Source organism: Halobacillus sp. KGW1 (assembly GCF_001592845.1).
Taxonomy (GTDB): domain Bacteria; phylum Bacillota; class Bacilli; order Bacillales; family Halobacillaceae; genus Halobacillus.
In genome coordinates this window covers 931,027-1,046,369 of record NZ_LSOC01000003.1, presented here as the reverse complement: position 1 = coordinate 1,046,369, position 115,343 = coordinate 931,027, and the positions used below count along the sequence as shown (strand labels likewise).

Below are 115,343 nucleotides of genomic sequence, written 5' to 3'. Positions count from 1 at the left end.
CATGAACGTCGCGACCTCGAAATCGGCCACATCACCCGCTCCCTTAAGAAAATGGCGGTGAAATATAACATTCCGATCATCCTCCTATCCCAGCTTTCCCGCCAGGTCGACCAGCGCCGCGAGAAGCCTCCGCTTCTGTCTGACCTGCGCGAATCCGGCAATATCGAACAGGATGCCGATATGATCACTTTCCTCTACCAATCCCAGGACCCGCAGGATGAAGCACACAAGGATAAAATCCATCTCCATATCGGCAAGCACCGGAACGGCCCGGTTGGAGACATTCCAATGTATTTCCGCAAAGAGTTCGGTAGATTTGAAGAACGGGGAGAGGGGAGTCTGGAGGCTTTACCGGAGCAAGGAACGTTTTTACTTCAAAAAAAGAACACGCCGACTCCGACAGTCTGACCGCCTCTTCTGTGACCTTCCGCTCAGATCGTTTCCGTGATTCCCTGATTGTTAGTCTTCCTTTCCTGTTTTTTCAGTAGAGAGGTCTGTTTTATTGATTCCATTCCGGGGGAGGAGTAAAGTGTCTCGATGTGGAAAGTTTTAGCAGAAAGGATGAGGCAGATGTGGAAAGAAGACTATGTAAAAGTGAATGATGTCCATCTTCATTACGTAACCAAAGGAGAAGGAGAGCTGATGCTGTTCCTTCACGGATTCCCGTACTTCTGGTACAACTGGAACCATCAGATGGAAGCCTTCGCGGAGGATTATAAGGTCGTCGCGGTCGATATGCGCGGCTACAACCTCTCCGATAAGCCGGAGGATGTCGAGGCTTATAAGATGAAGATTCTCGTTGATGATGTGAAGAAAGTGATCGAAGCGTTCGGAGAGAAGGAATGTATCCTCGTCGCGCATGACTGGGGCGGTGCGATTGCCTGGTCGCTTGCCTATACGGACCCTTCTTATGTGAAAAAACTGATCATGTTCGATGCGCCGCACCCGCACACGTTCCGTCGGGAGCTTGCGGAGAATCCGGCCCAGCGGGAGGCGAGCAGCTATATGGGATTCTTCCAGCGTCCGGATGCGCATGAGCTCCTGCTTCAGAATGATGCGGAGCGGGTGAAGAAGATTGTAACCTATCCGGGTCTCGAGAAAGGCTACCTGACCGAGGAGGAGGCGCAGAAATACGTCGATGCCTGGACACAGCCGGGAGCGATGAACGCGATGCTGAACTATTACCGGGCGATTTCCTTCTTCCCGTTCGAGGAGCATCTGAAGAAGCCGCTCCGCCTGCCGTATGACACGTTCGAAGCGCCGACACTCCTGATCTGGGGCGATGACGATATCGCTTTTGAGAACAGTAACCTGGACGGGATCGAAGCGTATGTTCCGGATATCACGATCCACCGTATGCCGGGCGTCGGCCATGCGCCGCACCACGAGAAGCCGGCAGAGGTCAATGGTTATATGCGTGCATTCCTTGAAAGAAAATGATGGTGAAAAACGTCCTCGGATGAGGGCGTTTTTTGTTGTTTTTTTACTGAAAAAGGACGTTTTGCTGTTCGGGATGCAGGAGAGTATGGGAGAAAGGTAGAAAGTAAGAAGAAAATCTATCGGTATAGGGGAGCGGTGTATGGAGATCATCGTGCAGTTTCAAATCAATCTATTTGCCCTTGTCATTCTGGCTGTCCTGTATATGATCATGTGGGCGAAGTCCAAGGTGGAGAGCTTCGGGAAGAAGGTGCTGAAGACGATCATGGCAGCGACCGCCTGTGCGATCGTTCTCGAACCGATGACGTGGATTTTCGACAAGAAGCTGTTCCCCGGGGCATTCGTACTCGAGTATTCGACCAACTTCCTCCTGTTCCTGATCGGACCGGTCCTCGGCGGTCTGATGCTGTCGTATGTCGATTACCATCTTTTCAAAGATCCTTCCCGTGTGCAGAAACGCATGTACTACCAGCAGCTCAGCATCGTGACGCTTGCTGTCCTTCTCATCAATATCTTTCATCCTATCTACTTCGACGTCGAACCGGGCATCAATAAATTCAGCAGCGCCGCGTTCAAAGACGTCCATTACGTCGTCCTCGGCAGTCAATATGTCTATATGTTTGCATTCGTTATTAAGAATCGAAAGCGGCTGCTCTCGTATGTCACCGGTCTCTTCCTCCTTTTCTTTGCGCTGCCGATCGTCGGAATGGTCGTCCAGCTGTTCGAATCGCGGATCTATTTCTCATGGACGGCAATCGTGATCGGGATTCTCGTCTCCTATATGTTTCTTGAATCGGCGACGACGGAGGAGGATTTCCTGACGAAGCTCTATAACCGGCAGAGTTATGAAGTCTATGTCAATCACCTGATCGAGATCCGTCGTCCCTTCGGCGTATTGTTGATCGATCTCAACCATTTCAAGGAAGTCAACGATAAATACGGCCACCGAGAGGGCGATCAGGTTCTCGTCGGCTTTGCCCGGGTGTTAAAGAAGGTTTTCCAGCACAAAGGGCTCTGCGCCCGCCTCGGCGGGGATGAATTCATCGTCGTCGTCGAGAAGGAGATCCGGAACGTCGTGCCTGCGGTCGCGGAAGTCGAGCGGAAGTTGAAGCGGCAGGAGGAGGCGCTTCTCCGCCAGACTCGTTTCAGCTACGGTTACCAAGCGTATGAGCCGGGCATGTCGACAGAGGAACTGTACACGGCAGCCGACCGGAAGATGTATGAGTTCAAGCGCATGGGCAGGCAAAAGAAGACGCTTACGTAACATCAGGGGCATTTTTCTACTTGCAAAAACGGTGACCTGAGGCGGGAAGCGTACTATACTAGGGGTTGGAAGTTCATTAAGGAAAGAAGGATTCATTGTGTCAAAAGCAGCAAAGATTCTCTTACAAATAGCCGGACTCTATCTTATTTATCTGATCGGGACGTGGATCCAGTCGGCGCTCCACCTGTTCATTCCCGGCAGCGTCATCGGCCTGCTTCTGTTATTCGTATTATTGATGCTGAAGGCGGTGCCGGAGAAGTGGTTCCGGAAAGGGACGGGCTTCATGATCGCGAACCTCCCGTTCTTCTTCATCCCTGCGACCGTCGGTATCATCAGTTACGCTTACGTCTTTAAAGGAAAAGGGCTGCTTCTGATCGTGATCGGCCTTCTCAGCACCGCGCTTGTGATGGGGCTCTCCGGAGTCGTCACCCAGCGGATGGTCAGAAGGAGGGAGGAAGCATGAAGGAGATAGGTATCGGAATCTTCATGGTCGTCCTCACGGTGGCTGCCTATAAGGCGGCGACCTTCGTTTACCGGAAGCACAACCGGATGTACACGGCGCCGATCATCGTCTCCACGGTGATCATCATCGCGTTCCTCCTCGTCTTCCACCTGCCGTATGAAACGTATATGACAGGCGGGAAATGGATCGATCACCTGCTGGGGCCGGCCGTCGTGGCGCTTGCGTATCCGTTGTATCAATACAGGGAGATTCTGAAGCGTATGCTCGTCCCGATCGTCACAGGTACGTTCATCGGTGCCATCGTCGGCATCACGTCAGGTCTGCTCCTCAGTAAGTGGGCAGGATTCAGCAGCCTGATCATCCATTCGATCGTCCCGAAATCCGTGACGACGCCTGTTGCGATGTCCATTGCCGAATCGACGGGCGGTGCGATGCCGCTCGCCGCTGTCTTCGTCATGATCGCCGGCATCGGCGGTGTGCTGATCCATCCGTTCGTCATGCGCTATACGAACCTGACGCACCGGATCGGGCGCGGCGTCGGGATGGGAAGTGCCTCCCACGCCATCGGAACAGCGACGGCGATGGAGCGCGATACGCTGGAAGGCTCGATCAGTACGATCGCCATGGTGCTGAGCGCCGTCATCGTATCGATCCTTGCCCCTGGTCTCTCCCTGTTACTACTATGAAAAATGACGAAAAACGTCGGAGACTCCGGCGTTTTTTTTCGTTTCTTGTAGATTGGGAGAATGCCCCTTGCTGAACGGGTTAATATTGGATAGTATTAGCTTAATCTAATCGGATAGGAGGCGGAAAGGATGATGATTGGGGGACCATTTCTCGTTGCGACGATTCCCGGGGTGCTGGTCGTGATACTCTCGTACTGGCTGGCGCAGAAGAATCTGCCGCTGCTGGTGAAGATGCTGCCGACGATGCTGGCGGCCCTGGCTGCCACCATCCTGTTTTTTGTCGGCTTCGTCATGATCCGAGGTTTTGAAGGAGCGGCGTACAGTCTGCTTGCCATCTTCTTGATGGGCTATGCCGTCGTCGCTTCGACCGTTGCCAGGAAGAGACGGCAGCTGCTTAAGGAGAAGGAATCAGGAGAGGCGTAATCTACGCCTCTCTTCTGCTTTTTGAAAAATTTATTTTCAGGTAAGAGGGACGGGCTCCGGGAAATGGGACGCTTTCCACGGGGCGGCCGGTGAGCCTCCTCATCGCTTCGCTCTTCCGGGGTTTCACCTGTTCCGCTAATCCCGTCGGAGTCTGCCCATTTCCCTCCGCCCTTCACGGCGAGCATCCTTTCTTCTGATACAAAAGTAAAAATGTGAGGAGATCCGGAACCTATTTTGTCATGGTTTCAGGAAGATACATAACACCCTTTCTATGGGAAATGGTAGCACGATTCCAATTTTCGTCCCATGTGTTTTTTACATGCACGGGACATGCTTTCTTTTCTTACTATATCGGAGAACGTATTTTTCCTTGGTCATGTGCGGACAGACGCCTTTCCTGCCGTTTTCCGATATGAAAAATTGTATATAATTGTTAGATAATAGTGACTTTTCGGTGTATAAAGCGGTATCATAGAGACAGGGTCATTAAATGACAGGAGAGGTGCGATTTTGTGACCTCGGCATCTTTTCTGCAAATTTCATGATATAAGGATGGTTAATATGAGCAGCAGAGAAACGAAAACAGACGTGATCTTGATAGGTGCTGGCATTATGAGTGCGACCCTCGGTTCACTCTTGAAGGAATTAGCCCCAAATTGGAACATTACCGTTTTTGAGAAGCTCGGAACGCCCGGAGAAGAAAGCTCGAATGAATGGAATAATGCAGGGACTGGCCATGCGGCTTTGTGTGAGTTGAATTACACGAAGGAAAAGGCGGATGGTTCGATCGATATGACGAAGGCTGTCTCGATCAATGAACAGTTTCAGGTGTCCAAACAGTTCTGGTCTCATTTGGTGAAGACCGGCCAGTTGAAGGACCCGGAACAGTTCATCCGGCCACTGCCCCACATGAGTCTCGTCTTCGGAGGAGAGAATGTCGACTTCCTGAAGAAGCGCTATGATGCGATGTCACAAAATCCTCTTTTTAAAGGGATGGAGTATTCGGAAGATCCAGAGCAGCTGAAAGAGTGGATTCCGCTCATCATGAACGACCGCCATACTCACGGACCGGTCGCGGCGACGAAGATGGATAGCGGTACCGACGTCAACTTCGGTTCCTTGACAAGGAAGCTGTTTCAGAATCTGGAGGCCAAAGGGGTGGAAGTGCAGCATCATCACCACGTCAAGGATTTATATCGGACGAACGACGGCCGCTGGGAATTGAAGATGTACGATGATAAGAACGATAAGCTGGAAACCCGGAAGGCGGATTTCGTATTCCTCGGTGCGGGTGGTGGAAGCCTCCATCTTCTGCAGAAGTCCGGCATTCCGGAAGGCAAAGGAATCGGCGGTTTCCCTGTCGGGGGGCAGTTCCTTGTCTGCAAGAATCCGGAGATTGTCGAACAGCATGAAGCGAAGGTGTACGGCAAAGCTCCTGTAGGTGCACCGCCGATGTCGGTGCCGCACTTGGATACCCGCTATATCGGCGATCAGAAGACGCTGTTGTTCGGTCCGTTCGCAGGGTTCTCGCCGAAGTTCCTGAAGACAGGTTCGTTGATGGATTTGTTCACATCGATCAAACCGGGCAACATTTTGACGATGCTTGCAGCGGGAATGAAGGAAATGGCGCTGACGAAGTATTTGATTCAGCAGGTACTCCTGTCGAAGGAGCAGCGGATGGATGCTTTACGGGAGTTCATCCCGAATGCGAAGAGCTCCGATTGGGACCTCGTCGTTGCCGGCCAGCGTGTCCAGGTAATCAAGGATACGAAGGAAGGCGGCAAAGGAACGCTCCAGTTCGGGACGGAAGTCGTGAACAGTGCGGACGGTTCGATTGCGGCTTTGCTCGGGGCATCCCCGGGGGCGTCGACAGCCGTGCACGTCATGATCGATGTGCTGAACCGCTGCTTCCCTGACCATATCGATCAATGGAAGCCGAAGCTCGCCAAGATGATTCCATCCTACGGCGTATCGCTCGTCGATCACCCGCGGATGATCCAGGATATCCACCGTACGACAGATGAGGCGCTTGGTCTGGCAAAAAAGGAACTGATCTTTAGTTAGGGGTGTATAGAAAGAAGAAAAAAATAAGAAGCATATCGTTTTCCAAAAGCAGTCGCCGATCGGGTCGGAGAAGGGGAAAGGTCCCCCCTTTTCCCGCCGGCGGATGGAAAAAGATGCTTCTTCCTGGACAAGCCTATCGCTGATAGGCTTTTTTCTTTTGTTCATAAAAAGCGACGGCTGCAGCGGCTCCGAGTCCGGCATTCGCTTTGATGAGTTCGATGTTAGCGGCGAGGCTTCTGCCTTCGGTGGCGCGGTTGACGTGATCCAGCAGGAACGGTGTGACGTCCTTGCCTGTGATGCTCTGCTGCTTCGCTTCAACGAGCGCCGCTTCGATGACGCCCGTCATGTAGGACGCATCAAGGGCGTGACCGGAAGGGATCGGGTTGGCGATGACGGCTCCTCCTTGAAGACCGAGCTCCCACTTCGTATGAAGGATGCGCCCGATTTCCTCTGCGTCATCGACGCGGAAATGGACGGCAAAGTCGGATGTGCGCGTGAAGAAGGCAGGAAGGGAGTCGGTTTGATACCCCATCACCGGTACTCCTTTCGTTTCCAGATACTCGAGGGTCAGGCCGAGGTCGAGGATCGATTTCGCACCGGCACAGATGACTGCGACGTTCGTCCTGGCGAGCTCCTCCAGGTCTGCCGATATGTCCATCGTCGTTTCGGCCCCGCGGTGGACGCCGCCGATGCCGCCGGTCACGAACAGGCGGATGCCGGCGAGGTCGGCACAAATCATCGTTGCGGCTACCGTCGTCGCACCGGAGCGGCCGGTCGCAAGCAGATACGGGAGGTCTTTACGGGAAGCTTTGGTGATATCATCCCTTGAGGCGAGCGCTGTCAATTCTTCCGCTGTCAGCCCGATTTTGATCCGGCCGTCAAGGATGGCGATCGTCGCCGGGACGGCTCCGTTATCCCTGATGATCTGCTCGACTTCCTTCGCCGTTTCGATGTTTTCAGGATACGGCATACCGTGGGAGATGATGGTGGATTCGAGGGCGACGACAGGCTTTCCTTTATCCAAAGCTTCGTTCACTTCTTGTGATAGGGAGAGATAGGGATTGAGATTCATAGGAACTCCTCCTGTTTTTTTAATAGATGGGTCGTCAAATCGGTATGGACGGTTGCTGTCGTCTGGACGCAGAGGGCGGCGCTCTTCAGTCCGGCATGGACGGCTTCGGACAGTGGACTGCCGTCGAGCCAGGCGTGCAGCACTGCAGCGGAGAATGCATCTCCGGCGCCCGTGACGTCTACGGTCGTGTCGAGGGCAGGGGCGGGATAGTGGCGGATGCTGCCACCGCTTTCCCCGACCATGACACCCCGCTTGCCCCATGTCACCGTGACATAGCGGACACCGCAGGCGAGCCAGTGTTCAACGGCGCCTTTCCACTGGGCTTCGTTTTGAATGGGAATGTCGAAGTGTGCGGCGCTTTCTTCGACGTTCGTCATCAGCCACGTCAGGCCGCTGATATCCGAGGGCAGCCGCTTCATTTTCGGTATCGAGACGGTGATGAAGGCGACCGGCGTGTGGTCGGCGGCTGCTTCCTTAAGCAGGAAGGCGAGCGTCTCCTGCGGGCAGTTCAAATCGGCGATGACGCATTCGGCCTGCTTCCATTTCTTCTCGTGACGACGGATCTCCTCCGGAAGAACAGCGTCGTAAATAGCCATATCGGCGAAGGCCATCGTCATTTCTCCGTGCTCGTCGAGGACAGCGGTGTACGTGCCTGTGTTCCGGTCCGGCAGATGGAGGACGCCGTCCATTATGATATACTCGGCAGAGGCGCGGGCGATGATCTCCCAGTCGGCATCTCTGCCGGCAGCAGTGATGAGTGTCGGCCGGTTTCCGAGACGACCGAGGTTTTCCGCGATGTTCCTGGCGACGCCGCCGGCGCTTGCGGTCGATCGCACCGGATTCGATGTCTTATAGTCGAAGCGCTCCAGGCAGTGATACTTGCGGTCGACGTTGGCGGCACCGATGCAGAGGACAGGACGGGAATGATTCAGGACATAGGCGCGGCCGAGCAGAATATTTTTCTGTACAAGCTGGGAGATGACGTTGGCGACGGTGGACCGGGACAGGGCGAGGATTTGGGAGAGGTCGTGTTGGGAAATATACGGGTTATTTGCAATCTGTTCATACACCTGACGTTCGCGGTCGGTCAGTTTGTTTGGTAACATAGACAGCCCTCCGGACAAATGTTTGATTCATGGAACATATGTCTAAAGTAGCTGAATTGGAAAAAGCTAGCAATAAAATAGAGACAGGTCGTACGTCCGACTTATCGACAAAATTTTCCGACAACAGGTTGCCAATCGTTTGGGAATTGCTGTATAGTGGGGCTAACAACTTCATAGATAAACGTTCTTATCGAGAAAGGTGGAGGGACTGGCCCTTTGAAGCCTTAGCAGCAGACTCCTGACGGGTACTGTGCTAATTCCAGAAGCGTACGTGCTTGCAGATGAGAAGAGGTTAGATACGCAGGTAATCCGCTCTTCTTTTGGTGAGAAGTGTGGATTTTTTTAATTTCAACGGAAGAAGGATGATAGAGATGACGAATTCAACCATCAAACGAGCTCCATTCAAAGGCGATCATGTCGGGAGCTTCCTGAGACCTGAGCGTTTGAAGGAAGCGCGCCGGCAGAAAGCGGAGGGGACGATTTCCCAAGAAGAGCTGCGCCGGATCGAAGACGAAGAGATAACGAAGCTTGTCGCGAAACAGAAAGAGGCAGGACTTCCTGCCGTGACAGACGGGGATTTCCGTCGCAGCTGGTGGCACTTCGATTTCCTTGAAGGACTCGATGGAGTGGAAGGCTACGACAAGGAGAAGGGACTTCCGTTCGACGGGGTGGAGACGAAGGCGCGCGGTGTCAAAGTGACTGGAAAGGTCGGGTTCACGGATCATCCGGCCATCAGGGACTTCCGTTTCCTGAAAGAGATCGCCGGCGATTCCGTCGCAAAGCTGACGATTCCGAGCCCCAACATGCTCCTGTTCCGTGCCGACATCGACAGGGAGATCTACCCGACGGATGAAGCGCTGCTCGCGGATTTGGTGGATGCGTACCAAGGATTCATCCAGCGGATTTACGAAGAAGGGTGCCGCTACCTGCAGCTCGATGATACCGCCTGGGCGAGTTTTTTCTCGGAAAAAGGCAGAGAAGCGATTGCTGCGGAAGGCCGCGATCCGGAACGTGCCGCTACCCTGTGTGCCCGTTCGATCAACGAATCGATCGCAGAGCGTCCGGAAGACCTGTTGATCACGATGCACATCTGCCGCGGAAACTTCCGTTCGACCTTCATGACGACAGGGAGCTATGAAGCGCTGTCGGAGACGATCTTCGACGGTTTGGACGTCGACGGCCTGTTCCTGGAATTCGATGATGAACGCTCCGGCGGCTTCGAACCGCTCCGTCACGTCAACCGCCCGGATCTGTCGGTCGTCCTCGGCCTGATTACATCGAAGACCGGCGAACTGGAAGACCCGGACCGGATCAAAGCCCGGATCTTAGAGGCATCCGACTATGTGCCGATGTCCCAGCTCTGTCTCAGCCCGCAGTGCGGGTTCGCATCGACGGAAGAGGGGAATGTGATTTCAGAAGAAGAGCAGTGGGCGAAGATCCGCCACGTGCTTGAAATTGCAGGGGAAGTTTGGAGATAGATAGTATAGAAAAAGCGCCCGGCTTACGAGCCGGACGCTTTTTGTGTGGAGAGCGGGGTCCGGTAAATGGGGACGCCCCGTCCTCTGCTAAGGGGTATTATTCAGCAGCCATCGCTTTCTTCCGCACCGCGAAAAAGGAATGGATGGCCGCTGCGACCGGAATGATGAGCGCAATGCCGATGCCGGCACAAAAGATCGCGATCATCTCTTCACTGAACACTTTGGAATTGACGATTTCGCCCAGCGAATAGTCCAAATCCTTGAACCAGATAAGCAGGGCAAGGTAGCCGCCGAAGAAGGCGAAGAACAGCGTGTTCGTATCCGTCCCGAGGATGTCGCGGCCGACGTTCATGCCGGAGACGAACAAGTCCTTCCTTGAGATCTCCGGATGGTGGTGCTGCACCTCACTCATCGATGACGTGATGGAAATCGCCACTTCCGTGATGGCGCCGATTGTCCCGATGATGATGACGGAGGCGGCGATTTTCACGAAATCGAGCCCGATGTATAACGAGTAGGGCGCGAGGCTGTCGGAATCTTCTTCACTGAACCCTTGGATCATCGACATATCTGTAATCAAGTGGATGCCGACGAGCAAAATGGCGATCGTGACCATCGTAGCGAGAAACGCGGTGCCCGTCTTCAAATTCCAGTCGTTCACGTAAATCAGGTTGACGTAGCTGATGACCGCACAGGCGATGATGGTCACGATGATCGGATTGATGTGCGGATCGAGCATGAAAAACAGCGCGACGATGAGAATGACGAAGTTGAAGAATAACGATGCGAACGATCGTACTCCTTTTTTTCCTCCGACGAGGACCATCAATAGGAATAATATGGCGGTTAAGGCGACTAGTACATTCATGATCTCTTCCTCTTTGCGTTAATGATGAACAGTGTAGTGTAGACACTGATCGGGATCGTCAGGACAATGCCGATGCCGCCGACAAGCGCCCGGGCTATTTCAAGCGACAGATTCATGGACAGCGTGAAGCCGAGCGGCGATGTATTCTTCAAGTAGAGAAGAATCGACGGGATCGAGCCGGCGGCATAGACGAAGAACAAGATGCTCGTCAGGGTCCCCATGACGTCCTTTCCGATGTCCATACCGGATTTCCGCAATGCCTTTCCTGTGATGGCGGCATCCTTCTCATAGAGTCCGAACAGTGACGAAGCGATCGTGATCGATACGTCCATCACGGCACCAAGCGAGCCGATGAACAGCCCGGCCATGAATACTTCCCTGTACGGACGGGTCAAATACTGCATTTCCTCATAGCGGAGGCCGTTCCCCTGCAGGGCCTGGATGACGAAATAGGCGATCGCTAAAGAAACGGAAATGCCGATCAGCGTAGATAGAATGGCAGCATACGTCTTCTGATTGAATCCGTTTAAGAAAAGGAGTGACCCGATGCTGAACAAAATGACGAGCCCGCTGCAGATAAAGAGCAGGGTACCGTCGGAATTGGCGATATAAAGATCGAGCGCGAAGTACATCAAGGCTGCGTTGACGACGAGGCTGACGATCGAGAGTGCGCCGCGCTTTCTACCGACAATCAACAGTAGAAAAAGGAAGACCCAGGCGGCAGCGAGGACGTATTTGTCACGCTTTGCATCGATGATCGCACCGGTCAGTCCATCTTCCTGCAGCGAATCTTCATCGATGGAAACAAACACTTCATTCCCTTCCTCGTACTTTTGGTCGTATGCTTCCGAAGAAGAGTATTCGTTGCTCATGTCGATTTTTTTACCCTTATGGGGTCCGTTCAATATTTCCCCGGAAATGGTTTGTGTAGAAATGGTGTCTTTATTGTCGTGGATGTCTGTAACATTCTCCGTATCGACCGTCTTCGTATCGGTCACTTCTGCAATCGTGCGGCCGTAAAGTCCGGCGTTATGGTTGACGAATACCATCGAAGCGATGCAGGTGATGGCGAGCAGGGTGATGACGATCCATTGGCGGTGGGTGATACGGGTAAGTATCTTTCCTGCCTTCATGTTTGAATAAGCCTCCATGCCAACCGTCCGGCGGTGCGGACAGTGGAAAACTGGGCTCTTGAAAGAGTCCGCTGAATAACGCGCTTATCATAGCAGATAACTCCCTCACCGTCAAAACTCTCCGTAGGTTAACTATATTTGCTTTAGCCACTTAAGTTCTGACTTCGAAAAGAGGAAGTGATTTTCAGGTAGAGAGCGGGCTCCGGGGAATAGAGCGCTTTCCGTGGGGTGGCCGGTAAGCCTTCTCATCGCTCCGCGCTTCCGGGGTCTCACCTATGCCACCATTCCCACAGGAGTCTGCTCTCTTCCCCTCCACCCTTTACCATACACGCCTTTCCTTTGATTTATTGATGCAGCCTGATTCATATTTCAAAGGGGGGGAGGCTTTACCTGTTCCTTAGAGTTTCGCGGCAGACTAAAAAAAAACCCTGTCTTCGAAAAGACAGGGCTTAAATTCCATCAGTTACGGATCAGGTGGTCGAACGCACCCAAGGCTGCATTCGCTCCATCTCCCATGGAAATGATGATTTGGTTGTACGGGCTGTCGGTACAGTCGCCGGCTGCGAACAGGCCGGGTACGCTCGTTGCGCCGCGTTTATCGACGACGATTTCGCCTGTGCGTGTTCGATCGACGAAGTCACCGAGCCACTCGGTATTCGGTACGAGACCGATTTGGACGAAGACACCATCAAGCTCGACATGCTTCTCTTCTTCGGTTTCACGATCGATGTACGTGAGACCATTCACATTATCAGAGCCGGTGATTTCCGTCGTCTGTGCATTTGTAAGGACGGTTACGTTCGGAAGGCTGTGCAGGCGTTCCTGCAGCACTTCATCCGCACGCAGTTCCGCGCCGAATTCAAGGACCGTGACGTGTTTCACGATACCGGCAAGGTCGATCGCCGCCTCGACACCGGAGTTTCCGCCGCCGATGACTGCTACGTCTTTGCCTTCGAACAACGGGCCGTCACAGTGTGGACAGTAAGCGACACCTTTGTTCTTGAATTCTTCCTCTCCCGGTACGCCGAGCTGACGCCAGCGGGCACCTGTGGAGATGATGACGGTTTTACTCTTCAGTACGCCGCCGTTCTCAAGCTCAAGTTCGAATAGATCGTTCTTCTCAAGCGAGCGGGCCTGCTGAAGGTTCATGACGTCGACCTCATAGTCCTTCACGTGTTCTTCCAGACTTGCAGCCAGTTTCGGGCCTTCGGTCTTCTTCACACTGATGAAGTTCTCGATGCTCATCGTATCCTGTACCTGTCCACCGAAGCGTTCGGCAACGATTCCAGTACGGATTCCTTTACGGGCGGTATAAATCGCTGCAGATGCTCCTGCAGGGCCGCCGCCGACGACAAGGACTTCATACGGATCTTTGTTGTTGAACTCATCCGGGTCCGGACCGTCTCCGATCTGACTGACGATCTCTTCCAGGCTCATGCGTCCGCCGCCGAAGAATTCGCCGTTCAGATATACGGAAGGTACAGCCATGACGTTGTTGCTTTCTGCTTCTTCTTTAAAAGCGGCACCATCGATCATCGTGTGGGTGATGTTCGGATTGACGACACTCATCAAGTTAAGCGCTTGGACAACATCTGGACAATTATGGCATGTCAGGCTGACATACGTTTCGAAATGGTACGTTCCATTGATGTTTCTGATTTGTTCAAGGACGTTTTCGTCAGCTTTGGGAGCTCTTCCGCTCACTTGCAGCAAGGCAAGGACGAGGGAAGTGAATTCGTGTCCCAAAGGTACGCCGGCGAATGTGATGCCTGTTTCTTCGCCCGGACGGTTGACGCTGAAGCTTGGGGTGCGCTTCAGTTGTGCTGTTTCTGCAGTGATCCGAGGAGACATGGATACCAGCTCTTCTGTAAGAGCCAGCATCTCTTTCGATGTGTCATCCTCGCCTGCACTGATCTTCAGCACGACGTCCCCTTCCATCATCTGGAGGTACTGGTCTAGTTGTGCTTTGATTTGTGCATCAAGTGCCATAAGTCACTGTCACTCCTTAGATTTTACCTACTAGATCAAGGCTAGGTGTAAGTGTTTCAGATCCTTCTTCCCATTTAGCAGGGCATACTTCACCTGGGTTGTTGCGTACATATTGAGCTGCTTTGATTTTGTTTACAAGCGTGCTAGCGTCACGGCCGATTCCGCCTGCGTTCACTTCTACAGTTTGAACAACGCCGTCTGGATCGATGATGAACGTTCCGCGATCTGCAAGACCGGACTCTTCATCAAGGACGTCGAAGCCGCGGGTAATCGTCTGGGAAGGATCCCCGATCATGGTATAAGTGATTTTACCGATTTTTTCAGAGCTGTCGTGCCAGCCTTTGTGTACGAAGTGCGTATCTGTGGATACAGAGTAAACTTCTGCACCAAGTGCTTTAAGATCTTCGTATTGGTTCTGAAGGTCTTCCAATTCTGTAGGGCATACGAAAGAGAAGTCTGCAGGATAGAAGCAGACAACGCTCCATTGACCTTTGAATGTTTCGTTGCTTACGTCTACGAATTCACCGTTTTTGAATGCTTTTGCTTCGAATGGTTGTACTTCTTTACCGATTAGAGACATAGTTGAATTCCTCCTGAGTTATGGTTTTCTGCTTCAAAAAGCAGTAATTTATAATAATTCTAATACGACACCTATTATTAAATAAAACTCCATGTTTGTCAACCGCTGCGATAAATTGTCACATTTACGGATGTGTTACTAGTATATCCAATTTCATCGGATGAGAAACGGGCCGGTTAATTCTCAATCATTAGCATTCTATTGAAAAAGAGAATAGTTCGAATTGTAATTCATTTGTTAAATTATTGGAAATTGGTCAAAAAATTAGGGAAAACTGTTATGCTTAACGTATCTATACTGAATGATGCTGCAGCAATGCATCGTTGATTACTTGGGGGTTTTGATAGTATGAAAGATTTAAGAGCGCCGGAAAAGCGGTTCCGGCCCGAAATTGAAGGTGTGCGGGCTGTCGCTGCACTTCTCGTCGCTATCTACCATATATGGCTCGGTTCCGTTTCCGGAGGGGTCGACGTCTTCTTCATCGTATCCGGATACTTGATCACCACTTCGTTGTTATCACGGATGGTAAGGGAAGGGAGCCTGAACGTCAAGGAATATGTCCTTGGTCTTATGCGCAGGCTGTTCCCGGTTGCCTTCACGGTTCTGTTCACGGTGATCGTGCTTTCGTTCATCGTGATGCCGCAGGCGCAGTGGAAGCAGATCATTGCGGAAGGGTTCTCGTCCGCTTTCTACTTCCAGAACTGGCAGCTTGCCTTCAGTTCGGTTGATTATTTGGCTCAGAACAACCTTGCCAGCCCGTTCCAGCACTTCTGGGCGCTGTCGCTGCAAGGGCAGTTCTATATTACGTGGCCGTTTGTCATTATGCTCGCCTATTATTTAGCACGTAAAGTATTAAAGACGCCGGTGAGAAAGACGCTTCTCGGTGTGCTGCTCGTCTTGTTCACCTGTTCCATCGCGTATTCGATTTACAAGACGGCAGTCAATCAGCCGTGGGCCTATTTTGATACGTTTGCGAGAGCGTGGGAGTTCAGCCTCGGCGGTATTCTGTCCTTGCTGCTTCCTTATTTAAAATTCAAACGAGGAATCAGCATCGCCATGGGGTGGGGCGGCCTTGCCATCGTCGTCTTCACAGGGATGGTTGTTCCCGTTTCGACGATGTTCCCGGGCTACATCGCTCTCCTGCCGACAATGGGGGTCATCTTCGTCATCGTTTCTGCGGAGAACGGAGGACGCTTCGGTGTCGACAAACTGCTCGGATCGAAGCCGTTCCTGAAATTCGGCGGGATTTCGTATGGATTTTATCTGTGGCATTTTCCATTGCTCATTTTGTATTACTCCTACTTCAATACCGATACGATCTCCACAGGGGCTGGAATCATCGTTCTTGCCATTACGGTCGTTCTTGCCTACGTCTCTGTGAATTATATTGAAAAGCCGATCCGGAAGCTGAACGTACGGACGGCGAAACGAAGAATCGTTCTCGCACTCAGCTTCTTCATCATCCCGACGCTTGCTCTCAATACGGCTTGGGACCTTTACAGTAGTCAAGTGAAGGGATCAGCCTATGTCGTGGAAGACTACCCGGGTGCAAGAGCGGTTATGGGGGATATCGAGCCTGCTGACGATAAAGGTCCATATCCGACGCCGATCGAAGTCCAGGAGAACCTGCCGTCTTTTTATGAAGATGACAGCTGCTTCACGTACACGAATGAAGAAGGGCTTGAATATTGCTCCAAAGGGGAGACGGAAAATCCGGATTATACGGTCGCCCTTGTCGGTGGTTCCCATTCCGGACACTGGTTCCCGGCGCTTGAGGAATTGTCGAAAGACTTTAACCTGCAGATCGATGTTTATAATAAAGACGCGTGCCGGTTCTCTGCCGACGATTTCAACGGCAAGTTGAATGAGACGTGTGTGGAATGGAATGAAGATTTGCTTGCGAAACTGTTGGAAGAGCCGCCGGACCTTGTGGTCACGACAGCGACGGTCGGTGCCGGAGACAAAGTTCCGGACGGGTACAAAGAACAGTGGCGGAAACTTGAAGGTATAACGGAAGTTTTCGCCATCCGGGATAATCCTCGTATGGAAGAGGATCCGCTCATCTGCCTCGAACAGAATGATTCTGTCGATGACTGTTCGGTACCGCGCAGGGAAGCGCTGGCGGACGTCGTACCGTGGGAAAATACAGAAGACCTGCCTGGGAACGTGACCTATGCTGATTTGTCGGATTACTTCTGTGAGGAAGACAGCTGTAAGCCGGTTATCGGCAACGTGTACGTGTACCGGGATGAACACCATATCGGAACGCTTTATTCGAAGACGCTCGCTGTCGGATTGAGGGAACCGCTCGAGGAAGCACTGACGAAAGTCGATGAAAACCAAGCTTCCTGAGAACAAATAAAAGCCAGGCGCGGGAGAGAGCCCCGTGCCTGGCTTTTTTTCGGCTATAAGTTGAGCCGTTTATTGATCGTTTCATTGTATTTCTTCAATAGTCTTCCGAACGTTTCCTGTTCTTCGTCCGTCCAGTCAGAAAGCACGCGGGACAAACGCTCAAACCGGCGCTGTTTATTGCCCTCCAGTTCTTCGGAACCGAGCTTCGTAATCCGGTAGAAGTAGGCGCGTCCATCGTTCGGATTCGGTATCTTCTCTACATACCCTTTGGCGACAAGAGCCGCCGCCTGCCTGCTGATCGTCGAAACGTCCAGATGCAGATCTTCCGAAAGGGCTTTCACTCCGGCCGGACCATAAGTAGTCAGCTGACGGAGCAGAATATATGCCGAACGTTCCAGACTGTCGTCCTGTTTCTCTGTCAATACGATCCGGCGGATGAAGTCTGTGACTTGTCGTTCGATCACTTCTACGGATCTGTCACTCAATCCTGCCACCTCCATTAATCCTTTTCCTCCTTTTATCATAACATAGTTGAACGCATTGTCTTGACATAAGAACTTTTATAGTTGTATTATACAAGTAATTGTTTGTATCATGCAACTAAATGGGAGAGGGAGATACCATGCAGGCACAAGATATGATGATGCATGACGTGCATCGCGTAAATCACACGGATTCGATTCGGACCGTTCTTGCCAAGTTGATTCATGAGGAGATCAGCGGGATGCCGGTGACGGATCAAGCTGGAAACATCGTCGCCTATATCAGTGAGGAAGACATCATGCGTTATATAGGAAAGCACAAAGACTTCTTCGTCGATTCTTTGTACACAGTAGCGGTCATACCCGGAGATCGTCATCCGTTCGATGAGCGGATTGAAGAGGTCCTCGACTTGAACGTCATGGAGCTTGCGGATGATTCCGTTCTTACGGCGTCGGTGGAGACAGCAGGGGAGGAAGTCGCCGCCCTGCTCGGAAAAGACGAGGTCAAAAAGCTTCCGGTTGAAGAGGACGGCAGACTCGTCGGGATCATCAGCCGCGGTGATGTGATCCGCCACATCTTCCATTCGAAATTATAAGGAAAGGGGACATGTTATTTATGTCTACACAAACAAACCAGGTCCCACCGGTGACTATTGCCGAGGAACCTGGAATTTTACATCAGCCGAAATCGGTGTGGGCGGTCTTTTTCGCCTGTATCATCGCTTTCATGGGACTGGGTCTTGTCGATCCGATCCTGCCTGCCATAGCCGAGCAGCTGGATGCAGAACCAAGTCAGGTTACGCTCTTATTCACTAGTTATAATGCCGTCATGGCCGTTGCGATGCTCGTCACGGGGTTCATCACTTCGAGAATCGGAATGAAGAAGACGCTTCTTGCAGGGATCGTCATTATCGCGATCTTCTCCGCCCTTGGTGGTCTTTCCAACGGAATCTGGGAGCTTGTCTTCCTGCGCGGAGGTTGGGGACTCGGTAACGCCCTGTTCGTTGCCACAGCTCTGACAGCGATCGTTACGTTGTCCAACAGCGGAAACGCAAAAGCGATCATCCTGTATGAAGCAGCCATCGGTCTCGGCATTTCCGTCGGTCCACTCCTTGGAGGCTGGCTTGGAGCGATGTCATGGAGAGGACCGTTCCTTGGGGTTGCGACGCTTATGGTCATTGCTTTCATCGGTCTGACGACGCTCATGCCGAAAGCGAAGCCGGCAGCAGGCGTTGCTAAGAAAAAAACATCGCTCGGCGATCCGTTCCGTGCATTGAAGCACCGTTCTCTCTTGGTGCTCGGAATTACGGCCGCCTTGTATAACTTCGGGTTCTTTACGCTGCTTGCCTATTCCCCGTTCGTTCTCGGACTGGATGAACACGGACTCGGATTCGTCTTCCTCGGTTGGGGAATTCTGCTTGCCGTCACATCCGTCTTCACTGCTCCGAAGCTGCAAAAATGGTTCGGAACCGTGAAGTCGATGTGCCTGATGCTCGTCGTCTTCGGTCTTGTTCTCCTTGCTATGGGAGCTTGGACATCTACACAATGGGTCGTCATCGCTGCGGTCATCTTCGCTGGTGCGCTGCTCGGTAATAACAATACGCTCATTACGACAGCGGTCATGAACGCAAGCCCTGTCGAACGCTCGACGGCTTCTGCCGCCTACAGCTTCCTGCGCTTTTTGGGTGGTGCGCTGGCACCGTTCCTTGCGGGTAAACTGGCGGAAGTATATAACTCAAGCGTACCGTTCTATGTAGCGGGGGTTGTCGTGCTGGTATCTGTGCTGTTTGTCGCTGTAAACGCGAAGCACGTCCATCACGTCGATGAAGCAGAAGGCCATTAATCATATGCGAAAAGAGGCACCGGATCCGGTGTCTCTTTTTTATTGAAAAAGATTGGAGAAGAGGGCGGACTCCGGGGAATGGAGCGCTTTCCGCGGGGGGCCGGTGAGCCTCCTCATCGCGTTGCTCTTCCGGGGTCTCACCTGAGCCACTTCTCCCGCAGGAGTCTGCTCCATTCCCCTCCGTCCTTTGCCTGACATGGCCCTTCATTATCAAATACAGATAAGGACCGGCCCAATAATCCGCTGTTATTCGATATCAATGGCTAAAGTTAGGTGTTGGTGAAAAGAAGATAAATCAAATTAAAAAAAGGCACTGGGAACGATCCCAGTGCCTTTTCTGTAATCTTTATACGTTTTGGTAAGCGACGTTTTTCGCAGCTTGTGCGACTTTCTCAAGACCTTCGTTAACGATAGTTTCCGCTTGATCCGGGTTCGCATTGTGGCCTTCGATGATTACTTCTTCTGTAATCTTCATGCCGAATAGTCCACCAAGAACGTTACGCATGTAGTTCAAGGACATTTCCATCGGTGCCATGGACGGATCGGAATAGTTGCCGCCGCGGGCGTTCAGAAGGATCGCCTGTTTGTCTGTCATAAGCGGCTTCAGACCTTCCGGCGTGTACTTGAATGTGAAGCCTGCTTCGGCTACATAGTCGATGAACGTCTGCAGTTTCGCAGGGATCGTCAAGTTCCATAGTGGGAACGCGACAACGACGACGTCTGCTTTGCTCAACGCGTCTTTCGCTTTCTGCTTCGCATCCATCAAGCGCTGCTCGTCTTCGTTCATAGCGGCACCTTCCTGGATTTTACCGATCGCAGTGAATAGATCCTGGCTCAAATATGGTGTATCTTCGGCGAACAGATCATACGTTTCGACGTTGACGTCTTGATTCTGCTCAATATTTTCCAAAAACGCGTCGTACATCTTCGTTGAAATACCGTCTGGACGGTTGTTTGCTTTTATAACTAATACGTTCACTTGTAAAACCTCCTAAGTTGTTGTCCTCACAAGTTTATTAACACACGTATTATAATATCTTGAAGTTGAGAGTTCAACCGATATGCTTCGGATTTTGTCCGTAATTGTCGGCTGGTTCGGCAGCAAACAGCCTGTTCTTATGGTGCTCCGAACGGTTTCTGTTCAGTAATCCTTTTTCTGCAAAAAAAACGAAAGACCGTCATCGGCCTTTCGTTTTTTACTGCAGGGGGGAGGGCTCCGGGAAGAGGGGCGCTTTCCGCGGGGCGGCCGGTGAGCCTCCTCATCGCGCTGCTCTTCCGGGGTCTCACCTGTGCCGCATCTCCCGCAGGAGTCTGCCCCTCTTCCCTCCGCCCTCTGCTCCTATTTACTTCCTTAAGCTTGTAGGGAATAAGGCTTTGAGGGCATAATCCCTTCCTTTTAATGGTTCTAAAAAATTTTCTTCTATGATAAAAATTAAACGGCTTTTGCTTCCAGATCGACTTCGATATTTCCGCGCGTAGCGTTGGAGTAAGGGCAGACTTGGTGGGCTTTCTTGACGAGTTCGTCTGCTTCGTCCTGGCTTACACCTTCGATTTCGACGAACAGTTTAACTGCAAGTCCGAAGCCTTCGCCTTGTTTGCCGATGCTCACTTCCGCTGTCACTTTCGATGTGATTTTCTTTTTCGCCTGGGATGCGACTAGTTGGAGAGCACTGTCGAAGCACGCAGAATAACCTGCTGCGAATAGCTGTTCCGGGTTTGTTGCGCCTTCTTTTCCGTTGCCGCCGAGCGCTTTCGGCATCGTAAGATCCAGTTCCAATGTTCCGTCTGAAGATTTGACGACGCCTTGACGTCCACCTTCTGCTGTCGCTTTCGCTGTGTATAGAGGTTTAACCATGTTCACAACTCCTTCATGTTTATTTAGATTGTGCACAATTAAATAGTACACAATTGAATTGTGTTTGGCAAGGCATTTGCTATAATGGAACCAGGAGGGTTGCCGAATGGCCGATGAAAAAATGAAGTTGGAAAATCAGATTTGCTTTTCTTTGTATGCGGCGACGCGCGAGATGACGAAGATGTACCGTCCGCTTTTAGCCGATTTGAATATTACGTATCCACAGTATTTGGTGCTGCTCGCTTTATGGGAGGAGAGTCCGCTGACGGTGAAGGAGCTTGGCCGCCGGCTTTATTTGGATTCCGGGACGCTGACGCCGATGCTGAAGCGGATGGAGTCGGAAGGTCTGATCAGGAGAGAGCGTTCGACGCGCGATGAACGGAGCGTCGACGTCGTTTTGACGGATAAAGGAAAAGAAGCGGAAGAGAAAGCGGAGTGCATTCCGGACCTGCTGCTCGAACGTCTGCATATGGAAGAAGCGGACATCCTTCAGTTGAAGGAGACGCTGCAGCAGCTGCTTCCCGGAAATCAGAAATAATTGGAAAATAAATGAATCTTCTCTGCTCGACCTCCCGTATGAATAAGGAAAGAGAGGGGAGAAGTTCATTGAAACAAAGAATTGGTGTGATAGATGCGCTGAGAGGATTCAGCTTGTTCGGAATCCTGCTTGCCAACCTATTGATATTCCAGTACGGGATTTACGGAAAGGATGAATGGGACTTCGGTACGGCAGATGCTGTCGGTCACGATATCTTGAAGGTGTTCGTCGAAACGAGCTTCATGCCGATTTTCGCCTTCCTGTTCGGATATGGAATCATCCTTATGTACAGCAGCTGGAAGGAGAAGGGTTTCCGTGTGAAGCGGCAATTCACCCGCCGGTTCCTGGCGCTGATCGTCCTTGGTCTCCTGCACGGAATCCTGCTGTGGGAAGGGGATATCCTCTTCGCCTACGGTATGATGGGTTTCTTCCTGCTTTTGTTCGTGAAAAGGAAGCCGAAGACGCTGCTCATCTGGGGAATCGTCGTCCTTATTCTGACGTCGGCGTTCTCCTACGGCAGCGGGGGACTTGCAATGACGGCAGAAGAGCAGACGAGGATGGATACGTATGTGGAAGATACGGTCGATATATATGGGAGCGGGACGTTTGTTGAAATCATGACCCACCGTTCGCAGGAAGACCCGTTGATGCTCGGGCCGGGTCTGATGTTCCTCATTCTTGCACTTTCGCCGTTTCTGATCCTGCCGATGTTCCTCTTCGGGATGTATGCGGCAAAACGTCAGCTGTTCAGCAGAGTGGAAGCTGACATAGCGGCATGGAAGCGCGGGGCGCTGTGGCTTATCCTTGCCGGGCTTGGGCTGAAGAGCATGATCGTCTGGATGCCGGATTCGGGCTGGTCGGGAATCGGGTACGCGTTCGGCGGACCTCTGCTCGCTCTCGGTTACATCTGTCTTTTCACCGCAGCGTTCCACGGCCGCTCTTCTATATTCGTCCGGGGGATGGAGGCGGTCGGGCGTCTGTCGTTGACCAATTACCTTCTCCAGACGGTCTGCTGTATTTTCATCTTTTACGGCTTCGGTCTGGGGTTGTTCGCTTCCCTCGGTATCTGGGCGGGAATCGCAATCGGCGTGCTGGTGTTCAGCTTGCAGGCGGCACTCAGCCTGTGGTACAGCCGTTATTTCCGCCAGGGACCGATGGAGAAAATCTTCCGGATGTTTACGTATTGGTCGTTCAAGGGTAAAAATAAGCGCCCGCAGCCGTCTACGGATCTTCCGAAAGCGCAATGAGAAAAAACAGCCGGACAACGACTGCCGGCTGTTTTCTTATTTTCTTGCGATCGTGTAGTCGCCTCTTGCCGTCTTTAGAAAGAAGCGGTCGTCGTTCCATTCGTAATGGGTCGTCTCCTCCAGCGGAATTTCGTAATAAGGGGTGGGGAGGGGCTCTGTCCCTTGCATGTCCGTGCTGACATATCCCTTTCCGTGCAGGTAGAGCGTATAGGGACCCATATAGCCGTCGATACTCATCGGGTTCACAGAATAGGAAACGTCGTGCAGCTGCATGGAGACGGCATCTTGATCGCGCAATTCGTGTTTCGTGATGCAGATGTCTGTACCGATCCACGTCTGCAGATGCTGGTGGAAATCTTCCATCGTGTTTGAAATCGTCATAACTATTCCTCCTGTCTATTATAATCTTGTACATAAAGACACATCTCATAGGTGGAAAATTATCCTTGTGGAGGGGATGTAAATGAAAAGAAAATGGTGGATTGCTCCGGCACTTGTCCTCATCCTGATTCTTTCCGGATGTGTGCAGGGGAATGTCGGGGTGAAAATCAATAAGGACGGAAGCGGCGAAACGTCGTTCCGGATCGGCGTGGATGAGAATGCGTCCGGGCGCTTCTCCGGCCGGACGGATGGCCTTGTCGAAACGGCAAAAGCCGAGCTGACCCAGCGAGGCTATGAGGTCAGTGATTATACGTCCGGCGGATACACAGGCTTTGAGGCATCCAAGTCGTTCGAAGACATTCAAGAGATGGACGTGCTGCCGGCATCGGGCGTCGTTTCGGACGGGGCGCAGGATATTCCGGTCGACACGACAGTCGAGGAGGGATTTTTCACGCGCACTTATGCGATCGTCGCCGATGTCGATCTCGGCGAATCCGTCTCGATCCCCGGAGCCGCGCGTTTGATCGGCGACCGAATCGACTTGACCTTCACGCTTGACCTGCCGGTGAAGCCCAAATCCCACAACGCCGATGACGTCGACGGCAACGTTCTCACATGGAATTTGGATGCTCTGGAAGAAAACCGGATCATGGTCGAGATCACCGTACCGAACATCAAAAACATTGCGATTACCGCTGGGGCCGCCATCGTGCTGATCGTTCTGTTCTTCGTCTTCCTGCGACGCAGAAAAAGACTTTCCCGATGAAGCACCTGGGAAAGTCTTTTTTATTAAAACTGCAGGCCACAGTCGCCGATGGACGTCGACTTGCTCATCCGGCCGCGGAAAACGGTGGAGAAGGACTGGCCCATTCCGTTATCGGCATTGATGATCCATGTCCCGATGTTGTTATCATCGATGGTCACTTCAATGGACACGTCAAAGACTCCCCGGAAGTAGCCTTTGGCAATCGCCGTCCCGCGTAAGCGGATGGAACGATCCCCGTCACAAGAGAAATCGATACGTCTTCCCTGGAAAAACCGCAGGTCCACTCTTTTCGACTCGAAGTTGATATTAAAATCATCCACATCCGGGTTACATCCAGGCTCCGTCTGGAAGCACTGGATGGCACTCACATTGATTTCACCGAAAACAGAAAAGCTCTTCCCTCTATCGGTGATGTCTGCCTGCGCCTTCGCTTCATCTCTCAAGCCGACCCGGAATTTACAAGGACATTCGACCGGTGGACACTCGATCTGTGTGCCCGCGAATCCCATTTGTACCTCCCCAAAAACGATGGCCGATGCCTCGATGGTAATGGATACAAGCGGTGTCCCGACGGGCACGGTGACCGTCGTCGTGAAGTCTCCATTGGCATCGGTGATGGCAGGGTTCGGGTCATACGTGACGGTATCCTCTGGAAAATCACTGAAAAATACTTCTGCACCTTCGACCGGAATCGTCTCGGCACAAGTCAGCGTCCCTGTTATGACGGCCTGACATGTGATGACCTCCGGTACATTCAAAGTCAACATTACGTTTCACACTCCATAAAAAAGTTAGAATTGAACATCACACTCGCCGATGGAAGTGATCGGGTTCATCAAGGCGGTGAAGACGGTCGAGAACGAATGATTCATATCGTCGAAGGCATCAATCGTCCATGTCCCGACATTATTTTCATCGACGATGACCTCGATGTTCACGTCGAACAGGCCGCTGTAAAGGTTTCCTCTGCCGATGGCGGTACCACGGATTCGTGCGACGTTGTTCCCTTCACAGCCTATTTCGATACGCCGTCCTTGAACGAAATTGATCGTCGTCCCTCCGGCATTAAAGGTGATGTTGAAATTATCTACGTTCGGATTACACATCGTGCTCGCTGTAAAGCATTGAACAGCGGTAATATTAATGATTCCTGTCAGGTCAAACGGTGCCCCGTTATCGACGACTGTAGCCGTCGCTGTGGCACGGTTTCTGGCCACTCCAAGTCTGAATTTACATGGGCATTCGACCGGTGGAGGCGGAGGGTCCGGGGAGCAGATGATCTGCGTCCCGGCGCTTCCCTGCTGCACTTCTCCAAAAACGACGCTGCTGGCGTTGACGACTAAAGAAAGCAGTTCTGTATTAGGGTTGACAGTTACCGTAGTGGAGAAATTGCCGTTTGCATCCGTGATGGCAGGGTTTGGGTTATAGGTCACGTTATCTTCCGGAAAATCCAGAAAAGAAACCTCTGCGTTTGCCACTGGAGTATCTTCTGCACACGTGAGTGTCCCGGTAATGACGGCCTGGCATGTGATGAGGTCAGGAACATTCAAGCTTAACATTGTTGTTACCCTCCATTTCGAACAATATTAATCGTCGTCGATTAAGGACAAGGCGTTTCATTACACTCGACCGTGATATCAACACTTGCCGAGATGGTTTCTCCATCGATCGTCGTCGTAGCGGTGATGGTGACCTCTTGTTCCGGCGTATCCTCAGGAATGGAAATCCCGGCGAAATAGTTACCGTTGGAACCGGTCGTCGTCGGTGTGCTTTCGAACATGATGATCGCCGGATTGCTGCTTTCCAGGTCGACCGTCGCTCCCTCGATGACCGTGTTACCACAGCGCACGCGGCCGCTCAGGAAGCTGCTGCAGCTGATTAAATCCTCCTGTCCTTCAATAAACAAGTCGATGGAACATGGCGGCTCCGGACAGAACGCCATCGTGTTCAAGGATTTGGAAGCCAAGCCTTCTGGAAGTTCCGCGAAGGCTGTGACCGTCACCATCGTGTCATCGGTTCCGGATGCCACGGAAGCCAACACTTCGAAGTTTCCAAACTCATCGGTGATTACAGGGTCAGGATCAATCTCCAGAATAGGAGGATCGGCGATGATATTGACCGCTGCTCCAACAACCGGGTCTTCTCCACAAAGCAATTTACCGGAATAGATCCGTTCACAAAGGGTGACGGCTGGGACGAACAACCGCATTTCACACGGCGTACAGTTGAAAATAAGGTCGTCAGCCAGACGATTGATCTCAAAATCGTTCGTCAGCACAAGCCAGTCATACACTTTGCTTGTGTTGACACAAATCGTCTCCAGCTCCTCCTGGTTTACTACTGGGTCCGGGGCTGGCAGGGAGATGGTCGGAAGTTCAGGAGCAATATCCTCTGGCATTTCTCCTGACTCCGGGAATAATACAGGACATTGAGGCGGGATGGCGGCGTTTCTCGGACAAAGCGGGACATCGAACGCCTGCCGCGGCTGGCAGAGACGTGTCGTCAGTTCCACTGTCACATCGGCCACGACCTGGACATTCTGGCAGATGCGGAAGAAAATATCGATGGACTGGACGAACCCTTCTGTATTACAGCTGACGCAAGGACTGCAGGAGAAATCCGTCACTTCGCACACGATGTCCGTTCCATCCGGTGCGCATAGGATGATATTCTCTACAGAGCAGAAGGAGATCGGTTCAGACAGGCAGGTCGTTTCACCGTCGGTCACTTCCAGGACGACGAAACCGGACTTCCGCAGGGTCACTTGCTGAAGGTCTGCGACGACTCCGTTTGGAAGCGTGACCGGGATCGTCACCCGGCGAACCGCTTCACACAAATCCAGCGGCCCATCCGTATCAACAGGGACGCCGTCTGCGTCTGTCAGAAAGCAGGTGATCGTCCCTCCATTACTTAAAATTTCACATATTTCAGGGAACATGGGTATCCATAACTCCTTTTCATAGCAAATAGTCCATACAGTATATGAACGTTCCGCTTTTGTGGATAGGCATTTGTGGATAAGGACAGGAAGGATGGAAAAAAACAGGGTCTATGGAACGTATCCGACTCGTTATCGTAATCAGGGATGGGGGATTTGAATGTTCGGTGCCATTCTGCTTTTGTTATACGCAGCATATGGAGGGTGGAAGCATAGAGAAGAAATCAGAAGGTACACATGGCAGCAGAAAGGAGCGGCTGTCTTCGTCTTCATCGGGCTGATCGCCGTCGGCACGTTCCTCATCTACGTCGTCGGGAATCGTCTTGTCGCCTTCCTGCCGTGGCTGCAGCTGGTTGTGTTTTTTGTGATCGTCGTGCTGGTCCTGTATCCGATACGGTTCGTGCTGGCGAAGACGATGGTACGGATCTTTCATCTATCAGAGGAATGAAAAAGCCCGGAGGATAACCTCCGGGCTTCTTCTATAAGGATCAGCGGTCGGCAGCGGCAAAGGCTTCTTTCCGTTTCCTCATCGATTCGTATAAGTCGACCACGGGAAGGGGATAGTGCTCGCCGAGAACGATGCCGTACTGCTGTTGTTCGATCATTCCCATCTCCCGCGGCTGGTGAATCCAGTCTGCCGGGAGAGCTGCGAGTTCCGGAAGCCAGTGACGCAGGTAACTGCCGTCCGGGTCATAGTCTTTCGCCTGTTTCTCGACGTTGAAGGCGCGGAACGGGACGGCGTCATTCCCGACTCCGGCGATGTACAGCCAGTTGCCGTAGTTGCTGCTGACGTCATAATCGACGAGCTGGGATTCGAACCAGCGGGCGCCGATCCTCCAGTCGAGTCCGAGGTTCTTCGTGAAGAAGCTGGCCACATTCTGCCTGCCCCGGTTAGACAAAAAGCCTGTCTCCTTCAGCTCACGCATGCCGGCATCGACGAGCGGGTACCCCGTCTTGCCATCGATCCACGCCTGAAGGAGCTTCTCGTCGCGCTCCCATGGAATCGCCTTGCCGGAGAGGCCGGACCGATAGAAGATCCTGTCCCCGTATTTGCGGTGGACGAGGTGGAAATAGTCCCGCCACAACAGCTCGAAGTAGAGCATATACGTCGACTCATTGGCGCCGTTTGTCCGTTCATAAGCCTTTATCTGTTCATAGACGACCCGGGGAGAGAGGCAGCCGTTGGCGAGATAAGGGGAGAACTTCGAAGAATCATCCTCCTTCAGCATGCCGTTCCGCGTCTGTTTATATATTTTCAGCCGGTCTTTCGTAAAGATATAATCGATCAGCCGTTTCCTCGCTTCGGAAGAGCCCCCGGGGTAACGCGGTGCTTCGTCTGCCGGATCGAAACCGAGCGTTTCCAATGTGGGTATGTCACCTTCTGGAACAGGCAGTTCTGCTTGACCCTCCGGCGCGGGCGGAGCGATCGCTTTTCTTACCGCTGTCCCTGACTTCTCAAGCCGTTTTCGAAACTGGGAGAACGTATCAGGAAGCTCCTGGATCGAGAAGGGGAGATCATCAGGCAGGTAAAGGTTATGCCCGTGTTCCACGTGAAAAGCAGTGTCCGGCAGCGCCTGCCGCACGTTTTCCTCTACCGTCTGCTCCTCCCTTCCGATCTCTTCGTGGACATAGACAGCGTCTATCTTTATTTTTTCCTTTATTTCATGAATGGCCTCTGTCGCCCTGCGGCAGCGGACAATCAGTGGAATGCCGAGAGCCCCTAAATTTTTCCGCAGGTCGTGGATGCTTTCGATCAGGAAGCGGGCGCGGTGCCGGTCGGTCTTCCTGATCCCGTCTTCCCCCTGTTCGTATGCTGCCGGGTCGAACACGTACATCCCGATGACCGGCTTGCCGCTTTGGACGGCCTGATGCAAAGGGTGATGGTCGTGGACGCGGAGGTCGTTTCTGAACCAGACAAGAGCGCCGTTCTGCATGCATCATTCCTCCTCTTTTTTTCTATAGTGTACCTCCATTGCCGGAGGTTACGACACTTTCAATCGTCTAACGTAAAAAATTTCCTTTTTTATTGAAATCCAGCGGAACTTTGTCCATGATAGAAGCAAGTAGATGAAAAAGGATGGGGAGATTATGAAGAAACTCGGGGAAACGAAGGCAGAGCGTCTGGATGCAGCGTGGGAAAGGGCGGAAGGGAAACCGGAGGATGTTGCCGCTGTCGTGCAGGATGCGTATGGAATCGATTTGAAGTATGTGTCTGAAACAGGGGCCGGCAAACAGCGGAGTGCGTATAAAGAGGAGACGATGGCGTTCTTGTGTGAGCATTCGGAGTATGAGAAAGAAGAATTGGAGGAGCTTCCGAAAATGGAGGTTCTTGCGATTTATATTCATGCCTTCGACCGCAAACTGACCGGTGGAGAAGTCCGCCGGGCCGTCAATACGATCTTCGGCATCAACTTGGACGGGATCTCCAAATTGGAAGGAACCGGTCTCGCGATTTTCTCCAAAGAGCAGTGGATCACCCGTTCAGAGGACGATGTATTCGTTCTTCATACAGGCCAGACCGATGCCGACGTCTGGGTGACACCGACGGATTATTTCACGGAGCAGACCGGAGAGACCGAGATTCCTCAAGCCCTCAAGTACACGCTCGCGACGCTCGGTTTCGTCTATGAAGAAGCGGTCGATACCTATTACTACTGGAATCCCGACGGCGCCTCGATTCCCGATGACCGGAAGACGGAAATGCTCGGTGCCATCGTCGGAGTGATCCAGTCTGAATACAAACACCTGCTGAAAGAATCGTAATTCGGGTACTCCCTGCTGGATTCCAAGAACGTTATACAGAACTCTATTTAATATAAGGGAGGAACACGGTGAAGCGTGTTCCTTTTCCTACTGTGCTGGTGAAGTGGATCTCTCCCGACAAAATGGTGAGGATCCTTTTTGTAATGGCAAGTCCGAGCCCGTTGCCCTGGTCCATCCTGGAGGTTTCTCCCTGATAGAACCGCTCGTAAATGCGCTGCTGGATGGACGTCGGCATACCGATTCCTTCGTCTGCTACGACTACTTCCACACCTTCGGCTTTGGAGGCGAGGAGAATAGTGATGGTGGAAGAATCCGGGGAGAACTTGATGGCGTTTGCAATCAGATTCATCCAGATCTGCTGGATCAACGGCTCATCCCCTTCGTACGAAATCGGGGGGAGGTCGAGGTCGAAGGCTATGTCTTTCTTCGCCCACGAGTCCTCCAGCAGCATGAGGACGCGGCGGATCTGTTCATCCAGCTGGAAAGTCGTCTGTTTATCGGGCAGCACTTGCCGGTCCAGTCGGGAGAGACGCAGCATATTCTCCGACAAGCTGTGCAGACGCTTGGATTCGTCAATGATGATGCCGAGGTATTCGCTGCGCTCCTCCTGGGATAACGACTGTTCCTGCATCAGTTCGGCAAACCCTTGGATCGATGCAATCGGTGTCTTGAACTCATGGGATACGTTGCTGATGAAATCTTTCCGCATGTAGGCCATGTTATCGAGCTCCTGCGCCATCTTGTTGAGGCTGTCGGCCAAGGATCCGATTTCATCGCTGCTCTTGTAGGAAGTCCGGCTCGTGAACTCCCCTTTCGCAATATCCTGGGCCATCTCTGCCATCTTCTTGATCGGTTTCGTGATGAACAGGGAAGCGAAGCTCATGAAAATTGTGTCCAGAATGGCACATATTCCGACGGTGGCTAGAATCAGGGTGAACACTCTCATCTGATTGGACTCCGGAAGAAGCTGTGGAAGCTGTTCGGCTGCAACGGCTACGATCCAAATGGAAGCACCTGCGGAGAGGAGCAGGATCAGGACGACGATGGTCGTCAACTTGACGGTGATGGAGGAAAGCAGCCTTCTCATTTCCGGCACTCCACTTTGTACCCGATCCCTCGGATGGTGGTGATGTCAAAAGCATCGACCTCCGCAAGCTTCCTGCGCAGTTTCTTAATGTGCGTATCGACGGTGCGCTCATCCACTTCGACATCAAGCCCCCATATTTCCTCCATCAGCTGCTGCCTTGAGAAAATACGATTCGGGTAGCTGAGCAGCTTGTATAATAGATAGAATTCCTTTTTCGGAAAAGCATAGGTGCTTCCGTCATCCTCAGCGGTAAGGCTGTCATAGTGGATGACGAAGGAGCCGATAGTGATCTTCCTCTCCTGGGAGATCTTCGCCCTTCGCAATAACGCGGAAACGCGGAGGGACAGCTCTTTCAATTGGATCGGCTTCACCATATAATCGTCGGTTCCCGATAAAAATCCCTGCTCCATATCCTCCAGACGGTCTTTCGCTGTAACAAGCAGGATCGGCATCCCCATGTCCGCGTCCCGGAGGCTCTTCGTCAATGCATATCCATCCAGGCGGGGCATCATGATGTCACTGATCATCAAGTCGATATGGAAGGTATCCAATACCTCCAATGCCTCTTCCCCGTCTGCCGCCTGATGGATGCTGTATCCCTGCTTCTCCAGGTAAACCCCCATCATTTTTCTTAGATTCCGATCATCTTCTACGACTAATAACTGGACCATTCCCATCCCACCCTGTCTGCGATGGTTTCATTATACCGCAGCGGCTTTTCTTTTCGCGTAGGAATAATAATATCCCAAGGCAAGGCCTACACCTCCGCACCAGAGGATCCAGGCAGCTCCGTAGTGGGAAACTTCGAAGTCGCTGTGATACAGCTGACGGAAGAAGGTGAGGAAGATCCCGTCAAACAGGACAGCAGATGTCGTCATGATGGCGACCGCTTCAAAAATCCTCTCCCGTGCAATCGGAATGAAGGCTGTTGCCGTTTTAATGAAGAAGTAGCCTGCGGGTAAACCGAGGAAGAAGGCGAAAAAGAGCCAGGGATTCCCCGAGGTGAAAAAGGTATCGCCGATCAGACGGACGCTCATGGCGCCTACGAACCAGAATAAAATCCCGAATAACACAAATCCTCCTGCCTGCCGTTTCGTCAATGGTTTTGTCATGGAAACATCATCCCTTTCTATACGTTTCCTCTATCCTACCGCCTCTTTGTGACCTCTCTGTGAACAAAAAAAAGAACCCTCGGCTTCAGGGTTCTCTCCATCATTCCTCTGCTTGTTTTTTAAGGACATCGACGAAATGAGCGATGATTCTGGCGGTCAGCCCCCAGATCACTTTGTCTCCGTAGATATAGAAGTATTCCTCCATCTGCCGTGCCCGCCAGTCGTAATCCTCGCCGCCCGGTATCAGTTCGTACGGGAAATCTTTCTCCGGCTTCGCCTCAAAGGAGACGTAGTGGATGCGCGGCTTCTCGTTCAGGAAGAAGGAAAGCGGGACGGTGAACACTTCCTGGACTTCTGCCGGGTTGTGCACAAGGTCCTCTTCTGTCGTATCGAGGTAGCCGGCATACGCATAGACGATCATGCCGAACGGGGAAATCAAATAGTCGAGCGGGTGGACATCCGACAAGCGTCCGGCATCGATGCCGAGCTCTTCTTCCGTTTCCCGGATCGCCGCCGCTTTCGCACCAGCATCGCCTGGGTCTATTTTCCCGCCGGGAAAGCAGATCTCTCCGGGTTGGCGCCTCATTTCACTCGACCGGACTTCGAACAGGACGTGCGGCTCGCCGTTTTTCTCGATCACCGGCAGCAGGACAGCGAATTTACGCAGATGCTCGCTTCCGAGAACGGTCGGTTCATGGTCTTTGATTTTATGGAAAATGTTGTGTATCTCCATCATGTCACCTCATTAGTATTCTATCTATACTATAACAGGGAACGAAATAGAATAAAAAAGAGAAACACCGGCACTCCTTTTATCCCTTTTTGTGGATGTATTTGGAAATGAAAGGATTGCAGGTTACAAGCTTAATGAAGAGAGACGGTAACTTTATGCTTATAACTTTATACCCCCAAGAGAGTCTTTATCTGCAAAATACTTTTCAAAAATGAGTAAAAAGTTTGTCGTAATCTAGTTCGAAACTAACAGGATTATTCACAGAATCTATAAACATCAACCTTTATACCTCCCCTGTCTTTATGATATTCTTGTAATATAGTGTAAAGCTTCTGAAATTTGTATTTCTTTTTTTGTAAAATAGATTGCACTGTCATTTTTTTCATGTATAATGGGGGTTATGTTGATGGATATTGTCACGAAATTTTACCAGGCTTTAAATAAATTGGATATTAAATATGATGAGGAGACGGGGCGTTTGTCGAAACCGATCAATTTCGTCGTCTATGACGCACATAGAAAGGTGTCGGCCAAACGACTGTTCATTTTCAAAAACTATTTTCTGATTTTAAGAGAAGAAGAGAACGATACGAGGAAAATCCAGTTCAAGCACATTAAAGGCTTCCAGTATGCGGATAAAGGCGATATCTTCCTATAATATCGTAAGACTTTGAGGTGATCAGGTGAGGAGAAAACGGCTTTCACATGTGGATCTTTCATGTAAAGCGAAATCTGTCAAAACGTTTGATAATGAGGTATATGAACTGAAGGGCTCCCTTGCCGTCAATAAAGACAACGGAAAGATCCAGCCGGTAGCGGATATTTACTACCGGGTGAGAACGGCGGTGAACAGCGACCGCCGCATCGTTGCCAAGCGGAAACATTCGGAGGATGAATTGTACACCTATGTCGAGAAGCGAAAGATGAAGTGAGGAGATCTTTGCTTTTGATAGATGGGTAAGCTTGAAAATGGAAGAAGCGTCAAACGTCAGGGGGATGAATCGATGAAACGATGGATGCTGGTTATGCTTTTCGCCATAGTCGCAGGGATGCTTGCGGCCTGTGGGAGCGGAGAGCCTGTCGAGGAGAAGGAATATGATGCGTTCAAAGAGGAGATTGCCAAGGAGGACTTCACCGGCTTCGCTTATATACTGAGTGATTATGAAGCGGAGGATAACGGATACCTCCCTGTACTGGAAGAAGTGTTCGAAGAAGAGGGGCAGACGCTCGTCTACTTCAACGATCAACAGGCGTCGGACGACGTACACGAAGTTTTCAACGAAGACAGCAAAAAGAAGGATCTGTTCCTGCCGATCGATACGATTGCATACATAGAGAACGGTCAGCCGGCAGCAGAGCTGGAAGTGACCGAAGAGTTGATACAGGAGAAGGATCAGGAGACATTGCGTACATTCGTAGCGGACCATTCATAAGGGGCTGTACGATGGAAATAGACAATTGAATAGAGGTGCGGCCGCTTATTCAGCGCGTAGGCGTCCGTCCACACAGAATGGTTTGCAGGGTTCGATTCCAAAAACCTGCCACGACATGTGCAGCGCTGTTCTACTGGTTCTTCGTACACAGCCAAAAACGATGTGCATTGGCAAGCGGCATTCGGATGCTGTCACGTTGCCACAGGGTTCTTACTTCCAGCCAGAAAGTAAAGGGTATTATCATGGACCATGTCTGCCAAGGTGCCCGTCACCGGTTTAAAGACAGCAGGCCCATACCTGAATTTCCGTATGGTTGGCACACGTATGATTTAGAGGTAAGTCGATAGTAATCGGCATGACAATATAATAAAAGCGAGAGGAAGATTTCTATGAATCTGTTAAACACGTTGATGCTGGGAGCCGCTGATGGGATGGATGGTCTCGTTCAGACGGGACAGTCGATTCTGCAATGGGCTCAGCGCCTTGGTTTGATCGGAGCTGCTTTGGCTTTCTGTGTCGGGGGATATTTCCTGATGTTCGGGGGCGACCGCGGGCGCGGACGTTCTGTCGGCTGGTTCCTTGGAGGAGCGGTCGGACTGATCGTCGTTATGGGAGCGTACGGTATCGCAAGCGGAATCGACAACAATATCAAGTTTTAATAGAACGCTTATATATTAATGCAAAGCCACACTGCTGTTTCCGGTGTGGCTTTCGTATGTTTGGAGGTCGGAATCAATGTTATATGTAGTGTTTACTCAAGTGGAACACTCCAAAATTGCCAAGTTCGAGAAAATCCCGTTTCCGGAAGCTGTCCGCTTGTCTCAGGAAATCGAGAAGGAAATGCGGGAGAAGAAGGAAGAGGTCGATGGAGAGTTCTACCTTTTGGAAGAAGATAATAACGGAGACGCGATTTATTCCGGTACATTCCGGTTCGGTTCCTATTACGCGCCGAATTTATACATGCATATCAAGAAAAAGCTTCCGGTAATCCGGACGAGCAAGGAGAAAGAAAAGAAACGCCTTGCGTTGATGGCAGAGATGGAAGAGCTGGTCAGTGAGGAGTTCAAACAGGAGGAGAATGTGGAAGAGGAAGCGTTCCGCAGGCTCGATCGATCCCGTATTTCCCGCCTGAAGAAGTGGCAGCGCCGGACGATTTACGGTCTTGCCGCCTTTTTCACGCTGGCAACAGTCGGAACCGTCGCGTTCTTCCTGCTCCAAATCGCTTCGTTCCAAGCACAATATGAAGCGGTCGCGGCAGATAAGAAAGCCGAGGAAGAAGCCATCTCCCGCTATGAGGCTGCCCTTCTCGGGGAAGACACGTCCTTGAAAGAATACTTGGCCAAGCAGGATCTGGACGAGTTGGACGGGGAAGAGCAGAAGATCTACGCCGGCTACCTTGTAGAGGAAGAGGCGTTCGATAAACTCGTGTCGTTGTATGAGGAGGACGCGAAGATGGCGGCGACGTTCATTGCTAACAATCAAGGAATCGATGCGCTGAAAGCCTTCAATGAAGCTTACCCGACGAATGAAGCGAAGTTCGAAATCGCCTACGCCGAAGAGGAATACGACAAGGTGCTTTCCATTGAGAATATCGAAACGACGAAAGACCGAAGCGAGAAGAAAACGTACGCCTACTTGAAAACCGGAGATATCGAAAAAGCGAAGGCGGAGCTTGAGAACAACAACAGCGAAGAGCTGTCTGAGAAAATTGCCCGCTATGAAGAGATCGATCAGTCGCTTGCCGATATCGACGGAGATTTGAAAGGCGCGAAGGAAAAGGAAGAAAAGAGCCTGAAAGCAGAGAAGAAAGAACTTGAGGCGGAGAAAGAAAGTCTTTAAGACACCTGGAACAGGGTGTCTTTTCATTTTACATAGAGGTGATCATTATGCGAAAGAAGAGTGTCCATATCGTTATGGCTTCACTCGGGGCCGTGTTTGTCTTTTTTCTATTAAATACGGTGATCAATCTAATAACCATCACGGTCCAGGACGTCTGGAACAGTGATTCATTCCTGCAGCTGTCCGATCTCGACGTCTCGATCCAGTCCCTGGTGCTGGCGTTCGATCATATTCCGTCCCAGGTGTATATCGGTATGGCCGTCCTCACCCTTGTCGTGTTCGGGATTCTGTACTACAAACTGCGGACGAACTTCAAAGACTTGGAGAAAAGCGGGGATAAGGGGACGAGCCGTTTTACGACATTGAAAGAATTGAAGGCGCAGTATAAGGCTGTTCCGGAGAAGAAGGCATCCTTTCCGGGGACCGGCGGCGCACCGATCTCGAGGTATAAGAATAACATCTTCATTGACGATTCGCCGGTCAACAACCTATGGATCGGTACGACCCGTTCCGGTAAAGGGGAGATGGGGATCTTCCCGATGATCGACATTTATTCGAGGGCGGAGGAGCAGGCATCGATGGTGCTGAACGATCCGAAGGGCGAGCTGTTCGCCGCCTCGAAGGAAACGCTTGAGAAGCGGGGCTACCATGTGGAGGTCCTGAACCTGGACAACCCGCTCCAGTCGATGTCCTACCAGCTGCTGCAGCTGGTCATAGATGCCTATGAAGATGGAGATATGGCGAAAGCCGAGCAGTATACGAAGACGATCAGCACGATGCTGTACAGCGATCCATCCGCTAAGGATAAGTTCTGGCAGGATAGTGCCGCCGCTCTATGTTCGGCACTGATCCTCGGGCTTTGCGAGAAGAACATCCCGCATCAGAAAGAGAAGGTGACGATGTACACGGTCGCCAATACCTTGAACACGCTGGCGAGCGAACAGTACATGGATGAAATCACCGGAGATACGGAAACCGGGCTCGACCGCTTTTTCGACAGCTTACCGGAACAGCATCCGGCAAGGCTGCAGTATGCGACGATCCGATTCGCGAGTGGAGCCAGCCAGACGGTCTCCGGCATTTTCTCTTACACCTTCGACAAGCTGAGCATTTTCACCCTTACACCGATTGCGAAGATGACGTCGATGAACAGTTTCGATATGAAGAAAATCGGTTTCGGGAAAACGATGACCGGATTCACGAAGCCGCTCAGCCGGGTCTATGTCCATTTTCCAGAAGGGCAGGTATCGGTACGGACAAATGAAAAGGGCCGCTTCGCTATCGATCATGACGAAAAGCTGACAGCCGGAGATCACGTGCGGATCGAAGTCGAGGACAGCGACATTTCCATGACGGTTGCCGTCGACGCCATTGATGAAAACGGGGACGTGCGTTACAGCGTTCAGGAGAAAAGCGGAGAAGCGGTCCGTATCAAACGGTTCGAGCAGTTCGAGAAGCCGACCGCTTTGTTCATGATCACCCCCGATTACGATACGTCGCTGCACGTCATTGCTTCCTTGTATGTGAAACAGCTGTACACAGAGCTTGCCAGGACGGCGAGTCATACGAAGGGCGGCAAGTGCATCAGGGAGGTCGTCTTCATTCTCGATGAGTTCGGAAATATGCCGGTCATTGACGATATGGGGTCGATGATCACCGTCTGTCTCGGCAGAAATATCAAGTTCAATCTTGTCATTCAGGCTTACGCGCAGTTGAAACAGAAGTACGAACAGGATTGGGAGACGATCGATGGCAACTGTGCCAACACGATCTACATCCTGACGACGAACAACGATACGGCCGAAGAAGTATCGAAGAAACTCGGCGAGAAAACGATCACCTCCCACAGCCGGAGCGGCAGCACATTGTCGTTTGATAAAAGCAAGACAGAAGGAACGGACGGCCGCAGTCTTCTGAATGCGACGGAATTGTTCCAGCTGAAAGAAGGCGAAACGGTCGTGATCCGCGGCATCAAACGCCAGGATAAGAAGCGGAAGACGATCAAGGCCTACCCGATCTTCAACACGGGAGAAACACGGATGAAATACCGCTATGAATACTTGGCAGATGACTTCGATACATCGGCCTCCATTCATGAACTCGATATCCGCTGCCAGCACGAAACGTTGGACTTGAAGCAGGTCACGTACCGGTTCGGTGAAGAAAAGGAACATGCCGGTGCCGGCTCTATCGGTGAGCTGCTGGGAGAGGACAACATCCTCGTTTTCATCGAGCAGACGGTAGACAGGGCGACGGATCACCACGTAGAGGAGCTTCGCGACATGCCGGCGGATGATTTTCTTGAACTGCTTGAAAGCCTTCAGGAAGAGGGGCGGATAGCCGGTCATACGTATCAGCTCATCGTCGACAAAATAGAGGATGCGAGACAAAGGGAAGGAGCGGGAGACAATGAAAGACGGTTGGTATAAGCGGGCGAAAGAGGACGATCCTCTTTCCCTTGTCGAGGTGCTTGAGAAGCATAAAGACCATTTGGAAGATCATGAACTCGTCGTCCAGCTGCAGGACGGATTATGTAAAATCCATATGGATCCGGACACGTCGAAATACCGCATTCTCGTCGATCATTACGACGAGTCGGTCAATTCGACGGTCGAACGTTTCCTATTTACGAATGGATAGGGGGAAGCAGGAATGAGTGATGAGGAAATACTCCAGAAACTGTTGGAATTCGGAGACTACCTGACGAAAGGGACGATCATTCAGGATACCTTCCGCTGGGTGCTGTGGATGTTCGTCAAGGGGCTCGCGTGGATCGTCGATGCGCTGGAAGATGTAGCGGATACGATTCTCGGCTTGAAATCCTTCTATAACAATCAGGATTTCGTCGATTTCGTCGATCAATTCCAGCCTGTGTTCGTCATCCTGCTGGCCTTCAACCTGTTATATATCGGCTACCTGCTGATTTTTCAGAAGAAGTTCAACAGGGAGGGCGTCTTCACGAACCTGATCATGGCACTGATGATCATCGTCGTGCTCGGAACAGGAATGCAGAAGGCGGACCGCTTTACGGATGACGCGATCCAGGCGATCAACTATTCCGGCGAAGGCGGGAAGATCGCCTCACAGGTCGTGAAAAGCAATATTACAGATATCGGACTGTATGATATCAACGGTTGGGATAATCCGGAGCTGGAGGAAAAGAACAACATCGATCCCGAATTCGCTACAGACATCAATATCAACTCCTACTTACAAAAGGACAGCGATATAACGGAAGAAGAGAACCTTAGTAATGACGGAGAAAAAATATTAAGCCATAAAGTCGAGACCCTCGGTGACGGATCGCGGAAAATTATCGACCTCGAGGACGGCAGCTGGATCACGGATATTACGAAGGAGTATTACTACCGCTATACGGTGGACTGGATCAATATGATCGGGACACTTCTGATTATGGCTTTTGTGCTGATCACCATTTCCGTGAAGCTTGCCAAGCTGTTCTTCGAGCTCGCCTTCAACTACGTTCTGGCGGGCATCATTGCGCCGACGGATATTCACAACGGACAGAAGATGAAGCAGGTCGTACAGAACATCCTGAACATCTTCCTCGTTACGATCATGATTTTTCTCAGTATGAAAGTGTACATGATCGGGACCGGCTGGATCGGAGAGAACTTCGACGGCATCGTCTATTTGATCGCCATGATCGGCTTTGCCGCAGCGGTGATAGAAGGGCCGAATATCGTCGAGCGGCTGTTCGGCATCGACGCCGGATTGAAGTCCGGATGGGGTGCATTGGCAGGTACATATGCGGCGGCAAGAGGAGCCCAGGGACTTGCTAAAAGTGCAGGACGGACAGGCGGCGCAATGGTCAATAAATCGGCAGGCGCTGTCGGTGGACTCGTCGGCGTCGCCGGTGGTTTAGCCGGCAAACAGCAGGGCTCGGGGGAAGCCTCTGCCGGACAAAAGGGTGGAGCTCCTAAGTCGGCACCGAGTCACGAGCAGAAAAATAATCAAACGGCCGAATCAGAAGCAGAGAGCGGCGGACGTGAAGCGGCAGCCGGTGTCGAGGAAACGACCACGGCCAACGAGCAGGCTCCCGGTTCGATCCATGATGAGATGGATAAGCAGGACGGGGAAGAATCTGCTTCGGGAGCTGCGGGTCCGCCGTCCCTTCATGATGAAATGGCGAAGAAAGGCTATACAGGTGCAGGAACGCCTCCTTCAAAACAAGGGAAGAAGGCGAACGACGCCGGAAAACCGGGGCAAGGCGGCGCAGCTGGACAAGGAGAGAAATCCGGAACCGGCTCCGGCGCTCCGACCGGCGGAGCTTCTGGAGCACAAACGTCCGGAGCACCGGCTTCGGGACCTGAGCAGGGTGTGCAGCGGATGCCGAATGCTCCTGGAGGGGCGGAGGACCGTGGCAGCACGGGAACATCCGCGGAGCACTCCACAGAGAGCGGAGCTCCTGCTGCAGGAGTCTCCGGGGGCAACCGTCCGGGAACCGCATCTTCCGGTTCTTCTTCCACAGCATCAAGATCCGGAGGGACTGAAACGGCTCCGGGCACATCAGAAAAAGGAGCATCGAGCTCTAGCGGCACCGTTTCTCCCGGATCGTCTCCACGCGGGGCGGGCTCTGCCTCCAGCGGTTCTTCCGGCAGTAGACCGGCGGCATCCGGATCGAGCGGGTCTGCACCTGTCGAGCGGGTGACGACAACGACGAAGACGACGACTGCCGGTCCGGCAGCGCCTTCTTCCGGCGCTTCACCGGCTCCGGCAAGACAGGAAAGACGGACGACGACGAGAACAACGTCAAGCGGCGGCAGTTCACGCCCTGTCTCCGGCGGCTCTTCCGGATCCGGAACGCGGGAGGTCATCCATGAACAGGAGCAGGTGGTGGAAGAGCGCCACGTCGGCCACGTGCTCCGCGATACTTTCCAGAACAACCGGACCGTCCAGCATACGCGCACGGGCTACCAAGTCGGCCGGAACACCGGCAAAGCAATGAAGCGCAACGTCAAGAAACAAGTGAAGAAATTTAAAGGATAGAAGGAAGGGAAACCATGGCGAATTACCGCATACCCAAGAACGTGACGAGTGAGCTGAAGATCAATAAGGCGTTGTACCTGACCGATCTCGGCATCCTCGTCGGACTGCTTTTGTTTACGTTTGTGATGAGCAATGTCGTTCACGCTTCCTTCACGTGGCTTTTCTATATATTCATGATCATCGTCGCGGGCCTGACGATCATCCGGCCTGCGACGAATCCGAAGAAGCGGATGTATGAAGCGATCTACCTTTCCCTGCGAAGAAGGAAGGACACATATATCGCCATTGATTATGAGGTGGACGAGAGCGATGAGAATAATGAAGTGGTAGGTGATACAGATGGCTTTATTCGATGAAAAACAAATGAAACGGCAGTCGGTGCCGGAGCAGAAGCAGCGGTCGGTTTTCGACGAAGCGAACATCCAGGAGCAGAAGGAACGGAAATCGAAGAAAATCAAAGTGAAATCCAGTTTCGCTGAGATTTCTCCTGTCATCGATATGACGGCGAACGGGTATTTTCAGCTGAACCATGAAGAAGGCTATTTCGAAATTGTCCAGCTGACATCGAAGGATATTTATTCCCTCAATCAATCGGATAAGGATAAGAACATCTATACGCTGGCTTATTTCTACCAGTGGTACTTGAACGATATCAAGATCATCCCGCTGAACTTCCCTGTCGACACGAGCACCCAGCAGCGTCATATTCTGCGCAGGCTCGAGAAGACGACGAAGCGGGAATACCGTTTTTTTCTCGAGCAGAAGCTGAAGGAGCTGCAGTTCATCGAGAAGGAACGAACGAACCGGGAATATTACCTCTTCATCTATGCCGATGATGAGTATTCCCTGCACTCGCGGATCAAGAATATCGACCGGCTTATCAGCGTGTCGCTGCCGGTCGTGAGGCTGAGTGAAGAGAAGAAGATCAACATTTTGTATAAACTGTTCAATCTGAATTCCAAGAACAAAACAGCGAGAGGGGACATGTGACGTGCTGCAAGCGATATTAAGCCGATTCAAGCCATCGGACACGGAGAAGAAAGATGACAAAGAAGTCTATGGTTACAACCCTTATCTGCTGTCTGAGATTCAGAGTCAGGGCGGCATCAAGTTCGACGAAGCCTTCATCCGTAAAGGGGACGGCTATGAAACAAGCATCCACATCTACGATTTCCAAACGATCGTTTCCGACTTCTGGCTCGAGCAGATCATGAACATGCCGAACGTCGTGGCAAGCCTGGATATCAGTACCCCGAACCGGAAGGAAGTCATGGATAATATCAACAAGAGTATGGCCGAGCAGAAAGTCCGCGGAGAGAATGCCAAGGATACCTCGGACTTGATCGAAGCATCCCAGAGCTATGAAGAGCTTCAGGACATCTACAATGAAATCCGTCAGGGAGAAGTGTTGAAGCGGATCATCCTTCGTCTGTTTGTCAGTGCGAAGACGATCGATGAGCTGGAGCGTACCGTCAAAGAAGTCATCGATACGCTCGAATCTCTCAACTTCCGGGGAAGTGTGTTTCTCAATGAGCAGGAATACGAGTGGGAAGGGCTGTTCAGCAGCTACTCGACCCAGCAGAAATATCCGAACAAACGGAAAGGGGTCGAGATTCCGTCCTTGTCGCTTGCGGGCGGCTTTCCGTTCCACTTCACCGCTCTGAACGATCCGTTCGGTACCCATTACGGAACGACGGACACCAACGGCAACGTCATTTTCGATTTGTTCCATAAAGACCAGAAGCGTAAGTTCTACAACGCCCTCATGATCGGAAAAATGGGATCAGGGAAGTCGACGCTTCTGAAGAAGGTGGCGCTTGATAATGCGGTGAAGGGGCACAAAGTCCGGATTCTTGATATTACCGGAGAGTTTGAGGATCTGACCCATGCTCTCGGTGGAAAAATCATCGCCCTCGACGGATCGAACGGGATCATCAATCCGCTGCACGTCTATAAGACAGCATCGAACGATGACGGCACGGCGAACGAGCAGCTCTCGTTCACCCAGCACCTTAGTAAAATGAGCGTCTTCTACCGCTTTTTGAACCCGGATACGACCAATGCGGAAATCAAAGAATACGAGAATCTCCTGCGCAACCTGTACGTCGAACACGGCTTATGGGTCGAAGGGGAGGAAGAGAACCGCATCACCGACCGGAAGGCAGAGGAATATCCGACGTTCAGTGACTTCCTCTACTACCTGCGGAAAGAGCTGTATGAAGACATTGATGCCCAGCGAGTCTATGAAAATATCGGCGTCGTCCGCCGCGAGCGTCTGGAACATATCGAACTGAACATATCCAACCTCGTCCAGAACTATGCGCACTTATTTGACGGACCGTCGAGCATCGATAACTTCGACCACGAGTACTTTGTATCGTTTCCGCTCCGTAATCTATCCGAGCTGAAGCCGGAAATTTTCCAGGCCCAGCTGTTCAATGTCATGAACATGCTGTGGGACGGCATGTTGAATAACGGACAGCCGCAATTCCAGGCGTTCAACAAGCACCGCCTCGAATTTGAGGATGCTATCCGTTATTTGATCCTGATCGATGAAGCCCACCACATTATCAATACGAGAAAAGGTTCGGAACACGGCGTCCAGTATTTGCAGCGCTTCATGCGGGAGGCACGGAAATATTTCGGCGGCATTTTCTTCGCCAGCCACCTGATCACCGACTTCGTACCGGAGAACGCTGATCAGAACAGCGCCGAAGAAGTGAAGAAGCTGTTTAGTCTGACGCAGTACAAATTCATCGCCGAACAGGACAGCGAATCGTTGAGCAGGCTGAAAGAGGTTTTCGTGGGGCAATTAAATGACAGTGAATTGAATCAGATTCCCTTCCTCCAGACTGGACAGGTGCTGTTGTCGATCTCGTCTGTGAAGAACATCAAGATGAACGTCGATGTGTCGAAGGAGGAGCTGGACTTATTCGGTGGAGGTGCTTGATCCATTGAGCAATCTAGCGAAGAACGCAGTCAAACTGGGAGCAGGCTTCCTCTCGCTCAAAGCGAAATTGATCATCCTGCTCGTCGTTGTCGTCGGTTTTTTCCTTTTTGTCCTCGGTGTCGGCATCTTCCAGAGCTTCATCGGCGGATCGGATAGTAACAGTGGGACGTCCGGGGAAATCATCAGCCTTCCCCCGGGTACCTTTCCACTTAATGATACGGTGGAAGGCTACCGGAGCGATGTTGAAATGTATGCCAGGGAATTCGGGATCGAGAGCCACGTCGACGTCCTGCTTGCGATGATGATGCAGGAGTCGGGCGGCGGGGGGGATGATCCGTTCCAGGCAAGTGAGAGCAAGTGCGGCTACATTGGCTGCATCACCGACCCGAAGGCATCGATCGAACAAGGCGTCAAACATTATAAGAGCGTCCTCGAGAAGGCGAACGGGGATATTAAACTGGCCCTCCAGTCGTATAACTTCGGCGGCGGGTTCATCGATTATGTGAATGACCGCGGCGGTGCTTATACCGAGGACCTCGCTGTTTCTTTTTCGCAAATGATGTATGAGAAGCTGAAGCATACAGGCCTGTACAGCTGTATCCGCGGGGATTCCGTTCCAAGCGGCGCCTGTTACGGAGATGTGATGTATGTCGATGCGGTCCTGAAGTATTACCATCCTGTGTCGAGTGACGCGATTGCGGGCATCTCCCCAAGCTTCAACGGTGATTTCGTCCGGCCGATCCAGGGCAGTGCGGAAATCACCAGTGATTACGGCTACCGGACCCACCCGGTGACAGGAGAGGAAAAATCGATGCACAACGGCATCGACTTCGCCTGTATGGGCGGCGTAACACCGATCCACTCGGTCGGAGACGGAGTGGTCGTGTACAGCCAGGGGGCGGGAACTTATGGGAATTCCGTCGTCATCCAGCATGAAGATCAGCTGTACACCCACTATGCCCATTTGTCGAGCATCGACGTATCGGAAGGTTCGCGAATTCAGGCGGGCGATAAACTCGGCGTCTGCGGAACGACAGGAAGATCGACGGGACCTCACCTGCATTTGGAAACGAAAAAAGAAATGTGGAGCGGACATATGGATCCGAAAGAGGTTCTCGGATTTTAACAGCAAGGAGAAAGCGATATGAACAGTATAAAACTATTCAAACACGTGTCGTTGATCATTCTCGTCCTTTTGCTGGCGGTCAATGCGTACTTCTTCTATGCCAATGGCAAGAAAGGAGACGAGTACGAGGCAGTCGCCAAAGCGAATCAGGAGCTTCAGGACGAGAACCGGGTGCTCGAGGATAAGGAGAAGAACATCTCCAACACCGCACGCGAGCAGCGGTTCGATGACTTGCAGAGTCAGGCGAAGCTGTTTGTGAACCTCGTCTTCGTCCAGAAGATCGAAGGCTACCAGCAGCGGAAGGACCAAGCGGTGGGCGTCATGAGTGAAGCCTTGCAGGAGCGGTACTTCCCGGCGGATGAATTCAATCAGAACAACGTGGAGTCGAAGCTTTTGAGCGAAGAGTATTACATTCAGAACATGGATGCGAATCAGAAGGAAGTCGATGTGCTGATCGAAGTCGAGCATGAAATCGACTACTTGGAAACCGGAAAGAAAGACAAGTCCAAGATGTTTCTGCGCGTTCACTTCGTCTATGAAGAGGATGCTTGGATTGCGACAGACATCGAGGATTTGTTCGCAGATACAGAAGAAGTGAAAGAGGAAGATCCGGAAGCGAACGACGTGTGACAAAAGGGGTGAAGCTATGTTCAACAAAGATAAAGTGAATCTGAGGAGGAAGTCGAACCGGATGTATATGACCATCCTCGGCGGCGTCTTTCTTGGGCTCGCGTTTTTCCTGACGTCCGGGTTTGTTTTCGAGGAGAAGGTGGAGGTGCTGTCTTCTCCTGTCAACGAAGATATCAAGGTTTCCTCCACGGAGAATGTCGTCATCAACCGGTGGATCTATGATCCGAAGACGGGGCAGATGGAGGTCATCATCGATACGGGACATCTGAAGAATGAATACGACACGATCGATTTTGAAGCCTTCCAGAGAAGCGACGGCAGCGAGGTCGATACCGAGGTCGTTTTCCAGTACGAAGACCACTACGTCGTCCGTTTGGAAGGACTGTCGCCTGATTATACTCAGGTCGCTCTCGATTTGATCGGAACGAAAGAAGTCCCCGAGGAGGAAGAGGCGGAAGAGGAGCAGTCCGGCCGCTCCATCCTGAGGACGTTGTATGCCGACTACAGGGAAGTGGAAGAAGCATCGATTGAGGAACGGGAGAGCGGCGAGTACATTTCCTACACGACCGACCTCATCATTGAAGGCATCAGAGAGAATATCCAAACCGTAGAAGAAGACATCAAGGATCTGAAGGCAGATTCCAAGGATGCAGAGGAACGGATCGCTTCCCTGCGCGAGGATAAAGTCTACCAGACCGATGAAGAGAAACTTCAGACAGACAATGACATCAATGCACTGGAAGTTAAAAAGAACGAGACAGCGAAAGAAATAGAGCGCTTGAAGATGGACTTGGAGCGATTCGACGATAAGATTCAAAAGACAGAACAGCGGGAGCGCGAGCAGCTCCTTGAGACAACCGATTGAAGAAGGGCGGCCCTGCAGGAAGCCGGGGCTGCTTTTAACAGAAAGGATGAGATAGGATGGAACGAGAAGAGAACCTGATGGGGACGATCGTATTCGAGCCGGCAGATAAAAGCCAGCAGTATTTGATGCTGCGGGATATGAATACCGATCATACACAGGAATATGCCATCGAGCCGGGTGGCATCATCGAGAACGGAGAAAAAAGGGTACACCTATCCGATCTGCTCACGAAAGAGAACGCAGCGGAATTGAGAGAAGCGCAGATGGAGGGGCGGCAGACGTCGTTCATGCTTTCCGCGAAGGAACTCGAGCATGCCAAAGGGCTTGATCTGGTCAATCCGGAGGCGAGCGCAAAAGCAGAATCGATGAAGGATTTGAAAGCCCAGTATCAGAACTTGTGGGATATGGTGAAAAAAGAAAACAGCGGCGAATTGACGGAAGAAAATCTCGTCAACCGACTGTCCGCGGAGCAGACGTACCGGACCAGCAAGCAGGAGGTCATGGAGACGTTTAATGTCCCGCAGCAGACGATTACGAAGATGGAAAGCAGTGTCAGGCAGGAGACGAAAACAAAATCTGCAGAAAATCAGCTGTAATAAAAGCCCCCTTAACTAAGGGGGCTTCCTGTTTGTGGAGAGGGCATCAGGATAGGGATCCTGATTTCTGGACGCTTTTTCTCAGCTGGATATCCATCCGGTTGCAGGCGACGGATTTCCGCATGACGTCAAGCATTTGAGCCGTGGAGATCTCGCCTGACTTTTCGAGGTGTCCGATTTCTTCTCTGCTCATGAAGAAATAGTTATCGGACGTGCAGAGGACGGCGGAATCCTTCTTCAGTTTATTGACGTCGTCTTTTTCGACGAGGACGCCGTGTTTGTTCGCTGGATATGTTTTGATCTGCGAGGTCAACGTCCGCAGGTGGACTTGATCGTCTTCCACCTTCATGACGACACAGGGACGGGCGCCTTTATTGCTCATTTCCCCTGTTTTTTTGTCATAAAAGTCGATGTCCACCCAGACGACGTCCTTCATTTGGGGTGTGTAGATATCGCTCATCGATTACTCCACATCCCACAGCTTGCGAAGTTCTTTGTCGTCCTTGTCGATGATCACTTTGCCTTTCCCGTCTGTGCGCAGGCGGTCGGCCGGCTTTTCTCCGGGTTGTTTGTCGAGAATGTCCCGCTGCTGCTCCTCGATCTTCTGAAGTCGTTCGATTTCTTTCAGCATCTCTGCTTCTGTCTGTTTGTCTGCGCTCATGGAAGCACCTCCGATGGTTTTGTTTTTTCCATTATATCACAATGGAAATGCACAGAAATCACGGATTGAATAACAAAAACATACATACTTAGAAAAGGAGGGGATACGATGAAGGGAGAGAAATCGATCCCATTTAAGAAAATAGGCCTGTGGGCGATGAGGCTTCTGCTGCTGGCCGTAGCTGCCTTTGCCGCTTATTTCCTGATCGTACATACGAAGGATATGCTGCAGCTGTTTCTGCTGCTGATCATCCTGCTTATGGCCGCCGTGGTGGCCTTTCACATCCTGGCCGTCCTGTTTTATATCTTCCTTGTCATCCTGGCGATCGTGCTTCTCTTCTCCGGGGCAGGCTGGCTGCTTCATTTATTCGGCTGATTAGGGATGGTTCCCTTTTTCCGGCTGTGAAATCTTAAAAAATCGAAGGAAGGAATAAAAATCCTCCTTCTATGAAACTTTTCCATCAAATAACGATAACGATGGATAACGTGAATGAAACAAAAGGAAGGGAATTATGGTAAAGGGTGGAGGGGAATTGAGCAGACTCCTGTGGGAATAGTGGCACAGGTGAGACCCCGGAAGAGCAGAACGATGAGGAGGCTCACCGGCCACCCCACGGAAAGCGCTCGATTCCCCGGAGCCCGCTCGCTTCCTATGAAAATACTTCTTCAGCAAGCTGAAAAAAGAGGCACTCATCAGAGTGCCTCTTTTATAATGCGTTTGTAATACAGGACCGACAATAATCCGAAGACGGAATAGAGCAGGGTGTAGACGCCCATGACGACGAACATCGGTGTCCACAGCTCCGTTCCGAAGAAGAACCAGCCGGATTGGACGGCGAAGTAGCTGTGCAGCAGACCGACGACGAGCGGGATGCCGAAATTGAACAACTGCTTCCCTTGAATTCCCCGCAGGAGATCGCCGCGGCTGAAGCCGAGCTTTCTCAGAATCGTGTAGTTCGGTTTCTCTTCATCCCCTTCGTCCATCTGCTTGAAGTATAGAACACAGCCGGATGTGACGAGGAAGGTAAGTCCAAGGAAGCCGACAATGAACATACTCAATCCCATTGTTTTTTTCTGTGACTCCGTCTGCGCATAGAGGGACAGGTTTTCGTTCTCCTTCGCAAATGTCATCGATTGGAAGATATCATCCGCCGTTTCGATGTCCGCTCTGTCTTCCACGTTCACCCCTGTGTACGTGTCGTAGGTGGTCTGGATATCGTCCAGCTGCTCCTGTTTCAGCTTTTGGAAGGTGTTCTCACTGACGACGGCCGCTGGTGCGCCGAACGTGAAGGCTCTGGAGAGGACGTTTTCTTTCGTGCTGCCGATGTAATCTGCGTCCATCTTCCCTTCTGATGTGATCAACTGCACCTTGCCCTCGTCCTTCAACTGCGACATCTGCATGTACGCATCGTTGTAGCCGGCGAACAGGACTTGATCATCCTCAAGCACCGTGTCCTCCAGAGCCGTATCAGCGACGACCGGCATATCCATTTGATTGTTCTCTATTTGCATTTCCTCTAAATTCGTACCAAAAATGTCTTTGACCATCACCCGTGCGTCTGTAACGTCGACCTTTTCTTCGCTGTAGGCGATGCCGGTCTGATCAAGCGCCTCCGTGTAGGCGTCCGCATCTTCTTCGGACACGAAACTGAAATCGTCCGGAGAAGAAATGCTTCCGACATCATAGACCGAATAGTACGAAATGTAGGTGAGCGACAGCAGACCGATAGCGAGGGCGGAGACGGTCGTGATGATCGTCAGGAGCATCGCATTCGATTTCATCCGGAACATCATCGATGATAAGGACAACACTTCATTGATGTTCAAATATCCCTGCTTATTTTTGCGAAGCAGGTTCGATACGAAGCGTACCGATCCTTTATAAAAGAAGTACGTTCCGATGATGACCGCTGCCAGAATAAAGACCATTGCCGCAAACAGCTGGTTCATGGAATTGAAATCCCCGCTGAACAGCTTCGAGGAGACGTAGTAGCCTGCGATGATCAGGGTCAGTCCGAAGATACCCATCAGAATCTCCCAGACGGATATGTTCCCGACTCTCGTCTCCGTCTTCGATTTCGTCCGGAACAGCGACAGGATACTCTGTCTGCGGATGAAAAAGTAGTTGAGCAGCATGATGAACAGATAGATTGCCATGAAGACAAGGATCGTTTGGATCAAGGCCTTCCCGGAAAAGGACAACGTGGCGACTTCCTCGATGTCTGTAATCCGGAAGAGCGCCATCATCATCAGCTTCGAGACGGCGAAACCGGCGAACGTCCCGACAATCAAGGAGCCGAAATAAACGATCAGGTTCTCCAGGCTGATGAGCCGGAAAATCCGGTTCTTCGTCATTCCGATCAGCTGGAACAATCCGATTTCCTTCCCTCGCCGCTTGATGAAGATATTGTTCGCATAGATGAGGAAGATGGCTACGATCGCAATCAAGAGAACGGAAGCGACCCGCAGCGCAGCCTCGCCCTTGATCGATCCATCCATGCTCATAGCCGGATCATACTGCAGCGTCACGAACGAGAAGTAAAGGGCGACACTGAAAATGAGAGCGAAAGAGTACAGGTAATAGTTCTTCACATTCTTTTTCAAATTGCGGATAATCAGTTGATTAATATTCATAGTGCACCCCGCTGAGGACGCCCTGGGTTTTCATGATGTCTTTCAGGAATTCCTGCCGCTGCTGGTCTCCTTTATTCAGCTGTGTGTAGATCTGTCCGTCTTTGATGAAGATGACGCGGGTACTGTAGCTTGCTGCGACTGGGTCGTGGGTGACCATAGCGATCGTCGCCTCTTTCCGCTCGTTCAAACGACCGAGCTTACTAAGGAGATCAGACGCTGATTTCGAATCGAGCGCGCCTGTCGGTTCATCGGCGAAAATGATGCTCGGATCATGGATGAACGCTCTTGCTGCGGAAGTCCGCTGCTTTTGACCGCCGGAGATTTCATTCGGGTATTTGTTTTCGATTTCTTTGATCCCGAGCTCTTCCGCTACCTCCTGGAACCGCTCATTCGCCTGCTTCTTTTTAACGTTGGCGATGGACAGCGGCAGAAGAATGTTTTCCTTCACTGTGAGCGTATCGAGCAGGTTGTAATCTTGAAAAATGAATCCGAGGTGATGCTTCCGGAACTCAGCCAGCTTTTTGTCTTTCTGGCCGGTGATGACCTGTCCGTCGATTTTGATGGTTCCGTGGCTTACCCGGTCGATGGAGGAAAGGACGTTCAGCAGTGTCGTCTTTCCGGAACCGGATGCTCCCATGATCGTGACGAATTCGCCTTTTTCGATGGTCAGGTTGATGCCTTCTAGTACGTGCTGCTTCGTGAATTTATTGCCGTAGCTTTTATGGATTTTCGTAGCTTCTAATATACTCATGGTATGACCTCCCTTGTTCTATGACTTTATTCTATTAGCTTTTTCCGATGTTTTCCTGTCATTCACCTAACAAAATCGGGGATGGAAGTGACAGTTTCGTCACATGGGCAGATGAGAGGAGCGGGAAGTCTCCTCGATCCTTCGGGCTTGATCCTTCCCACCCTAAAGGAGTTCTCCCTGCTGCGTGCAGGTAAAGAAAAGAAGCATAGGACAGGGTCACATGCTTCGGATGGTTGTGAAGGCGTCTTTCTTCGGGAAGTGGAGGGTGAAGGTGGACCCTTGTCCAACTTCGGAAGTGACGGAGATCTTCATCTTCAACGTTTTCCTGATGCGGTCGGTCAAATAGAGACCCATTCCCGTCGCGGCGCCGTTCTGGTGATCGGATGTCGACGTGAAGCCTTTATCGAAGATGCGGGGGAGGTCTTTCGCCTCTATGCCCCGGCCTTCATCACGGATCGCTATGTGCACCCGCTCGTCTTCCCGCCGGCTTGTGATGGTAATGTCACTCGATTCACTGTATTTGATGGCGTTCGTCAGCAGCTGGCGCAGGATGAAGGCGAGCCATTTCGCATCACTCAACACGTGTGTCGCTTCCAAATCGATATCGAAGCCGATTCCCTTCTGCATGCACCAGGACTTAAGGGTACGGATTTCCTGGAATAACAGCGGCTCTAACTCTATTTCTTCTATATAAAGGTCATTCTCGATGAAGGGGATCCGTTTCTGATAGAGCTGCTGGTCTAGAAGCAGGTGGATCCGCATCCATTCATACGTCAGCTGGGACTTCAGCTTGTAATCTTCGATCTTATCAAACAGGAGGTGCATCGCACTCATCGGCGTCTTCACTTCGTGGATCCAGGAGAGCAGCTGGTCCTTCTCTTCTTCCAATCGGTGCTGGTTATCGGCAAGCTCCTGTTTCAAGCGTTCCATATGGTCTGTGACGTTGTCGTCGATGATCCGTTCAAACGGACTGTCCCCTTCCGGAAAAGTCGAAAGATCCAAGTCCCGGTCCCGTTCCTGCATTTGACGGTAGAAGCGGGTTTCCTTCTGGTACCGGATGAATAAAAACAGCGCAATTAATAGGAAGGACAGAAAGTTGTAGTACAGAACGGAGGTGACCGGGATTGTCGGATCGATGGCACCAACGAGAGCTGCCAGCACCTGCAGACCGAAAAGAAAGGCGATCCAAGCAAGGCGTTCTTTCAGAAATGCCCCGATCATTGCGAAGCCTCCTTCGCCACATAGCCTTGTCCGACCTTCGTCTCAATCGCATCTCCCAAGTCGATTTCAGCGAGTTTCTTGCGCAGCCTGTTGACGTTGACGGTCAGGGTATTGTCGCTGACGAACCGTTCATCCTCCCACAAACGCTGGATCAGCTCTTCCCGGCTGACAATCTTGCTTTTTTTATCCACCAGCTGCTTCAAAATAAGGATTTCGTTCTTCGTCAAATCGATCGATCCTTTTTCATTGGACACGCGGTTGCGGTCATAGTCAATGGTGGCTCCCTGCCAAGTCTTCCACTCATTCGTTTCCGTATTGTAGTTGTAGACGCGTCGCAGAATCGCCTGGATCTTCGCAATCAGCACATCGAAGTGAAACGGCTTCTGGACGAAATCGTCGGCACCCAGGTTCATCGACATCACCATGTCCGTCGGATGGTCTCTCGAGGACAGGAAGATGATCGGTACGTTCGAGTGGGCACGGATCATCCGGCACCAATGGAAGCCGTCGAACTTCGGCAGCTGGATATCAATGAGCACAAGATCGGGATTTACATCGGTGAACCGGTTCATCACCTGTTGGAAGTCATCGATCCCATATACTTCATACGACCATTGCGACAGTCGTTCCTCCATTTCCTGGAACAACGTCCGGTCGTCTTCAATCAACAATAATTTAAACAAAAAAGACACCACGCTTTCCGTATATTGCCTTTTTCCAGTATACCATGATGCTCCATGCATCGTATTTCGATTATTCAAGCAAATTCTCTTTAAAATTGTCGGAAGTGGGCGTACAATGGATAGTATTATTTGAAAAACGGCCCCGGCCGGCGATTACATAAATAAAGGAGTCCTGACAATGGCATTGAGCATCATTCAAAGCGAAACGAAGAAGAAGAAACCGGAATCGAAAGAGATCCCTTTCGGCAGAACGTTCACAGACCATATGTTTGTGATGGATTATGAAGCGGATAAAGGCTGGCACGAGCCCCGCATCGTCCCTTATGAGCCGCTGACACTCGACCCGGCAGCGATGATTTTCCATTACGGGCAGACGGTTTTCGAAGGGATGAAGGCTTATCGTACGGATGATGACCGCGTCCTGCTTTTCCGTCCGGAGAAGAACTTCGAACGCTTGAACTTGTCCAGTGAGCGCTTGAGCATTCCGGCGATTGATGAAGACGAAGTGCTGGGTTATCTGAAGGAGCTTGTGGAGCTGGAGAAAGACTGGGTTCCATCCTTTGAAGGGACGTCGCTGTACATCCGTCCGTTTATCATTTCGACAGAAGCGAACCTCGCCGTTGCGCCGTCGAAATCCTACAAGCTGATGATCATCCTCTCTCCAGTCGGCCCGTATTTCTCCGGCGGTTTGAAGCCTGTCACGATCAACGTCGAGAATGAATTCACCCGTGCGGTCAAAGGCGGCACCGGCATGGCGAAGACAGCAGGGAACTATTCCTCCGGCTATCAGGCCCAGGCGAAGGCGGTCGAGGAAGGCAACAACGATGTGCTTTGGCTTGATGGTGTGGAGAAACGCTACATCGAAGAAGTCGGCAGCATGAACATTTTCTTCAAAGTGGACGGAGAAGTCGTCACACCTGCCTTGAGCGGCAGTATCCTGAAGGGGATCACGCGCGCATCGATCCTGGAGCTTTTGGAGAAGTGGGGCATCCCGGTCACCGAGCGCCGAATTGCGATCGAAGAGCTGTATGAATGGTACGAACAGGGGAAAGTGGAGGAAGCGTTCGGAACAGGAACGGCTGCCGTCATCTCTCCTGTCGGGGAATTGAACTGGCTCGGTAAGAAAATGGTCATCAATGATCATGAAATCGGCGAGCTGTCCCAGAAGCTGTATGACACGATCACCGGAATCCAGCGCGGCCGCAAGGAAGATACGGAAGGCTGGACGGTCACGATCGACTGAAAAGACCCTCCGGCTTCGTTTGAATAGTATGCATAGAAGAGAGCCTCCCAATGGTGTGGAAGGCTCTCTTTTTGTTGGAGGAGGGACAGGAAGGGGAAAGCTGCTCTTCCGGCGACTCCCCTGTTGCTATGTTTCCCTTTTCTTTTGGATTGGACGAGTAACTTACTCTGTAACCCCAGCCATAAAAGCACAGAAGGCAGCAAGGTAACGAATAAAGGGTAGTTCGGTCCTTGCCAGCCTAAGATGTACAAAAAAGGTAATTTAAAAATAAAAGAAGCAACACCCATGAAAGACTGCATCTCATTGTGGAAGGACTGACTATACTCAATGGTCCTATCCACCCCGCTCTGATCATTCTTAATTTTTATCCCGTACGCTGCTAAACGGATCATCACCTATTTTAATGGGTTAAAAAAGAGGAAGGCGTGCTCCTATCCAGAGAGCACGCCTTCCTTTATTCTTTATGATGCCATTCGTTCGTCTTGTCTGATCGTGCTTACTATATCCAAAACACGCTTGCTTTCTTCCTGCGTCAAAGGCAGCAGAGGCAGGCGGACGCCTCCGACCTGGACGCCGAGAGCGTTCAGGGCTGCTTTCACCGGTGATGGACTCGGTGCGGAGAAGATGGCGTGCATGACCGGGAGCAGCTTCTGGTGAAGCGTTGCTGCGAAGGCGCCGTCTCCTTCACGGTAGCTTTGGATCATCTGCTGCATTTCTTTTCCGATGACGTGGGAGGAGACGGAGACGATACCTGTCCCACCGATGGCAACGAACGGCAGCGTGTTGCCGTCTTCTCCGCTGTAGACGGAGAAGTCCTCCGGCGTTTCGCGGATGATGGTCGTCGCCGCATCGAGATCGCCGCTCGCTTCTTTAACGGAAACGATGTTGTCGATCTTAGATAAGCGGATGATCGTTTCCGGTTCCATGTTGACGACGCTTCTTCCCGGAATGTTATAAAGCATGACCGGGAGGGAAGTCGCTTCAGCGATGGTGCGGAAATGCTGATACATCCCCTCCTGAGACGGTTTGTTGTAGTAAGGGACGACGAGCATGACGGCATCCACGCCGGTCTGTTCTGCTTCCTTCGTCAGCTCAATAGATGCTCGTGTGTTGTTGGATCCTGTTCCTGCGATGACCGGAACACGTCCGTCGACGACTTCCACAGTGAAGCGGAACAGGGACAGCTTCTCCTCTTTCGTAAGCGTCGGAGATTCTCCGGTCGTTCCTGCGATGACCAACGCATCCGAACCGTTGTCGATCAAATGGTCAATCAAAGCACGTGTCGCTTCATAATCAATATTCTCATCGTTGTCGAACGGGGTTACCATTGCTGTTAATACTTGGCCGAAATTCATAACCTCACACCCTTTAGTAAGTTTTTTTAAATACAGACCGAGGCATCAGGACCATTCAGCGCAGTAAATAAACAAAAACGGCAGCAACGAGGGAATCGCTGCTGCCGTAGAAACTTTGTATCCGTTCCTGCGTAAGATAGCCCTCCATATAGTCTCCTATATGACAGTCCTGCACTTCTTCAGTATCAGAACCAGCTTCAGGAAGATGAGATTCGAGAAGCTTCGGCAATTTCCCCTTTCCGCATCGATCGTCAGAGCTCATTCTCCTCCGTATGCGTACTGATGTCATTGCACCTCTATCCTTACTCCAAATAAAATTTGAAATAAGAAAATATTTAGTTAGCTTGATCGTAACAAAAATTGTCCTCAAATACAACACGAACGATGAAAATTCCAAATCTTCGACAATGTTTTTGCACATTGGCTTATGCCGACCTGCGCATGGGAGAGGAGGAACTACATAAAGAGGTCCATCAACCCGATATAAAAGATAGATAACTATAACAAAAAAAGGGGACCTGGTTTCAACGATGAAAAGTATAAGAGGAAAGATTTTGACGGCCTTCTCTGTGGTCATTTTATTGACGGTTTTGCTCGCGAGTTTCAACTATTTCGCTACTTCAAGGACGAACGAGAATACGAAGGGGATCGTCGACCGTGAACTGCCGCTGTTGATCCTCGATGAGAAGCTCGCCTATAACTTATCACAGAAGGTAGCTGCAGCCCGTGGGTATGTACTCTTTAACGATGACGCATACAGGGAAACCTTTGAAGCGTATTCGGAAGACAGCATGAAGATGCAGAAGGATCTCCTGGACCGGACGGACTCCGATGACATCAGGAAGCTTGTCACGGACAGTATTGAATGGGAAGGGACTGTGCGGACAGAGGTGTTTGAACGGTTTGACGACGGTCGGGAAGAGGAAGCCCTGAAAGCGCTCGAAGATACGGTTACTCCGGTAAGTAATGAATTGATAACCATCTATGAAGAAGCCTCTATTCGTAGAGAAGGAGAAATCCAGGAGATGGGATCTAACGTGTTGGAAAGCGGCGCGGCTATGATGTTCTGGGGATTGATTATCTCTGCGGCAGTCATCCTGGTCGGACTCCTTTTCGCATGGATGATGGCGAATAACCTCTCCAGGCCGATCAAACGTGTGGCAGAACGGATGCGTCACCTTACGGGCGGCGACATCAGTAAAGGGGATCTGGAAGTGAAGAGCAAGGATGAGATCGGGGCGCTTGCCGGTGCGATGAATACGATGCAGGCGGCCTTGAAGGAAGTGATCGAATCGGTTTCCCTGACCTCCGACCGTGTCACGGTGCAAAGCAGGGAGCTTGATCAGGCATCGGAAGAAGTGAGGGAAGGAAGCGTGCAGATCGCCTCGACGATGCAGGAAATGTCTTCCGGAGCAGAGTCCCAGGCGGACGGTGCTTCCAGTCTGGCGGAACAGATGCGCACCTTCACAGATAAAATTGCGGTTGCGGATGCGAACGGCGGGCACGTGTCGCATTCGTCTTCTCAAGTACTCGAGCTTGCAGAAGGAGGTCGGGAGCAGATGAAGGCAGCGATCGGCCAGATGCACAGGATCGATACGATTGTGAAGGATTCGGTCGAGAAAGTGAAAGGCCTCGATAGGCAGTCTCGGGAAATTTCCAAGCTTGTCCAGGTCATTGAAGCGATTGCGTCTCAGACGAACCTGCTGTCGTTGAATGCGGCGATTGAAGCCGCCCGTGCGGGTGAGCACGGAAGAGGCTTTGCCGTCGTTGCGGATGAGGTGAGAAAACTTGCAGAGCAGGTCACTGCTTCTGTCGGTGATATTACCGATATCGTGGAAGGCATTCAGACGGAATCCGGGCAGGTCGTCCAATCCTTGGAAGAAGGATATACCGAAGTGGGCCGGGGGTCTATCGAGATGGAGGCAAGTGGAGAGACGTTCGATACGATCCATCATTCCGTTTCGGACATGGTAGCTAAAATCCAGGAGATTTCTGCCCACCTTCGCGAAATTGCCGGCGCAGGACAAGATATGAACCGTTCCATCGAAGAAATCGCTTCGATTACAGAAGAGTCGGCGGCGGGGGTCGAACAGGCAGCTGCTTCGGCCCAGCAGTCGAGCGGATCGATGGAGGAAGTGTCTCGAAGTGCCGCCGAATTGTCGGAGCTGGCAGGAGAACTGAATCGTCATGTCCGCCGTTTCAAACTATAAGAAAACACCAAAGAACAGCCGGTCCTGCGAGTATAAGCAGGACCGGCTGTTTTTTTTAGGGGAATCATTTCGACCGTTTGTACCAGCCCTTTTCTTTAAAACGAGAGATCGCTTCGATTCGGTTGGTTACTTCCAGCTTTTCCAGAATGACAGATATGTAGTTGCGGACAGTCCCTGGTGTGATGAACAGCTCTTTAGAGATATCCTTCGTATTTTTTCCATCTGCCATCAGCTGAATGACTTCCTGTTCCCGTTCGGTGAGCGGATTGGGTTCGGTGAAGGCAAGATCAACCAGCTCCGGGTCGAAGATGCGCTGGCCGTTCATGATCTTACGGATGGCCGTTGCCAGTTCCTCACTCGGACTGTCTTTGAGCAGATACCCGCTGACTCCCGCTTTTCTTGCCCGTTCGAAGTAACCGGGGCGGGCGAACGTCGTCAGGATGATGACTTTGCATGTTTCCTCTTGAATTTCTTCGGCGGCATCCAGGCCGTCTTTCACCGGCATTTCAATATCCATGATGCAGATGTCCGGCTTTTCTTCACGGACAAGGTTGACTGCTTCCTGACCGTTTCCCGCCTGACCGACGACTTCCATCCCTTCTTCTAAATCCAGCAGGGCGCCCAGCGCGCCCAGCAGCATACGCTGGTCTTCTGCAATGACGATCCGTATCATGCCGGACCCTCCTTTTTCTTGTTTTTTATCACATTCGGTACGTGAAAGAGCAGCTTGGTTCCTTCTTCGGAACGGATTTCCAGCCTTCCGTTAACGAATTCCAGCCGTTCGCGCATTCCCTGTAAGCCGTGTCCCTGGAAAGGTTCCAGCGTCTCCGGAATCCCTTTCCCATCGTCGGCAATCGTGACGAGAATTTCATTTGGTGAGGGATGGATCGTAATATGGCAGGTGGAAGCTTCGCTGTGCTTGACTACATTCGTCGCTGCTTCCTTCAGGCACATACTGAGTACGTTCTCAACAAGCAGCGGGGTGTTCTTAAGCACCGGATCTCCTTCGTAGGAAAACGTCATTTCCGCTGCCTCGATAATCTGACGGACGCGGACGAGTTCATCCTCAAGCTTCGTCCCTCTCATATTCGATACCATTTCCCTTACTTCCTTCAACGCATTGCGTGAGGTCATCCGGATATCATCGATTTCCTGCTTGGCTCGATTCGGCTGCATGTCCATCAGCTTCCGGGCGAGGTCACTTTTCAAGCCGATCATCGACAGCTTCTGTCCGAGGGTATCATGAAGGTCCCGCGCAATCCGCTCTCTTTCTTCTATGACCATCAGCTGGGAAATCCGTTCATTGGCATCCTGCAGTTCGCCTTCCAGCTTCTGCTGCTGGTTCCGGTAGCGGACAGTGAAGGGGAGCAGGATCACACCGATGACGGTGATGATAATGAACGGCAGGTTCGGAAATACCGAATCAAGCTGATGGATGAAAGTGACGGTGATGGCGATCAACGTCGTTGCCAGGTGGACAATATAGAGAGAAAGAAACCCACCCAGGCTCTTAATGTTCCCGATGAAGAAAGCGAGGAACAGGGCGAAATAGATGTATCCGAACGAAATGGTCATCAAAAGACTGATCACCATTTCGATACTCACCCACAGATATACGAATCCGCTCTTGGAGATGAAGGACAGACGATACGCAAGGAAGAAGAGCAGCGTCATTAAAATGCCGAACATCATTTCATACATCGAAGAGGAGCGGAAAATGAAGAAGAACGGCAGGACGCAGAAGATAATCCAGACATAAATGCTGAGTCCTGTGTTCTTCGGAATGATATGGTACCAGTTCTGCATGGCGGCGGCCTCCTTGTTTCTCTCACTTAAGCATAAAGGAAAATAAAGAAAAAACCCATTCAAAGGAATGGGTTTTGGTGGAATTACTGGTCTTCCTGGAACCTTGGACGGCTTTGGACACGTCGCTGCTTTTTCTCCAGTAACGGTTTCACTTCTTTGAAGGAAATGAATGTCTTGTTTTCCGTGTCATACAGGCGGAAGCGGATCGATTCAAGGCTCGTCTTCAGCGTGATGGTCGTTGCGTGCTGAAGGGGAGGCGTCTCTTCGTGTGCCTTCTCCAGGGCGTAGTTCGGTACCCGCGGGCTCAAGTGGTGGACGTGGTGGAAACCGATGTTTCCGGACACCCATTGAAGCAACTTCGGAAGCTTATAATAAGAGCTTCCATCGACCGCTGCTTTAACGAAGTCCCACTCCGATTCATCTTCAAAATAGGAATCCTCGAACTGGTGCTGGACGTAAAACAACCAGATTCCGAGAACACCGGATACGTAAAGGATCGGCAGCTGGATGATCAGGAATGCCTGCCAGCCGATCGCCCAGATAAGAAGGGAGTAGATGGCGACGACCGCCACGTTGGTAATGTACGTATTCCAACGTTCTCTGCGCTTTGCACCTTTGCGGTTGAAGCGGTTGGAGATAAGGAACAAGTAAATCGGTCCGAGTCCGAACATGACGATCGGGTTGCGGTACAGACGGTAAGCGAGACGCTCTTTGAAACTCGCGTTCACATACTCATCGACCGTCATCACCCAGATGTCACCGGTACCACGTTTATCAAGATTACCGCTCGTCGCATGGTGGATCGAGTGGCTCCGTTTCCATTTTTCGAAAGGGAAGAGCGTCAAAATACCCGAGATCGTTCCAATGACACGGTTGGCCTTCTGACTTTTCAGGAAGGATTGGTGCGTGCAGTCATGGAAAATGATGAAGACCCGGATCACGAAACCTCCGGCGATCATGGCGATTGGAATGGCGAGCCATACAGATAAAGCCATGCTGGCGTAAGCCAAATACCACAGCAGGATAAATGGAATCAGTGTATTGATCAGCTGGCGGACGCCGGCGGCTGTATCCGGTTTCGCATATGCGGAAACACTTTTCTTCAACTCTCTTTGTTTGGCGCTGTTCATAGGTTTTTCTCCTCTTTGATTGGTCGTTATCCCCATCATAAGAGATAAGAGGACCGACGATAAGACACAAACGTCAGGACTTACCCATGACACTTATCATGGGTCGGTAAGAGAAAGCGGATATTCCCATTATATGGGTGGTGAAAACACCTTTCGACACTTTTGTGCTGAAACAATAAAAAGGCGGGGGTATCTTTGTGTTTCGACCACGTTGTCAAATGTAAGCGTTATTCGTTACAATTTTCTTAACAATTAAACATTTCCGAGTTACACCGGATAAAGCTTGTATGGATCGATAGAGAATGATGAAAGGGTGTGGGGATCTTGGAAGCCATCAGTAAGAATTTCTTCTTATACCTTTCCAACAATAAGATGTTAGATCGGATGGCCAAGCGCTTCGGCACAAGATTCGGAGCGGACAAGATAGTCGGGGGAGAAACATTCCCTCAGGCAATACCGCTGATCAAGCAATTGAATGAGGAGGGACTCGTGGTAACCGTCGATCACCTTGGTGAATTCGTCGACTGTGAGTCTGAATCGAGGGACCGGGCCGGAGAATGCATCCGCAGTATTCAGCAGATCGCTGCCCATCAACTTCAATCGGAAGTGTCCTTGAAGCTGACCTCCCTCGGGCTTGATATCAGCCATGAGCTTGTGATGGAGAATATGGAACTGATCCTGAAGGAAGCGGAGAAGCACGGTATCACCGTGACGATTGATATGGAGGATTCCTCCAGGTGCGGAGCGACGCTGGACATATACAAAGCGCTGAAGAAAGACTACCCGAACCTCGGAACTGTCGTTCAATCCTATCTGTACCGCTCCGATCAGGACTTGGATGATCTCAATGAATACGATCCATACCTGCGCCTCGTCAAAGGGGCTTACAAGGAATCCGGCAAAGTAGCTTTCCCGGAGAAGAAGCTCGTCGATGATAACCTCAAGCATTTGATCAGAAAGAACTTGTTAAACGGCAACTATACGGCCATTGCAAGCCATGACGATGCGATTGTCGCTTATACGAAGCAGCTCGTGAAGGAGCATGACATTCCGAACGACCGTTTCGAATTCCAAATGCTTTACGGCATGCGGACACAAATGCAGGCAGACCTTCTGAAAGAGGGATATAAAGTCCGTGTGTATATGCCGTACGGGGAAGATTGGTACGGCTACTTCATGAGACGCCTGGCGGAGAGACCGGCTAACATCGCCTTCGCCATGAAAGGGATTTTCAGCAAATAAACTATTTATTATACAGAGAGGGGAATTTACCTATGGTCCAGCCATATAAGCACGAACCATTCACAGATTTTACAGTAGAAGAGAACAAGAAAGCTTTCGAAGAAGCACTGAAGCAGGTGAAGGAAGAGCTTGGTCAGCATCATGACCTTCTCATCAATGGAGAACGCGTGCACACGGATCAGCATATTACGTCCATTAACCCGGCGGATACGAAGCAGGTTGTCGGAACGGTATCGAAAGCGAATGCGGAACTTGCAGAGAAAGCAGTGCAGGCAGCAGCGGACGCTTTTGAAGATTGGCGCAAATGGGATCCACGTGCCCGTGCAGAGCTGCTTTTCCGCGCTGCGCACATCATCCGCCGCCGCAAGCATGAATTCTCCGCTTACCTTGTGTACGAAGTAGGGAAGCCTTGGAAAGAGGCGGATGCGGATACAGCGGAAGCTATCGACTTTCTTGAATATTATGCTCGTCAGATGATTGAACTGAAAGAAGGGAAACCGGTGGAAAGCCGTCCGGGTGAACAGAACCGTTATGTGTACACACCGACAGGCGTAGCCGTCGTCATTCCACCATGGAACCTGGCATTCGCTATCATGGCCGGTACCGCTGTCGCACCGCTTGTGACAGGAAGCACGGTTGTCATGAAGCCGGCCAGCAACAGTCCGGTCGTTGCAGCCAAATTCGTTGAAGTGCTGGAAGAAGCCGGTCTTCCGAAAGGCGTCTTGAACTTCGTCCCTGGAAGCGGCGGCGAAGTAGGCGATTACCTCGTCGATCATCCGAAAACAGCCCTTATTTCCTTCACCGGCTCCCGTGATGTCGGTCTTCGCATCATCAAACGCGCGGCCGAGGTGAAGGAAGGGCAGAATCATATCAAACAGGTGATCGCGGAAATGGGCGGGAAGGATACCGTCGTTGTCGATGAATCAGCGAACATTGAAACAGCCGTCGATGCGATCATCACTTCTGCTTTCGGTTTCTCCGGTCAGAAATGCTCCTCCGGTTCCCGTGTCGTGGCACACGAAGCGGTTTACGATGAAGTGTTGGAGAAAGTGAAAGAGCGTGCCGAACAGTTGACCGTCGGAAATGCCTCCGAAGAGAACGTGTATATGGGGCCTGTCGTCGACAAGGGGGCTTATGACAAGATCATGAGCTACATGGAAATTGGGAAAGAAGAAGGCCGCCTTGTCACTGGTGGAAAAGGTGATGACTCCAAAGGGTATTTCATCAAGCCGACGGTATTTGCAGACCTTGCGCCGGATTCCCGTATGCAGCAGGAGGAAATCTTCGGGCCGGTCGTTTGTTTCACGAAGGCGAAGAACTTCGATGAAGCGATCGATATCGCCAACAATACGGAATATGGACTGACTGGTGCGGTCATTTCCGATGACCGTGATCACCTGGAAAAAGCGAAGTATGATTTCCATGTCGGAAACCTTTACTTCAACCGCAGCTGTACAGGAGCCATTGTCGGCTACCAGCCGTTCGGCGGCTTCAAAATGTCCGGAACCGACTCTAAAGCCGGCGGACCGGATTATCTGGCGCTGCACATGCAGGCGAAGACGATCTCGGAAACGTTCTAAAAACGTATTCGAAAATGTCATCTACTCCTTACAACAAACCAAAGCTCTCCCGGAATGGGGGAGCTTTTTTCATAACCGGCGGGTTTTCTCCGGTACAATTGCTTTTTCTTTCCAACCACAACGGATATAATGGAGGGTAACGCATGACATTCAACCTACTTGGAAAGGTAAGGATTCCTATGGAAGTGAAAGAGTTGATCCTTCAGGCAGAAGATATCCATAAAGCGACAGAATTGATCAGTTCGAAACTGAAGAAACCGGTCATCATTGAAAATAAGAATTTTGAACTCGTGTCCTACAGCTCTGCTTTCGATGACTTCGATCAAACCCAGCAGAAAACGATTTTGTCCAAGAAATGTCCGATCTTCATCATCGACCGCTTGAAGAAGGAAGGGATCGTCCAGCGTCTCGATCAACAGCCGGATGCGATCCGTATTTCTCCAATCGAGGACCTCGGCTTCCAGCAGCGGGTCGTCATCGCTGCCAAGCATCTAGGCCATACGCTCGGCTATGTGTGGATTCAGGAGTCGGATCATTCTCTGGAGGAAACGGATTTACATTTCTTGGAGGAAATTACGCCCCATTTAGGGAAATTAATATATGATCAGTTCATGAAGGTGAATGCCAAGGAAGGACGGAAGGAGGAACTGCTCTGGCAGCTGCTGCAGCATGAGTACGGCAGCGAGCGTCAGTTCCGTCACGATGCTTCCTTAGCGATGCTTCAGGTTCCTGACAGGTTTTCGGTGGTTGTCTTCTCTGTGACCGCTCCCCAGTACAAATACATGCTGGATGAGCTGGAGACAACAGTCAACCGTTTCCGTGCCGATAAACAGCTCTACTATTTGAAGACGGAATTCCAGATCATTATTATGATCGAAGGCCGTGTGAAGGACCGCTTCTCTTCTCGTAACATCGCGCGGGATCTGATCGAAGAAGTGAAGCGCGAGACGGGCGAAGAGGAATTTTACCATTTCCTCATCGGAGTCGGTAAAGAATACACGACGCTGATTCATATGCGAAAGAGCTTCCTGGAGGCATTGGAAGTGATCGAGACGGCAAGTTTCATCAACCCCCGTCCTGAATCCATGCCGAGGGAATTCGCCCGTCTGGGGATTTACCGCTACCTTGCCGCTTTATATGAGAAAAACAGTTCGGAAGACTATTATAGTGAAGATCTGCTTCTTCTCATCAAGAATGATACCGAGAAACAGACGGAACTCCTGCTTACTTTGGAAGCGTACCTTGCGAATAACGGGAAGGGTAAACAGACCGCGCAGGAACTGTTCATTCACCCGAACACGCTCAATTACCGAATCAAACAAATCCAGGAATTGACGAACATCGATTTTTCAGATTTTAACAGCAAAGCCTATTTGTATACGGAGTTATTGCTATTAAATAACGTAGATAATTACTACCAGCGCTACAAATCAGCCCTTCAGAAGGGATAGGAGGAAGTCGATGATCACAGAGGCGGTCATGCTGCACGTGGAAAAAGGAAGAGAACAGGAATATGAAGAAGCGTTCCGGGAAGCATCGACGTACATTTCATCCATGGACGGGTACATATCCCACGAGCTTAAGCGGTGCTTGGAAGTCGATGGTAAGTATTTAATGCTGATCTATTGGCAGACGCTCGAAGACCATACCATCGGTTTCCGCGAATCGGACGAATATAAAGAATGGTCGAGGCTGCTCCATCCTTTCTATGATCCACATCCGACTGTCGAACATTTTGAGAAAGTCGATCTCGGTTAAGCTTCTATGCAAAAAAAATCCGAACGAATTCCCTTTCTGTTTAGAGAAAGAGAATCGTTCGGATTTTTTCGTTTTTTAGGTGCTGTACTCTTGGCTGGGCTGGGAATTGGTAAGGAAAATGGACATGACCAATCCAAGAATGGCGAAAATACCTGCGACGATGAAGGATACGTTGACACCGTGGATCAAACCGATCAGACCTTCCGACGGTTCGGCCTGACTCGTCATGACAGATACGAGAAGTGCCGTACCGACGGCCCCGGCCACTTGGCGCATCGTGTTGTTCATCGCTGTACCGTGCGGCATCAAATGTTCCGGCAGCTGGTTGAGTCCTGCCGTTGTGACAGGCATCATGACCATGGCGATACCGAACATACGGAAACAGTTGACGATCGCCAGGTACGTGAACGTTGTTTGCGGCGTAAGATCGGTGAACAGGAACGTGGAGCCGGTAACGAGCACGAGTCCGATGATGGCGAGCCATTTGGCACCGAATTTATCAAAAAGACGTCCCGTGATCGGGTTCATGATCCCCATGAGTACCGCTCCAGGAAGCAGCATCAAACCGGATTCAAAGGCAGTGAATCCGAGCATGTTCTGCATCATGATTGGTAGAATGACGGCACCGCCGATCATGGCGATGAAGGCAATCATTCCGATAGCTGTCGTTAAGGTGAACATTTTGTATTTGAAAATCCGGAATTCCAGAATTGGTTTCTCCAATTTCAGCTGTCTCGTAATGAACAGGAACAGCGTAACCGCTCCGACACCGAGGGAAATCATTACTTCCCCGCTGAAGAAGCTGTTATTACCGGCGACACTGAATCCATACAGAATCCCGCCGAAACCGAAGGTAGACAGGATGATGGAGATCGGGTCCACTTTCGGAAAGGTCTGTTTGGTTACGTTCTTCAATATGAAGTAAGCGACAATAATATCTGCGATGGCGATCGGCAATATGATGAAGAACAGACTTCTCCAAGGGAATTGCTCGACGACCCATCCGGACAATGTCGGACCGATGGCCGGTGCAAAAGCGATGACGAGTCCGAACATTCCCATTGCTGCACCGCGTTTTTCTATAGGGAAAATCAGGAACAGGATGGTCTGCATCAACGGCAGGATGATCCCCGCCCCGGCAGCTTGAAGGACACGTCCGGCCATCAGTAAGGAGAAGTTCGGTGCGATCCCACAAACGAGCGTACCCGCAGCGAACAATCCGACGGCGGTCAGGAATAAACTTCTTGTCGTAAAACGTTCAATTAAAAAGGCGGTGATCGGAATCATAATTCCATTCACCAGCATAAATATCGACTGCAGCCATTGGGCTGTATTGGCGTCCAATTGAAGATCTTCCATGATCTTCGGCAAGGCCGTTGCAAGTAAGGTTTGGTTCAAAATCGCAACGAACGCCCCCGAGATGAGCACGATCATCAAGGGGACGCGATTAATGGACTTTCTTTCTTCGTCTGTCATCTTACCCCTTCTTTCTTTTGGTGCTTAGCTAAATACTTAGGTGACTAACGATTAATGATAGCATATATTCCATTGGAATTGCATTCTTAATGTTTTTTCCCACAAAAATTCCTTAGAATGCTAACCATTCGACTGCAAAAAGAAAAGAAAGCCGCGTAATACAGCTTTCTAATTGAAATTTTCATCGGGTAGAGGAACGGGCTGCGGGAAATGGGGCGCTTTCCGCGGGGTGGCCGGTGAGCCTCCTCATCGCTGTTGCTTTTCCGGGGTCTCACCTGTGCCACACTTCCCGCAGGAGTCTGCCCCTTTTCCCTCCGCCCTTTACCATAATGATCGCTCTACCGGTTAGTGGCGTTTGCATAGAAAAGCGCTTTTGTTCTTCTATATTACCGATTTGTTTTCTTCTCTGATTTATTGATAACGGTCGTTCCGACGAGGTCGCCGGTGACGTTAAGGGCGGTTGCCCCCATTCCGACAAAGACATCCACCGCTGTAAGCAGCGCGACAGCTTCCATAGGAAGTCCGACTTGCGAGAAGACGGTTGCGATCATGATGATTCCGGCTCCCGGAACTCCGGCTGTACCGACAGAAGCGAGGGTACCAACAAGGACGACCTGAAGCATATCCGTGAAACTCAACGGATCATTGATGACGTTCGCTGCAAATACAGCAGATACAGCAATCCGGATGGCTGCTCCGTCCATATTGATCGTTGCCCCGAGCGGAAGGCTGAACCCGTACAGGCTTTTGTTTAAGCCGAGGTTTTTAGCTGCATTCAGTGTCAGCGGCAGCGTCCCGGAGCTTGACTGTGTGACGAATGCGGTGATCATCGGTGTCCGTGCTTCCCGGAAGAAAGCGGACGGCTTCCGCTTGGTAATCAGCAGGATACCGACATAGATCAGCAGCTGGACAAACAGGCCGACATAAAGGACAAGAATGAAATTTCCAAGCGACAGCAGCGTGTCTTTGCCTTCTGTTCCGACAATTTCAGCAACAATCGCGAAGATTCCGACGGGTACGTACTGCAATATTCCCTTCATGACCGTCAGCGTCGCTTCATTCAAGCCTTCAATCACTTGATACGTACTGTCACCGATTTTCTTATAATCGGCGGAGGAACGCAGGAATGCAATCGCGATTCCGAAGACGATGGCCGTAAAGATGATGCCGAGCAGGTTCATCTCCGTGAGGGCCGTCAAAATGTTTTCCGGTACGATATTTAATAGAACACTTGTGAGACCGGGATTATCCGGGACGTCAATGCTTTCGCTCCCATCCAGGCTCGTGCCCGTTCCCGGTTGGAACAAGCCTGCGACAATGATTCCGACGATAATCGCCAGGGCCGAGGTGCCGAGATAGTAGAGGAACACCTTCCCGCCCATTCGACCGAGGTCGTGCGTGTTGGTCTGATTGACACCGACAATTAATGTAAACAGAATTAATGGAACGATGATGAACTTGAGAAGACGGAGCAGTAAATCTCCAAGCGGAGCCAGGACAGATGCCCCATCGCCGAAGATCAGCCCGACAAGAATCCCGAGTACAAGTGCGACGGTGATTTTCTTAATCAGAGATGTCTCCATATATCCCTTCCACAGTTTACTCATAAGTAACCTCCTTTATTTACCAATATTTATCATGAATTCTGATCGATTTACTTATGATTACGGACTATAACATATAGCATGCCTGCGCCGGGTGTCAATCGACTTGCTTAGTATGAAACAAAGAGACGCTCGTATGAAAAAAAAACGCCTGCCGGCATGGCAGACGCTGATCTAATAAATCGTTTATTTCATTTTCTGTTTGCCGAAATAGAACAGCCCGGAAATGATTCCGACAGCCATCATGGCTACAGATACGATGAGGGCAGTCCATGGGCCGAACTGCACAATGAATGGAACGGATAATGCTGTGATGAAACCGCCTCCTAAGAATGGTTCAAAGAACAGCTGCTTATATCCGAATGCTTCAAAGGATGGTGATTTGTTGTCGGGGTCGACGATACGCATAAGGAGAAGCCCTGTAGCGGTGACGCCCGTCGATTGTCCGAAGTCGCCTAATCCGCGCTCGAACCAATAATCAGGAATGAAACGTGGGGCAAAGTACAAGAAACAGAACAAGTTCCATATAATCCCCGCTGCAGCTAACAGCAAGAACGGAACCAGATACTCACCGATGACGTCGATGGAAACCGTAGCGATGGCAGTCAGGATGAGAACATCCAGAGACAGCCCTTGAATACGGTTGACCATACGGCGGTCGACTAAATTATATTTATCTTTTTTGCTGAAGAAGATCTGTAGAAGCACACCACCGACCATAGCCATAGGGAACAGTGGAATGAATTCCATGAAGCCCGATCCCAGTGTCACCGCTTCTAATTGAATGAGTAATTCTAAGATTCCCCAACCAATGAAGATGGCAAGCATAACAATCGCCATGTGGAAGGATAGAGGTTCGATCGATTCCGGACGGAACGTAAGCTTTCCGTTCGGCTCCAGGTTCTGATATTCCATGAACCCGCGCTTCTGAAGATCGGAGAAATCGTTGATTCCATCAATTACCTTCGTCTTTTTCTTACGGATTCCCCAGTTGATGAGGATGATTCCGAAGATGACACCGGATAAGACGCCGATCGTCGCAAGCCCGATCGCCAAATCGAACGCTTCATCGAAGCCGAATTGTTCGAACGTACCGGCCATACCGGCAGCCGTTCCGTGTCCGCCTTCAAAGGCTACTTCGATCAGGGCTCCTGCCATCGGTGGAATATTGAATACGGGTGTCAGAACAAGCAGCACGAGAAGAAGTCCTACGACATACTGGCCCCAGCCGATCGTCCAGCCAAAAGCTAATTGAGGACCGGCATAATTCCAAATTTGACTCAATTTAGGAAGGGTTGCGCCAAGGAATAAGGCAGCAAACACGACGTTAATCATCAACCCAGGCAGATCCGCCCAGACTTCTGTCACGACCGGCGGCATGACGCCGTAAGAAAGCCAGGAGTCATCCGGCATGAATTTACCTAATACTTGGGGGCCTAACAATAATGCTACAAAACCTCCGATAATCGAAGATGGTAAGAACAAATTTTGTAAAAAAGTCACTTTCACACGGATGATCTTTCCTATCAATAGAAAAAGTCCGATGTAAAGGAGTGCAAAGCCGATTTCATTAGCTGTCAAATTTCATCTCTCCCTTTACGATGGAATATGTAGGTGTCACCTCGGGAATTTTACCATAAAACTCGAAATTCGGCGAATTTTGTCGAGTTATTAGCATATGGTATCCGGGTACATAGGAAATAAAGAAGGAAGTGAAGCCATGACAGAGCCGAGAAAAAAGGTCGTAGTCGCTGGTGCAAGCGGGTATATCGGCCGTAATTTGATGAAAAAATTGGTAAAAAATCATGACATTATCGCATTATCAAGAAATGGGGATGATAAGGAGGACGAGACCCATATTCATTGGAAGTCCTGTGACTTATATTCGTTGATTGATGCGGAAAGAGGACTGGAGGGTGCCGATATTGCTGTCTACCTCGTCCATTCGATGCTTCCCTCAGCGAAGTTGACCCAAGGGTCGTTTGAAGACATGGACGTCATTCTTGCCGATAACTTCGCACAGGCAGCTAAAAAGCAGGGCGTACAGCAAATCATTTACTTAAGCGGGATCGTTCCGGATGATGGGCGTCCGCTGTCCCCTCACTTAAGGAGCCGCCTGGAAGTAGAAGAAATTCTCGGAGCATACGGGACACCGGTCACGACGATCCGGGCAGGGCTTATCGTGGGTCCCTCCGGCTCCTCTTTTCCGATTTTGAAGAATTTGGTGAAGCGGCTGCCGTTTATGGTCTTACCAAGGTGGACGCGGACGAAGACGCAGCCGATTGCTCTCCCGGACGTACTCACTACGCTGGATAAGAGCATTGATAATAGAGAACTGGCAGGGAAGGCTGTCGACGTCGGCGGTCCGGAAGTGATGACTTATGAGGAGATGATGGCAAAACTCGCCGCCGTCATGAACCGCAGCCCGAAGATGATCGATGTTCCTTTTCTAACCATTCAATTGTCCAAGCTGTGGGTGCGTCTTGTGACAGGTTCGCCTAAAGAAATGGTTTACCCATTAATTGAAAGCCTTGTGCATCCGATGATTGTGCAGGAAGAGAACCGCGTGAAAGGACTGAGTGAAGGAAGCATAACGTTTGAAGAAGCGGCGAGGGCTGCTTTAGAGGAAGAAGCACCGAAGAAAAAGGGCCGATTCAAGCCGAAGTTCTCTCCCATCCAGCAGGATGTGCGGTCTGTGCAGAGGATCCCGCTGCCAACGGGTCACTCTGCAGACTGGATTGCAAAATATTACGTGCGCTGGCTGGAGCGGGTGCTCAATCCGTGGGTGAAGACGACGGTTTTTGATGCCAGCCATTGCCGGATCGGTGTCATCTTTAACCGGACGCCCCTGCTTGAACTTACGTATGCCGCTGATCGAAGTACGAGAGACCGGGCGCTTTATTATATTTCCGGCGGCGTTCTGGCCGATGTCGATAAGAATGAGCGGGGCCGGCTTGAATTTCGAAAAATTCCCGGTAAGAATGAAGCGATCGTAGCGATTCATGATTACATGCCGTCGATCCCTTGGTTCTTTTATAAATATACACAGGCCAAAGCCCATCTGCTTGTCATGCACTGCTTCCGCCGTCATTTGGAAAAATGGGATACAACCCCTCCTCTTTCCTTTCGGAGCCATGCATAAACCAGCCGGAATGGACGAAGAATAGGGGTGTAAGACATCATGTTTTACACGAGGTGAAAACCATGGGCAATAAAGAGAAGAAACACAATCGTCAGTTTAAAGAGACGAAGAGCAAAGGTGAGCATCGAAACGGCCGCCTTGCCCAATTCAAGAACCACAGTACGGAGTTCGGTCAAGAGCCGAATGAATATATCGATCGAGGCCGTTACTAACGGTACTTCGATACGGGTCCGCCTATATGGCGGGCCTTTTTGCGTCTTTTCCTTTTTTTATCAAATGGCTTAAAACCGTACTTTCTATGTCGATACATACGTATAGAAGCGTGAGTGAGGGAGGAAAAGGCATTGTTATTTAAGAAGAAGCAGACGCCAACAATACCAATAGAAGAAAAATTCAGTGGAGAGCTCCATCTCGTAGAAGGGACGGATGTGAAGAGGCAGTGTGACATGATCGGGTTGACAGAGCCCGATCTGGCCGTTCTCCAGTCGCTCCAACCTGTTGTTGCCACTCATATCGGTGCAGTCGTCGATCAATTCTATGCCAACTTACAGAAAGAACCGTCCTTGACCGCCATCATTGAGGAAACCAGCTCCGTCGATCGGTTGAAGCAGACGCTCAGGAGACACATAGAAGAAATGTTTACAGGAATCATCGACGAAGCGTTTTTGGAGAAGAGGCGGACGATCGCTTCTGTTCATTTGAGAATCGGGCTGAAACCGAAGTGGTATATGTGCGCGTTCCAGGATCTCACCCATTCCTTCCTTGATATTTTCTCTCGGGAACTTGGAACCGGTCCTCAGTTTCTGGAAGCACTTCGTGCGGTGACAAAAATCTTGAATCTGGAGCAGCAGTTGGTTTTGGAAATGTTTGAAGAGGAGGCGGCAGGTCTGCGGGAAGTGGAAGTACATAAGCGCATGGAGGCCTATACGAGGATCGACCGGATGTCGGAGGAGGTCGCAGCTGTATCCCAGCAGGCCAGTGCCTCTACCGAACATCTGACAGACCAGACGAAGAACATCGTCGCAGCATCAAGAGAAGGGGTGCGTATTTCTCATGATGTAGAGCGACAATCTTTAGAAGGACAGGACCGCCTGCAGGTCCAGCAATCACAAATGGATGAAATGAAAGGGCAGATCGATTCGATTACAGCCGATATGAACCACCTCCAAGGGACAGCGGAACAGATCAGCAAAATTGTCACCATTGTATCGTCCATAGCCGAGCAGACGAATTTACTGTCCTTAAACGCGTCTATTGAAGCTGCACGGGCGGGGGAACATGGAGCAGGCTTCACAGTTGTTGCCAATGAAGTAAGGAAGCTCTCCGAACAGACGAAAGCATCTGTGGAAGAAGTAGCAGCGCTTATCACGATGACAAGCTCTCAAATCCACAAGGTGTCTGCCAGCGTGACGCAGATGGATGGGGCCGTCCGTCAGAGCACCGAAAGCATGCAGCACATCAACAAATTCTTCACCGGAATTGTTGAGGCAATGGGGGAGAACAAGGCTTTCAGTGACAGCGTAGAAGCAGAGCTTGCTGCGTTTGCGGAAGCAATCCAGGAAATAAATGCAGCGGTAACGGATGTCGCTGCTTCTTCCCAGCGTCTTACACAAGTCACGGAATAATAAAAAAGCGCCGGATCCTACTACGGATCCGGCGCTTTTCGTCTACCTCTTCATCGTTGAGCGTTTACTTCCACGACTTTTTCCTGTTGGACGGAAGGCTCTTCCTTCGACTCTGTCAGCTCTTCTTTTGCTTCCTTCGCCTTACCGCCTACCTCCTGCAGGTCCTCTCCGGCGTCTTTTGCCGTATGGATAATGGCTTCGGACTCTTCTTTAATATCTTTCACTTTTTCAGTAATTTCCTTGCCTTGGTTATTGAAGACTTCCTGAACGGTTGTAATGGCTTCGTTAGCGATGGTTACAACGTTCTGGATGCGGGTTAAGAGGTCATCCTTCTTCGCTTTCGGGTCCTCTTTCACCTCGGAGGCATAGCCTGTTACGGCATTTTTGGTGGATTTCGTTCCCTCCATGATACGCTTTCGTTCTTCGGGGTTTTTAATTAGAACAAATGCTCCCCCGATCACTGCTCCAGTCAGCATGGCCAACGGCAGTTTCCCTCGTTTTTTAGTTTGTGTTGCGTTTCCATTCGTTTGTGTCATCTTAATATCCCCTTTCTGTTTCGTATTTGCGGCAGCTGCCTGTTGCAGCTCCTTCTTTGATTCCTGAAGATACTGGTGTCCGGAAAGACCTGTTTCATATAGCTCTTTCTTCTTTCTGTACCATTTCATCTTCGTGATGGATGGATCTTTGCTTATCGATCGTGCCGTATATCCCGCGAGAACCCCTGAAGCTCCTCCGATTATCCAGTCGCTGTCCTTCTTCATACAGACGTACTCTTGATCTGGGCGGATTTCAGCGCTTTTCGCTTCTGGCTTAAATAATACGTCAAGGCGAGGGCCCCGTAAATGCCGCGCCAGCCTTCCTCGTTAATTTTCTGTTCTCCCTCGTGGGTGCTCGTCTTGATCGTGTGGGTCACATCAACGAGAGAAGAGGTCAATTTACGGGAAGATTCCCCAATGTCGCCCACGATATAGAAGAGCGGGCTGAGGGCACGGATCTTTTCATTAACATCTGCCAGCGTATCGTTGCTTTGATGGAGGACGCCGGTCGTTTCCTTCATGACAGAATCCAACTGCTCCGGCAGCTGATCCACCGTCTTTCTTACGCCTTTGAGGACATTGGCTAAATTATTCAGTGCTTTAATCAGGAAGATTGATACGATGGCAAAGGCGATGCCGATGATCAATACTCCAATTCCTAAGAAATCCATATGAGCTGCCTCCTTTTATTTTGCATTTTTCCGTTTCCATTTCAAATAAAGTTCGATGGCCGCATCGCCCCATTGGAGCGCCTTGACCACCTTTTCATCCTTTTGGTGGGAAGCATGGGCGACACTCTCACTCATGCCCTGCAGGGACTGGTTTACGTTACCGACAGTCGACCCTACATTATTAATGGTGTCGAAAAGTCCGTCTAAGGTTTGTGTTTTCGATTCGATATCGGAAGCGATCGTGTTCGTCTTCTTAAGGAGATGTTCTGATTCTGTGGTAATTCCCTGCATCTGTCCCTCCACTTTCTCTAATGTATGGGAGACGCTGGTCATGGTGCTGGCTGCCGCCTTCAGCGTTTTGACGACATAGATACTGATGAATGCGAATGCGATGGCGATGATTAGTAGGCTGATCCCTGCTAATGACATGACTGTTCACCTCGTTAATTTTGGTTTCTAAAGCTATACCACTATTTTTTTTGTCTGAAACGCATTTGAGAAAACTATACGATGTGTAAAAATATGTAATAAACCGTTTTCTTTTGTAATAAAAAGGGAATCGACATCACATGAAAGCGATTTCCGAAAATTGCGAACCTATTATAAGTGATTTTGGCATTAATTTGGGAAAATCCGACAAAATCCGACAAAACTTTTCAGAATATTTTCATTAATTTTAATTGTAAAAGCGTTCGCCAAAATTTATGATGAATATAAGCATATTAAAACGTTCTCAACAGGCTGGTGTAAAACAACGGCATAAGGCTGGTGAAGAACATTCATGAGGAGTGATGATGTGGTTCAGGATACAACTTTAGAGCATGATATCTACTTGTTCCATCAAGGGAATCTCCGGTACAGTTACCGACTGCTCGGTGCTCATCCCGAAACGCGGAATGGAAAGCAGGGGATCCGCTTTGCCGTATGGGCCCCTAATGCTGTCCGTGTAAGCGTCGTCGGTATGTTCAACGACTGGGATGGACGGGAGAACCCGATGGAGAAAGTCAATGATAACGGGATATGGGTGGCGTTCATCCCGAATCTCGATTCAGGGACGATCTATAAATACGAAATCCTGACCGCACACGGACATTTGAGACTGAAGGCTGACCCTTACGCATTTTCCAGCGAACTGCGCCCCGATACTGCTTCCGTCGTCTATCCGCTGGATGGTTATGAGTGGAAAGATCATCAGTGGATGCAAGAACGGAAGGCGAAGAACCCGTATGAATCTCCGATGTCCATCTATGAGCTTCATTTAGGGTCATGGAAGAATATTGAACCGGAAGTCTTCTATAATTTTCGGGAGTATGCAGATATGGTCATTCCGTATGTTAAGGACCTCGGTTACACCCACATCGAATTACTACCTATGACGGAGCACCCGTTCGACCGCTCCTGGGGATATCAGGCGACAGGCTACTACTCCGTCACCTCCCGCTACGGCACCCCGGATGATTTCAAATATTTTGTCGACCGCTGTCACAATTCTGGAATCGGTGTCATATTGGACTGGGTCCCAGGTCACTTCTGCAAGGACGAGCACGGACTGAGACGCTTCGACGGAGAAGCGCTTTATGAGTATGCCGATCCTAAGAAGGCGGAGAAAACCCAATGGGGAACGCTTACGTTCGACTTTGCAAGGAACGAAGTGAAGAGCTTTCTCATTTCAAACGCTGTTTACTGGCTTAAGGAATACCATCTGGACGGGCTCCGTGTCGATGCCGTCGCCAGTATGCTCTACCTCGACTTCGGTAAGGAAGACGGGGAATGGGAGCTGAATGAATACGGCGGAAGAGAAAACCTGGAAGCTGTAACGTTCATCAAACAAATGAATGAATCCGTTTTCGAAGAAATTCCCGATACGCTTATGATGGCTGAGGAATCCACGTCCTGGCCGATGGTTAGCGCTCCGACTTATATCGGAGGCCTCGGGTTCAATTATAAATGGAACATGGGTTGGATGAATGACATGCTCAAGTACATGGAGATGGATCCGATTCATCGGAAGTACCATCACAACCTGATTACCTTCTCGATCCATTATGCATTTTCCGAAAACTTTGTATTACCGATTTCTCATGATGAGGTCGTTCATGGTAAGAAGTCGTTATTAAATAAAATGCCTGGGGACTACTGGCAGAAATTCGCCAATCTGCGTGCTTTTCTCGCCTTTATGTACGCCCATCCAGGGAAGAAACTTTTATTCATGGGAGGTGAATTCGGTCAATTCGATGAATGGAAGGACTTAGAGGACTTGGATTGGGAACTGCTCGATTACGAATCCCACGCCTCCATTTTGGAATACACGAAACAATTGCATCGTTTGTATAAGGACATGCCCGCCCTGTGGGAGTTCGATCACAAACCGGAAGGATTCACATGGATCGATCCCAACAACTACGAGCAGAGCATCGTATCGTTCGTACGCAACAGCCGTACGTCCAATGATCAGCTGGTAGTGGTATGTAACTTCACACCGGAAGTTTATCACGACTACAAAGTAGGGGTCCCGAAAAACGGCTCATACAAAGAAATTTTCTCGAGTGATGCGGAACACTTCGGAGGTTCTGGGCAGACGAACGGACTGCCGCTGGAAACAGTACCTTCTCCATGGCAAGGACAGGATCAACATATTACCATGACGATTCCCCCGCTCGGTGTGAGCTTCTTGAAGAGAACTTCAGTATCCAAGGAGGAAAATCATGAAAAATAAAGAATGCGTTGCGATGCTTTTGGCCGGCGGTCAAGGGACACGACTGAAATCATTAACCAAACAAATTGCGAAACCAGCCGTCTATTTCGGCGGAAAATACCGGATCATTGATTTTCCATTAAGTAACTGCACGAACTCCGGCATCGATACGGTCGGTGTTCTCACACAATACGAACCACTGATCCTGAACGATTATATCGGAATCGGGGACACGTGGGATTTGGACCGTAAATACGGAGGCGTTTCTGTACTGCCGCCTTTCATGCAGGCAGCAGGCGGAGGTTGGTATTCTGGGACAGCGAACGCCATCTACCGTAATTTGAAATTCCTTAACCAATATGATCCGGAACACGTACTGGTGCTTTCCGGTGACCATATCTATAAGATGGATTACAATGCGATGCTCGACCACCACAAGAAGACGGATGCAGATGCGACGATCTCTGTCATCGAAGTCCCTTGGGAAGAAGCGAGCCGCTTCGGGATCATGAATACCGATGATGATGGAAGCATTACCGAGTTTGATGAGAAACCTGAATTTCCGAAGAGCAACCTGGCGTCGATGGGTGTATATATCTTCAAATGGGAAGTATTGAAGCGTTATTTGATCGATGATGCGGAGAAAGAAGATTCCTCCCATGATTTCGGGAAAGATATCATCCCTGCTCTTCTTTATGATTATAAAAAGCTGATGGCATTCCAGTTCGAAGGATACTGGAAGGATGTCGGTACGGTCGATAGTCTGTGGGAAGCGAATATGGATCTGTTGAAGAAGAACCCTGAGCTCGACCTCAACGATCACAGATGGCGCATCTATTCGAAGAACCCGAACCAGCCGCCGCAGTACATTGCACCGAGAGGCTCCGTCCGGAATGCCCTCGTCAATGAAGGCTGCCGGATTTATGGAACGGTTGATACATCGATTATTTTTTACGGTGTGCATGTCGGCGAGTCTTCTGTCGTGAAAGATTCCGTCATCATGCCGGACGTGAAGATCGGCAAGAACGTGAAGATACACCGCGCGATCATCTCCAAAGGCAGCGTCATTGAAGACGGAGCCGTCATCGGCGACCCTTCACCAGACAGTGAAATCACGCTTGTAGCAGATGAAGGCAGCGTCCTTGCGACAAGCTACGCAACGAATAGTTAAAGGGAGGATATTATGGATCGTATTGCAGGAATCATAAACTTAGATCACGAACAAGACATGATGGACGAACTGACTTATTTCCGGTGCGGAGCGGCTGTACCATTCGCCGGCCGTTACCGGATGATCGACTTTACAATTTCGAACATGACCAATTCCAGAATTGAATCCGTGGCTGTGTTCGCGCGTCGTAAGTACCGCTCACTTATGGATCACTTGGAACAAGGGAAAGCATGGGATTTGGACAGGATGCGCGGCGGATTATTCATTTTGCCGCCGGACTGGAATGATCCAACGGACATTTCCCGCGGGGATCTGCAGCATTTCCACAACAATATAGACTTCATCAACCGGACACTTGCAGATTATATCGTCGTTTCCGGTTCCCAGAACATCTGCAACATTGACTTCCAGGATGTCCTCCGTGAACATAAGGAATCAGGAGCGGATGTAACGGTCGTCTATACGAAGGTAGAGGAGCTTTATCCGGAGTTCCATCGGGCTCACAAGCTGGACCTGGATGCAGACAACCGGGTGACAGCTATTCACAATGATCACAGCAATTCCAATGTGTACATGGATATGTACATCATCGAGAAGCAGTATTTGTATGAGCTGATCGAGAAGTGTATCGCACACGGCTGCTCGAACTTTTTCCTGGACGGGATCAAGTCGAAGATTCCGGACATCCATGTCCATGCGTATGAATATGAAGGAACTCATGCTTTGATCAATTCCGTGGAAAGCTACTACCGCAACAGTTCCAAACTGCTTGATGCAGACGAACATGATGCACTGTTTAAGGAAGAAGCACCTATTTTCACAAAAGTGAAAAATGAAGCGCCTTCCAACTATACGGAAACGTCCAACGTCACCAATACGATGGTCGCAAACGGCTGTGTTATCGAGGGTCATGTGGAAGACAGCATCCTTTTCCGAGGTGTGAAAGTAGGAGAAGGAGCCGTCATTAAAAACTCGATCATCATGCAGCGCTGCGAAATTGAAAGCAATGCTGTTCTCGAGAATGTCATCCTTGATAAAGACTGCAGCATCTCCCGCGGCAAAACGCTGATCGGTGCCCCGGAGAAACCGTTTGTTATCGCCAAGAGAAGGACGATGTAAACGAACGTTATCAAAAATGAATGACTAACATAAGGGACTGTCTGGACGCATCACTCTGGTCAGTCCCTTTCGCGTAAGACGCAAGAGGCGGTCCCCCGCACATTAATTGGAGGAGTGAATAAATAATGAGAGTATTGATGATTGGATCTGAATGCACCCCTTTTATCAAGACAGGAGGATTGGCGGACGTACTCGGTTCTCTGCCGCAGGCATTGAAGGATCAAGGCGCTGATGTACGTGTGGTCCTTCCTAAATACGAGAATATGGCGGACGAGTGGAAGCAGCAAATGACCCACCTTGAGGCGCTTGATGTCCAACTCGGCTGGCGCAATCAATATGCCGGGATCGAGTACCTGGAGTATGAAGGCATCCCTGTATATTTCATAGATAACGAGTATTACTTCAAACGCTCGAACCTTTATGGGTACGGCGATGAAGCCGAACGGTTCGTCTTCTTCAACCGGGCCGTCATGGAATTGGTGTGCCGGATGGACTGGACTCCTGACATTCTTCACTGTCACGACTGGCAGACGGGGTTGATTCCGGTATTCTTACATACCCATTATAAAGAGGTCGAGAAACTTCAAGGTATGAAAACGGTGTTCACCATCCATAATTTAAAGTATCAGGGGGTCTTCGCCCAATCCGTGCTTCACGATTTAATGGACTTTGATGAATCGATGATGAGAGACGATGCTTTCGAATTTTTTGGAGACATCAACTTCATGAAAGGCGCCTTGAACTACGCCGATTTCATCACGACCGTCAGTGAAACTTACGCAAAAGAGATTCAAACACCGTATTATGGGGAAAACCTAGACGGAGTACTCCGAAAGCGCACCGATGAATTAATTGGCATTGTCAACGGAATTGATGACCGAAACTATGATCCTATGAAAGACGAGTCGCTCGCCTTCCCGTATCGCAGCTCCCTGATTAAGAAAGGGCAGAACAAGATGTGGCTGCAGGCAGAACTCGGTTTGCCGGTCCGGAAAGATGTCCCGATGATTGGCATCGTTTCCAGGCTGGTCGAACAGAAAGGGTTCGATTTAATCGGGCGGGTCATTGATGAACTACTGTATCATGAGGATGTCCAAATCGTTCTGCTCGGTACAGGAGAATATCAATATGAACAGATGCTTCAATGGGCACATGACAGGCACCCAGAGAAAATGTCGACGAACATCCGTTTCTCCGAAGCCTTATCCAGGCAGATTTACGCGGCAAGCGACCTGTTTCTTATGCCGTCCCGCTTCGAGCCGTGCGGAATCGGGCAATTGCTCGCACTTCGCTATGTAACGGCACCAATCGTACGGGAAACAGGTGGACTTGTAGACACCGTCCAGCCATATAATGAGGAGACGGGAGAGGGAAACGGTTTCACGTTTACGAATTACAACGCCCATGACATGCTGTACACCATCCGCAGGGCCCTTGCAATGTATCAAGATGCTGATGCTTGGCAAACGCTTGTGAAGAACATTTGCAAGAGTAAGTTCACTTGGAAAAACTCTGCCCAACAGTACATGGATCTCTATCAATCTATGTTCCGTTAGCAGGGGGGACAGGAGGAAACCGTTATGGTGATGTTCAGTGATAAAGAGGAATTCAAAAAGGAGTTCCAGAGGCGGTTGGAAGGAAACCTGGGGAAATCGATCGATAACGCTACGACGTATGATACGTACCGTGCGCTCAGTGGTCTGCTCCAGGAGAAGATCAATAAGCATTGGCTAAAGACCAATGAAGAGTATAGACAAAGTAAGACAAAGCAGGTCTATTATTTCTCCATGGAATTTCTGATGGGGCGTCTGCTCGGTAATAACCTGTTGAATGAAAAGGTGCTGTCGGTGGTGGAGGAGGGGCTGGCAGACCTGAACCTTTCCCTTTCGGATATAGAAGAGCAGGAGAGCGATGCCGGTCTCGGTAATGGCGGGCTTGGCCGCTTAGCTGCATGTTTCCTCGATTCCCTTGCTTCGCTGGAGTTAGCTGGACATGGGTATGGAATCCGCTATAAATACGGCATGTTCGACCAGCACATCGTCGATGGCAAACAAGTGGAGCTCCCGGATCACTGGCTCCAGGACGGCTTCGTGTGGGAAACCCGTCGTCCGGAAGAGGCCGTTACGGTTCGCTTCGGCGGCCGCGTCTCGTCCGAGAAGGATAAAGACGGTGTCCTCCGATTCCACTATACAGATGAAGAACAGATTCTGGCTGTTCCGTATGATGTCCCTGTCGTCGGCTATAGCAATGAAACGGTGAATACGCTGCGGCTGTGGTCTGCGGAGCCCACTGTTTCCGATACGCTTCAGAAAGCGGAGCGGGAAGGGGAATTCGGCCACTTCCTGCATCATAAGCGATCCTTGGAGAGGATATCGGAATTCCTCTATCCCGATGACTCCAATGAGGAAGGCAAGAAGCTGCGGCTGAAGCAGGAATACTTCCTTGTTTCTGCAGGCGTCCAATCCATCATCCGCACGTTCGAAGCGTTGGATCTGCCGTGGTCGGAATTCCCTGAGAAAGCAGCCCTGCATATTAACGATACGCACCCCGCACTCGTCATTCCTGAATTGATGCGGATTCTCATGGATGAGAAAGGCGTAGGCTGGGAGGAGGCATGGGAGATTACTCAATCATCCGTGTCGTACACCAACCACACGACATTGAGCGAAGCTTTGGAATCATGGCCTGTAGGGCTCGTAAGGTCTTTGCTGCCAAGAATTTTTATGATCATAGATGAAATCAATGAGCGTTTCTGTCAGGAGCTCTGGCGGACGTTCCCCGGGGATTTCAACCGGATTGCCGACCTTGCCATCGTGGCGGACGGACAGGTGAAAATGGCCCACTTATCCATTGTAGGCAGCCACAGCGTTAATGGTGTCGCCAAACTGCACACGGATATATTGAAAGAAAGAGAAATGAAACGCTTCTACAATACGTTCCCCGACCGATTCAACAACAAGACGAACGGCATCACCCACCGCCGTTGGTTGATGCATGCCAACCAGAAACTTGCCACCGCTGTAACCGATACGATCGGTGATGGGTGGATAGAGAAACCAGGCGAGCTGAAGCGTCTGCTGGATCATAAAGAAGATGCTTCCTTTTTAGATCGGCTTCATGATATCAAACAGGAGAATAAGAAAGATTTCTCCAACTGGGTGAAGGAAACGCAGGGGATCATCGTTGACCCGAATTCCATCTTTGACGTCCACATCAAGCGGCTGCACGGTTACAAACGCCAATTGCTTAACGCACTTCATATTATGCATTTATACAATGAATTAAAGTCCGACCCGACATTGGACATTGTACCGCGCACGTTCTTCTTCGGAGCGAAGGCGGCACCAAGCTATCATTTTGCTAAAAAGGTCATACAATTAATCAATAGAATCGCTGACGTCGTCAATAACGATAAGGCAGTGAATGAATATATTAAGGTCGTTTTCCTTCCGAACTATTCGGTGTCGATTGCAGAGAAGATGATTCCTGCGAGCAACGTAAGTGAACAGATTTCCCTTGCTACGAAGGAAGCCTCCGGAACAGGGAATATGAAGTTCATGATGAACGGAGCTTTGACGGTGGGAACGATGGATGGAGCGAATGTGGAAATCCATGACCTGGTCGGTGATGACAACATCTATATATTCGGATTACGCTCGGACGAAGTATGGGATTATTACCATAACGGTTCCTACTCAGCGAAAGCGATGTATAACCAGGACGAACGGATTCGTAATACCCTTGATGAACTGCTCCATTACAGTCCCTTCTCTAAAGGGGAAAGAGATTTCCAGGAAATCTATGATGCCTTGTTGACGCATAACGATGAATACTTCGTTTTGAAAGACTTTGCCAGTTATCTGCTCGCGCAGAAGAAAGTGAGTCAGGACTATCAGAAAACACGCCTTTGGAACGCGAAGAGTCTGGTGAACATCGCCCAATCCGGAGTTTTCTCCAGTGACAGGACGATTCAGGAATATGCCCGCGATATATGGGGCATCCAACGGGTAACGTCGTTGAAGTGATGTTGGAGGAGGTCGGATCAGTGAAACAAAAAGAGATGTATCATAATAGTTTTGAAGCTTCTTATCGAGAGCCTTTCGGTGCAGCGCCGAGAGGTTCTGCTGTTACTCTGGCGATCGATGTCCACGCAAGATACCAGGCATCCCAGGTCATCCTGCACTATATCCTCGATCGCACCGACGACGAGCACACGAAGAAAATGGATGTTCGGAGCGAAGGTCATCAACAGGCTTCCTACGAAGTGACAATAGAAATGCCGGAAGAACCACAGCTGATCTGGTATTTCTTCGAGGTGGTTCTCGCAGACCAGACGTTGTACTACGGGCGGGAGCGCAGTAATGAGAGTGGAGAAGGAAAGATATACGAGCATATCCCACCGTCTTGGCAAATAACGGTGTACGATCCTGCATACAGGACGCCTAAGTGGTGGAAAAATGCGACGATGTATCAAATCTTCCCGGATCGCTTCTATTGCGAAGGGGAGCTGTCGCTTGAGAAGGCACCGGAAACAAGTCTTGTCCATGCTCACTGGGAAAATGATCCGGTTTATATACGCAATGAACGGGGCGAAGTGATCCGCTGGGATTTTTTCGGGGGAAATCTTGATGGGATTCGTTCCAAGCTTTCGTACATCCAATCCCTCGGTGTGACAGTCATCTATTTGAATCCTGTGTTTGAAGCGGAGAGTAACCACAGGTATGATACAGGCGATTATCATAAGATCGATCCACTGCTTGGAGACAAGGAAGCTTTTGAGACGCTTATTGAAGAGGCTTCGTCTTATGGAATCGAGGTTATGCTTGATGGTGTATTCAGTCATACAGGCAGCAACAGCATTTACTTTAATAGAGAAGGAAAATATGATTCACTGGGAGCGTACCAGTCTAAGGATTCCCCCTATTACAGCTGGTACACGTTCCACCAGTATCCGGATGATTATGATGCCTGGTGGGGAGTCGGCACACTTCCGACGTTGAATAAAGAAAACAAAGACTATCAGAACTTTCTCGTTCACGACGAAGACAGTGTCATCAAAACGTGGCAGCGATCAAATATGAACCATTGGCGCCTGGATGTTGCGGATGAATTAACAGATGATCTGATTCGTCAAATCTACCGCCAGCTCAAGAAAGAGAATGAGTCGAGCGTGCTGCTCGGCGAGGTGTGGGAAGATGCCTCTAACAAAACAGCCTATGGGAAACGGAGAGATTACTTCCTCGGCGGCGTTTTGGACTCCGTCATGAACTACCCCGTCCGTCGCATCATGCTTGATTTCATGAAGGGCGAAATGGACGGCTATAGCGTCTACCGGCGTCTGTTGACGTTATGTGAACACTATCCGAAAGAATATTTCTATGCCGTGATGAACATGCTGTCCAGCCATGATGTCGAGCGTATTAAAACAATGTTGACAGGCTTTCTTCCTGCCTCTTTTCGAGAAGAGGATGCAGAGGGAATGGTGAGGAAACAGATCAAAGCTCTCAGCTTATGGATGTACACCTTCCCGGGCATCCCTTCTCTCTATTACGGAGATGAAGCGGGTCTCACCGGAGGGGCCGATCCGGATAACCGGAAGCCGTATCCATGGGGAAGAGAAGATGAGGACCTGCTTGACTGGTACCGGAACATCGGAAAGTGGAGGCAGGATCACGATGCTCTCCGAACAGGGCACTGGCAGCCGTTCGCCTTGGATAAGGATGTCTTCTGCTTCGAACGCTGGGTAGACAACGGAGTCGATCATTTCGGTGATCAGGCATCGGACGGACGTTTTCTTTACTTGTTCAACCGCAACCATTACGAACAGCGGGAAGTCGATATCCCGATCGAGAAAGGGAAGTGGCAGCACCTGGAAAACAAGAAGCGGATATTCAGCTCAAAGAATAACCGGCTGACGCTTGAATTGGAACCGGGAGAAAGTATGCTGCTGCGAATGATGAAGTAGAAAGGAGCAAGGACCATGGGATTTTTGAATGAACTGCTTGGCAATGCCAGTGAAGTGGACGTAGAGAAGCTGGAAAAGCAGCTGGATGGTATTTTAACAGAGAAGGAAGCGATTCAGAGCGGTTATAAAGTGCTCCGGGACTCCTTCCTTTTCACCGACAAGCGCCTTCTTCTCATAGATAAGCAGGGGATGACAGGTAAGAAGGTCGAATATCATTCCATCCCTTATAAGAGCATCACCCATTTCAGTGTGGAAACAGCAGGAAGCTTCGATATGGATTCCGAATTGAAAATCTGGTTATCCGGATCACACGAACCGATCGTCAAGCTGTTTAAGAAAGACAGCCCGATTGAAGCGGTTCAGAAAACGCTTGCTACTTATGTTCTTTAACAAAATGTTCCACGTGAAACGATAAGCGCCCCCTTTTACGAAGGTGTCCGCTCTTAAAAACAGACAGAAGAAAAGCCGGCCTTGTGCCGGCTTTTCTTATACATAGGAATGGAACTTGAAAGATAGATAGAAACCGTTCATTATTAAATATGAAAGCGTTATCTTAGGGGTGTGAAAGATGAAGCTGGAATTAGCTCAAAAACAGACGACGGGTTTATTCATGACGACAGAGATGAAACAGGCTATCAACCTGCTTCAATATACGACGGCTGAGGTATGGGATTACATATGGGAAGTGGTCGAGAGCAACCCGATGATTGCTTTTGATCCACCGGGTTCCATGTCTTCCATCATGTCTTCGCGAAACGACGATGCTTATATTGATAGAATAGATCAACTCGCAGCAGATGCCGCGAATTGGCGGGAAGATTTGATCGAACAAATTAGGTGGCTGGAGAGGGAGGAGAAGAAAAAGAAGATTCTTCGCTTTCTTGCTGAAAGTCTTGATGACAAAGGCTTCCTGACTATATCTGAAGAGGAGGCTGCGATGATTCTGGCGGTGGATGTAGAAGCGGTTTCTTCCGCCAGGCGGCATCTTATGCATATGGAGCCATTCGGAGCCGGCTGCTTCCACTTCCAGGAGTTTCTACTTCTGCAGATAGAAGAAACGTATCCAGAAGATCACCTCCTCTATCAATTGACAGCAGATCACCTGGAGGATCTTGCAGGGAGGAACTGGGAGATGCTGCAGACAGTTGGCGTTTCGGAAGTGGAGGCGGAAAGAGCTCTTGCCATTCTCCGTGAGCTTCATCCTCGACCGCTTATTCAGACGAAGGTACAACCTCGTGAGACAGCTCTGCCTGATTTATATGTGGAGAAAAAGGACCACGGACTTCTTTTGCGCGATCCTTACTCTTTCCAAAAACACATTCATTGGGATGGTATACTGAGTAGGATGCATGAAGAGGAGGAAGAGGCAAAGCTGTTTCTTGAAGACTGCTTCCAGCAGGCCCGCTGGTTGATGCGCGGCATTGAACAGCGGCAGCATACATTGATGCGTGTGGCTGGGATAGTGATGAAACATCAGAAAAGGTACTTCAGTGGAGAACCTTTGCAGCCTTTGACGCTGAGGCAGGTTGCCGATCGTATGGGGGTCCATGAATCCACCGTCAGCCGGGCGGTTGCAGGAAAAGTGATACAGACCCCCCTCGGTATGAAACAGCTTAAGTCTTTTTTCGTGAAGGGGTACGAATCGCAGGTTGGAGAAGCATACTCCTCTTTGCAGATCAAAGACATTCTCTGTGATTGGATTAAGGAGGAGAACAGCTCCCGTCCTTTGTCTGATCAACGGCTCGCAGATAAATTGAGAGATACCTTCCACTTAGATATTTCGCGTCGTACGGTTGCTAAATACCGGGACGGGATGGGGATTCCATCCTCTTCCCGGCGAAAGACGTAAGCCTCTCCTCTCTCCTGCATCCTCAGAAGGTTAGTTCTTACAAAAAAAGGGGATAGACAATTACATGTCTGTGGAGGAGGGAGCAGATCGATGAAGAAAGCGAAAAGCTATTTACAAGATCTCATAAAAGAGTTTCAAAAGGATAACATACCGATGCTTGGAGCGGCGCAGGCCTATTACTATTTGCTTGCGATTGTGCCGCTGCTTATTTTACTGCTGTCCATACTGCCTTATATGAATATTGATTCGGAAAGGGTCGTCGATGCGGTGGGCAGCTTCTCGACACCGGAAGCAGCAAACATTTTCCGGGATAACATCATAAACGTAGTGGAGCAGCCCAACGGTGGGCTTCTTACTGTCGGTATTCTCGGTACACTCTGGTCTGCTTCGAGTGGAATCAATGCCTTCATTCAAGCTGCCAACCAGGCGTATAACGTGGAGGAAACAAGGTCCTTTATTAAAGTCCGGCTCCTGTCGGTGGTATTGACTGTCGGCATGATTATTGCCATAGCTGTCGCACTCGTACTGCCGGTTTTCGGTCAGGTCATTCTTGATGCCATCAATCTTCCTGGGGAAACAGCGTTTCTGTTCCAGGTGTTCCGGTGGGTGATCAGTGTCGCTGTCATCGGAGGCGTGCTTATGGCACTGTACCACTTTGCGCCGAATAAGAATATTCCGTTTCATCATATCCTGCCTGGAGCTGTCATTACCGCTGTCCTCTGGCAGCTGATTTCTTTAGGCTTTTCTTTCTACGTGTCCAACTTCGGTAACTATTCCGCAACCTATGGAAGCCTTGGGGGAATCATTGTTCTGATGCTTTGGTTCTTCCTGACCGGTATCATCTTGATGGTCGGAGCAGAAATCAACGTCATTTATCACCGACGAAGAGAAGATGGGAAACAGGAAGCGGCTTAATAGAAAACGAAGGAAAGCCCCTGTCCTTAAGAGGATGGGGGCTTTCCTTCGTTTTACCACGTCGATACTTGCTGCGACAGCGATTGCGGCCATAAGAATACTAAAGGAATAACGATGATCGTTGAAATTCAGACCGGCAATGAAAACAGCCGGCAAAATAGTTAGTATCCGCCACCTGCGCATAAGGGCATCCCTCCGGTTACTGGAGAAATGTAGTACGGGAATTGTCTCTTTTTCAAGGGTTTTCTCCCTTTGATACAAGAGATTCTGATAGTAACTCCGTTATAGATCGGCGGATGTTTCCGTCTCGTCCGGTAACGGTTTCTGCACAAAACAGGGATTGCAGGACCGCCTCCTCCGTCGCCTCTGCCACGCCGCGAAAAGCGATATCGATTTCCTCTTCATGAATGGTCGGAATCATGTGAACGGAAGACGGTTTTGCGGGGATGTTGTAAGCAGTTGAGAAACCGATGGCGATATCACCGCTTCCGTTGCTGATCATCGCTCCTGTTCTAGAAAGGCCGATCACGGAACGTTTGATAATTCTCTGCAGCTGTCTGTCGGTAACCGGTAAATCCGTCGCCACCACAATCATGACAGACCCTTTATCCTTCTCCTCCTTCGCTTCTTTCTCCGCGTGCCATTCTTCCCCTGCTGCTCTTCCGTCTATACGAAGATCACGCAGCGTGCCGAAGTTGGTGAGCGTCAACACACCGATGGTATAGTCTTTCGAACCTATCGGCAGTATTCTGGAAGCAGATCCTATCCCGCCTTTGAGCGAATAGCAGACCATCCCTCTCCCCGCGCCCACGGCTCCTTCCCCGAAGTGCTTATCTGCTTTTTCAATGGCTGAATGAATGTGCTCCCGTCGGATCGTCCGCCTGCGGATATCGTTCAGTATCATATCGTTGCATTCCCCGACTACCGCATTGACGGTTCCGGTTTCCCTGCCGATTTCCTCGTTACGTTCCAATGTATAATCAATGACGGCATCGACCGCTGTCCCGACACCGAAAGTGTTGGTGAGAATCACAGGCGTCTCAAGCGTCCCCAGTTCTTCTATCTGAATCGATCCAGCCGTCTTTCCGAAGCCGTTGATGACGTGTGATGCCGCCGGTACCTTCTCTTGAAACAAATTCCCTTCGTGGGGGATGATCGCTGTCACTCCCGTCTGCACATCCCCTTCAGCGAGCGTGTGATGCCCGACCTTTACGCCGGGAACGTCTGTGATTGCGTTCCTTTTCCCGGTGGATAGTTTTCCAACTGAAATGCCATACTTCCGAACTTCATGACCCATTATTACACCTCCATCCTTCCTATTCGCAACTTACAGCCGGATTCCTCCTTGTATATTGATTCGTTTTTATGACTTTTTATACAAAATCTTTCTGTATCCGAAACAAAAAGACACGGTTTCTTGAAAAAATTATAAAAAAATACAAAATTGGTTGGTTGCGCTTACATCGTTCGTGTTATTGGATTTTCCTTTTGGTAATCCCTCTTTATTTGTCGGAAAATTGCGTGCTTATGTGCTTTAGGTACGTGAAGGGGCCGGATTTTCATGCTATACTAGTAAGAAACTGAAAAGACAGAATTTTTTAATTTTATGCCTGTAACCTACAAGAATAAGTCCGCTAGGGGGAATGAATATGCAAAAAAACGGATATCCTGTTCCGCAGGGTTTATATCACCCGGAGAACGAACACGAAGCTTGTGGAATCGGAGTAATTGCTAATATTGATGGAACGAAAAGCCATAGTATCGTCGAGAATGCCATTACGATTCTTTGTAACCTGGAACACCGTGGTGGGCAGTCTGCTGATGTCAGTACCGGAGATGGGGCCGGAATCCTGACACAAATCCCTCATAAATTCTTTGAGAAGCAGTGTGAGAAAGAAGATATTTACCTGCCTGAGTCAGGGAAGTACGGCATCGGGATGATTTTCCTGCCGGATGACCATGACTTGAGAATGGAATGTAAGCAGCGCTTCCAGAAGATTGTGGAAGAAGAAGGACAGGAATTCCTCGGCTGGAGAACGGTGCCGATTAACGATTCCTTCGTGGGTAACGATGCGAAGAAGACAAAGCCTTTCATCCGTCAGGCATTTGTGGCCCCTTCGGCTGGTGTGGAGACACAGATGGATTTTGAACGCCGTTTATATATTATACGAAAACGTGCAGAAGCAGAGATTGCAAGTGTGGAAGGCTACGATGATTTCTATATCTGCAGTTTATCTTCCAACACGATCGTTTATAAAGGAATGCTGATTCCTGAGCAGTTGGACTCCTTCTACATCGATTTGAATCACCCGGATTTCATTACTGCCCTCGCTTTAGTGCATTCCCGCTTTAGTACGAACACTTTCCCGAGTTGGAAACGTTCACACCCGAACCGCTACACCATCCATAATGGAGAATTCAATACAATCCGGGGAAATGTCAACTGGATGAGAGCAAGACAGGAATTACTGAAGTCCGAATATTTCAGTGAAGAAGACTTGAAGAAACTTCTGCCGATCATCGATGCAGAAGGAAGCGACTCGTCGATGTTCGATAATGCATTTGAATTTCTGCACTTGTCCGGACGCTCCCTTGCCCATACGGCAATGATGATGGTGCCGGAGCCTTGGTCCAATGACGATACGATTCAGGAAGATAAGAAGAATTTCTATGAATACCACAGCACATTGATGGAGCCGTGGGACGGACCGGCTGCGCTTGCCTATACAAACGGGAAGCAGATCGGGGCCTGTCTTGACCGTAACGGACTTCGACCAGCGAGGTATTACGTAACCAAGGGCGGAATGATCGTCCTCGGTTCCGAAGTAGGAGCCCTTGATATCTTTGCGGATGACATTTTGTACAAGGACCGCCTCGCACCTGGAAAGATGCTGCTTGTCGATTTGGAAGAAGGGAAGATCATCCCGGATGAAGAGATTAAACTGCAGATTGCTCAGGAGCATCCATATAAAGAATGGATCGAAGAGAATAAATGGAATTTAGAAGACCTTTCGGAGCCGGTCACAGAGCACCCGCCGGTAGAGAATTTGATTGGTCAACAGCTTGCATTTGGATATACGACTGAAGAGCTGAATAAGATTCTGATGCCGATGGTCACAGACAAGAAAGACCCCGTCGGATCAATGGGGTACGACTCCCCGCTTGCCGTGCTTTCGAAAAAGCCGCAAGTACTCTACAGCTATTTCAAACAGTTGTTTGCACAAGTAACCAACCCGCCTATCGATGCGATTCGGGAGAAGCTGATCACGATGGTGGAAACAACGATCGGAGCAGAAGGCAACCTTGTCGATCCTCAGCCGGAAAGCTGCCGCCATATTCGTCTTGCCTCTCCTATTTTGACAAACAGAGAGCTCGAACAGCTTCGTCAACAGGACTTGGAGGGCTTCCGGACTAAGACGTTGTCTGTCTTGTTTGAAGCGAAAGAAGAGGCGATGAAACCGGCTCTTGACCGTTTGTTTGAAGAAGCTGATCAGGCCATTGAAGAAGGAAATGTCCTCCTCATCCTGTCCGATCGTGGTGTGGATGCAAAGTACGCAGCCATTCCGACACTGCTTGCGGTTTCCGGTCTGCATCATCACCTGATCCGTCAAGGGACAAGGACGAAGGTGTCGATCCTCGCAGAGACCGGGGAAGCAAGAGAAGTCCATCACTTCGCGACGCTTCTCGGTTATGGCGCGGAAGGCATCAACCCTTATATCGCTTATGAGTCGCTGCGTGATTTGCAGGAGCGCAATCTTCTTGAGGTCGAATCCCATGAAGCAGCTGTCGATACGTATGTGAAAGCAGCGACCGACGGCATTATTAAAGTACTTTCCAAAATGGGTATTTCCACGATCCAGAGTTATCGCGGTGCGCAAATTTTTGAAGCTGTTGGAATTAAGAAGGAAGTCGTCGATCAATACTTCACACGTACTGCTTCCCGTTTAGGCGGAATCGGCCTTGATATCATCGAGAAAGAAGTATTGATGCGTCATGAAGTTGCTTTCGATGAAAGCCGTGGATCGAATCGTAAGCTTGAAGCCGGTGATGAATTCCAATACCGGGAGAACGGGGAGGATCATCAGTACAATCCTCAGACGATCGCGACCCTTCAGCATGCATGCCGCTCGAATGATTATGACTTGTTCAAATCGTATTCGAAAATGCTGACAGACGAGAACAATAACCTCCAGTCTCTGCGTGGTTTGTTGTCCTTTAAGAAGCGTTACTCCATTCCGGTGGAGGAAGTAGAGTCGGTGGAAGATATTTGCAAACGATTCAAGACTGGAGCCATGTCCTTCGGTTCCATCAGTGCTGAGGCGCATGAAGCGCTTGCGGTTGCTATGAACCGGATCGGAGGCAGAAGCAACTCCGGAGAGGGCGGCGAAGATCCGAAGCGTTTTAATCCGGAAGAAAACGGAGATTCCAAACGAAGCGCCATTAAACAGGTCGCCTCCGGACGTTTTGGTGTGAACAGTCACTACCTTGTGAATGCCGATGAAATTCAGATTAAGGTCGCTCAAGGGGCCAAGCCTGGAGAAGGTGGTCACCTTCCAGGCAAGAAAGTATATCCGTGGGTGGCAGAAGTTCGTGGTTCTACACCAGGTGTCGAGCTGATCTCTCCACCACCACACCACGATATCTATTCCATTGAAGACCTGGCTGAGCTTATTTATAACTTGAAGAATGCCAATCCGAAAGCAAGAGTCAGCGTGAAGCTTGTGTCTGCCGTAGGAGTCGGAACAATTGCTGCCGGTGTTGCCAAAGGACGTGCCGATCTCGTATTGATCAGTGGGTATGATGGCGGTACAGGAGCTGCTCCGCGGACAAGTATTAAACATACAGGGCTGCCGTGGGAAATCGGCTTGGCCGAAACCCATCAGACGCTTGTTCTTGATCGTCTGCGTGACCGTATCGTTGTTGAAACAGACGGAAAAATGATGACGGGGCGGGATGTCGTCGTCGCTGCATTACTGGGCGCAGAAGAATACGGATTCTCCACAGCACCGCTTGTCGTGCTTGGCTGTGTCATGATGCGGGTCTGTCATTTGAACACATGCCCGGTTGGCGTGGCAACCCAGGATCCGGAGCTGCGCAGGAAGTTCACCGGGGAAGCGGACCACCTTGAAAACTTCATGCGCTTTATTGCTCAAGAGGCAAGGGAGCTGATGGCAGAGCTTGGCTTCCGTTCCATCAATGAAATGATCGGGCGCACAGACGTGCTGGAAGCAAACGAAGCGATCGATCATTGGAAGGCCAAAGGCATCGACCTTTCCGCACTGCTTTACCAGCCGGACGTGCCGGATAACTACGGCCGCTTCGCAACACAGAAGCAGGATCACGGGCTGGAGAAGACGCTTGATGTTCAAGAGCTTATCCCTCTTTGCAGGAAAGCGATAGAAACAGGAGAGCCGGTGGAAGGTACCGGGTCCATCCGTAATATACACCGGGTAACCGGGACGATTCTTGGTAGTGAAATCACCCGCCGATATGGTGCAGAAGGACTTCCTGAAGATACGATCAAGCTGACGTTCAAAGGGTCGGCGGGTCAGAGTTTCGGCGCGTTCATTCCGAAGGGTGTAACACTCCGTCTTGTCGGAGATTCCAATGACTACGTAGGAAAAGGCTTATCAGGCGGTAAAATCATCGTCCATCCTTCTCCGAAATCGACGTTTGTTCCGGAGGAAAACACGATCATCGGGAACGTCTCCTTCTATGGAGCCTCAGCCGGGGAAGCTTACATCAACGGTCTTGCCGGTGAACGATTCTGTGTCAGGAACAGTGGAGCCGAAGTCGTCGTCGAAGGTGTCGGTGATCACGGCTGTGAATACATGACCGGAGGAAAAGTCGTTGTTCTTGGAGGGACAGGTCGTAACTTCGCTGCCGGTATGTCCGGCGGGGTCGCTTATGTCCTCGATGAATCACAACAACCTTTTGAAACGAAATGCAACAAAGAATTGGTCCACCTGCATACGCTGGATGATGCGGAAGAAATCCAGGGGCTCTACCAATTGATCGAGAAGCACGTAAGTTATACGAACAGCGGCCTTGGTCAACGGATTCTGGCAGACTGGGATTCTTATGTCGCCAAGTTCGTCAAAGTCATCCCGAGGGATTATTTGACGATGCAGGAGCGGATCAAACGACTGAAAGCAGAAGGACTCGAGAAATTTGATGCGGAAATGACCGCCTTTGAAGAACGGAATAAGCCAGTGGAGACTGTGAAATAACGGAGAAGGGGGAAATCTGATGGGAAAGTCTACCGGATTCATGGAATATCAACGTCAATCGATACCTGAACGCGATCCTGCAACCAGAACGAAAGATTGGGAAGATTACACGCTTCCCCTTTCGGATGAAGAGGCACAGAAGCAGGGGGCACGCTGCATGGACTGCGGTGTTCCCACCTGTCATTCAGGAATGGAAATTAACGGAGTCACCTCCGGATGCCCGGTGTATCACCTCATTCCGGAGTGGAACGACCTTGTGTATCAAGGGCAGTGGAAAGAAGCGCTGGAAAAAGAACATGAAATGAACAACTTCCCGGAATTCACCGGATTCGCTTGTCCAGCACCTTGTGAAGGCGCATGTGTGCTCGGAATTAACGAGCCTCCTGTGGCCATCCGAAGTGTCGAGCGTTCTATCATCGAGAAAGGATTCCAGGAAGGATGGGTCCAGCCTAATCCACCGGCGACACGGACTGGTAAGCATGTCGCCGTGGTCGGATCCGGCCCAGCCGGACTGGCTGCTGCTGCCCAGCTGAACAAGGCGGGGCACTGGGTGACTGTTTATGAGCGTAACGACCGCATCGGGGGTCTGCTGACTTACGGTATTCCGGAAATGAAGCTTCCTTATTCTGTCGTGGAGCGTCGGGTGAACATTCTGAAGGAAGAAGGAATCCGTTTCCTTACGAACACAGAAGTAGGCAGAAACTATCCTGTTTCCCGGTTGAATGAGGAATATGACAGCGTCATTCTTTGTGGTGGGGCGACGACGCCTAGAAATCTGGAGGTAGAGGGACGCCAGCTTAAGGGTATCCACTATGCCATGGATTTCCTTCATTCCAATACGAAGAGCCTTTTGGACACGGATCATGCCGATGGAAATTATATCAGTGCCGAAGGGAAGAAGGTCATCGTTATCGGTGGCGGGGATACGGGTACAGACTGTATTTCCACATCCCTGCGCCATGATTGCGAAAGTCTCGTCCAATTCGACATTTATGATAAGAAAGGTTCCGCGCGTGATAATGAAGCGAACCCGTGGCCGCAGTATCCGCTCATCCACCGTATCGAATACGGCCAGAAGGAAGCAGAAGCGAAGTTCGGAAAGGATCCGAGAGCTTATGCGGTCATGACGAAGAAATTTGTCGGTGACGAGAATAACCGGGTAAAAGAAGTGCATACGATCGACGTTGCCCTTTCCTATGACGAAAAAGGCAACAAAGTACGTACAGAAATCCCTGGAACAGAGAAAGTTTGGGAAGCGGACCTTGTTCTGCTTGCTATCGGTTTCAGCGGGCCGGAGCAGGACTTGATCGAAAAGCTTGGAATTGAAACGACAGTCCGTTCCAACGTTGCTGCTCAGTATGGAAAGTACACAACGAATGTCGAAGGTGTCTTTGCTGCCGGTGACATGCGCCGCGGACAAAGTTTGATTGTCTGGGCGATTAATGAAGGACGTGAAGCGGCAAGGGAATGTGACCGTCACCTGATGGGTGCTACCCAGCTTCCATAATAAATTCCACAGCGAAACACCTGGACGAACTCCTATTCTAATTAGAGTGGGAAGCCGTCCAGGTGTTTTTGTTTTCCCTTTTTTACCTCCCGCCTTAAATCTATATTTATATAACGTTTATCGTGCGGGGGGCGTGGGTACATATTTGTAATGTTTCTTAGTTACTTAACATTCTAAATATAGTACAAGGAGGATCTCCATGAGCGACAAAAGATCGAAGAAGGATGAACAGTTGGAGCAGTTCCGGGTTGATGATTCAGGGAAGCATCTGACGACGAACCAGGGGTTGAAGGTGTCTGAGGATGAATTTTCTTTAAAAGCAGGTGAGCGTGGTCCTACGTTAATGGAAGATTTTCATTTTCGTGAAAAAATGACGCATTTTGACCACGAGCGTATCCCTGAGCGTATCGTACATGCGCGCGGTTTTTCCGCCCACGGGGAATTTGAACTTTATAAATCATTGAAGGACTATACGAGGGCCGATTTCCTCAATGATCCGGCTAAGAAGACACCTGTCTTCGTGCGCTTCTCCACGGTGGCGGGCTCCAAAGGTTCTGCCGATCTTGCTCGTGACGCCCGTGGTTTTGCTACGAAATTTTACACAGAAGAAGGTAACTACGACCTTGTTGGAAATAACATACCGGTATTCTTCATACAGGATGCCATCAAGTTTCCGGATTTGATCCACGCGGTGAAACCGGAACCCCATAACGGCATGCCGCAGGCGGCTTCCGCCCACGATACTTTCTGGGACTTCATTGCGAACAACCAGGAATCCGCCCATATGGCTATGTGGACGATGTCCGACCGCGCTATTCCGCGCAGCTTCCGGATGATGGAAGGGTTTGGAGTACATACCTTCCGCCTTGTAAACGAAGAAGGAAAATCGCACTTCGTCAAGTTCCACTGGAAGCCTGTGCTTGGGACGCACTCTCTTGTGTGGGATGAAGCACAGAAGGTGATGGGGAAAGACCCGGATTTCCATAGAGGAGATTTATACAATGCCATTGAAAACGGCGATTTTCCGGAATACGAACTGGGCTTACAGATCATTCCGGAAGAGGATGAGTTCCGGTTTGATTTCGACATTCTCGATCCGACGAAGCTTTGGCCGGAAGAAGACGTGCCCGTACAGATTGTCGGTAAGATGACCCTGAACCGTAATGTAGACAATGTCTTTGCGGAAAATGAGCAGGTGGCATTCCACCCTGGGCATGTCGTACCGGGAATCGACTTTACGAACGACCCGTTGCTGCAAGGGCGTTTGTTCTCTTATACGGATACCCAGCTGATCCGCCTTGGAGGACCGAACTTCCATGAGCTTCCGATCAACCGTCCCGTCTGCCCGTTCTTTAATAACCAGCGTGACGGTTACGGCCGTCAGACCATCAATACCGGTCAGGTCAGTTATCATAAGAACTCTTTGGCCAAGAACACGCCAACACCGGCGTCAGAGGAAGAGGGCGGATACAAGCATTATCAGGAGAAAGTAGAAGGCCGTAAAGTTCGGGCGCGGAGTGAAAGCTTTAAAGATCACTTCTCACAAGCGACGTTGTTCTGGAACAGCATGAGCGATCATGAGAAGAAACACTTGATCCAAGCATTCAGCTTTGAACTGGGTAAAGTCGGCAGCGAATCTGTGCGTAAACAGGTCGTCGACATGTTTGCTAACGTCAGTATGGATCTAGCTGAAGGCATTGCCGATACCATTGGTGTGGCAGTCCCGACAGAGGGAGGTTCGGAAGTGACGAAGTCCTCTCCTGCCTTAAGTCAGGCTAATTCTGCCTCCAAGGCGGCAACCAGGAAGGTCGGCGTCCTATTGGCGGCCGGTTTTGATGGAAGCGGTGTGCAGACCGTGCTTGACCACCTTTCTTCCAACGGGGTTGCTGCCGAAATCATCAGCAGTAAACAAGGGAAGCTGAAATCCAGTGAGGGCAACGAAGTTACCGTTGATCATACGTTCCGGACGACAGACCCGGTACTCTATGATGCGGTTTACGTTGTCGGAGGAAAAGACATGGATGAGTCGTTCCGCAAACGTGCGGCTTATTACCTGGAGGAATCCTTCAACCATTACAAGCCGATCGGTGCAACCGGAGCCGGAGCGGATATAGTAGAACAGGGAGGATGGAGCGGTAACAGTGGTGTCGTTACCGCAACGGATTATAAACAGTTCTCCGAAGATTTCACGAAAGCCATTGCTGCGCATCGGCACTGGGATCGAGTTATAGTGTAAGAAGTATGGGGAGAGGGCAGGATTTCCTGTCTTCTTTTCTATCCCTGGGGAGTATAAAGACCGATTTATCGTATAGATTGTTTGCGGACACAGAATATAAGGGTAATGGTATGGCAAATACACCTATTCAGTGAGGTGATCTTATGATCCGGACTATTCTGATGATTATCGGCTTGATTGTCGTAGTCAGCTTTATCATTTCTTTAATTTAATTCATACACGAGGAGACTGTCCGAATACGGGCAGTCTCCTCGTGTATAATGATAGACAAAAGAAGGCGGAGGAGGATGACAATGAAAGAGAGCATAGCTTTACATAAGGAAGAATTTCTGGAGGAGTTGAAGGATTTTTTACGCATACCCAGCATCTCTTCCTCAGAACAGCGCAGGGACGATGTAGCTGAGGCAGCCGCTTGGACGGCCGCGGCACTCAAGAAGGCGGGAATGGAACATGTGGAAGTGGTGGAGACGGAGGGTCACCCGATCGTCTATGCGGACTGGCTGCACGCCGAAGGGAAACCGACGGTTCTCGTTTACGGGCACTATGATGTTCAGCCGGAGGATCCAGTCCACTTATGGGATACTCCACCATTTGATCCTGTCATCCGTGATGGAAAGGTGTTTGCTCGTGGAGCGACCGATGATAAGGGGCAGTTGTTTATTCATATTAAAGCGGTGGACTTGTTGATGCGGGAAAGAGGAGAGCTCCCTGTCAATGTGAAGTTCGTCATCGAAGGGGAGGAGGAAGTGGCGAGTCCGAATCTTCCTGCTTATATAGAGGAGAAAAAGCAGGCCCTCTCCTGCGATGCCGTATTGATCAGCGATACATCCTTTATTGAAGAGGGACAGCCTGCCATCTGCACTTCTCTGCGAGGAGCACTTGCGCTTGAACTTTCAGTGAAAACAGCTGATTCTGATCTTCATTCCGGAACCTACGGAGGAGCGGTTCCGAACTCGATCCATGCGTTGGTCACGGTGCTTGATTCCCTTCACAATACGGACGGGAGCGTCGCGGTCGATGGTTTTTACGAAGGGGTTCCGGAACCGACAGAAGAGCTCCGTGCGGAAATCGCCTCGATTCCTTTTTCAGAAGAAGCGGTGAGGGAGTCTCTCGGTCTCGATGATTTTTACGGGGAAGACGGCTATACGTTCCAGGAACGGGTCGGCATTCGACCGACGCTGGAAATCAACGGAATCACAGGCGGCTTCCAAGGCGAAGGATTGAAGACAATTATCCCGAAAGAGGCTGCTGCGAAAATCAGCTGTCGTCTCGTCGGCAGCCAGAGTCCGGACGCGGTGTATGACGCTGTCGTCCGGCACGTGGAAACCGTTAAACCAAAAGGAGCAAAAGTGACGCTGCAGCAGTACATTAAGGCGGATCCTGTATCCATCGATTCGGATAATCCGATGATTCAATCGGCGGCCGATGCGTTCGAGGCTGTGTACGGGACTCGCCCGCTGTTTCCTAAAGAAGGGGGCTCGATACCGATTGTTGAAGTATTCGGACGTGTTCTGGATGCTCCTGTGGTGCTGATGGGATTCGGTCTGCCGTCGGAGAATCTCCATGCGCCCAACGAGCATTTCCATATCGAAAATTTCACCAAAGGCATCGAAACCGTCTGCCATTATTTGAACAATTTATGAAGATATATCAAGACAGTCCATCAGGGCTGTCTTTTTTGCATCATGGCGACCCCCTTAACGTTTTTTTACAAGTGCGATTGTGATAAAATAGATATGTTTACGTACTGAAAAAATGAAACGATAACGAATCTATATAAATCAAAGTAAATTTGCGTTACATAAAGGTGAAAAAGGGGATTTTTCATGGCTAACAAAGCAGTTGTATTAGGAGCGAATTATTATATCGGTCTCAGCACGATCCGGTGCCTCGGCGTTCACGGTGTCCACGTTGCTGCCGTCGACTATGCGTGGGAAGGTGCCTATGGACTTGAGTCCAAGTATTGTTCCGAAGCGTTGATCGGTCCACATTATAAAGAGGATCCAGAGGGTCTGGTTGCTTTTTTGATTAATTACGCAAAAAAACAACAGGAAGCGCCGGTGCTGATACCGACAGCAGATCCTTATGTCGAATTCGTCGATGCTTATCTTCCGGAATTAAGGGAACATTTCCTTATTCCCCAAAAAGAGCAGGGATTATATACTAAAATAATGGATAAAGGAACGTTGCATAAACTCGCCTCCGAACACGGAGTGGCGGTACCTGAGACGGTCCATGTCGACGGAGCGGAATACGTAGATAAGGTGGAATCGGAAATTGGATACCCTTGTCTCGTCAAACCTGTCGATTCCCCTGCGTTTGTGGCTAAGTTCAGAAGAAAGCTGTTCACCGTTCACACGAGAGAAGAATTGGTGGAGAAAGTGGAAGAATCCAAAGCTGCGGACATTGAGGTCATTGTTCAACGGATTATTCCTGGATTTGATGATCATATGTACACCTTTGACGCCTATCTGGACCAGGATTCGAAGGTTACACATTGGGTGACTTGTCAGAAACTGCGTCAGTTCCCTGTTAACTACGGTGCTTCCGTCTATACGCAGCAGAAGTATGTCCCGGAGCTGTACGAGCTGGGAAGCAGGTTCCTGGAAGGAATTCAGTACAAGGGCTTTGCGGAAATAGAATTTAAGAAGGATGCGGAAACAGGACGCTATTACCTGATTGAGATTAACGTTCGGATTACGAACTTGAATCATCTGCTGCAGAAAACGGGCATCAATATTCCTTACATCACTTATAAGGAATTGACAGGTGATCCGCTGCCGCCGAAAGCGGTAGAGGAGGATCAGAACATCGTATTCTGGTATGCCTATGAAGATCTGCTTGCAGTGAGAGAATACATCAAGACGGGTCAGCTCTCACCGAAAAAAGTATTCAAATCGTATTTCCGGCCAAAAGCACACGCGATTTGGGACCCGAAAGATCCGAAACCGGCGTTCGCTTTCGGGAAGAAGCTTGCAGGGCTTGTCGCAGGAAAAGTGACGAAACGAAAATAATGGTTTTTCCGTCAGAATAAAGAGGAACAGCCGTTTATAATAAGAAGGAAGAATCATGACACGTACGGATCATAAGGATAAAACATTGGCAGGAAGGTAGATAAGAATGGCTAAACTAAAAGAATTACTATCATCCATTCACATAGTGGCAGCATGGAATGATCGGGATATGGACGTGCAGGGACTCGCCTACAACTCACGGAATGTAACACCGGGCGATGTATTTGTATGTATCAAGGGATTTAAAACAGATGGGCACGTCTACATTGCTGATGCGCTGGCGAACGGTGCTGCGGCCATCGTTGTAGAAGATTACCAGGAAGGATGGGACGACCTCCCTCAATACCAGGTAACGGACAGCCGCAAAGCACTGGCAGCCTTGAGTGACGCTTTCTATGGTCATCCATCCCGTGCGATGAAAACAATCGGAATAACGGCAACCAACGGAAAGACGTCGACATCGTTTATGACCGATGCCATTTTAGAAGAGCATGGTTGGAAAACAGGATTGATCGGGACGGTGGTTGTCAAATTCGGTGATTATTCGGAACCGACGAAACTGACGACGCCGGAATCGTTGGATCTCCACCATTACTTCGCTCAGATGAGAGACCAGGATGTATCCCATGTAACGATGGAAGTCTCCTCCTCTGCACTTGATTTAAGCAGGGTCGGAAGCGTTGATTTTGACATCGTCTCGCTGAATAACATCAGCCGCGAACATATTGACCTCCACGGTTCTTTTGAAGAGTATTTCAACAGCAAAGCAAGTCTTATCCGCAATGCAGGCGCAGGCAAATGGGCAATCCTTAACCTGGACGATGCTTATTCCGCCTCCCTTATAGAAGAGACGGAAGCAAACGTCCTTACCTTCAGTGTGGAGACAGGAGACGGAGATCTGATTTGTAAAAATCTTGACCTTTCCACAGGCCGTGCGAAGTTCACGGTAGAGATCCGCAAGCCATTTACAGTCGGCGGAAGCAAGTATGGCGGAGAGTCCTTTGACATCGAGCTGTCGACACCGGGGTATCATTCCGTTTATAATTCCATGGTTGCGATCGCAGCAGCATTGTTGAACGAAATTCCGATTGAGACGATCCAGAAAGGCTTGAAAGGGTTTGGAGGCGTCGAGCGCCGCTTCGAAATGGTGTTCGAAGACGATTTCAAGATCTTGGACGACCACTTTGCGAACTACGGAAATATTAATGTGACCCTCAGTACGCTGGAACAAATGGATTATGCCGATTTGAAATTGGTCTACGCCATCCGCGGAAGCCGCGGCGTAACTGTAAACCGTGAGAATGCCCAGGCTATTATGGAATGGGCGCCTAAGCTCGGTCTGACGGAACTGATTGCGACCGTCAGTCATTCCCACGTCACAGAGAAAGACGTTGTGACAGAAGAAGAGGTGCGCGTATTTCAGGAGATGATGGACAAAGCGGGTATCCGTGTCCACTTATACAAAGAGTTGGATGATGCTGTCCAACATGCCTTGTCTGAAGTGAAGGAAAACGATGTTGTTCTGTTGGCCGGTTGTCAAGGAATGGATCCGGGAGCGAAGATCGCCCTGGAACAGTTAAACAAAACGAGACCAGAAATGGACGAGGACATATTGTTCAAGCCGCTGAAAAATCGAGTGGCAGGTATTTCATGAAGAACTGCTTGGTTCCGGTCTTTTGTTAGGAGGCATCATATGAATGATAAACTGATCGGTATTCTCGGGGGCATGGGCCCGGAAGCGACAGCCGAATGTTATTTGAAAATCATCCGTGCAACGGACGCTAGTAAAGACCAGGAACATTATCGCGTCATCATAGACAGTAATGCGAAGATTCCTGATCGGACAGAAGCGATATCAGGCAGAGGAGCAAGTCCTGTACCTGAAATGACCCATGCTGCGAAGAATTTGGAAAAATTAGGAGTGGAAGTCGCCGTCATTCCTTGTATGACGGCCCACTATTTCATAGAAGAAGTTCAGAAATCCGTTTCCTTCCCGTTACTGAATGCTTTTCTTGAATTGAAGAAATTCATTCAGGACCATTACCCGAAAGTTACGAAGATCGGCGTATTGGCGACGACGGGGACGTTGGAGAGCGGATTGTTCCAGAAGTATTTCGACCACTTGGAGGTCGTTACGCCTACGCCATTGACACAGAAAAATAAAGTCATGGACGCCATTTATGGAGAGAATGGAATTAAAAGCGGAAATACTGATCATGATCCATTGGATAAGTTGAAGGAAGCATCCATGGAACTTTTGAATAACGGAGCAGAACTGATCATTTCCGGATGCACGGAAATCGGTCTTGTATTGAAGCCGTATCATCTCTCTGTACCGCTGATCGATCCGATGGAAGTCGTGGCCAACGTGGTCGTAAAAGAATCGGTGTACCAAAAGTCATAAAAATCTGCTGCCCGCGATATAGTTAAGAAAACGCTTTTCTTAGAGGGGTGACAGCAGATGCCGGAAAGAACCTTTGATCGTTTTCTCCATGATTCCTTTAGAGAAGGGATCTATTACAGGGAGCTCAGGCTTTCGGATCAGGAACTTGCTGCGCTGAGATCCTGCTATCCGAAAGCCACGGTGAAACGAACGAGTGAAGCGGTGGCCGGACGCAGTAAAGCTTGGTATGAAGTCTGCCTGATTCCTGCCGGAAATTCCCGTGAAACTATGCGTCAGGAAAACGAACGGTTAAAACGGGAATTACTGTTATTAAAACAGCAGAGGACAATCGAAAAGAGCAGGTAAAAGACAGCTGTAACGGCTGTCTTTTTTTGTGGTTTTAATAGGTATTTAAGACTATGGAAGAGGGAGAGAAAACCATGAAATATGTCGAAAGAATATTCAGTCATGTCACTTTTGTGTAACGTTATGAAACACAAATGTAATAATAATTTGTCTGTATTTAGCGAATAACTTTGTTATAATTGGGAAGGTAAACGACGCAACGACACAGATTACATAGAATCGACAACATAGATTTACAAAATGAGTGTTTAGTAGGAAGTGATATAAATTGTTTGATAGACATCACCGCAAAGAGACGACAACTTGTGGCATGACTACCGTTCAAGAATTCAGCGTATGTGAGGAACGAAGCGTTTGGGGTGGCAGACGAAATGAAATTTAGAACGTTCGGACGCCACATGAAAGAAGGCTTCAAGAACCTTGCGAGAAACCGCTGGATGTCGGTGGCATCCGTTTCAGCTGTCACTGTAACGTTACTTCTAGTCGGAGTTTTTGCTACATTACTGTTGAACTTGAATGACATCGGTAAGCAGATCGAAGAGGATGTGGAAGTACGCGCATTCATCGAAGTGACTGCGGATGAAGATGCACGAGATGCACTGCAGGAAGAAATTGAAGGAATATCAGAAGTATCTTCGGTTAAATTCCAGTCCAAAGAGGAAGGGCTCGATGAACTCATCGAAAGCCTCGGAGATGAAGGGCAAGTGTTTGAATCCTTGAAGGATGAGAACCCATTGAACGATGTATTCATCGTCAATGCCGAGAACCCTGAAGATACTATTGCCGTCGCAAAAGAAATTGAAACATTCAAGAATATCGATAAAGTAGAGTATGCAGAAGAGACGGTTCAACGTCTGTTCAAAGTAATGGATATCGCCCGCAATGTGGGACTGGCCATCATAGCAGGTCTGTTGTTCACAGCGATGTTCCTGATTGCTAACACGATTCGGATTACAATCGTCGCAAGAAGAAAAGAAATCGAAATCATGAAAATGGTCGGTGCAACGAATTGGTTCATCCGCTGGCCGTTCCTCGTAGAAGGAATTATGATCGGTATATTAGGATCGGTCATCCCAATCCTCCTTGTCATATTCGGATACGATTTCCTTTTCTCAGAAATCAGCACGCGATACCCGACGTTGTTCATAGATCTACTTCCGGTTTACCCATTCGTCCTTCAAGTATCAGCACTGATGCTGCTCATGGGAGTCATCATCGGACTATGGGGAAGCTTCACATCGATCCGCAAGTATTTGAAAGTATAAAAAAACAAGGAAACTACCATTATTACACAGGTAAGGATTCGGGGGAGGAAACAAGAGAGTGAAGTCTAAAGTATTAATTGCCGCTTTGTCGACCGGTCTTATTCTTGCTGGACTGCCAACCAGCTTCAACACCGTATCAGCCGAAACAAATCAGGAGAAGTTGGAACAGAACCAGCAGCAGCAGTCACAGAAAGAACAGGAAAAGCAACAAACCAAGCAGCAGGTGGATGAACTGAAAGAACGTCAGGACGAAATCAGCTCAGAAATCGCCCGCTTGGATAAACAAATCATGGAAGCGATGGACAAGATCGACGCGAAAGAAAACGAAATTGCCGATACGAAGCAGAACATTGAGCAATTGAAAGAAGAAATCGCAGAACTTGAGAAGCGTATCGCAGAGCGTGATGAACTTCTTAAAGATCGCGTCAAGTCCATGCAGCAAAGTGGAGGAGCCGTAGATTACCTGGACGTCCTTATGGGGGCGGAAAGCTTCGGTAACTTCGTGGAACGTGCTATGAGCCTGAATACGATCGCTGAAAAAGATAAAGAACTGCTGGATCAGCACCGTGCTGATAAAGAGGCGGTCGAATCCAAGAAAGCGGAAGTAGAAGACGAACTTGCTTCCCTTGAATCCAACCTTAAAGAGCTGGAGTCACTGAAATCCGGCCTTGATGATAAGAAAGAAGAGAAAAATTCTGTAATGGAAGGCTTATCTGCAGAAGAGAGAGAAGCACTTTCAGAGATTACAGCAATTGAAGACGAGCAGGCAGAGCTTGCAGCTCAGGAAAATGCGATCAAGCAGGAAATTGAGCGTCAGCGTAAGGAAGAAGAAGCCAGAAAGAAAGCTGCTGCAGAGAAAGCCGCTGCGGAGAAAGCAGCACGCGAGAAAGCTGCATCTGAAAAAGCAGCAGCCGAGAAGGCAGCAGCAAAAGAATCAGAGGCTAAAGCTACCGCAGCAGCTGCGTCAAGCTCCAGCAGCTCTTCTGAGTCTTCAAACAGTTCAAGCAGCTCCAGCAGCAAATCAGAATCAAGTGCTTCCAGCAACACGACGTCCAGTGGATCCATGTTCATCTGGCCGGCACATGCTACGATCACGTCTGAATATGGTATGCGATTCCACCCGATCCACAACACAAGCCGTCTGCACTCCGGTATTGATATCGCCGGACCTGGAACGATTCCGATTCATGCAGCAGCTTCCGGTACTGTCTATTCCGCTGGATATTCTTCAGGACTGGGTAACAACGTGAAAATTACCCACCATATTAATGGTCAGACATACACAACGGTGTATGGCCACATGAGAAGTACTCCAGCTGTTTCCGCTGGTCAAACCGTATCCCAAGGTCAGTTCCTTGGAAATATGGGCAGCACAGGTGATTCTACAGGGCAGCACCTCCATTTCGAGATTCACGAAGGATCGTACAATGGAGCTCGTTCAAACTCTGTAAACCCACGTAAATATTTACCATAATAGAATATACAATACGACGCACCGGCCTGAGAGCCGGTGCGTTTTTTTATTGCCCGGGGAATGACGCTGGACAATCGGCTATACTGTTTTCTCTTTCGTGCATAGGATGAAATAACTAAGGGGAGAAGGGGGTGTTTAGTATGGCTTTATTAGGCGGCTGCAGTGATATGTCTGTCAGCAGTGTTAATGATGCCGTGTGTTTTACCATTACCTTGGAGGACACGACTGCGGGAACGCCTGTGGAAGTGTGGGAGGACAGTACGGGTTTTGCTATTAATGGAACGATTATGATTGAGAACAACGGAATTACGGAAACATCACCTACGGCATCTCTGCTGGTGAACGATACAGAAGTGACTGGATTTACAGTAGCACCGGGAGAAAGCAGGGCAATTACACTGGATAATCTGAACTCCATTGGAATCAGCGGTGCTGGCACAGGATCTTCTGCAGTAAAAGTTTCTTTTTCTTTAAATTATAAATTCTGAACATAGGAAAGGTAGAGGGAGATGGCACAAATTCCGTTCTGTAATAGTGAATCCGATCCTGTCGGAGGAGACTCGATGTATGCTTCTAACACGTCAGGAACCAGCCTGCTCGTCATTGCAGGGGGTACGAATGTACCGCTCCCGAATAATCAGGTATTAGGAGGATTCACAGCCACGCCGAACAATCAGGTATTCACGGTGCCTGTTTCGGGGAGGTACTATGTGTCCTACCAGTTAAATACGACAGTCGGGCTGCTGGCGGGCACGAGGATTCTTCGGAATGGTACGGCTGTACCTGGATCCATTCTCTCTCCATCCCTTTCAACATCCAGCTATAATAATGATCTTATTGTGAATTTGAACGCTGGTGATACGATCAGAGTTCAGTTTTTTGGTCTGCTTGCTACGGTTGTTCTGGTCGGAGGAGGGGCAACGGGGGCTGCGCTTACTGTGATTCGCTTGGCTTAATATAGGGGTGTTTCAGAGAGCCTCGTATGGCGATGGTGTGGATTTTTGTTGACTTTAGTGTAAGATCTACCTGGATTTCATGAGAAATTTTCAAACAGCGCCTCTGATCTATGCATGCAGATGTAGAATGCAGCTGAATGTCGTGGATTGTGTAGGAAATTTCTGCCCCGTCAGGGGTATGGAGATGAACGTTTTTCTCATAATGGATTGGTAGGACCTCCACCAGGCACTGTTCCTCTGTTATTGTATCTGTCCGAATAACGGCGAGGAAGCCTTTAATAACCAAAGAAAACCGTTGGGGGATTGTTGATGAGGGCTCTCTCCGATTGGTTTTTACATAGACATGTAAGGGGGAGTAATCAGCTTTATTTGAAGCACCCGGAGCAGACGTGAAAAAGCTTGATACTTTATACCTGTCGGAAGAATGATATGCCTTCTTAAGGATCACCTCTACTGTACCTATATACCCGGTAATGGTGCAGGATTCAGGAACCTTTAAAACAATAGAGGTGATGTTTGGTACCGTGATAGAGAACGGCTGCTCTGCCTCGATGGAGAAAGACTCTTTCCCGTTCAAGACTAGTTTCATCGGTCCTCTCATTTTATGGACCTGATTAACATTAATGGTAACCGCATAGGAATGCTTGGAGTAATGTTCCCACAGAGGGAAGTAATACTTGTTTTTACATGCTCTTTCGATGTTAAAAATGAGCTTTTCTACAGGATATGATTCTATCTGGGAAAGAGGAATGTTGTGGTTTTTATAAAATGTCTCGTTTAAGGTAACCCAGTCATATAGAACAGGGACTCGGATGCAGTGATCCTGATTCATGGACAATAGGCCGCCTCCTCTTCGAGCTCCTTTACTATATGTTCCAATCAGGGAGTTTGTGTCCTAATGTGCCTTTTGTAGATAGCTTGGACGGTTTCCCGTTTCGGCAGGCGTGGGGGGGTAATGGAAGCAACGTGTGATAAGTTCTCATGACATAAAGGGCAGACCCATTGAGAGGAGGAGGATCGATAAGATGGTCTTTGACAAGTCGTGCAGATCTTTTTCAACATTTCCTTCACCCTTTCTGTTCTTTATGAAGAACGTTTCATTAAGATTATAACGCATATTTATTCAAATGGGTAGATGGTTCTGTTTTCTTGTTTACACACATGCCTCGTTCACTCTGGATAAGTGATGATGGTATAATTATGGAAGAGATTCCCTTCATGACTGAACTCCAAACCATAAGCAGGAGGAGATACCCATGAACCAAATGAAACTGATTCCATATCGCACAGAAACTGTTTTAGAGTCCATTTCAGAGGTTCCTTCAGGAATAAAAATGGTAGAAGCAGAGGAGTTGTGGGAACGGACAGATCAAGGTGCAGGCAGTGTCGTAGCTGTTATTGACACAGGCTGTCAGATGGATCACCCGGATTTGGAGGGGCAGATCATCGATGGCTATAATTTCACGGATGACTTTAATGGAAGTATAGAAGATTATAATGATAATAACGGACACGGCACCCATGTTGCCGGTACCATCGCAGCTTTAGAGAATGGAAATGGAGTAGTAGGGGTGGCGCCAAAAGCAAAACTACTTATTTTAAAGGTCCTTTCCGGTGATGGGAGTGGCAGTTATGAGTGGATTGTTAATGCTATTCGCTATGCGATCGACTGGGAAGGGCCTTCCGGAGAGAAGGCTAGAGTCATTTCCATGTCCCTTGGCGGTCCTCAAGATACTGAAGAACTCCATCAGGCTGTAAAAGATGCCGTAGACAGTGGAATATCGATCGTATGTGCCGCTGGAAATGACGGAGACGGCAGGGAAGATACACAGGAATTCAGCTATCCCGGCGCTTATAATGAAGTCATACAGGTGGGAGCCGTCAATGATTCCAAGGGAATCGCGGAATTTACCAATATGAATGATCAAATAGACTTGGTTGCTCCCGGTGTTGATGTCCTGTCCACTTACACGGAAGGGAAGTATGCCAAGCTCTCCGGCACTTCCATGGCTACTCCTCATGTCTCAGGAGGGATAGCACTGTTAATCCCTTTGGTGGAAAAACAGTTTCAGCGCTCTATGTCAGAGTCGGAGATCTTTTCACAGCTGATCAAGCGAACGACCCCTCTCGGCTTTAGTAAAGTTGCGGAAGGAAACGGGCTGATGACACTCGCTCTCACAGATAAATTGGAAGAAATTTTTCGTGTTCATACAGAAAAATAAACAGATTACCCTATTGTTTAATGGGACATCTATACTTGTAAAAGAGGCATACAGTCGTATGCCTCTTTTACGTTTGTTGATATCGGGTCACTTACGTTCTTCGTGTTCTTCTACTCTCTTTCACTTCGGTCCCGTGCATATGGTGCTTATTAAGGCGCTCCCATTCATGTATAGGAACCTCCCATCTCCCTCCTCCTATGCTTCAAATAGGATGATTTTATCTTAAGAGATAATTTCATTTAGAAAATCGACGTTGTTTTTGTTCATCCCCCTTTTTCACACCCTCCTACTTTCCTCACATCAGCCCGGGTTCTGGAAAATCGCAGTAGTACTAAGCCCATCTTTTTGTGTAAGATATTGTATGTTTGCGTAAAATGCACACAAGAACACATTAATGTAAACATGTGTACAAAAAGAAAACAATACGTACTCAAATATGTGTGCATGAAAACAAAAGTGTACACATCCTTATATATCAACGTGCGTGCGAAAAAGTACACTTGTAAACATATTTGTACACATGCACACATGAATGAATACTCAAAAAGGCGCATTGACTATTAGGAGCGTGTTTAATAGATTAAGAGTAAGCTAGACAAAATTTAGTAATAGAAAAGGAGAGCTGTATAATATGACAAATTCAAGAATCGCAGCTGTTGATGTAGGTAACGATGCTGTAAAAGCAAACTTTGGAAAACTAGAATCTTCTTTATATATCCCGAACGTCATTGCAAGAGATCTGGAGGACCGACCTGTAATCGGTATTGAAGATTTGGATGATAAAGAACCACTTGATAACCTACATATCCGCGTGCACTCCCCTGCTCTGAGGGAAAACAACGCAATTTACCGTGTAGGTAATCTGGCTACGAAAACGACCAACTCTACTGAACTCGACCCTGGCAGTTATAAGTCAGAGGAAGATCAGACGCTGGTCATGCTTTTTGCTGCATTAGCTATGGATGCTGTATCCGGTAAAAACGCTCAATCCAGCAAAAATAACGTATTAGAAGCGAACTACACGCTGGGTACAGGACTTCCACTTAGAGAAGTGAAAGAAGGAAAAGATGTTGGGTACCGTTCGCAGCTTCTTGGATCTGTTCACCAGGTCGAGTTCCTTGTAACGCCTAAATATCAAGGAATTAAAGTTAATTTGAAATTTGATGAAGTTAAAGTATATCCAGAAGGATTCGCAGCTTATGTGAACCTGGTAATGGATAATGATTTGACGATTATTAATAAAGAACTTGTGGACAAACAGATTTTGATTCAGGATATTGGTGGTCTGTCCACAGATATCGCTGTGATCCGTAACCGCAATGTGGATGATGACAAAGCACAAGGATTCAACCTTGGTGTTTCTGAATCATTAGAAATGATTCGTGATGAAATCCTGACGAAGCACGGTGTGGAATTGGACAGCCGCCGAGATGTCGTTGATATCATCACCCGTAAGAATGACCGTCACCATATCATGGTCCGCGGAAGCCGTACGAATGTTCATGACATTACCGACCGCATCCTTCTTGAACTTGCGAAGAAACAATACCGTTATTTGAGAAATGTATGGCAGAAAAACTCCCAGACAGAGATCTGCTACTTTGTCGGTGGCGGTTCTGCTGTTTTGAAAGATTACATCAAGACACTGAACAACAAACTGGACGGTTTCAACATCGAGTTCTTTGAGGACGAGCAGGAAAGCATTTGGATGATGGCAAACGCTTATTACAAGCTGATTTCTGATTTCATCCGCAAAAACAATAAAGAGTTCTCCAAAGATAACAAGAAGCAAGAACAAAAATCAGGATCCGCTAAATAATAGGAGGATTCTATGAGTTCTTCCAGGAAAAGTGTGGAGAGGGGACAATCGATCACGTTTCGTGTCCCCTCGGACACACCTGATCATATATTGAAGCAGTTAACCCGTTTAAAAGAAGAAGAGCGAAGGAACTTTTCAAGCAGAATTGCTCAGTTTGTCATGGACGGGGTCAGTGAGACACTGTCGAAGGAAAAGGAAATGGTGACAATTCCTCTACCGAAGCCGTTGACGAAAGAACAGCGCAGCTGGATGAAGCATGAACATTCCGAGGCGTTGATCGGTAGTATTCTTTATCAATTGATGCTCGACCCGATGCGGGCGACCACGCTGCTCGCCACGATGAACAGCAATGCTTATGATATCGATGATGCTCTCTATCTGCAGGAGGAAGAGGCAGCAGCTTCCAATGAAGAGAAAGAAGTAGATGTCCCCGTTAATAATCCAGTGGCGGAAATCCCTGAATTCACGGACGATGACTTAGACGACCTTGATCTGGACAGCCTTCAAGGGGATCTGCGTGTAGAAGAGGAAGACACCAAGGAAGAAGACGAGGACGATATGCTTGATGATTTCTTCAGCCGAATGAACCGATAAAAATAAGCCCTCTCAATTATGGCGAGTGGGCTTATTTTTATCGGTTTCTTTCAATCCAACCGGTTGTTTTGTGCGAATGCTACGAAGGAACGCTCGTCCTCCACAAGACCGCATGCTCCGCACTGGACCTTTTTATCCGGTCCTTTGTACGGCGTATGAAAGGCGTCCATGTTTTCATTGGAATATTCCGTGTCGACTTCTCCGGTTTTTGGATTCATTTTCACGGCAGATGCCTTCTGCTCGATCACGTTGAACCTGGACCGGTTCGTTTTGCAGTTGGGGCAAAGGTATGGCTGCATCGTATTCACCTCCATTAAATAGGATGCGCCGTCATCATCCAAATTATGTAAAGGTGCGATTTTCTTAACTCATATTGTTCAGGCTGTCTTCCGTAGAGGTGAATTTCTCCCCTTCTTTTGAATAAGCACACCGAAATAGGCGGCAAGGAGCGCTTTAATAATACCGACGGGGAGAAACGGAATGACTCCTGCTTTAAGGGCTTCGCTCCAAGAAAGATCGAGGAGCGATTGAAGTTGTATCATACCGCATAGGAGGATAAGGGCTGTACCAACCAGGTTGGCATAAATCGCTGTAGTTAGTTGAATTCCTTTTCTTTCTATGAGAAGGCCGATCAAGTAGGCGGCAGGTATGAATCCGAGAATGTATCCGCCGCTTGTCCCGGAAACGACCTCCCATCCGCTTGCTCCTCCTGCGAAAACCGGTAACCCGGCAACCCCCATCCCTGCGTAAATAATCATTGCGGAAGCACCCCGCAAACTTCCAAGGACCGTCGCGCTCAAACCGACAGCGAGTGTCTGGCCGCTGATCGGTATAAGAGGTAAAGGAATCTCCAATTGAGCCATGACGCCTGTAAAAGCTGCGAACCCTGTACAAAGCAGCATATTTCTCCATGCTTTTTTCAATTTCATTACAATCACCCCTTCAATGTTAACTATACAAAAATAAGGTTAACTTTTTAAGTGTGTACGGATGAAATAGGTCTCCCGTTTCATTTTTCGTGCGGAATCTATGAGTTTAGACACGAATTGTGTCAGACTTTTTAAAGAATGCAGGGAGTAGTACAAAAAGGTGTTCAAATAAGTTAGAATAGGGTAATGTAAAATTTAACGGAGGTTTTACAATGTTTACAATTAAAAAACATATGAATAAATCACTCGGAATGAAACTATTAGTCTATGCACTAGTCATTTTGGTGTTTTGGATAAAGATGTCTTATATACAAGGGAATATCTTCTCCCTGAACGTTGAAAATGCGAATGAAGGACGGATCCTTCTGTTTAACCCGTTGAGCAGTATTCTGCTCATTTTCGGCCTCGGAATATTGCTCGGCGGGCGCCGCGGGATGTTTGTGTCCTATATTCTTGGGTCCGTTCTTCTATATGTGAACGTGCTTTTTTACAGAGAATATAACGACTTCATTACAATCCCGATGATCAGCCAGGTCGCCAACCTGGCGGACCTTGGTGGAAGCATCACGACCATATTGGAACCCAGTGACATTTTATTGTTCGTAGATGTGCTGCTTGCTGCTTTTCTATTATTCTACTTGAAGCCTTCACGTCTTCAGGTGTTCAAGCCGAAACGCCGGGAAGGATTCCTGCTAGCTATTATCGCCGTACCGCTTTTCCTTCTTAATCTTCAATGGGCGGAAACGGAAAGGACAGACTTGTTGGAGCGTGCTTTTGACCGTAATATGCTGGTTAAATATATCGGTTTGATTAATTACCACGTGTATGATGCCGTGCTTCAAGGCCAGACGGAAATGAAAAAGACGTTTGCGGACAGCAATGAGCTGGTCCCTGCCATCAACTACGTCAATGAAAACGAACAGGAAGACAGCGACCGGTTGGAAGGCATTGCCGAAGGGAAGAACGTCATCGTCCTTTCTCTTGAAAGTACGCAGACCTTTGTAGTTGATAATACTCTTCATGGAGAAGAGCTGACTCCTTACTTTAATGACCTTAAAGAAGATGGTATATATTTCGATAACTTCTATCACCAGGTGAAGCAGGGACGTACGTCCGACTCTGAATTCCTGCTTGCCAATTCCTTGTATCCGCTGAACCGTGGAGCAGTATTCTTTACCCATTCAGGTAACGAATACAAAGGTATGCCGGGTCTACTCAGCGAGAACGGATACTTCACGAACGTCATGCATGCTAACGATAAGACGTTCTGGAACCGGAATGTGATGTATGATTCTCTCGGATATGATGAGTTCTTCTCGAAAGAGGACTATGAGATTACGGAAGAGAAATCGCACAGCTGGGGTTATATGGATGAGTATTTCTTCCAGGATTCTCTGGATAAGATGGAAGAAATGGAGCAGCCATTCTACTCCAAACTCATTACATTGACCAACCACTATCCGTTTACGCTTCCGGAAGATAAACAATTGATTGAGCCTGGTGAAACAGGCAGTAACACGCTGAACCGTTACTTCCAAACGATTCGTTACCAGGACGAGGCATTGAAAGAGTTTGTCGAACGCTTCAAAGCGTCCGACCTGTATGATGATACGATTCTCGTCATTTACGGTGACCACTTTGGTATTTCCGAGAACCACCAGAAGGCCATGGGCGAGTATTTAGGTAAAGATATTAATGATTATGAGCAATTCCAGCTGCAGCGAGTACCGTTGCTTCTGTATGGTAAGGATATTGAACCGGAGAAAAACCATACGGTGGGTGGACAGATTGATCTGCGTCCGACCATCACCAACCTGCTTGGAATCGAAGATGATAACCCGATCCAGTTCGGCCATGATTTATTGGACGAGGACCGCCGTCAGCTTATGATCACACGTGATGGAAACTTTGCTGATGAAGAATATGTAGGTATTCAAGGTGCCTGCTATGACCGTGAAACAGGAGAAACTGTAGAAAATGGAGCGTGTGACACTGGTTTCGATGCTGCGCAGGAAGAATTAGAAACATCCGATTCTATCATATACGGAGACTTGCTTCGTTATCTGGATGAAACAGAAATGGTGAATCCGGAAGAAGAGCAAGAGGAAGCAGCTTAATAAAAGAAAAACCACCATTCCAGATCAGGAATGGTGGTTTTTTTAGATAAGTTAAAAGATATCGAACCAGATTTTAATGGT

At 49.7% G+C, this 115,343-nt stretch carries 105 protein-coding genes and 2 riboswitches (2 of these 107 only partly in view); of the genes, 66 read left to right on the top strand and 39 right to left on the bottom strand.

The genetic code is table 11. The features are described from left to right. From AXG56_RS14160 to AXG56_RS14130, 7 genes are all read left to right on the top strand, one after another. On the top strand, window positions 1–408 hold the 3' end of the coding sequence (locus tag AXG56_RS14160; RefSeq protein ID WP_035388106.1) for a replicative DNA helicase. Its footprint begins 924 nt before the window's first position; only the last 408 of its 1,332 coding nucleotides appear in the window; its start codon lies beyond the left edge, outside the window; the stop codon is at window positions 406–408. Between the two features lie 129 nt (window positions 409–537). Then, complete coding sequence (locus AXG56_RS14155) at window positions 538–1,440, top strand: alpha/beta fold hydrolase (protein WP_008634319.1); 903 nt, start codon at window positions 538–540, stop codon at window positions 1,438–1,440. Window positions 1,441–1,579: 139 nt separating this feature from the next. Continuing rightward, window positions 1,580–2,701, top strand: a complete 1,122-nt coding sequence (locus tag AXG56_RS14150) for a GGDEF domain-containing protein (RefSeq protein ID WP_062515097.1) — start codon at window positions 1,580–1,582, stop codon at window positions 2,699–2,701. Between the two features lie 97 nt (window positions 2,702–2,798). Continuing rightward, window positions 2,799–3,164, top strand: a complete 366-nt coding sequence (locus tag AXG56_RS14145; RefSeq protein ID WP_008634316.1) for a CidA/LrgA family protein — start codon at window positions 2,799–2,801, stop codon at window positions 3,162–3,164. Further along, window positions 3,161–3,850, top strand: a complete 690-nt coding sequence (locus AXG56_RS14140; protein ID WP_008634309.1) for an LrgB family protein — start codon at window positions 3,161–3,163, stop codon at window positions 3,848–3,850. Before AXG56_RS14145 ends, AXG56_RS14140 begins: the two co-directional genes overlap by 4 nt. 129 nt (window positions 3,851–3,979) lie before the next feature. Then, window positions 3,980–4,273, top strand: coding sequence for a YesK family protein (locus AXG56_RS14135; protein ID WP_008634307.1), 294 nt, complete (start codon window positions 3,980–3,982; stop codon window positions 4,271–4,273). Window positions 4,274–4,834: 561 nt separating this feature from the next. After that, window positions 4,835–6,337, top strand: a complete 1,503-nt coding sequence (locus AXG56_RS14130; protein WP_008634305.1) for a malate:quinone oxidoreductase — start codon at window positions 4,835–4,837, stop codon at window positions 6,335–6,337. A gap of 133 nt (window positions 6,338–6,470) precedes the next feature. Here AXG56_RS14130 and AXG56_RS14125 read toward each other — a convergent pair whose 3' ends face one another. Both AXG56_RS14125 and AXG56_RS14120 read right to left on the bottom strand, forming a co-directional pair. Further along, complete coding sequence (locus AXG56_RS14125) at window positions 6,471–7,409, bottom strand: pseudouridine-5'-phosphate glycosidase (RefSeq protein WP_062515095.1); 939 nt, start codon at window positions 7,407–7,409, stop codon at window positions 6,471–6,473. Next, window positions 7,406–8,515, bottom strand: a complete 1,110-nt coding sequence (locus AXG56_RS14120) for a carbohydrate kinase (protein ID WP_062515093.1) — start codon at window positions 8,513–8,515, stop codon at window positions 7,406–7,408. The genes AXG56_RS14125 and AXG56_RS14120 overlap by 4 nt, the downstream gene beginning before the upstream one ends. A 184-nt stretch (window positions 8,516–8,699) precedes the next feature. Then, window positions 8,700–8,803, top strand: a riboswitch (SAM riboswitch). An 83-nt stretch (window positions 8,804–8,886) separates the two neighbouring features. Here AXG56_RS14120 and AXG56_RS14115 point away from each other — a divergent pair. Next, a complete protein-coding gene (locus AXG56_RS14115) occupies window positions 8,887–9,993 on the top strand; it encodes a 5-methyltetrahydropteroyltriglutamate--homocysteine S-methyltransferase (protein ID WP_062515091.1) in 1,107 nt (368 codons plus the stop codon). Between the two features lie 97 nt (window positions 9,994–10,090). Here AXG56_RS14115 and AXG56_RS14110 read toward each other — a convergent pair whose 3' ends face one another. The 4 genes from AXG56_RS14110 to ahpC form a co-directional block, all read right to left on the bottom strand. Beyond that, window positions 10,091–10,861, bottom strand: a complete 771-nt coding sequence (locus AXG56_RS14110) for a YibE/F family protein (protein WP_008634297.1) — start codon at window positions 10,859–10,861, stop codon at window positions 10,091–10,093. Further along, complete coding sequence (locus tag AXG56_RS14105; RefSeq protein WP_062515089.1) at window positions 10,858–11,994, bottom strand: YibE/F family protein; 1,137 nt, start codon at window positions 11,992–11,994, stop codon at window positions 10,858–10,860. The genes AXG56_RS14110 and AXG56_RS14105 overlap by 4 nt, the downstream gene beginning before the upstream one ends. 459 nt (window positions 11,995–12,453) lie before the next feature. Next, window positions 12,454–13,983 (bottom strand): alkyl hydroperoxide reductase subunit F, encoded by a 1,530-nt coding sequence (gene ahpF / locus AXG56_RS14100; RefSeq protein WP_008634295.1) that lies wholly within the window; start codon window positions 13,981–13,983, stop codon window positions 12,454–12,456. Between the two features lie 16 nt (window positions 13,984–13,999). Further along, on the bottom strand, window positions 14,000–14,563 hold the full coding sequence (gene ahpC / locus AXG56_RS14095; protein WP_008634293.1) for an alkyl hydroperoxide reductase subunit C: 564 nt from the start codon (window positions 14,561–14,563) through the stop codon (window positions 14,000–14,002). A gap of 348 nt (window positions 14,564–14,911) precedes the next feature. Between ahpC and AXG56_RS14090 the strand changes: the two genes are divergently transcribed. Further along, window positions 14,912–16,915, top strand: coding sequence for an acyltransferase family protein (locus tag AXG56_RS14090; RefSeq protein WP_062515086.1), 2,004 nt, complete (start codon window positions 14,912–14,914; stop codon window positions 16,913–16,915). Window positions 16,916–16,968: 53 nt separating this feature from the next. Here the strand turns inward: AXG56_RS14090 and AXG56_RS14085 are convergent, their stop codons facing one another. Next, entirely contained in the window at window positions 16,969–17,415 is a 447-nt protein-coding gene (locus AXG56_RS14085; RefSeq protein WP_008634291.1) for a MarR family winged helix-turn-helix transcriptional regulator, read from the bottom strand. A gap of 122 nt (window positions 17,416–17,537) precedes the next feature. On the opposite strand from AXG56_RS14085, the gene AXG56_RS14080 reads away from it, so the two are divergent. Beyond that, entirely contained in the window at window positions 17,538–17,993 is a 456-nt protein-coding gene (locus tag AXG56_RS14080) for a CBS domain-containing protein (protein WP_062515085.1), read from the top strand. Between the two features lie 20 nt (window positions 17,994–18,013). Further along, a complete protein-coding gene (locus AXG56_RS14075; protein ID WP_026577688.1) occupies window positions 18,014–19,240 on the top strand; it encodes an MFS transporter in 1,227 nt (408 codons plus the stop codon). Between the two features lie 346 nt (window positions 19,241–19,586). On the opposite strand, the gene AXG56_RS14070 is transcribed toward AXG56_RS14075, so the two are convergent. Beyond that, window positions 19,587–20,219 carry an FMN-dependent NADH-azoreductase gene (locus tag AXG56_RS14070; RefSeq protein WP_008636217.1) on the bottom strand — a complete coding sequence of 211 codons (633 nt, stop codon included), beginning with the start codon at window positions 20,217–20,219 and terminating at the stop codon, window positions 19,587–19,589. A 453-nt stretch (window positions 20,220–20,672) separates the two neighbouring features. After that, a complete protein-coding gene (locus tag AXG56_RS14065) occupies window positions 20,673–21,095 on the bottom strand; it encodes an organic hydroperoxide resistance protein (protein ID WP_008636215.1) in 423 nt (140 codons plus the stop codon). 106 nt (window positions 21,096–21,201) lie between these two features. Between AXG56_RS14065 and AXG56_RS14060 the strand changes: the two genes are divergently transcribed. Together AXG56_RS14060 and AXG56_RS14055 are read left to right on the top strand one after the other, a co-directional pair. After that, window positions 21,202–21,633: a MarR family winged helix-turn-helix transcriptional regulator gene (locus tag AXG56_RS14060; protein ID WP_008636211.1), complete on the top strand. Its 432-nt coding sequence runs from the start codon at window positions 21,202–21,204 to the stop codon at window positions 21,631–21,633. A gap of 68 nt (window positions 21,634–21,701) precedes the next feature. Continuing rightward, window positions 21,702–22,880 (top strand): DUF418 domain-containing protein, encoded by a 1,179-nt coding sequence (locus tag AXG56_RS14055; RefSeq protein WP_235601508.1) that lies wholly within the window; start codon window positions 21,702–21,704, stop codon window positions 22,878–22,880. 36 nt (window positions 22,881–22,916) lie between these two features. Here the strand turns inward: AXG56_RS14055 and AXG56_RS14050 are convergent, their stop codons facing one another. Then, a complete protein-coding gene (locus AXG56_RS14050; RefSeq protein ID WP_008636206.1) occupies window positions 22,917–23,261 on the bottom strand; it encodes a hypothetical protein in 345 nt (114 codons plus the stop codon). A gap of 82 nt (window positions 23,262–23,343) precedes the next feature. Here AXG56_RS14050 and AXG56_RS14045 point away from each other — a divergent pair, with 82 nt between their 5' ends. Then, complete coding sequence (locus AXG56_RS14045; RefSeq protein WP_062515083.1) at window positions 23,344–24,027, top strand: DUF3153 domain-containing protein; 684 nt, start codon at window positions 23,344–23,346, stop codon at window positions 24,025–24,027. Between the two features lie 23 nt (window positions 24,028–24,050). On the opposite strand, the gene AXG56_RS14040 is transcribed toward AXG56_RS14045, so the two are convergent. The 3 genes from AXG56_RS14040 to AXG56_RS14030 are packed head-to-tail and all read right to left on the bottom strand — an operon-like array spanning window position 24,051 to window position 26,965. Next, the gene (locus tag AXG56_RS14040; RefSeq protein ID WP_062515082.1) at window positions 24,051–24,794 is read right to left on the bottom strand and encodes a hypothetical protein; all 744 of its coding nucleotides are present in this window, start codon (window positions 24,792–24,794) and stop codon (window positions 24,051–24,053) included. A 24-nt stretch (window positions 24,795–24,818) separates the two neighbouring features. After that, on the bottom strand, window positions 24,819–25,586 hold the full coding sequence (locus tag AXG56_RS14035; protein WP_008636200.1) for a hypothetical protein: 768 nt from the start codon (window positions 25,584–25,586) through the stop codon (window positions 24,819–24,821). A gap of 41 nt (window positions 25,587–25,627) precedes the next feature. Further along, on the bottom strand, window positions 25,628–26,965 hold the full coding sequence (locus AXG56_RS14030; RefSeq protein ID WP_062515080.1) for a hypothetical protein: 1,338 nt from the start codon (window positions 26,963–26,965) through the stop codon (window positions 25,628–25,630). Window positions 26,966–27,125: 160 nt separating this feature from the next. Between AXG56_RS14030 and AXG56_RS14025 the strand changes: the two genes are divergently transcribed. Beyond that, window positions 27,126–27,413, top strand: a complete 288-nt coding sequence (locus AXG56_RS14025) for a hypothetical protein (protein WP_062515078.1) — start codon at window positions 27,126–27,128, stop codon at window positions 27,411–27,413. 40 nt (window positions 27,414–27,453) lie between these two features. Here AXG56_RS14025 and AXG56_RS14020 read toward each other — a convergent pair whose 3' ends face one another. Continuing rightward, window positions 27,454–28,899 carry a DASH family cryptochrome gene (locus tag AXG56_RS14020; protein ID WP_062515076.1) on the bottom strand — a complete coding sequence of 482 codons (1,446 nt, stop codon included), beginning with the start codon at window positions 28,897–28,899 and terminating at the stop codon, window positions 27,454–27,456. A gap of 154 nt (window positions 28,900–29,053) precedes the next feature. On the opposite strand from AXG56_RS14020, the gene AXG56_RS14015 reads away from it, so the two are divergent. Beyond that, window positions 29,054–29,728 (top strand): hypothetical protein, encoded by a 675-nt coding sequence (locus tag AXG56_RS14015; protein WP_153017432.1) that lies wholly within the window; start codon window positions 29,054–29,056, stop codon window positions 29,726–29,728. 43 nt (window positions 29,729–29,771) lie between these two features. Here AXG56_RS14015 and AXG56_RS14010 read toward each other — a convergent pair whose 3' ends face one another. The 4 genes from AXG56_RS14010 to AXG56_RS13995 all read right to left on the bottom strand — a co-directional run bounded on the left by AXG56_RS14010 (window position 29,772) and on the right by AXG56_RS13995 (window position 32,660). Continuing rightward, window positions 29,772–30,815 (bottom strand): HAMP domain-containing sensor histidine kinase, encoded by a 1,044-nt coding sequence (locus AXG56_RS14010; protein WP_064503501.1) that lies wholly within the window; start codon window positions 30,813–30,815, stop codon window positions 29,772–29,774. Further along, window positions 30,812–31,486: a response regulator transcription factor gene (locus tag AXG56_RS14005; RefSeq protein WP_062515072.1), complete on the bottom strand. Its 675-nt coding sequence runs from the start codon at window positions 31,484–31,486 to the stop codon at window positions 30,812–30,814. Before AXG56_RS14005 ends, AXG56_RS14010 begins: the two co-directional genes overlap by 4 nt. Before the next feature lie 30 nt (window positions 31,487–31,516). Continuing rightward, complete coding sequence (locus AXG56_RS14000) at window positions 31,517–31,927, bottom strand: DUF5367 family protein (protein ID WP_062515070.1); 411 nt, start codon at window positions 31,925–31,927, stop codon at window positions 31,517–31,519. A 100-nt stretch (window positions 31,928–32,027) separates the two neighbouring features. After that, window positions 32,028–32,660: a CoA pyrophosphatase gene (locus tag AXG56_RS13995; protein ID WP_062515069.1), complete on the bottom strand. Its 633-nt coding sequence runs from the start codon at window positions 32,658–32,660 to the stop codon at window positions 32,028–32,030. 406 nt (window positions 32,661–33,066) lie between these two features. Between AXG56_RS13995 and AXG56_RS13990 the strand changes: the two genes are divergently transcribed. The 15 genes from AXG56_RS13990 to AXG56_RS13920 all read left to right on the top strand — a co-directional run bounded on the left by AXG56_RS13990 (window position 33,067) and on the right by AXG56_RS13920 (window position 47,109). Further along, entirely contained in the window at window positions 33,067–33,318 is a 252-nt protein-coding gene (locus AXG56_RS13990; RefSeq protein WP_008640531.1) for a hypothetical protein, read from the top strand. Window positions 33,319–33,343: 25 nt separating this feature from the next. Then, window positions 33,344–33,592, top strand: coding sequence for a hypothetical protein (locus tag AXG56_RS13985; RefSeq protein ID WP_035388115.1), 249 nt, complete (start codon window positions 33,344–33,346; stop codon window positions 33,590–33,592). A gap of 72 nt (window positions 33,593–33,664) precedes the next feature. Further along, window positions 33,665–34,093 carry a hypothetical protein gene (locus tag AXG56_RS13980; protein WP_153017431.1) on the top strand — a complete coding sequence of 143 codons (429 nt, stop codon included), beginning with the start codon at window positions 33,665–33,667 and terminating at the stop codon, window positions 34,091–34,093. Window positions 34,094–34,482: 389 nt separating this feature from the next. Next, window positions 34,483–34,752, top strand: a complete 270-nt coding sequence (locus AXG56_RS13975; protein ID WP_008634546.1) for a hypothetical protein — start codon at window positions 34,483–34,485, stop codon at window positions 34,750–34,752. A gap of 76 nt (window positions 34,753–34,828) precedes the next feature. Beyond that, window positions 34,829–35,932 carry a hypothetical protein gene (locus AXG56_RS13970; protein ID WP_008634543.1) on the top strand — a complete coding sequence of 368 codons (1,104 nt, stop codon included), beginning with the start codon at window positions 34,829–34,831 and terminating at the stop codon, window positions 35,930–35,932. 47 nt (window positions 35,933–35,979) lie between these two features. Then, window positions 35,980–38,361: a VirD4-like conjugal transfer protein, CD1115 family gene (locus AXG56_RS13965; protein WP_062515065.1), complete on the top strand. Its 2,382-nt coding sequence runs from the start codon at window positions 35,980–35,982 to the stop codon at window positions 38,359–38,361. Continuing rightward, window positions 38,342–38,572, top strand: a complete 231-nt coding sequence (locus AXG56_RS13960) for a hypothetical protein (RefSeq protein ID WP_062515063.1) — start codon at window positions 38,342–38,344, stop codon at window positions 38,570–38,572. The genes AXG56_RS13965 and AXG56_RS13960 overlap by 20 nt, the downstream gene beginning before the upstream one ends. Before the next feature lie 12 nt (window positions 38,573–38,584). Next, window positions 38,585–40,942 carry a pLS20_p028 family conjugation system transmembrane protein gene (locus AXG56_RS13955; RefSeq protein ID WP_062515061.1) on the top strand — a complete coding sequence of 786 codons (2,358 nt, stop codon included), beginning with the start codon at window positions 38,585–38,587 and terminating at the stop codon, window positions 40,940–40,942. 14 nt (window positions 40,943–40,956) lie between these two features. Beyond that, window positions 40,957–41,298, top strand: coding sequence for a DUF5592 family protein (locus AXG56_RS13950; RefSeq protein WP_008634529.1), 342 nt, complete (start codon window positions 40,957–40,959; stop codon window positions 41,296–41,298). Beyond that, window positions 41,282–41,932, top strand: coding sequence for a hypothetical protein (locus tag AXG56_RS13945; protein WP_008634526.1), 651 nt, complete (start codon window positions 41,282–41,284; stop codon window positions 41,930–41,932). Before AXG56_RS13950 ends, AXG56_RS13945 begins: the two co-directional genes overlap by 17 nt. A gap of 4 nt (window positions 41,933–41,936) precedes the next feature. Then, window positions 41,937–43,892, top strand: coding sequence for a VirB4 family type IV secretion system protein (locus tag AXG56_RS13940; protein WP_369815274.1), 1,956 nt, complete (start codon window positions 41,937–41,939; stop codon window positions 43,890–43,892). A gap of 4 nt (window positions 43,893–43,896) precedes the next feature. Beyond that, complete coding sequence (locus AXG56_RS13935; RefSeq protein ID WP_235601506.1) at window positions 43,897–45,018, top strand: lysozyme family protein; 1,122 nt, start codon at window positions 43,897–43,899, stop codon at window positions 45,016–45,018. 18 nt (window positions 45,019–45,036) lie between these two features. Next, complete coding sequence (locus AXG56_RS13930; protein WP_062515058.1) at window positions 45,037–45,648, top strand: hypothetical protein; 612 nt, start codon at window positions 45,037–45,039, stop codon at window positions 45,646–45,648. A gap of 16 nt (window positions 45,649–45,664) precedes the next feature. After that, the gene (locus AXG56_RS13925) at window positions 45,665–46,513 is read left to right on the top strand and encodes a hypothetical protein (RefSeq protein WP_039871636.1); all 849 of its coding nucleotides are present in this window, start codon (window positions 45,665–45,667) and stop codon (window positions 46,511–46,513) included. Window positions 46,514–46,569: 56 nt separating this feature from the next. Beyond that, window positions 46,570–47,109 (top strand): hypothetical protein, encoded by a 540-nt coding sequence (locus AXG56_RS13920; protein ID WP_008638978.1) that lies wholly within the window; start codon window positions 46,570–46,572, stop codon window positions 47,107–47,109. Between the two features lie 46 nt (window positions 47,110–47,155). Here the strand turns inward: AXG56_RS13920 and AXG56_RS13915 are convergent, their stop codons facing one another. Both AXG56_RS13915 and AXG56_RS13910 read right to left on the bottom strand, forming a co-directional pair. After that, window positions 47,156–47,569, bottom strand: coding sequence for a type II toxin-antitoxin system PemK/MazF family toxin (locus tag AXG56_RS13915; protein ID WP_062515056.1), 414 nt, complete (start codon window positions 47,567–47,569; stop codon window positions 47,156–47,158). Between the two features lie 3 nt (window positions 47,570–47,572). Next, window positions 47,573–47,770 carry a hypothetical protein gene (locus tag AXG56_RS13910; protein WP_008638973.1) on the bottom strand — a complete coding sequence of 66 codons (198 nt, stop codon included), beginning with the start codon at window positions 47,768–47,770 and terminating at the stop codon, window positions 47,573–47,575. A 108-nt stretch (window positions 47,771–47,878) separates the two neighbouring features. Between AXG56_RS13910 and AXG56_RS13905 the strand changes: the two genes are divergently transcribed. Continuing rightward, on the top strand, window positions 47,879–48,145 hold the full coding sequence (locus AXG56_RS13905) for a hypothetical protein (RefSeq protein ID WP_062515053.1): 267 nt from the start codon (window positions 47,879–47,881) through the stop codon (window positions 48,143–48,145). Between the two features lie 317 nt (window positions 48,146–48,462). On the opposite strand, the gene AXG56_RS13900 is transcribed toward AXG56_RS13905, so the two are convergent. The 4 genes from AXG56_RS13900 to AXG56_RS13885 all read right to left on the bottom strand — a co-directional run bounded on the left by AXG56_RS13900 (window position 48,463) and on the right by AXG56_RS13885 (window position 53,058). Beyond that, window positions 48,463–50,403, bottom strand: a complete 1,941-nt coding sequence (locus tag AXG56_RS13900) for an ABC transporter permease (RefSeq protein ID WP_062515051.1) — start codon at window positions 50,401–50,403, stop codon at window positions 48,463–48,465. After that, entirely contained in the window at window positions 50,393–51,154 is a 762-nt protein-coding gene (locus tag AXG56_RS13895) for an ABC transporter ATP-binding protein (RefSeq protein ID WP_026577709.1), read from the bottom strand. The genes AXG56_RS13900 and AXG56_RS13895 overlap by 11 nt, the downstream gene beginning before the upstream one ends. Window positions 51,155–51,370: 216 nt before the next feature. After that, window positions 51,371–52,375 carry a HAMP domain-containing sensor histidine kinase gene (locus AXG56_RS13890; RefSeq protein WP_062515048.1) on the bottom strand — a complete coding sequence of 335 codons (1,005 nt, stop codon included), beginning with the start codon at window positions 52,373–52,375 and terminating at the stop codon, window positions 51,371–51,373. Then, window positions 52,372–53,058 (bottom strand): response regulator transcription factor, encoded by a 687-nt coding sequence (locus tag AXG56_RS13885; RefSeq protein WP_026577711.1) that lies wholly within the window; start codon window positions 53,056–53,058, stop codon window positions 52,372–52,374. Before AXG56_RS13885 ends, AXG56_RS13890 begins: the two co-directional genes overlap by 4 nt. A 178-nt stretch (window positions 53,059–53,236) precedes the next feature. On the opposite strand from AXG56_RS13885, the gene AXG56_RS13880 reads away from it, so the two are divergent. Further along, entirely contained in the window at window positions 53,237–54,301 is a 1,065-nt protein-coding gene (locus AXG56_RS13880; protein ID WP_026577712.1) for a branched-chain amino acid aminotransferase, read from the top strand. A gap of 461 nt (window positions 54,302–54,762) precedes the next feature. Here the strand turns inward: AXG56_RS13880 and dapA are convergent, their stop codons facing one another. Further along, a complete protein-coding gene (dapA, locus tag AXG56_RS13875; RefSeq protein WP_062515046.1) occupies window positions 54,763–55,656 on the bottom strand; it encodes a 4-hydroxy-tetrahydrodipicolinate synthase in 894 nt (297 codons plus the stop codon). A gap of 129 nt (window positions 55,657–55,785) precedes the next feature. After that, a riboswitch (Lysine riboswitch) is annotated at window positions 55,786–55,963 on the bottom strand. A 223-nt stretch (window positions 55,964–56,186) separates the two neighbouring features. Here dapA and AXG56_RS13865 point away from each other — a divergent pair. Then, window positions 56,187–57,866 carry a methyl-accepting chemotaxis protein gene (locus tag AXG56_RS13865; RefSeq protein ID WP_062515044.1) on the top strand — a complete coding sequence of 560 codons (1,680 nt, stop codon included), beginning with the start codon at window positions 56,187–56,189 and terminating at the stop codon, window positions 57,864–57,866. 64 nt (window positions 57,867–57,930) lie between these two features. Here AXG56_RS13865 and AXG56_RS13860 read toward each other — a convergent pair whose 3' ends face one another. The 3 genes from AXG56_RS13860 to AXG56_RS13850 all read right to left on the bottom strand — a co-directional run bounded on the left by AXG56_RS13860 (window position 57,931) and on the right by AXG56_RS13850 (window position 60,802). Beyond that, window positions 57,931–58,539 (bottom strand): response regulator transcription factor, encoded by a 609-nt coding sequence (locus AXG56_RS13860; RefSeq protein WP_062515042.1) that lies wholly within the window; start codon window positions 58,537–58,539, stop codon window positions 57,931–57,933. Then, entirely contained in the window at window positions 58,536–59,672 is a 1,137-nt protein-coding gene (locus tag AXG56_RS13855; protein WP_008633791.1) for a sensor histidine kinase, read from the bottom strand. The genes AXG56_RS13860 and AXG56_RS13855 overlap by 4 nt, the downstream gene beginning before the upstream one ends. Window positions 59,673–59,755: 83 nt before the next feature. Then, window positions 59,756–60,802 (bottom strand): fatty acid desaturase, encoded by a 1,047-nt coding sequence (locus AXG56_RS13850; RefSeq protein ID WP_008633792.1) that lies wholly within the window; start codon window positions 60,800–60,802, stop codon window positions 59,756–59,758. Between the two features lie 324 nt (window positions 60,803–61,126). On the opposite strand from AXG56_RS13850, the gene AXG56_RS13845 reads away from it, so the two are divergent. The 4 genes from AXG56_RS13845 to AXG56_RS13830 all read left to right on the top strand — a co-directional run bounded on the left by AXG56_RS13845 (window position 61,127) and on the right by AXG56_RS13830 (window position 65,382). After that, window positions 61,127–62,044: a proline dehydrogenase family protein gene (locus AXG56_RS13845; protein WP_008633793.1), complete on the top strand. Its 918-nt coding sequence runs from the start codon at window positions 61,127–61,129 to the stop codon at window positions 62,042–62,044. Window positions 62,045–62,076: 32 nt separating this feature from the next. After that, window positions 62,077–63,624 carry an L-glutamate gamma-semialdehyde dehydrogenase gene (gene pruA / locus AXG56_RS13840; RefSeq protein ID WP_008633794.1) on the top strand — a complete coding sequence of 516 codons (1,548 nt, stop codon included), beginning with the start codon at window positions 62,077–62,079 and terminating at the stop codon, window positions 63,622–63,624. A gap of 143 nt (window positions 63,625–63,767) precedes the next feature. Continuing rightward, complete coding sequence (locus AXG56_RS13835; RefSeq protein WP_235601505.1) at window positions 63,768–65,075, top strand: CdaR family transcriptional regulator; 1,308 nt, start codon at window positions 63,768–63,770, stop codon at window positions 65,073–65,075. Window positions 65,076–65,085: 10 nt separating this feature from the next. After that, entirely contained in the window at window positions 65,086–65,382 is a 297-nt protein-coding gene (locus AXG56_RS13830) for an antibiotic biosynthesis monooxygenase (RefSeq protein ID WP_026577718.1), read from the top strand. 75 nt (window positions 65,383–65,457) lie between these two features. Here the strand turns inward: AXG56_RS13830 and AXG56_RS13825 are convergent, their stop codons facing one another. The 3 genes from AXG56_RS13825 to AXG56_RS13815 all read right to left on the bottom strand — a co-directional run bounded on the left by AXG56_RS13825 (window position 65,458) and on the right by AXG56_RS13815 (window position 70,043). Beyond that, the gene (locus AXG56_RS13825; protein WP_026577719.1) at window positions 65,458–66,858 is read right to left on the bottom strand and encodes an MDR family MFS transporter; all 1,401 of its coding nucleotides are present in this window, start codon (window positions 66,856–66,858) and stop codon (window positions 65,458–65,460) included. Window positions 66,859–67,244: 386 nt separating this feature from the next. Further along, a complete protein-coding gene (locus tag AXG56_RS13820; RefSeq protein ID WP_008633687.1) occupies window positions 67,245–68,465 on the bottom strand; it encodes a dicarboxylate/amino acid:cation symporter in 1,221 nt (406 codons plus the stop codon). Window positions 68,466–68,648: 183 nt separating this feature from the next. After that, window positions 68,649–70,043 (bottom strand): sodium/glutamate symporter, encoded by a 1,395-nt coding sequence (locus AXG56_RS13815; protein ID WP_026577721.1) that lies wholly within the window; start codon window positions 70,041–70,043, stop codon window positions 68,649–68,651. A 139-nt stretch (window positions 70,044–70,182) separates the two neighbouring features. Between AXG56_RS13815 and AXG56_RS13810 the strand changes: the two genes are divergently transcribed. The 3 genes from AXG56_RS13810 (at window position 70,183) to AXG56_RS13805 (ending at window position 73,229) form a co-directional block, all read left to right on the top strand. Then, window positions 70,183–71,604 carry an NAD(P)H-binding protein gene (locus AXG56_RS13810; RefSeq protein ID WP_062515040.1) on the top strand — a complete coding sequence of 474 codons (1,422 nt, stop codon included), beginning with the start codon at window positions 70,183–70,185 and terminating at the stop codon, window positions 71,602–71,604. A 62-nt stretch (window positions 71,605–71,666) separates the two neighbouring features. Beyond that, window positions 71,667–71,816 (top strand): hypothetical protein, encoded by a 150-nt coding sequence (locus tag AXG56_RS19685; RefSeq protein WP_008633681.1) that lies wholly within the window; start codon window positions 71,667–71,669, stop codon window positions 71,814–71,816. A gap of 132 nt (window positions 71,817–71,948) precedes the next feature. Further along, window positions 71,949–73,229 carry a globin-coupled sensor protein gene (locus AXG56_RS13805; protein WP_062515038.1) on the top strand — a complete coding sequence of 427 codons (1,281 nt, stop codon included), beginning with the start codon at window positions 71,949–71,951 and terminating at the stop codon, window positions 73,227–73,229. Between the two features lie 50 nt (window positions 73,230–73,279). On the opposite strand, the gene AXG56_RS13800 is transcribed toward AXG56_RS13805, so the two are convergent. From AXG56_RS13800 to AXG56_RS13790, 3 genes are read right to left on the bottom strand one after another with little or no spacing between them, the layout of a single operon-like run. Next, the gene (locus tag AXG56_RS13800) at window positions 73,280–73,990 is read right to left on the bottom strand and encodes a hypothetical protein (protein ID WP_008633673.1); all 711 of its coding nucleotides are present in this window, start codon (window positions 73,988–73,990) and stop codon (window positions 73,280–73,282) included. Then, window positions 73,987–74,436: a DUF948 domain-containing protein gene (locus AXG56_RS13795; protein WP_008633671.1), complete on the bottom strand. Its 450-nt coding sequence runs from the start codon at window positions 74,434–74,436 to the stop codon at window positions 73,987–73,989. The genes AXG56_RS13800 and AXG56_RS13795 overlap by 4 nt, the downstream gene beginning before the upstream one ends. 15 nt (window positions 74,437–74,451) lie before the next feature. After that, on the bottom strand, window positions 74,452–74,865 hold the full coding sequence (locus AXG56_RS13790; RefSeq protein WP_008633669.1) for a DUF948 domain-containing protein: 414 nt from the start codon (window positions 74,863–74,865) through the stop codon (window positions 74,452–74,454). A 367-nt stretch (window positions 74,866–75,232) separates the two neighbouring features. Between AXG56_RS13790 and glgB the strand changes: the two genes are divergently transcribed. From glgB to AXG56_RS13745, 9 genes are all read left to right on the top strand, one after another. After that, window positions 75,233–77,152 carry a 1,4-alpha-glucan branching protein GlgB gene (gene glgB / locus AXG56_RS13785; RefSeq protein ID WP_008633666.1) on the top strand — a complete coding sequence of 640 codons (1,920 nt, stop codon included), beginning with the start codon at window positions 75,233–75,235 and terminating at the stop codon, window positions 77,150–77,152. Beyond that, window positions 77,142–78,302 (top strand): glucose-1-phosphate adenylyltransferase, encoded by a 1,161-nt coding sequence (locus AXG56_RS13780; protein WP_035388126.1) that lies wholly within the window; start codon window positions 77,142–77,144, stop codon window positions 78,300–78,302. The genes glgB and AXG56_RS13780 overlap by 11 nt, the downstream gene beginning before the upstream one ends. Window positions 78,303–78,314: 12 nt before the next feature. Next, a complete protein-coding gene (glgD, locus tag AXG56_RS13775; RefSeq protein ID WP_026577724.1) occupies window positions 78,315–79,421 on the top strand; it encodes a glucose-1-phosphate adenylyltransferase subunit GlgD in 1,107 nt (368 codons plus the stop codon). A 125-nt stretch (window positions 79,422–79,546) separates the two neighbouring features. After that, a complete protein-coding gene (glgA, locus tag AXG56_RS13770; RefSeq protein ID WP_062515036.1) occupies window positions 79,547–80,977 on the top strand; it encodes a glycogen synthase GlgA in 1,431 nt (476 codons plus the stop codon). Window positions 80,978–81,007: 30 nt separating this feature from the next. Continuing rightward, a complete protein-coding gene (locus AXG56_RS13765) occupies window positions 81,008–83,446 on the top strand; it encodes a glycogen/starch/alpha-glucan phosphorylase (protein WP_062515270.1) in 2,439 nt (812 codons plus the stop codon). Between the two features lie 20 nt (window positions 83,447–83,466). Further along, window positions 83,467–85,386: a glycoside hydrolase family 13 protein gene (locus tag AXG56_RS13760; protein ID WP_062515035.1), complete on the top strand. Its 1,920-nt coding sequence runs from the start codon at window positions 83,467–83,469 to the stop codon at window positions 85,384–85,386. A 15-nt stretch (window positions 85,387–85,401) separates the two neighbouring features. Continuing rightward, complete coding sequence (locus AXG56_RS13755; RefSeq protein ID WP_008633653.1) at window positions 85,402–85,776, top strand: PH domain-containing protein; 375 nt, start codon at window positions 85,402–85,404, stop codon at window positions 85,774–85,776. 178 nt (window positions 85,777–85,954) lie between these two features. Continuing rightward, on the top strand, window positions 85,955–87,235 hold the full coding sequence (gene rpoN / locus AXG56_RS13750) for an RNA polymerase factor sigma-54 (protein ID WP_062515032.1): 1,281 nt from the start codon (window positions 85,955–85,957) through the stop codon (window positions 87,233–87,235). Window positions 87,236–87,325: 90 nt separating this feature from the next. Further along, window positions 87,326–88,150: a YihY/virulence factor BrkB family protein gene (locus AXG56_RS13745; RefSeq protein WP_008633649.1), complete on the top strand. Its 825-nt coding sequence runs from the start codon at window positions 87,326–87,328 to the stop codon at window positions 88,148–88,150. Between the two features lie 235 nt (window positions 88,151–88,385). Here the strand turns inward: AXG56_RS13745 and AXG56_RS13740 are convergent, their stop codons facing one another. Next, window positions 88,386–89,447, bottom strand: a complete 1,062-nt coding sequence (locus AXG56_RS13740) for a P1 family peptidase (protein WP_062515031.1) — start codon at window positions 89,445–89,447, stop codon at window positions 88,386–88,388. Between the two features lie 352 nt (window positions 89,448–89,799). Here AXG56_RS13740 and gltB point away from each other — a divergent pair, with 352 nt between their 5' ends. From gltB to AXG56_RS13680, 12 genes are all read left to right on the top strand, one after another. Further along, a complete protein-coding gene (gene gltB, locus AXG56_RS13735; RefSeq protein WP_062515029.1) occupies window positions 89,800–94,380 on the top strand; it encodes a glutamate synthase large subunit in 4,581 nt (1,526 codons plus the stop codon). Window positions 94,381–94,399: 19 nt separating this feature from the next. After that, entirely contained in the window at window positions 94,400–95,887 is a 1,488-nt protein-coding gene (locus AXG56_RS13730) for a glutamate synthase subunit beta (RefSeq protein WP_008633644.1), read from the top strand. A gap of 199 nt (window positions 95,888–96,086) precedes the next feature. Beyond that, window positions 96,087–98,123: a catalase gene (locus tag AXG56_RS13725; protein WP_062515028.1), complete on the top strand. Its 2,037-nt coding sequence runs from the start codon at window positions 96,087–96,089 to the stop codon at window positions 98,121–98,123. A 293-nt stretch (window positions 98,124–98,416) separates the two neighbouring features. Further along, a complete protein-coding gene (locus AXG56_RS13720) occupies window positions 98,417–99,766 on the top strand; it encodes a dipeptidase (RefSeq protein ID WP_082794485.1) in 1,350 nt (449 codons plus the stop codon). Window positions 99,767–99,949: 183 nt separating this feature from the next. Continuing rightward, entirely contained in the window at window positions 99,950–101,137 is a 1,188-nt protein-coding gene (locus AXG56_RS13715; protein WP_062515025.1) for a carboxylate--amine ligase, read from the top strand. Between the two features lie 106 nt (window positions 101,138–101,243). Then, window positions 101,244–102,791, top strand: coding sequence for a Mur ligase family protein (locus AXG56_RS13710; protein ID WP_008633638.1), 1,548 nt, complete (start codon window positions 101,244–101,246; stop codon window positions 102,789–102,791). 39 nt (window positions 102,792–102,830) lie between these two features. Further along, complete coding sequence (locus AXG56_RS13705) at window positions 102,831–103,541, top strand: aspartate/glutamate racemase family protein (protein WP_008633637.1); 711 nt, start codon at window positions 102,831–102,833, stop codon at window positions 103,539–103,541. A 57-nt stretch (window positions 103,542–103,598) separates the two neighbouring features. Further along, window positions 103,599–103,886 carry a hypothetical protein gene (locus tag AXG56_RS13700; protein WP_062515023.1) on the top strand — a complete coding sequence of 96 codons (288 nt, stop codon included), beginning with the start codon at window positions 103,599–103,601 and terminating at the stop codon, window positions 103,884–103,886. A 371-nt stretch (window positions 103,887–104,257) separates the two neighbouring features. Then, a complete protein-coding gene (ftsX, locus tag AXG56_RS13695; protein WP_026577732.1) occupies window positions 104,258–105,151 on the top strand; it encodes a permease-like cell division protein FtsX in 894 nt (297 codons plus the stop codon). 58 nt (window positions 105,152–105,209) lie between these two features. Continuing rightward, window positions 105,210–106,625: a murein hydrolase activator EnvC gene (locus AXG56_RS13690; RefSeq protein WP_064503500.1), complete on the top strand. Its 1,416-nt coding sequence runs from the start codon at window positions 105,210–105,212 to the stop codon at window positions 106,623–106,625. 140 nt (window positions 106,626–106,765) lie between these two features. Next, window positions 106,766–107,113 carry a DUF3992 domain-containing protein gene (locus AXG56_RS13685; RefSeq protein ID WP_008633630.1) on the top strand — a complete coding sequence of 116 codons (348 nt, stop codon included), beginning with the start codon at window positions 106,766–106,768 and terminating at the stop codon, window positions 107,111–107,113. A 21-nt stretch (window positions 107,114–107,134) separates the two neighbouring features. Further along, window positions 107,135–107,581 carry a hypothetical protein gene (locus AXG56_RS13680; protein WP_008633628.1) on the top strand — a complete coding sequence of 149 codons (447 nt, stop codon included), beginning with the start codon at window positions 107,135–107,137 and terminating at the stop codon, window positions 107,579–107,581. Here the strand turns inward: AXG56_RS13680 and AXG56_RS13675 are convergent. Beyond that, on the bottom strand, window positions 107,559–108,413 hold the full coding sequence (locus AXG56_RS13675; RefSeq protein WP_369815273.1) for an S-Ena type endospore appendage: 855 nt from the start codon (window positions 108,411–108,413) through the stop codon (window positions 107,559–107,561). The genes AXG56_RS13680 and AXG56_RS13675 overlap by 23 nt on opposite strands. Window positions 108,414–108,837: 424 nt before the next feature. On the opposite strand from AXG56_RS13675, the gene AXG56_RS13670 reads away from it, so the two are divergent. From AXG56_RS13670 to AXG56_RS13660, 3 genes are all read left to right on the top strand, one after another. Next, entirely contained in the window at window positions 108,838–109,803 is a 966-nt protein-coding gene (locus tag AXG56_RS13670) for a S8 family peptidase (protein ID WP_008633624.1), read from the top strand. A gap of 631 nt (window positions 109,804–110,434) precedes the next feature. After that, the gene (locus AXG56_RS13665; protein ID WP_008633622.1) at window positions 110,435–111,622 is read left to right on the top strand and encodes a ParM/StbA family protein; all 1,188 of its coding nucleotides are present in this window, start codon (window positions 110,435–110,437) and stop codon (window positions 111,620–111,622) included. A 12-nt stretch (window positions 111,623–111,634) separates the two neighbouring features. After that, window positions 111,635–112,216: a hypothetical protein gene (locus AXG56_RS13660; RefSeq protein WP_062515021.1), complete on the top strand. Its 582-nt coding sequence runs from the start codon at window positions 111,635–111,637 to the stop codon at window positions 112,214–112,216. A 50-nt stretch (window positions 112,217–112,266) separates the two neighbouring features. Here the strand turns inward: AXG56_RS13660 and AXG56_RS13655 are convergent, their stop codons facing one another. Continuing rightward, window positions 112,267–112,515: a hypothetical protein gene (locus AXG56_RS13655; RefSeq protein WP_008640206.1), complete on the bottom strand. Its 249-nt coding sequence runs from the start codon at window positions 112,513–112,515 to the stop codon at window positions 112,267–112,269. A 78-nt stretch (window positions 112,516–112,593) separates the two neighbouring features. Further along, window positions 112,594–113,145 carry a biotin transporter BioY gene (locus tag AXG56_RS13650; protein ID WP_026577738.1) on the bottom strand — a complete coding sequence of 184 codons (552 nt, stop codon included), beginning with the start codon at window positions 113,143–113,145 and terminating at the stop codon, window positions 112,594–112,596. A gap of 212 nt (window positions 113,146–113,357) precedes the next feature. Between AXG56_RS13650 and AXG56_RS13645 the strand changes: the two genes are divergently transcribed. Continuing rightward, entirely contained in the window at window positions 113,358–115,262 is a 1,905-nt protein-coding gene (locus AXG56_RS13645) for an LTA synthase family protein (RefSeq protein ID WP_062515018.1), read from the top strand. A 51-nt stretch (window positions 115,263–115,313) separates the two neighbouring features. Here AXG56_RS13645 and AXG56_RS13640 read toward each other — a convergent pair whose 3' ends face one another. Further along, window positions 115,314–115,343, bottom strand: partial view of a sulfite exporter TauE/SafE family protein gene (locus AXG56_RS13640; protein ID WP_008637837.1) — the end only. The gene runs 747 nt beyond the window's last position; 30 of the gene's 777 nt are visible here — the last part of the coding sequence; its start codon lies beyond the right edge, outside the window — the gene reads right to left on this strand; the stop codon is at window positions 115,314–115,316.

Bases quoted from the DNA above. Each gene is read 5' to 3' on its own strand.
- AXG56_RS14155 (WP_008634319.1), top strand. From the start codon at position 538: ATGTGGAAAGTTTTAGCAGAAAGGATGAGGCAGATGTGGAAAGAAGAC.
- AXG56_RS14150 (WP_062515097.1), top strand. From the start codon at position 1,580: ATGGAGATCATCGTGCAGTTTCAAATCAATCTATTTGCCCTTGTCATT.
- AXG56_RS14140 (WP_008634309.1), top strand. From the start codon at position 3,161: ATGAAGGAGATAGGTATCGGAATCTTCATGGTCGTCCTCACGGTGGCT.
- AXG56_RS14135 (WP_008634307.1), top strand. From the start codon at position 3,980: ATGATGATTGGGGGACCATTTCTCGTTGCGACGATTCCCGGGGTGCTG.
- AXG56_RS14130 (WP_008634305.1), top strand. From the start codon at position 4,835: ATGAGCAGCAGAGAAACGAAAACAGACGTGATCTTGATAGGTGCTGGC.
- AXG56_RS14125 (WP_062515095.1), bottom strand. From the start codon at position 7,409: ATGAATCTCAATCCCTATCTCTCCCTATCACAAGAAGTGAACGAAGCT.
- AXG56_RS14120 (WP_062515093.1), bottom strand. From the start codon at position 8,515: ATGTTACCAAACAAACTGACCGACCGCGAACGTCAGGTGTATGAACAG.
- AXG56_RS14115 (WP_062515091.1), top strand. From the start codon at position 8,887: ATGACGAATTCAACCATCAAACGAGCTCCATTCAAAGGCGATCATGTC.
- AXG56_RS14110 (WP_008634297.1), bottom strand. From the start codon at position 10,861: ATGAATGTACTAGTCGCCTTAACCGCCATATTATTCCTATTGATGGTC.
- AXG56_RS14105 (WP_062515089.1), bottom strand. From the start codon at position 11,994: ATGAAGGCAGGAAAGATACTTACCCGTATCACCCACCGCCAATGGATC.
- ahpF (WP_008634295.1), bottom strand. From the start codon at position 13,983: ATGGCACTTGATGCACAAATCAAAGCACAACTAGACCAGTACCTCCAG.
- ahpC (WP_008634293.1), bottom strand. From the start codon at position 14,563: ATGTCTCTAATCGGTAAAGAAGTACAACCATTCGAAGCAAAAGCATTC.
- AXG56_RS14090 (WP_062515086.1), top strand. From the start codon at position 14,912: ATGAAAGATTTAAGAGCGCCGGAAAAGCGGTTCCGGCCCGAAATTGAA.
- AXG56_RS14085 (WP_008634291.1), bottom strand. From the start codon at position 17,415: ATGGAGGTGGCAGGATTGAGTGACAGATCCGTAGAAGTGATCGAACGA.
- AXG56_RS14080 (WP_062515085.1), top strand. From the start codon at position 17,538: ATGCAGGCACAAGATATGATGATGCATGACGTGCATCGCGTAAATCAC.
- AXG56_RS14075 (WP_026577688.1), top strand. From the start codon at position 18,014: ATGTCTACACAAACAAACCAGGTCCCACCGGTGACTATTGCCGAGGAA.
- AXG56_RS14065 (WP_008636215.1), bottom strand. From the start codon at position 21,095: ATGGTTAAACCTCTATACACAGCGAAAGCGACAGCAGAAGGTGGACGT.
- AXG56_RS14060 (WP_008636211.1), top strand. From the start codon at position 21,202: ATGGCCGATGAAAAAATGAAGTTGGAAAATCAGATTTGCTTTTCTTTG.
- AXG56_RS14050 (WP_008636206.1), bottom strand. From the start codon at position 23,261: ATGACGATTTCAAACACGATGGAAGATTTCCACCAGCATCTGCAGACG.
- AXG56_RS14045 (WP_062515083.1), top strand. From the start codon at position 23,344: ATGAAAAGAAAATGGTGGATTGCTCCGGCACTTGTCCTCATCCTGATT.
- AXG56_RS14040 (WP_062515082.1), bottom strand. From the start codon at position 24,794: ATGTTGACTTTGAATGTACCGGAGGTCATCACATGTCAGGCCGTCATA.
- AXG56_RS14035 (WP_008636200.1), bottom strand. From the start codon at position 25,586: ATGTTAAGCTTGAATGTTCCTGACCTCATCACATGCCAGGCCGTCATT.
- AXG56_RS14030 (WP_062515080.1), bottom strand. From the start codon at position 26,965: ATGTTCCCTGAAATATGTGAAATTTTAAGTAATGGAGGGACGATCACC.
- AXG56_RS14025 (WP_062515078.1), top strand. From the start codon at position 27,126: ATGTTCGGTGCCATTCTGCTTTTGTTATACGCAGCATATGGAGGGTGG.
- AXG56_RS14020 (WP_062515076.1), bottom strand. From the start codon at position 28,899: ATGCAGAACGGCGCTCTTGTCTGGTTCAGAAACGACCTCCGCGTCCAC.
- AXG56_RS14015 (WP_153017432.1), top strand. From the start codon at position 29,054: ATGAAGAAACTCGGGGAAACGAAGGCAGAGCGTCTGGATGCAGCGTGG.
- AXG56_RS14010 (WP_064503501.1), bottom strand. From the start codon at position 30,815: ATGAGAAGGCTGCTTTCCTCCATCACCGTCAAGTTGACGACCATCGTC.
- AXG56_RS14005 (WP_062515072.1), bottom strand. From the start codon at position 31,486: ATGGTCCAGTTATTAGTCGTAGAAGATGATCGGAATCTAAGAAAAATG.
- AXG56_RS14000 (WP_062515070.1), bottom strand. From the start codon at position 31,927: ATGACAAAACCATTGACGAAACGGCAGGCAGGAGGATTTGTGTTATTC.
- AXG56_RS13995 (WP_062515069.1), bottom strand. From the start codon at position 32,660: ATGGAGATACACAACATTTTCCATAAAATCAAAGACCATGAACCGACC.
- AXG56_RS13990 (WP_008640531.1), top strand. From the start codon at position 33,067: ATGGATATTGTCACGAAATTTTACCAGGCTTTAAATAAATTGGATATT.
- AXG56_RS13980 (WP_153017431.1), top strand. From the start codon at position 33,665: ATGAAACGATGGATGCTGGTTATGCTTTTCGCCATAGTCGCAGGGATG.
- AXG56_RS13975 (WP_008634546.1), top strand. From the start codon at position 34,483: ATGAATCTGTTAAACACGTTGATGCTGGGAGCCGCTGATGGGATGGAT.
- AXG56_RS13970 (WP_008634543.1), top strand. From the start codon at position 34,829: ATGTTATATGTAGTGTTTACTCAAGTGGAACACTCCAAAATTGCCAAG.
- AXG56_RS13965 (WP_062515065.1), top strand. From the start codon at position 35,980: ATGCGAAAGAAGAGTGTCCATATCGTTATGGCTTCACTCGGGGCCGTG.
- AXG56_RS13960 (WP_062515063.1), top strand. From the start codon at position 38,342: ATGAAAGACGGTTGGTATAAGCGGGCGAAAGAGGACGATCCTCTTTCC.
- AXG56_RS13955 (WP_062515061.1), top strand. From the start codon at position 38,585: ATGAGTGATGAGGAAATACTCCAGAAACTGTTGGAATTCGGAGACTAC.
- AXG56_RS13950 (WP_008634529.1), top strand. From the start codon at position 40,957: ATGGCGAATTACCGCATACCCAAGAACGTGACGAGTGAGCTGAAGATC.
- AXG56_RS13945 (WP_008634526.1), top strand. From the start codon at position 41,282: ATGGCTTTATTCGATGAAAAACAAATGAAACGGCAGTCGGTGCCGGAG.
- AXG56_RS13930 (WP_062515058.1), top strand. From the start codon at position 45,037: ATGAACAGTATAAAACTATTCAAACACGTGTCGTTGATCATTCTCGTC.
- AXG56_RS13925 (WP_039871636.1), top strand. From the start codon at position 45,665: ATGTTCAACAAAGATAAAGTGAATCTGAGGAGGAAGTCGAACCGGATG.
- AXG56_RS13920 (WP_008638978.1), top strand. From the start codon at position 46,570: ATGGAACGAGAAGAGAACCTGATGGGGACGATCGTATTCGAGCCGGCA.
- AXG56_RS13915 (WP_062515056.1), bottom strand. From the start codon at position 47,569: ATGAGCGATATCTACACACCCCAAATGAAGGACGTCGTCTGGGTGGAC.
- AXG56_RS13910 (WP_008638973.1), bottom strand. From the start codon at position 47,770: ATGAGCGCAGACAAACAGACAGAAGCAGAGATGCTGAAAGAAATCGAA.
- AXG56_RS13905 (WP_062515053.1), top strand. From the start codon at position 47,879: ATGAAGGGAGAGAAATCGATCCCATTTAAGAAAATAGGCCTGTGGGCG.
- AXG56_RS13900 (WP_062515051.1), bottom strand. From the start codon at position 50,403: ATGAATATTAATCAACTGATTATCCGCAATTTGAAAAAGAATGTGAAG.
- AXG56_RS13895 (WP_026577709.1), bottom strand. From the start codon at position 51,154: ATGAGTATATTAGAAGCTACGAAAATCCATAAAAGCTACGGCAATAAA.
- AXG56_RS13890 (WP_062515048.1), bottom strand. From the start codon at position 52,375: ATGATCGGGGCATTTCTGAAAGAACGCCTTGCTTGGATCGCCTTTCTT.
- AXG56_RS13880 (WP_026577712.1), top strand. From the start codon at position 53,237: ATGGCATTGAGCATCATTCAAAGCGAAACGAAGAAGAAGAAACCGGAA.
- dapA (WP_062515046.1), bottom strand. From the start codon at position 55,656: ATGAATTTCGGCCAAGTATTAACAGCAATGGTAACCCCGTTCGACAAC.
- AXG56_RS13865 (WP_062515044.1), top strand. From the start codon at position 56,187: ATGAAAAGTATAAGAGGAAAGATTTTGACGGCCTTCTCTGTGGTCATT.
- AXG56_RS13860 (WP_062515042.1), bottom strand. From the start codon at position 58,539: ATGATACGGATCGTCATTGCAGAAGACCAGCGTATGCTGCTGGGCGCG.
- AXG56_RS13855 (WP_008633791.1), bottom strand. From the start codon at position 59,672: ATGCAGAACTGGTACCATATCATTCCGAAGAACACAGGACTCAGCATT.
- AXG56_RS13850 (WP_008633792.1), bottom strand. From the start codon at position 60,802: ATGAACAGCGCCAAACAAAGAGAGTTGAAGAAAAGTGTTTCCGCATAT.
- pruA (WP_008633794.1), top strand. From the start codon at position 62,077: ATGGTCCAGCCATATAAGCACGAACCATTCACAGATTTTACAGTAGAA.
- AXG56_RS13835 (WP_235601505.1), top strand. From the start codon at position 63,768: ATGACATTCAACCTACTTGGAAAGGTAAGGATTCCTATGGAAGTGAAA.
- AXG56_RS13830 (WP_026577718.1), top strand. From the start codon at position 65,086: ATGATCACAGAGGCGGTCATGCTGCACGTGGAAAAAGGAAGAGAACAG.
- AXG56_RS13825 (WP_026577719.1), bottom strand. From the start codon at position 66,858: ATGACAGACGAAGAAAGAAAGTCCATTAATCGCGTCCCCTTGATGATC.
- AXG56_RS13820 (WP_008633687.1), bottom strand. From the start codon at position 68,465: ATGAGTAAACTGTGGAAGGGATATATGGAGACATCTCTGATTAAGAAA.
- AXG56_RS13810 (WP_062515040.1), top strand. From the start codon at position 70,183: ATGACAGAGCCGAGAAAAAAGGTCGTAGTCGCTGGTGCAAGCGGGTAT.
- AXG56_RS19685 (WP_008633681.1), top strand. From the start codon at position 71,667: ATGGGCAATAAAGAGAAGAAACACAATCGTCAGTTTAAAGAGACGAAG.
- AXG56_RS13800 (WP_008633673.1), bottom strand. From the start codon at position 73,990: ATGAAGAAGGACAGCGACTGGATAATCGGAGGAGCTTCAGGGGTTCTC.
- AXG56_RS13795 (WP_008633671.1), bottom strand. From the start codon at position 74,436: ATGGATTTCTTAGGAATTGGAGTATTGATCATCGGCATCGCCTTTGCC.
- AXG56_RS13790 (WP_008633669.1), bottom strand. From the start codon at position 74,865: ATGTCATTAGCAGGGATCAGCCTACTAATCATCGCCATCGCATTCGCA.
- AXG56_RS13780 (WP_035388126.1), top strand. From the start codon at position 77,142: ATGAAAAATAAAGAATGCGTTGCGATGCTTTTGGCCGGCGGTCAAGGG.
- glgD (WP_026577724.1), top strand. From the start codon at position 78,315: ATGGATCGTATTGCAGGAATCATAAACTTAGATCACGAACAAGACATG.
- glgA (WP_062515036.1), top strand. From the start codon at position 79,547: ATGAGAGTATTGATGATTGGATCTGAATGCACCCCTTTTATCAAGACA.
- AXG56_RS13765 (WP_062515270.1), top strand. From the start codon at position 81,008: ATGTTCAGTGATAAAGAGGAATTCAAAAAGGAGTTCCAGAGGCGGTTG.
- AXG56_RS13755 (WP_008633653.1), top strand. From the start codon at position 85,402: ATGGGATTTTTGAATGAACTGCTTGGCAATGCCAGTGAAGTGGACGTA.
- rpoN (WP_062515032.1), top strand. From the start codon at position 85,955: ATGAAGCTGGAATTAGCTCAAAAACAGACGACGGGTTTATTCATGACG.
- AXG56_RS13745 (WP_008633649.1), top strand. From the start codon at position 87,326: ATGAAGAAAGCGAAAAGCTATTTACAAGATCTCATAAAAGAGTTTCAA.
- AXG56_RS13740 (WP_062515031.1), bottom strand. From the start codon at position 89,447: ATGGGTCATGAAGTTCGGAAGTATGGCATTTCAGTTGGAAAACTATCC.
- gltB (WP_062515029.1), top strand. From the start codon at position 89,800: ATGCAAAAAAACGGATATCCTGTTCCGCAGGGTTTATATCACCCGGAG.
- AXG56_RS13730 (WP_008633644.1), top strand. From the start codon at position 94,400: ATGGGAAAGTCTACCGGATTCATGGAATATCAACGTCAATCGATACCT.
- AXG56_RS13725 (WP_062515028.1), top strand. From the start codon at position 96,087: ATGAGCGACAAAAGATCGAAGAAGGATGAACAGTTGGAGCAGTTCCGG.
- AXG56_RS13720 (WP_082794485.1), top strand. From the start codon at position 98,417: ATGAAAGAGAGCATAGCTTTACATAAGGAAGAATTTCTGGAGGAGTTG.
- AXG56_RS13715 (WP_062515025.1), top strand. From the start codon at position 99,950: ATGGCTAACAAAGCAGTTGTATTAGGAGCGAATTATTATATCGGTCTC.
- AXG56_RS13710 (WP_008633638.1), top strand. From the start codon at position 101,244: ATGGCTAAACTAAAAGAATTACTATCATCCATTCACATAGTGGCAGCA.
- AXG56_RS13705 (WP_008633637.1), top strand. From the start codon at position 102,831: ATGAATGATAAACTGATCGGTATTCTCGGGGGCATGGGCCCGGAAGCG.
- AXG56_RS13700 (WP_062515023.1), top strand. From the start codon at position 103,599: ATGCCGGAAAGAACCTTTGATCGTTTTCTCCATGATTCCTTTAGAGAA.
- ftsX (WP_026577732.1), top strand. From the start codon at position 104,258: ATGAAATTTAGAACGTTCGGACGCCACATGAAAGAAGGCTTCAAGAAC.
- AXG56_RS13685 (WP_008633630.1), top strand. From the start codon at position 106,766: ATGGCTTTATTAGGCGGCTGCAGTGATATGTCTGTCAGCAGTGTTAAT.
- AXG56_RS13680 (WP_008633628.1), top strand. From the start codon at position 107,135: ATGGCACAAATTCCGTTCTGTAATAGTGAATCCGATCCTGTCGGAGGA.
- AXG56_RS13675 (WP_369815273.1), bottom strand. From the start codon at position 108,413: ATGAATCAGGATCACTGCATCCGAGTCCCTGTTCTATATGACTGGGTT.
- AXG56_RS13670 (WP_008633624.1), top strand. From the start codon at position 108,838: ATGAACCAAATGAAACTGATTCCATATCGCACAGAAACTGTTTTAGAG.
- AXG56_RS13665 (WP_008633622.1), top strand. From the start codon at position 110,435: ATGACAAATTCAAGAATCGCAGCTGTTGATGTAGGTAACGATGCTGTA.
- AXG56_RS13660 (WP_062515021.1), top strand. From the start codon at position 111,635: ATGAGTTCTTCCAGGAAAAGTGTGGAGAGGGGACAATCGATCACGTTT.
- AXG56_RS13655 (WP_008640206.1), bottom strand. From the start codon at position 112,515: ATGCAGCCATACCTTTGCCCCAACTGCAAAACGAACCGGTCCAGGTTC.
- AXG56_RS13650 (WP_026577738.1), bottom strand. From the start codon at position 113,145: ATGAAATTGAAAAAAGCATGGAGAAATATGCTGCTTTGTACAGGGTTC.
- AXG56_RS13645 (WP_062515018.1), top strand. From the start codon at position 113,358: ATGTTTACAATTAAAAAACATATGAATAAATCACTCGGAATGAAACTA.